We start from the raw sequence: 115,343 nt of genomic DNA, 5'->3' as shown, positions 1-115,343 counted from the left end.
TTTCCGAAGCGACGTTTGCATTCCGCACGCACTTTTTCAATGGCTAGTAGCTGAGTAGTGGCGGGAACTGTGACAATAGCTTGGCGAGGCTTTCGATTTTCTTCACAAAAGACACATTCCACAACATAATTAGAAATCATATTTTCATCCTTCCAGTTTTAATTTCTAAGAAGGGATTGCCTATGAAGTTGATGTAATCTTTCGTCATTGTTTTATTTTTTTCCTCTTTTTTTCAAGGGGAAAATAAAAAAGAGGGCGAATTTTAGTAGGGGAGGGATGTTTATGGAGAGATGGATAGGTAGTGCAGCGGTATGTGTAAATGAAAGAAAGGAAGTTTTAATGGTACTGCAGGGCAAAGAGGGAGAAGAAAAAAGGTGGTCTGTCCCAAGTGGAGGACTTGAAAAGGGAGAGACACTAGAAGAATGTTGTATTAGGGAAGTTTGGGAAGAAACAGGTTACAATGTGGAAGTTGTAAATAAAATATATGAAAAAGAGGGTATTACATACGGTGTTCCAGTGTATGTCCATTATTATTTTGTTAAACAAATAGGCGGTAATATGAAAATCCAAGATCCTGATGAGTTAATACATGAAATTGCTTGGAAAGGGATACATGAAGTTGAACAATTGTGTTTAGCTTTTCCAGAGGATTATGAATTGCTGTGCCAATATATAGATAAAGAAGCAAGTATGTAAATACTTGCTTCTTTAATGTATCCAAGACAAGAAAAGCGGAACGATAACTAAACTAGCGCCTGCTGTTAAAAGCATAGATAAACTTGCAATTGTTCCTTCCACAGGACCGATTTCGAATGCTTTTGATGTACCGGTTCCATTTGCGCTTGTTCCTAACATAATACCTTTTGCGATTGCTGTTTTAATACGGCAAATACGTATGAGAGAAGGACCGAGCAATGCTCCTGTTAAGGCAGTTAAAACGACAAATACAGCAGTTAATTGTGACATGCCACCAATCATTTCTGAAATAGCCATTGCGATTGGTGTTGTTACGATATGTGGCGCTAAACTATGTTCTAGTGATGAATCAATTTGAAAATAATTTGCTAGTAGTGCTGAAGTAATGACTGATAAAAACGAACCGACAATGACATTAAGTAAGATAGCCATTCCATGTTTCTTTAATAAATCAAAGTATTTATAGATTGGCCATGCAAAAGCAACTGTTGCGGGTTTTAATAATTCAGTTAACCAATGACCACCAGATTCATATGTTTCATAAGGTGTATCTAATCCGAGCAATAAAGCAATTAAAATAATGGGACAGACGAGAAGAGGAGAAAGTAGACTCCAATTCCAGCGTTGATACATTTTTTTTGATAGCCAATATGTGAATAGTGTTAATAGTAAACAAAGAAATCCGATCATTGCGTTGATCCTTTCCGCTTTAGTAGCAATTCTGTTAAAAGTCCTGTAACTAAGGTAACGCAAAGAGTGCTAATCATAATAATTAAAATGAGATCGATTCCATATTGTGTTAGTGTATCTCTGTAACGTATGACAGCGACTGCAGAAGGGATGAAAAATAAAATAAGTTCTTTTAATAAAAAATCTGCTCCGTCCTGTATCCATTCTTTTTTAACTAGGTTAAATTTTAATGAAATTAATAATAAGAAAATACCGATTATACTTCCTGGAACTGGGAGGTGTGCCTGTTTTGCAATCCATTCACCTGTCCAAGCGAAACAAAATAGTAATAAAATTTGTCCGCTTAACTTCCACCATTTCATACAGTAACCACCTCTTTCTTTTGTTACATAAAAATTGTAAAAAAGAATTAACAATTTCTACTATACGTTCATTCAAAATATTTGTCTAATATATAAATTATATGTTATTAATATATAAGACATATTAATCGAAAGTGAAAAGGGTGTCCAAAAATGGAATTACGGCATTTGCAATATTTTGTTGTTGTGGCAGAAGAGTTACACTTTGGACGGGCGGCTGCTCGTTTACAAATGACACAACCACCACTTAGTCAACAAATACAGCAATTAGAAAAAGAAATGGGAGTTACATTATTTTCAAGAACGAAAAGAAAGGTTGAACTAACAGAAGCAGGAGAAATGTTTTTAAAAGAAGTAAAAAAGGCGTTTGAACAAATTGAAAAAGCAGTAGAAGTTGCACAAAGTGCACAAAGGGGAGAAGTAGGATCACTTTCAATTGGTTTTGTAGGTGCGGCGATATATGATATTTTACCATCAATTGTTAGGGAATATAGAAAGAAATTTCCGAGAGTGTCTGTTGCATTACATGAATTGTCAACACCAGATCAAGTTCATGCACTTCATGATAACCGTATCGATATTGGCTTTTTACGTCCACCAATTCCAACGCAATTATTAGAATTAGAGCCAATTCAAAGGTTATCTTGCACTTTGTGTTTACCAAAGGCACATCCACTTGCAGAGAAAGATGAAATACATATAGAAGATTTACGAGATGAGCCGTTTGTATTTATTACGAGACCAGTATGGCCAGCTTTGTATGATACAATTTTATCTCTTTGTAGAGAAGTTGGATTTAGTCCACGTATTGTACAAGAAGCAACAGAGTATCAAACAGTTATGGGGCTTGTAGCAGCAGGGATTGGAATTACAGTAATACCCGTGTCGGCAAATAAGTTATATAAAACAGAAGTTGTATATAAAGAGTTATATGATTCTAATTTCGTTGCAGAAATGTCAGTGGCTTACAAAAAAATGAATAGTAATCCAGAGCTGCTAGAGTTTTTAAAAATTGCAAGAGAGAAGAAAAGAATAGAAGTAGAAGATGAGTAATAGAATAGAAGTAGAAGATGAGTAATAGTAGTAACAGAAAATGGATTTGATTCAAATCCATAAAAGTACACCTTATTAAACAATAAAGCGGAAATGCAACTTAAGTTGCATTTCCGCTTTATTGTTCTTTTTTTAGCTCGATACTAAATAGATAAACGTGTTCATTTTCTTTTAAGAGTAAATCAATACCCTTTTCTTCGTCAATTGTAGGGACGCTTACAGTTTCTTGACTGGTTTGGATTACAGCAGCTAAAGTTGTTTTTTGATTGTATTTTAAATTTTTTATAGATTGGATTGTAGTAGTTGCAGAGCTATTTACGCTTGGTGGCGCTTCTTCAGGAACAAGTGTTGAACCACCTTCAATATTCAGATACCACTGCCTTTTTTCTTGTATATCTTTATCAAATTGGAAATGTGGTGGTAAAAAAGAAAGCTTTACTTTCTTTTTTGAAAAATGTGAGGTAGCTATATTAGCAATTTCTTTTGTTTTCTTACCATTGTTATAATAATCAATTGTAGCATTTATTTCATCTTTATCATTTTTAAGCGTAACGTTATAAAATATGCTATTTCCTTCTTGAAAAGGAGTCATTTGTAAAATAGAAGCTTGCTCTTTTGTTAATTTGTATGGCTCAACAATGGCAACTTCATTGTTTTTTATTTGGCTACAACTTGTGAGTAATAATAAACACAAGATTGATAGTAATTTTATACGCATGCAACCTCCTCCTTTTTACAATTATATTCTAAATGTGATTTTTTATCATTTCGTTTTCTAGGACTAAAGACTTAGAAGAAATTCCGATTGTAGTGCGATGTTTAAAATGTCATATTTTTATACACTAGTAGTATAGAATGCGTATGTAATAAGGTAGGGGAAGAATTTTATGTCTTTATGTCGGTTAGCGAGAAAAAATATTATAACATTTGCTACCAAAAGGATGAAGCAATTTATGTGGATTGCTATGAGTACTATGATTTTGTTTTTTATGATATCGTTACAATTTAATGAAGGAGCTATTTTGAAAGTAGGGAATGCATTTGTATTTCAAATGTACTTTTACACACTTTTTATTGTACTAATTTTCATATGTATTTTTACTACATATAAAATGATGTACTCCCTTTTGCATGTGAGGAGGGAGGAGTTTATATCTTATGTAGAAGAAAATATGAAAAGAAAAGAGGTACTATGTGTATTATGTCAGGAGCAATTATTCATTTATGGAGCAGCATTTGTTTTTGGATTAATTAATGGGATGCTATTTTTGAAATTATTCACGGTTATCTTTATGAAAATCGCAGGGATACAAGGAATAAATAGTGCGCCAATTACAATATATGCAGTTGTAATTATTAGTGTAATTATGATGACTGTCGTTTTAATATCGATGATGCAATGTTATCGATTTGTTCGAAATTTAAAAGATGAAAATTCGTTGCGGTTTAAAGAAAGGGCATGAGAAATCATGCTTTTTTCTATTTTACACATAAAAATAATCATGTTACAGTGAAAAGACCTGACAAAGAATGGGAAGGAAAGGTTGTATAGAATGACAAATGAACAATCAATTGTAAAAGTCGATCGGTTAACGAAGCGAATCGGATCAAAGACACTTGTACAAAATATTAGTTTTGAAGTGAAAAAAGGCGAGGTTGTCGGTTTACTCGGACCAAACGGTGCTGGAAAAACGACTTTAATGAGAATGATGGTTGGTATGATCCGTATGACAGAAGGTGAAGTATGGATTGATGGTCAATCTGTGAAACAGCAATTCGAAAAAACAGCTGCGAAAATTGGAGCGGTAATTGAGACACCTGAATTTTATCCTTTTTTGAGCGGCTATGAAAATTTAACATATTTCGGACGAATGAATGGTAATGTGACCGAAGAACGTATCGATGAAGTAGTGAAATTGTTAGGGATGGGACAAGTAATTGATCGCAAAGTAAAAGCGTATTCACTCGGCATGAGACAACGTTTAGGAATCGCTCAGGCACTTATTCACGATCCAGACGTGTTGATACTAGATGAACCGACAAATGGATTAGACCCTAGTGGAATACATGAAATGAGAATGTACATAAAAAAAATTGCACATGAACAAGGAAAAGCTGTACTTGTATCAAGTCACTTACTTTCAGAAGTTGAATTAATGTGTGACAGAGTTATCATTATTCAGCACGGGGAATATGTGGCTACGCAAAATATTCAGCATAGCCAAAGCGAAGAGATGGAGACGATCCGTATACGTGTAGATGATGCGAATAAAGCAGCAGAAATATTAGGGCATGATGTTTTAGTAAAAGATAATGAATTACTTATTAATGTAAAAGATGAAGAAATCCCAAATGTTATTCGTACATTGCTTGAGAAAAATATTCAAGTGTATCGTGTATATGAAGAAAGAAAAACGTTAGAAGAGCAATTTTTAGAATTAACAGGGGGAAAAGATATTGTTTAATTTAGTATATAACGAACTGTATAAAATATTTAAGCGGAAGCGAACGATTATTCCATTTGCAGTTATTGCAGTATTAATAATCGGATTAGGATGGGTTACGGTAAAGTATTTTGAACCGGAAACAAAAGGATGGAAAGTAGATTATACAGAACGAACTGTAGAAATTGAGAAAAAGCTTGGCATGAAAAAAGAAGCTATTTTAGCAGAAAAATCAGGGGATGAGCTTGTAAAAGAATACCAGCTTAAGATGAAGCATTTAGATACGGATACAGCACCGGCAAGCAGTTCTCCACTTTCTTTCATGAGAGATACAGGTTTTATCGTATTTCCAATTTTGCTCCCATTTATCCTCGTGTATGCAAGTACAATTTTTGCGAATGAATATAGCTGGGGAACATATAAATTTTTAACGATACGACCAGCGAGTCGCTTTAAAATTTTAACAGCAAAATTTTTAGCAATTGTTATATTTGCAGCTTTATTATTTATATTTAATATGATCTTCTCCGCTTTATGTGGACTTGTTATTTATAAATTCCAACAGCCTGCATGGAGTGAGTTTATTTTCCAAGATGGAAATATAATAAAACAAAACATTTTTGTAGAAGCAAGTAAATATTATGTTTTATCGTGGTTACCAACGGTTGTGTACGCATCGTTTGCATTTATGATTTCTGTGTTAACAAGATCTAGTGGAGGTGCAATTGGTATTTCACTATTCCTTGCTTTATCAGGCAATATTGCGCTATTAGCAGCCACTAGATATAACTGGGCGAAATATTTATTGCCAGCAAACACAGATTTATATAGTATTTCAAAGAATGGAAGTTTTATTGATGGAGTAACATTCCCGTTTGCATCATGTATGTTGTTACTTTATTTGTTCGTATTTTTATGTATTTCATATACTGTGTTTTTAAAACGTGATTTAACTTAATAAGAAAAGCCGTTCAGGGTGCTGAGATGCACTTTGAACGGCTTTTTTTATGAGAATTGTTTAAGTGCTCTTTCGGCTAGTAAAGCAAAGTATTCTGCACTTATAGGCAGTGCCTCTTCATTAATTGTAAAAGCAGGATGATGCCATTCATGTGTACCGCTCGTTCCCATAAAGACGAATGAACCTGGTATTTCCTGTTGGTAAAATGAGAAATCTTCTCCAGCCATTGACGGACTAGGCGAGATGATATTAAGATTCATCTTTGTGGCAACTTGAGTAGATAAGTCTGTAAGAGCTTTATCGTTGTGAACAGCAGGAGGACCTGAATAAAAACAGAATTTCGTTTTTACACCTAATGCATCAGATACACCTTTAATAATACGCTCCATGAGTGCTGGAATCTTTTCACGTGTTTCAGCTTGGAATGTGCGAATCGTTCCTTCTAACGTAGCTTTTTCAGGAATCACGTTCCACGTATTTCCTGCATGAATATTTGTAACACTAACAACTGCATTATGAGATGAACTTATATTTCGGCTTACAATTGTTTGCAGTGCCATCACAATTTGAGAGGATGCGACAATAGGATCTACTCCAGCATCTGGTACAGCCGCGTGTGTACCAACTCCGTGAATTTCAATTTCAAATCGATCAACTCCGGCCATCAGTGGACCATCTTTAATGCCAATTGTACCTACTGGTAAATCAGGTTTATTATGCATGCCGAAAATCGCTTGCACATTACGTAAATGTCCAGCATCAATAACTTTGCAAGCGCCATTACTACTTTCTTCAGCTGGTTGGAATATGAAGCGAACCGTTCCATTTAGGGAAGATTCTCTTTCTTTTAATAAGAAAGCAGTACCTAAAATAGCAGCTGTATGAAAATCGTGTCCACAAGCATGCATTTTCCCTCGTACTTTAGATGCATAGGACAAATGTGTTTCTTCTTGAATAGGAAGGGCATCAATATCAGCACGAACTGCTACAATTGGTCCGTTTTTATTACCAGACACTTCAGCGATAATTCCTGTTTCTAAATTGGAATCAATGATAGTAATGTTTTTTTCTTCTAACCAATTTTTTATTGCTTTTGTTGTTTCGAACTCTTCATATGATAGTTCTGGATACTCATGTAAATGTCGACGGATGGAAATAAGTTTTTCTTTTAGTTGATTTGAAATAGATACCATGTAGTATGCCTTCTTTCTTCAGCAAAATATTTATCATAAGTATACAACAATAAAAGAGAGGATTCTCAAATGAAAATCCTCTCTCGTTTATCCCATAAAAGCCCGATTGGTTCAACTAATTAAAGTTTCACTTTATGCTGCGACTTTTTTATGCGTATGATGTTTACGATAACGTCCACGCATTGCGTATGCAATTTGCGGGATTGCAATCCCAATTAATATAAGTGATACACCGAACCATTGTGAAGATAGTACAGCCTCTTTTAAAACGAATACTGACATAATTGTTGTAACTGGTAGTTCCGCTGCACCAAGAATAGTCGCTAAGCCAGAACCGATTTTTGGAATCCCGATTGTAAAGGCAATAGATGGAATAACGATACTAAATGTTCCTAATCCTAAACCGTATTTCCAAAGACCTTGAGAAATGGCACCATTAAAAATAAATGTTGGTGGGAATACAATCATGACTAAAGTTAAAGCACCAGTCATTAAGAGAACACCGCGCGGTAATGAAGGTACTTCAACAGCAACTTTTCCGCTTACGAAAATGTATGTTGCGAATGTAACAGCAGATAATAAACCTAAAATGACCCCAGTCGTATCGAAAGCACCTACTGATTGTTCAAGTAAACCACTTGATAAAAATGTCCCTACAAGTAAGAAAATAACAGAAATAACTTTTTCTCTTGAAGGTAATGTTTTTGTTGCGACTGCTTCAATGATAATTCCGACCCAAACGAATTGGAATAAAAGAATAATTGCAATAGAAGCTGGTACAGTTTTTAATGAAGCATAATAAAAAATTCCGGTAAAACTTGCAGATGTTCCTGCAACGAATAAAAGTAATGCTTGCTTTAAAGGAACGCGATGTCTAGAAAATAGAAGTGTAATAGCAAGCAAAATAATCCAACCGAACAAATATTGGCTGCCAATTACCTCTCCAAGTGAAAATCCTTCTGCATATGCAAGCTTAACAAAAATAGCTAAAATTCCATAACTACACGCTCCTAATAAAACTAAAAGAGAATAACGAAGCATGAAAAATTCCTCCCATCTATATGAAGTTGTTCCGTATCGAAAATATATAACTAGAGGGAAGTATACAAAATTAGAAATAAAGGGTCAAATGAAAGAAAAGTATGACATTTTATAGAATAATAATAAAAGTATGATATTTATGCATAATCTTGAAATTTTTAATAGTAGAAGTATTATAAAATAAACTTTGCATTGTATAGAGATAGCATTTGAAAAAAATATTTTTTAAACCAATATGTATATAGACGTACTAGTAACGTGCTAATTATTTGAGAAACTATGTTACCTTTGTTATGGTAATAACAATTAAAGGAGTTTTATAATCCATTTGGGTTTTTTCTATATAATAGAAGGAAATGAAAACGTTTTATTAGAAACTGTGAGGAAGTGCGGTTTTTCTTATTGCCACGTTGTAAAAGTGATTTCACGAATTGTTCATAGTATTTTTATGTGTTTTTGTTACAATATTTAGGGAGAGGAGTGGAATGATGCAAGATATTAGTATTTTTTTAGCGTTTGGCGCCGGGTTCTTATCATTTATTTCCCCATGTTGCTTACCGCTTTATCCGGCATTTTTATCGTACATAACAGGTATGTCGGTTTCTGAATTGAAAGAAGAAAATGCAATGCTTCGCAAAAGAAGTATGATACATACAGCGTTTTTCTTACTTGGATTTTCAATTATATTTATTGCAATTGGATTTGGTACAAGTTTTATTGGAGGAATCTTTACTGACTATAAAGATTTAATCAGACAGTTAGGTGGTATATTTATCATCGTGTTCGGCTTAATTATTGTCGGGGTGTTTAAGCCGAAATTTTTAATGCAAGACCGTAAATTTACATTTAAAAATCGTCCAAGTGGCTATTTTGGATCAGTACTAATCGGATTAGCTTTTGCAGCAGGATGGACGCCATGTACCGGACCAATTCTAGTGTCTGTAATTGGATTAGCAGCAACAAATCCAGAATCAGCAATGATATATATGATTGCTTACATACTTGGATTTGCAATCCCGTTTTTCGTACTGTCATTCTTTATTACGAAAATGTCTTGGATTAAAAGAAATAGTATGGCCTTCATGAAAGTCGGAGGATATATTATGATTGTTATGGGTGTCTTCCTATACTTTAACTGGATGACGAAAATTATCGTATATTTCTCAAGTTTATTTGGTGGTTTTACTGGTTTTTAGTATTATTCTGCGAAAATGTTGGAAATACTAACGGAAAAGCATATAATGAAAGTATATTTTGCATATAGCCACAAAAAAGGATGAGAAAATATGAACATAGTTCTTTTATCAAGTATCGTTGCTGTTTGTATGGCTGTCGGTGCGATGTTTATTCGTTTAAAAGCAGCTAAGAAACCTGCAACATTGAAAAAAATTATACTTCCACCATTTTTTATGAGTACGGGTGCATTGATGTATGTTTTCCCTGAATTTCGATTAACTCCAGCAGAAATGTTAGAAGCAATTGGTGTCGGTTTGATTTTCTCTATTTTTCTTATTAAAACATCTAAATTTGAAATTAGAGGACAAGAGATTTATTTGAAGCGTTCAAAAGCCTTTGTTTTCATATTAATTGGATTACTTGTAGTGCGGATTGTATTTAAAACCTACTTAAGTCAATCTCTTGATTTAGGACAACTTAGTGGCATGTTCTTCTTACTTGCGTTTGCGATGATTGTGTCATGGAGAATTGCAATGTATCGTTCCTTTACGAAATTACAGAAGGAAATGGAAAAAGAAGATGGTTTTTATAATGAAAAAGATATGAAGCTAACTTAAAAACTGTATATGTACCAAATAAAAAGACAGCGTCAAAGGCGCTGTCTTTTTTATCGAAAATAATATGAAGTTACTTTGCGAGTAAAGATTGATAGTTAGAATAATCAATCTTTTTTTCTTGTAGTTTTTTTATTAAAAATTTATGATCACGCTTTGGTGTGGCAATGATATATCCCTTAATAATCAAGTCTTGTGTAATTTGAGAGGCATTTTCTTGTAATGCAAGTTCCCCGATTTTGCCAGCAATCTTTGATTTTGCAACATCACGAAATAGTTCTGGAACAGGACTTACAAGCTCTTCTAACAATTGTTTTTGTTCGTCAGCCCATAAATGTCTCGTTTTATTTATGTAGTGTTCTTCCCAATCCAAAATGGACATGCCGTCTTCTTTTGGTAAACGTTTTAAAAATTTTCTGAACATAAAGTATCCACCGATAGACATAAGCCCTAATAAAATAACCGTCCATAATACAATGAACCAACTGAACCATCCTTCGAGCACGCATATCCCCCCTTAATGATAGCGGTTTTCTTTTATTCATATTATATACAGTGAGATTCATAGAAAGCAAGAACGCTTGGTCATTTTGACCAAGCGTTATAGTTTAAACGAAGTATAGTTGTTCAACACATAAATTATTATTATCGTCTTCAACATACTCAATAATAAGTGTGCCAACTTTACGATCTTTATCTTCAGTTGTGAAAATAGAGTAAGAAGTAAAACGTGTTTTTGATAGGCCGCTTATATGTGTAGGTAAAGAAATGTAGTCGTTATCGCGGAAGAATTCCATCAGTTCAATATCCTCAAATTCTTTTCGGTCAACTTGTTTGTTTGTATAGCGGCGTTGAAGTTGTTTTAAAGATTCATTCCAAGAAATTGCTTTTGTGTCGTATACCATTGTTCTATCTCCTTACTGTATGTAATTACTAAGAACATACGTTCTAATTTAGTATACTCTTTTTATTAGAAAAGGGAAAGCAAAAAATAATGTAAGCTTGGATTTCCAAGCTTACATTATTGATGTGTCCGTCATAATCTCTATTTTTCATTATAAGTTAGATATGAATAAGAAACAAGATGATATATATAATGTTGAGAGTTTTCAAGATTCTGTATATTATAGGTGTACTAAAGTGTAAGGGAATGAGAGGTGTGGCATACGTAATTTCACTGCAAGGGCCGATGGCTAGCGGAAAAACAACATTAGCAAAAAGGTTAGAAAAGAGAGGGTTTCGAGTTATATATGAAAATCCATATCCAATTGTAGAGAAGCGAAAAAAATTGAATTTAGATATGAATTCAAAAGTAGGGTTTATTATGAATCAAAAAATGTTTATGGAAGCAAAAATAAAGGAGTTTCAAAATGTGAAAGATTCAGTCGTAATTTTTGATCGCGGACCAGAAGACATTGAGTTCTTTACACTCTTTTATCCAACGATTATAGGAGAAGAGTGGGATATAGAAACTGAATTGAAAGATGAATTATATAAATTAAGAGCATGCCGTTCGGATGTGATTTTTTACTTAGATGTTACGAAAAAGAATGTATATGATAGAAAAAATAATGATAGAACAAGAAACAGAAGTACGTTTGCGGAGCAATTTAAATTAGTAGAAACTGAAAAAGACTGGTATAAACAATTTCCTGTAACTTATGTGGACACGAATAGATTAACAGTGGACGATTTAGAGGTATATTTTATGGACTGGTTAAAGGAGAGAGAGCTATGACAAAAATACTTTTATTTGTATACTCAACATTTGCAGAGTTTGAAATAACAGTAGCGACGGCATTGCTGAAAAATAAATATGAAATCATTACAGCGGGCTTAACTAAAGAATTGGTTATAAGTGAAACTGGATTGCAAGTGCAGCCGCATATAGAAGTAAGTGAAGTACGTGTAGATGAGTATGAGGGGATACTTATTCCAGGTGGAGAAGAAGGACAGTTGGAAGATGCAAAACCTCTTTTTTCAATCATTCGTCAATTTCATGAACAAGAAAAATTAGTGGCGGCAATTTGTGCTGGACCGTATGCACTAGCAAAAGCAGGGTTATTTAAAGGGATTTCTTATACTGCGACTATAGATTATCAAAAATTTGATTGTTTTCCAGTAGAAAATTTCGTGTATGAAGAAGTTGTGAAACACTCAAATATCATTACAGCACAAGGGCATGCATTTGTACCATTTGGAATAGCAATTGCCTCTTATTTTGGAGTGGCAGACGAACATAATACAGATTTTTATTGTGGTAAAGGCAATGTAGTAATGGAGAAACTTTTACGAGAAAACGTGTAGAAGCTAGCAAATGCTAGCTTTTTTCTTTTTGACATCGATAAATGGCTAACGTTTTTGGGTCACGCCATATACCGTTATGAAGTGACAATTCATTTTCTACTTCTTCTTTTAGCCATACCTTCATTTCTGCGTGAAGGTATGTATTATCAGGTATATTTAGCGACGGAAACATGCTAGAAATATAGTTTACAATCGGAGTAGCATGATGAAAAACGAGAGCATTATGAATAACTGTTTCTTCAACAGTTGGAAAAACAGATTGTAATATCTCTTTACCGTTTTCTAAACAAAATGGAGTGACTGATGATGTTGTTTTCGGTAAATCAAATGCGTCTAACATACGGTTACACATTTCAACTATACGAGGTAGTGTAACGCTAGAATTTGTTGTAGCTAAAAGTGTTCCACCAGGACGAATTACTTTATGGAATCCTTGAATTGTTTTTTCAACATCTTTCACATGGTATAACATATGTCTTGCAATTATTAGGTCATAACAATTTGTTTCGAAAGGAAGTTTACTAGCATCCCCTCGTTTCCATTCTATTAAGTTATTTGTTTTAGCAGCTTCAGCAAGCATAGCTTCGGATTGATCAAACCCGGTTAATGGGCCTTTATGACCATTTGTTTGTAAAAGGGAAAGGAATTTTCCACTAGCGCACCCAACCTCTAATATGTTTTCTTCCCCTTGAAGTTGTAAATGTTCAATGACGATCTTATCTAAATCTACGTGTTTTTCTTCGTAATGTGTATGTGTGTCGATGCGTGTTTGTAAATGGTTGCTAACGTTATATTGACGTTTTACATCATTCATTTTTTCACATTCCACCTTCGTGCAAAATTGCTGAATCGCATGTGTTAATACGTCGGTTTTCTTTAAACCTTCGTAATGGAGTGCAGCTTCAAACCTTGCAAGTAATTTTTCTTCAATTCGAAAATGAATATCTTTTCGCTTCGTCATTGAAATCTCGCCCCTTTGCATCTGTTAATGAGACTATAGCATGCTTGGAAAAATTGTGTAAATAATTTGTGTACACAAATGGAGGGGATAAAAAAATTGTTTGAATGTGAGTTTAAACTATTGACGATTTAAACGTTTTCATATATTCTTAAATTAAGTAATATTCAAATAATTCAAAAGAAATGAGAGAGTCACATGCTTCTTCAAGGAACACATCGAATTGGTCGTATGGCCATGCTGTTGGCACTTGCGGATGAGAATGAAAGTCCTGTATTATCCATTCCAAAAGGTTGGAAGTATTGTACGGGGAAAGTGGGTTCGATGAATTCGCAAAAGGTTGTCGCAGCAATGGAAACAGCGGCTAAAAGCAACCAAGTTATTGAAACAGACGTTTACAGAGAAACACATGCACTTTATCATGCAATTATGGAAGCTTTGTACGGAGTGACGAGAGGTCAAATTCAGTTAGCAGACGTTCTTCGTACAGTAGGACTTCGTTTTGCGATTGTGCGCGGTACACCATACGACGGAAAAAAAGAAGGCGAATGGGTTGCTGTTGCATTATATGGAACGATTGGTGCACCTGTAAAAGGATCTGAGCATGAGGCGATTGGTTTAGGAATTAATCACATATGATTTGCCCATAGTCTATTAGTTAGAAGGGGGCCTTACTTTTTTAGGACAGAAGTCTGTCTTAAAAAGATAAGGTCCCCTTTTGCCTTTTTAAGGAGGAAAAATGATGATTACGTTAACAGGACATACATTGACAGTTGAAGAAATGAAGAGGTTATTACTGGAAGGAGAAGGTGTAACAGCTTGTCCAACTAGTATGCAAAAGGTAGCGGAGTGCCGCGAAGTAGTTGAGAAAATTGTAGAGGACGGAAAAGTCGTTTACGGAATTACAACTGGATTTGGAAAGTTTAGTGATGTGCTTATCCAAAAAGATGATGTAAAGGCACTTCAACATAATTTAATTCAGTCACATGCATGTGGGATTGGTGATCCATTCCCGGAAGAAGTATCGCGTGGAATGTTAATTTTACGAGCGAACACGATGCTTAAAGGAGTATCTGGTGTTAGGCCGCTTGTTGTAAATATGCTTCTTGAGTTTGTAAACCGTAAAATTCATCCAGTCGTTCCGCAACAAGGTTCACTTGGTGCAAGTGGCGATTTAGCACCTTTATCTCATCTTGCGCTCGTATTATTAGGCGAAGGTGAAGTGTTCTATAAGGGGAAACGCGTTCATGCAATGGTTGCTCTTACAGAAGAAGGGCTTGAGCCAATTGAACTTGAAGCAAAAGAAGGTCTTGCGTTAATTAATGGTACGCAGGCGATGACAGCACAAGGAGTTCTTTCTTATATAGAAGCAGAAGCAACGGCGTATCAAGCTGAACTAATTGCTTCGATGACAATTGAAGGGTTACAAGGCATTATTGATGCATTTGATGAAAATGTTCATAAAGCACGTGGTTATAAAGAGCAAGTGGAAGTAGCGAGCAGAATTCGTGACATTCTTCATGATAGTAAATTAACAACAAAACAAGGAGAACTACGTGTACAGGATGCCTATTCACTTCGCTGTATCCCGCAAGTACACGGTGCTTCTTGGCAAGTTTTAAATTATGTGAAAGAAAAATTAGAAATTGAAATGAATGCAGCAACAGATAATCCGCTTATCTTTGATGGTGGGGAAAAAGTAATTTCGGGCGGGAATTTCCATGGTCAACCGATTGCGTTTGCGATGGACTTCTTAAAAGTAGGAATGGCAGAACTTGCAAATATTTCGGAGCGCCGTATTGAACGTTTAGTGAATCCGCAATTAAATGATTTACCACCATTTTTAAGTCCAGAACCAGGACTTCAGTCTGGTGCAATGATTATGCAATATGCTGCAGCGTCACTAGTTTCTGAAAATAAAACGTTGGCACATCCGGCGAGTGTAGATTCAATTCCGTCTTCTGCTAACCAAGAAGATCATGTAAGTATGGGAACAATTGCTTCACGCCATGCACATCAGATTATTCAAAATGCAAGACGTGTTCTTTCTATTGAGATGATTTGTGCGATGCAAGCAGCAGAATATCGCGGAATTGAAAACATGAGTACAGTGACGAAGAGCTTCTACCATCAAGGTCGTCAGCAGGTGCCATCTATTAAAAATGACCGTATATTCTCAACAGATATTGAAAATATTGCGCATTGGTTAAAAACGAATTATTCGATAAAAGAAAGATTAGATGTAAACGCAGCACTATAAAATGAGAAAAGGGAGAGATTGAAATGGAAAAAGTACAACAAACAATTCGCGCGCCAAGAGGTACAGAGTTACAAACGAAAGGGTGGGTGCAAGAAGCTGCACTTCGTATGTTAATGAACAATTTAGATCCTGAAGTTGCTGAAAAACCAGAAGAATTAGTTGTATATGGCGGAATTGGCCGTGCAGCTCGTAACTGGGAAAGTTATCAGGCGATTGTAGATTCATTAAAAACGTTAGAAAGCGATGAAACGTTACTTGTTCAATCAGGAAAACCAGTTGCCATTTTTAAATCACATGAAGATGCACCTCGCGTTCTGTTAGCGAACTCAAACTTAGTACCGAAATGGGCAAACTGGGATCACTTCCGAGAACTAGAGAAAAAAGGTCTTATGATGTACGGACAAATGACAGCTGGTAGCTGGATTTACATTGGAACGCAAGGGATTCTACAAGGAACATATGAAACATTTGGTGAAGCAGCTCGTCAACATTTCGATGGTTCATTAAAAGGTACATTAACACTTACTGCTGGTTTAGGTGGTATGGGTGGTGCACAACCTCTTGCTGTAACGATGAACGGCGGTGTTGTCATTGCTATTGATGTTGATAAGCGCAGCATCGATCGTCGTATTGAAAAGAGATACTGTGATATGTATACAGAATCATTAGAAGAAGCGTTAACGGTTGCGAACGAGTATAAAGAGAAGAAAGAACCGATTTCTATTGGTTTATTAGGAAATGCGGCAGAAATTTTACCAGAACTAGTGAAGCGCAATATTACACCAGACTTAGTTACAGATCAAACATCTGCTCATGATCCATTAAACGGTTATATTCCAGTAGGCTACACGTTAGAAGAAGCAGCGAAACTTCGTGAAGAAGATCCAGAACGCTACGTACAATTATCAAAAGAAAGTATGACAAAACATGTGGAAGCAATGCTTGCTATGCAAGAAAAAGGCGCAATTACATTTGATTACGGAAATAACATTCGCCAAGTTGCTTTCGATGAAGGTTTGAAAAATGCATTCGATTTCCCAGGATTCGTTCCAGCATTTATCCGTCCATTATTCTGCGAAGGAAAAGGACCATTCCGCTGGGTAGCACTTTCTGGTGATCCAGAAGATATTTATAAAACAGACGAAGTAATTTTACGTGAGTTCGCTGATAATGAACATTTATGTAACTGGATTCGTATGGCACGTCAACAAGTTGAATTCCAAGGGCTTCCATCACGTATTTGTTGGCTTGGTTACGGTGAGCGAGCGAAATTTGGTCGCATCATTAATGAAATGGTTGCAAATGGTGAATTATCAGCACCAATCGTTATCGGTCGTGACCATTTAGATTGTGGATCAGTAGCATCTCCAAATCGTGAAACAGAAGCGATGAAAGATGGTAGTGATGCAGTAGCTGACTGGCCAATTTTAAATGCATTAATTAATAGTGTAAACGGTGCAAGCTGGGTATCTGTTCACCACGGTGGTGGCGTTGGTATGGGTTATTCACTTCATGCGGGAATGGTTATCGTTGCAGATGGAACAGAAGCAGCAGCAAAACGAATTGAGCGCGTATTAACTTCTGACCCTGGTATGGGTGTTGTTCGTCACGTGGATGCAGGGTATGACTTAGCTGTGGAAACTGCGAAAGAAAAAGGCGTTAACATTCCGATGATGAAATAAGGAGGAGAAAACATGCTGGACACTTTACTAATAAATATCGGTCAATTACTAACAATGGATCAAGAAGATGGCTTGTTAAGACGGGAAGCGATGAACACGCTTCCTGTTATCGAAAACGGTGCGGTTGGAATTGAAAATGGTGTAATTACTTTCGTTGGAACAGCGGAAGAAGCGAAAGGATTACAAGCGAGAGAAGTTATTGATTGCGGCGGGAAAATGGTTTCTCCTGGTCTCGTTGACCCGCATACTCATCTTGTATTTGGTGGATCTCGTGAAAATGAAATCGCACTAAAACTACAAGGAGTTCCGTACTTAGAAATTTTAGAACAAGGCGGAGGCATACTTTCAACTGTAAATGCAACGAAACAGGCGTCGAAAGAAGAACTTGTTCAAAAAGCGAAATTCCATTTAGACCGTATGCTATCTTTCGGAGTTACTACTGTAGAAGCGAAGAGTGGTTACGGATTAGATGATGAGACGGAATGGAAACAATTAGAGGCAACAGCACAATTACAAAAAGAGCATCCGATCGATTTAGTTTCAACATTTTTAGGTGCTCATGCAGTTCCGAAAGAGTATAAAGGTAGATCGAAAGAATTTTTACAATGGATGTTAGACCTACTACCAGAAATGAAAGAGAAGCAATTAGCGGAGTTCGTTGATATTTTCTGTGAAACAGGTGTGTTCTCTGTAGAAGAATCAAAAGAATTTTTATTAAAAGCGAAAGAGCTTGGCTTTGATGTGAAAATTCATGCAGATGAAATCGACCCTCTTGGTGGTGCGGAAGCAGCGGCAGAAATCGGTGCAGCATCAGCGGACCATTTAGTTGGTGCTTCTGATAAAGGAATTGAAATGCTTGCAAATTCTAATACAGTAGCAACTTTATTACCAGGAACAACTTTCTATTTAAATAAAGAAAGCTTTGCTCGTGGACGTAAAATGATTGATGAAGGTGTTGCAGTTGCGTTAGCTACAGACTTTAACCCAGGTAGCTGTCCAACTGAAAATATTCAGCTTATTATGAGCATTGCGATGCTAAAATTGAAAATGACACCAGAAGAAGTTTGGAATGCCGTAACGGTTAACTCATCATATGCCATTAACCGTGGTGATGTAGCTGGGAAAATTAGAGTTGGTCGTAAGGCAGATTTAGTTTTATGGGATGCTTACAATTATGCTTACGTACCGTATCATTACGGCGTAAGTCATGTGAATACAGTATGGAAGAATGGTAATATTGCATATACAAGAGGTGAACAATCGTGGAGCACGGCCACTATTTAAAGAAAAATGCAAAGTTTATTGATCGTGAAGTGACGAAATGGAGTGAGATGATTAAAGATTGGGAGGAAGGTGTGGAAATATTCGGTGCTGCCTTAATTGGAGCACCCCTTTCTAAACCGTCTATTAGTCATTCAGGAGCGAGTTTTGCGCCAAAAACAATTCGTGCGATGTTAGATGCATATAGCACATATGCAATTACAGAAGAACACGATATGAAAGAAAGTGTCTTATATGATTGCGGCGATATTACGATGCATGTGACGGATATAAAAGAAAGTCATAAACGAATTGCGAAAACAGTTGGGCATGTAACGAAAGTAAACCCGAACGTGATACCAATCGTTCTTGGCGGTGACCACTCGATTAGTTTTCCGAGTATAACAGGTTTTGCAAACAGTAAAGGAAAGGTCGGAATTATTCAATTTGATGCTCATCATGATTTACGTAATTTAGATGATGGAGGCCCGTCAAATGGTACACCATTCCGTAGTTTACTAGAAAATGATGTCATTACTGGAAAACAACTTGTTCAAATTGGAATTCGTAATTTTTCTAATGCACGTGCGTACCATGAATATGCAATAGAGCATGGTGTAACAGTGTATACAATGAAAGACGTACGAGAGCGAGAAATAAAAGATATTATCACGGAAAGTATTGAAGTATTAAGAAATCAAGGTGTGACTTCTATTTATATTTCTCTTGATATGGATGTGCTAGACCAAGCGTTTGCACCAGGTTGTCCAGCAATTGGGCCTGGTGGGATGGATAGTACGACTTTACTAGATGCGATTGAATTCCTTGGTAAAGAATCGCTCGTTCAAGGGATGGATATAGTAGAGATTGATCCAACTCTTGATTTCAGAGATATGACGAGTAGAGTAGCAGCGCAAGTGATTATGAGTTTTCTTTTAGCGAGGGAAACAGTTAGCAAACAGGTTAGTATATAGACGGAAAAGTAGATATTTATTTATGCCTTATCAAAAACACATCACTACTTAAATGTAGTGATGTGTTTTTGTATTAAAGGAGAATGAATGTGTGTGGAACCGTTAATGGAATTGCGATTTTTATAGTGTATTGTGTAAATTTAATTTCTTGCTTCTGAAGTATTGACTCGTAAAATAATTTTATGATAAAATAAAAATTTTGCTAAAAAACTAAAAGTATGTTAAGCTTGAGAAGGTTACCATATATGGAGGTGGATTATTTGTTTCAAATTGGTGATAATATTGTTTATCCAATGCAGGGAGCAGGTATAATTAAAGCCATAGAAGAGAAGGAAATCTCAGGAGAAAAACAACAGTATTATGTTATAAAAATGTCGGCTAGTAATATGGAACTAATGATTCCAGCAGGGAGAATATTGAATTCGAATATACGACCAGTTACGGATATAACCGCATTAGCACACATAATGGATATTTTTCAACATGGGGAATCAGATAGATTACTTACGTGGAAACAAAGGTATAAATTGAACACTGATAAAATAAAGACGGGTAAAATGCAAGAAGGTGCTGAAGTTGTGCGTGATTTAATGCGTATACAGAAAGAAAAAGCACTTAATGCAAGCGAAAAGAAGATGTTAGATAACGCATATGAATTTTTGATTAGTGAACTGGGATTAATTGAAGGTATCACAGAAAATCAGATAAAAAGCTTTTGTTAAGGTTCATTACAAATAATGTATTATATCCCAAAAAAGATCTTGAATTTTTTGGGAACATAATTATAGAAAATTTATCATTTCAAAGACATTCAACTCTTTCAAACCACTTTTAGAGCATTACCTCTATTGTTATTACTACAATCAAATCCATTTTTATTTTTTAATTTCATTTATGAATGTTCGAAGTTTAATTGAATACTTCGATAAAATAGTTACTTGATTTTTGCAATCCTGATTCACACTGGCACGGACGAGGAGCCGTAAGGATGAAAGAGAGGTAGGGCTTTCATTGTTTTAGGTATATAAGTTATTATTTTTAGAAGAATACTGAACCATTTTCACTTCTATTGATAAGGTGTTTTTTATTAAAGAGATAAACGGATTGACAGCCATATATGGTCAACAAAAAAGGTTTCCTCCTAAGGAAACCTTTTTAATATTATTTACAGTGTTTTATTTTTTGAATATTCGAATTTTTTTGTTATAAAGTCGTAAAAATTGACGTTACTATCTAAAAGTAAGTATGATGCGATTATAGTAAGATTTTTTAGGGGGAAGAAAAATGACAAGTTCAAGTAATAAAGCAGCGAGTATTTATGAAGGAACAAATGTAAATGCTGGGGGATTTTTTGAAAACGTTGAAGAAACAAAGTTGTTTGATCCAATTCAAGTTGGAGCTTGGTCTCTTCGTAATCGTATAGTGATGGCACCGATGACAAGATGCTTTGCAGATAATGAGACTGGAGTAGTTGGTGCTGATGTAGTGGAGTACTACAGAAAACGTGCTGCGGATGGAATTGGACTAATTATTACAGAAGGAATTGTCATTAGTCCGAGAGCAAAAGGAAACCCAGGAGTACCAGGTATTTATACACAAGAACAAATCGATTCTTGGAAACCTGTTACAGAGGCAGTACATAAAGAAGGCGGGACGATTATTGCTCAAATATGGCATGTTGGGCGTATGAGTCATCATGAAATAATTGGTGGTCAAATGCCACAAGCACCATCGGCTATCGCTGCAGAGGGAAATGTTCCACGCTTTCGTAAACCGTTTGATACGCCAGAAGCAATGACGTTAGAAGAAATACAAGAAGTGATCGGTCAATACGCACAAGCTGCGAAAAATGCGATCGAAGCTGGATTTGATGGAGTAGAAATTCACGGTGCACACGGATATTTAATCGATCAATTTACGTATGAGTTTGCGAATAAGCGAACAGATAAATATGGCGGTGATTTAAAACAAAGGTTAACGTTTATGAAAGAAGTAACGGCGGCTGTAATAGAAGCTGTTGGAGCTAATAAAACACTTCTTCGTTTCTCTGCTTTCAAAGGTGATAATCCTACTTATATGTGGGAAAATCCTGAGTTTGCAATTGAAACGTTCATAAATATGTTTAAAGAGGTTGGGTTAACGATGATCCATCCTTCAACGATGAATTATACGCAAGAGATTGCTGACGGAAAGAATTTTCATCAACTAGTAAGAAAATATTGGGATGGTACGATTGTTGGGGTTGGTAATTTAAATCCGAAAGAGGCCGAAGAAGCGTTGCAAGAAGGAACGATTGATGTAGCGGCATTCGGAAGACCGTTAATTGCTAATCCAGACTTTGTTCATCGAATTAAACACGCTGAAAGTTTAGTTGAATATGACGCGAAAGAGCATCTTGCTACGTTAGTATGAATAAAGATAAAAGGAGAGCACATCGAGTGTTCTCCTTTTATTATGGAATTTCATAGGGGGAAGCGGGATGAGTGAAACGCTACTCGTTATTATTAGTATATTACTATTTTTAATGTTGCTTTTAATCGTCTTTTTTATCATTACATTTTTTATAAAAAAACGAACACACCATTCTATTTTAAAATTACATCCGTACTTAGGAAGAATGCGCTACTTACTGGAAAAGATAGGGCCTGAATTTCGACAATATTGGTTTGATCATGATACGGATGGAAAGCCTTTCTCACGTTATGATTTTCAAAGTGTTATGTTTTTAGCGAAATATCGCTCTGAAATACTTGGTTTTGGATCAAAACGAGATTTTGAAGCTTCTGGATATTATATTGCTAATACATTATTTCCGATATTAACTGAGGAATTAAGTGTGAATCTCACGCAAGAGCGGGAAGGTAAAAAGTACGTGATTCATAAAGAAGGGTTATTTTCAAGAAGAGAAAAATTGACAGCGGATACAACGAATCTTTGGCTGTACGAAGAAGATGATGCAATTATAGTCGGTGAGAACCGTAAATATCCGTGGAAGCTACATGGCATGTTTGGTGCATCTGCGACTTCTTACGGTGCGATTGGAGAAAATTATATTTTAGCGAGTGGTTTTGGAGCAAAAATGGCAGGCGGATCGTGGATTAATACGGGTGAAGGTGGCGTTATTCCAGAACATTTACATACAGGAGCGAGTATCGTTGCGCAAATTGGTCCAGGGTTATTTGGATACCGTGATGAAGACGGTAATTTTTCAATGGGAAAATTCATGGAGAAAGCGAAAGAAAGTAATATTAGAGCATTCGAATTGAAATTTGGGCAAGGTGCTAAAATACGTGGTGGTCATTTAGAGGGACAAAAAGTAAATGAGAAAATTGCTTTTGTTCGCAACGTCCGAAAGGGAGAGACGATTAATTCACCGAATCGATTTTCATTTTTAAAGAATGCAGCGGATACACTTTGTTTTATTCAACAGTTGCAAGAAAACAGCGGTAAACCAGTTGGAATGAAAATTGTAATTGGTCAGCAGGAGCCTTTGGAAGATTTAATAAAAACAATGAAAGAACTAAACATTTACCCGGATTTTATTACAATCGACGGTTCAGAAGGCGGGTCAGGGGCAACGTATAAATCGATGGCAGATTGTATGGGACTGCCGCTTATTCCAGCATTACTTACATTTATTGATACAGCAAACCATTATGGTGTCCGTAACAAGTTTAAAGTATTTGCATCGGGTAAATTAATCACACCAGATAAAGTGGCGATTGCTTTAGCGATTGGGGCGGATGCTGTAAGTTCAGCCCGTGGGTTTATGATGGCAAGTGGCTGTATTATGGCCCTTCAATGTAATTCTGGTCAATGTCCATCTGGTGTAGCCACGACGAATCCGCATTATCAAAAAGCGTTAGATCCGTATGAGAAGAAGTGGCGAGTCATGAATTATATTATTAGTATGAGATATAGTTTATTTTCATTAGCGGCAGCGGCGGGAGTGAAGAGCCCGCGCCATTTAACTAGAGAGCATATTGTGTTTAAAGACGAGGTGGGGAGAGTAGTTCCTCTTTCGGAATTGTTTCCTATAGTAAATCAAACCTAAAAGTATATTTGATGTGTAAGATTTTTTAGAGGAATAATTATATTTTTGGAAAAATTAGGAGTATAATAGGGGAGTATTTTTGAAAATGACTATTTTTAGGGAGAGATTCACTTGCAGCAAGGTTCGTACAGTATTACAATTTTTTTACTCGTCATAGGGCTCGTTATATTTAGACGCATGCGCTCTATGAATCGACCAATTAATAATAAAGGAAGACGACTACTATTGCCATTATTCTTCTTATTACCAGGTTTTTCTTTATACGCAGCAGCTATACAACTTGCTGGTTGGCAAATTGGTATAGCTGCTGGGATCGGACTGTTATTGTCAATTCCACTTATTATTTTAAGTGGGTATGAAGTCAGAGAAGATGGTCAAATTTATGCAAAAAAAAGTATCGCTTTTATTGCTACATTTTTAGTTATCGTTCTTTTACGTGCTTATTTTAGAAGACATTTACAAGGTCTAGATCCAAAGTCAATCGGCATTCTTTTCTACACTCTTGCGGTTTGTTATATAGTACCTTGGCGTATTGGATGCTATATGAAATTTCGTAAAGTATATGTAGAGAAAGCAAAATTTGAGACGTCAATAAGCTAAAAGTCATACATTTGTATGGCTTTTAGTTTTTAAAATTTATCGGGTAAAGGAATGAAAATAAGGTGTGAAAATAAGGTGTGAAAAAACACTCTTTAATTTTCTGAATATTATTACTTTAATTTCTTGAAAAATCATTGTAATCCACTGGGATAAAGGCGTTTATAAAGGTTTTCACATGTAATGAAAAGTGCTCGTTCACTTGAAAGAACAAAAAATGTTTGTTAAGGTAGGGAACCATAAGTGAAAACAAGAAAAATGAAAGTAAGGACTTATTGACAATAAAAAATAAGTAACTTATAATAAATCTTGAGTTCGAGATAAATAATGTTCATAATGAAAATTTATTATGGTTATAAATCGAACAAATATTTTTTGTGAATTATCTTGAATTCGAGATAATTCAATAGGTTAGACGCCGATACGTAATTTTTTGATTAATATCTCGAATTCGAGATAAAATTATAATGACGGATTTTACTTTGTAGCATGGACAAAATGAATAATGAATTTAAATGTAAAAGAATTTTTATAATGAAATAAAAAAGGAGTGGAAGAAATGGAAAAGAAAACAATGGGAATCCATCATATTACAGCGATTGTAGGGCATCCACAAGAAAATGTAGACTTTTATGCTGGTGTATTGGGGTTACGTTTAGTGAAACAAACAGTGAATTTTGATGATCCAGGTACGTACCATCTTTATTTTGGAAATGAAGGAGGAAAGCCTGGAACAATTATTACGTTTTTCCCATGGGCAGGTGCTCGTCAAGGTATTATTGGAGATGGTCAAGTAGGAATTACGTCTTACGTTGTACCAAAAGGTGCAATGGAGTTTTGGGAAAATAGATTAGAAAAATTCGATGTTTCGTATACAAAAATGACTCGTTTTGGAGAGCAGTATTTAGAATTTGATGATCCGCATGGTTTGCATATAGAATTAGTTGAAAGAGAAAAAGGCGAATTAAATAATTGGAGTTTTGGAGAAGTTACACCAGAAGTAGCAATTAAAGGGTTTGGAGGTGCTGTTCTTTTATCTACACAGCCTCAAAAAACAGCTGAATTGTTAGAACATATTATGGGTCTTGAGAAAATTGGAGAAGAGGGTGAATTTGTTCGATTCCGTTCTTCTGCTGACATTGGAAATATTATTGATTTGAAATTATCAACAATCGGTCGTGGCCAAATGGGCGTTGGCACAGTTCATCATATTGCCTGGAGAGCGAGTGACGATGCTGATCAGCTAGACTGGAAAGAGCATGTGTCGCGTTTTGGATATCACGTAACTCCTGTACAAGATCGAAATTATTTTAACGCGATTTATTTTAGAGAACATGGTGAAATCTTATTTGAAATTGCAACAGATCCTCCTGGTTTCGCTCATGATGAATCGTTAGAGACGATGGGTGAGGAATTAAAGTTACCGGAACAATATGAACAACATAGAAAACAGATTGAACAAACGCTTTTACCATTTGAAGTGAGAAATTTAGATTAAAGTGATTGAAGGGGGAACAGGATTATGATGAAACATGTTTTTCAAAAAGGAAAAGATACGTCAAAACCAGTGTTGTTATTACTTCATGGTACAGGTGGTAATGAATTAGATTTACTACCACTTGCAGAAATAGTTGATCCGGAAGCGTCGGTATTAAGCGTTAGGGGAAATGTGTTAGAGAATGGGATGCCGCGTTTCTTCCGCCGATTAGCAGAGGGCATTTTTGATGAAGAGGATTTAATTTTCCGTACGAAGGAATTAAATGAATTTTTAGATGAAGCGGCTAAAGAATATAAATTCGATAGAAATAACATTGTAGCTATCGGTTATTCGAATGGGGCAAATATCGCAGCAAGCTTATTATTCCATTACGAAAATGCATTGAAAGGTGCTGTACTTCATCACCCAATGGTACCAAGAAGAGGAATGCAATTAGCAAATTTAGCAGGTAAATTTGTGTTTATTGCTGCTGGGACAAATGATCCAATTTGTTCATCAGCAGAGTCAGAGGAATTGAAGATACTATTAGAAAATGCAAACGCGAATGTAACAATGCATTGGGAAAATCGAGGGCATCAATTAACGATGGGTGAAGTAGAAAAAGCAAAAGAGTGGTATGACAAAGTATTTTAAAAAAGAAGCATCTGCTAACGATTAGCAGATGCTTCTTTTTTATTTAAGACTGGATTGCAAGATGAGATGAAGAAAGTGGTAGCTCAATATCAACAATTGTACCTTTATTTAATTCGCTTGAAATGTGTAATTTACCATGATGTTCTTCAATTATTTTGTAACACATCATTAATCCTAGTCCTGTGCCTTTTTCTTTTAAACTATAAAAAGGTTCGCCTAGACGGGAGATACGATCTTCTGGAATGCCACAACCTTCATCGATAATTCGTATTAAGATGAAATTATCCTCTAATGGTTTTGTTTGGATGAAAATATTTCCGCCATTTGGCATCGCTTCTATCGCATTTTTTAATATGTTTATAAAAACTTGTTTTAATTGGTTACCGTCACATTGAATATCATATACGTAATCAAAATGATCCATGATGATATGAACGCTATGCATAATTGCAGTCGGTAAAATAAATGTAACTACCTCTTCAATTAAAGTTTGTATGTTACAAGTTTGGATAGATAATACTTGTGGCTTAGACATCGCCATAAATTGACTCGTGATGGATTCCATTTGTGAAATCTCACTTAACATAACATCGATATACCATTTTTGCTCCTCATTTATTTCAGGGAGGAGCAATGTTAGAAAACCCTTTAGGGAAGTGAGTGGATTCCGAATTTCATGGGCAATTCCAGCTGTCAGTTGTCCGACTACTGCGAGCTTCTCAGATTTTCGTAGTAACTTTTCAGTTTCTTTTAGCTCAGTAACATCTCTCCCCATCACGATAAGACCTTTGCGAGAACCATCAGGATGATAAAGCGGAACTTTTGATATACTTAAGATTAAATCGAAATCATCTCTATGTATAATAAATTCCTCGCCATGAAGAATTTGTCTTTGTTGCCATGCTAGTTCATCGACTTCTTCACAATGTAAAAAAGCTTCTCGGTATGCTTCATTATATTGAATGAGTTCGCTATCTTTTTTCCCGTGGTAAGGTACATGATGGAAGTTGAAGCAAGAAAGTGCGTAGTCATTTGCCTCAAGCCAGCGCCCTTCATGATCTTTAAATATAACAAACGCAGGCATGGAGTTTACTAATGTACGTAATCTCTTCTCACTTTCTTTTAGCATATTCTCAATTCTTTCTGATTTTTCAAGTGGCTTCATAATAGCGTATACACCAGTAAGACGATTTTGAACAAAGATAGGAACTAGTTTTGTCACAACATCTAATAAGAATCCATTTTTATGATAAATAGATAAGATATACTCTTGTTGATTATCCGCTTCAGTATTCTTTATATTTTGTAATACTTGCTCAGAAATATGGGCTCCTAAAATAGAGGTAATATTTTTCTGTTCTAATTCTAAAGAAGTGTAACCTAATATTCTTTCGGCAGAAGGATTTATATGTAGAATAACTCCTTCTAAGTTTAATGAAATAATACTATCAGGATTATGTTCGAACAGAGATGCGTACATTTCTGTTAATGAACGATCTTGTATATGGTTTCGCAAACGTCTAGAAATGTTCGGATGACGTTTTTTTTGAGTTGGTGAATATTTTTTACGACTCATAATAGTTCCTCCGTACAAATAGCATCTAAAAAGATTTGTCTATTCATAACTATAATATAGATGTGATGTGTATTTCTATAAAAAATGGAAGTTATAGAATAAATTTTGTTTTTTTATTTTTTTTGCAAAGTGAATGCAGGATGGTAATAAGGGGAGCTTATATTGTTTTATAACCCTTTTGTAAGTTACAGACGGCTGTTTTCCGTATAACATTAGGGTAGAGGAGGGGGAGAGAAAATGAAAAATTATATTCAAGGGATTGATCACGTGCAAGTAGCTGCACCTGTAGAGTGTGAAGAAGAGGCGCGTGATTTTTATGGGAATAAAATTGGTATGGTAGAAATTCCAAAGCCAGAAGAGTTGAAAAAACGAGGTGGATGTTGGTTTAAATGTGGAAATCAAGAAATCCATATTGGTGTCGAGCGGAACTTTACACCAGCTAAAAAGGCTCATCCAGCTTTTTATGTGAATGAAATTAATGAATTTAAGCAAACACTTATAGAGCAAGGTGTAAAAGTGATTGATGATTATGCACGGCCAGATGTAATTCGATTTTACGTATCAGACCCGTTTGGAAACAGAATTGAATTTATGCAAAATAAAGACTAGGTGTATTCCCACCTAGTCTTTAACTTCTTCTGAAAAGTCCTAACACTTCTACAGTTTCTGTAATATTAACGAATGCATTCGGGTCAATTTCAGAAATTGTAAGTTTCATACTTGCTAATTCTTCACGAGAAACGACCGTCATAAGTACACGCTTTTTCTCGCTTGAATAAGCGCCTTCGCCATCAAGTAACGTTATTCCACGTACAACAGTTGAAAGAAGCTGTTTTTTCATTTTTTCTGCTTCATTTGTTACAATCATAAGTGTAACTTTACGATGTTTTGTATGAACAGCATCAATTACTTTACCAGTTACATAAATTGAAAGTAAGCTTGTAAGTGCAACATCCCAGGTGAAGAAGAATCCTGCGATTATTACAACGACTGCATTTAAAATAATAAGGAATCCGCCAAGTTTAATGTCTCGCTTGCGGGATAAAAGCATACCGATAATATCAAATCCACCAGTGGATCCATTACAGTTAAAAACAAGACCAATACCAGCTCCGGCGATGACACCTCCGAAGATAGAAGATAACAATGGATCTGTTGCTACGACTTTTACTGGAACGTAGTATAATGCAACAGATAATACAACTACAGAGACAACTGTGTTAAAAATTACTTTTTTTCCAAGACCTATGTACCCTAAAATAAGGATAGGTAAGTTTAATACAAAGTTAATAATGCCTGTGTTTACAGGGGTTACAATCCCTAAAATAATAGCAATTCCGCCAATTCCACTACTTAAAATTTTGTGGGGGATAAGGAAAAGATTAAAGGCAACCGCAATAATAATAGAACCGATAATAACACCAAGGAATCTGACCATTTCTTTCCCGTCCTTCACTGAAAAATTCATATTATTTCAAGATTATATATGATATTGAAAGTTTTGGGTAAAAACAGTTTATTTTGGTAAATTAGATTAATCGAAAGAATTTGAGTATTTTATCATTTGAAAGGGGATACAGTTGTGAAGATAAAAACATATCAACAGAAAAGCCCGTTGAAGCAAGAATGTGAGGATTCTTATTTTTGTAATAAAGATAAAAAGATTTATGGTGTATGTGACGGTGCAACACCACTTGTCCCGTTTCGTGATGAAAATGGACATAATGGAGCATACATCGCTTCGCATTTATTTGCAAATTATTTTACTGTATTACGAGAGAATCATAGTTTACAATTTGCAGTTGCCAAAGCAAATGAAGCATTACAAAGCAAAATGTTAGAATATGAAGTAGACACGAGAAAAAAAGAGCATTTGTGGTGCACATGTATCGCGGCAGTTCAAATAGTTGGTGAGAAAATTGAATATGCGCAGCTTGGGGACTGTATGATTGTCGCAACTTTTCAAAATGGAACGATGCAAGTATTAACGAAAGACACAGTTGAAGGAATTAGTAAACGAGCAAAAAGGAAGAGGGAAGAAGATCGTAAGAAAGGTTTATCTGTGCCGGAAGAACCTGTTTTTCAAGATGTTCGAGAACAATTAAAGTACAATCGTTATCTTGCAAATATGCCAAATGGTTACTCAGTTGCAAATGGAATGAAAGAAGCGATACATTATTTACAACATGGTGAATTACATACAGATGAAGTGAGTGGAATTTTTATTTGTTCAGACGGGTTATTTCACCCAGATTGGTCATTAGAACAAACTGTTGCATATATAAGAAAGAATAGTATAAATGAATATGTAGCAATCATTGAAGAGCTAGAAGCGGAAAAGAGAATAAGGCCAGATGATAAAACGATTATTATGATTGATTTTTAAGAGGAGGCAGTTCAAATGGAAATTAAATATGTCAATCTAACATTTCAAGATGAATTAGTTCCTTTAGAAAAAGTAAATCAACTGATTATCCACCATACAGCTGAAGATGGATGGGACGTGTATAAAACGCATGAATTTCATCAAACTGTAAGAGGGTGGAGCGGGATTGGTTACAACTATTTTATCGAAAAGGACGGAACTGTAGTGGAAGGGCGAGGTTTACATATTGGAGCGCACGCGAAAGACCATAACCGCCATACAATTGGAATATGTATGACGGGAAATTTCGATAAATACGATCCAACTCCTGCACAAGTGAATGCATTATATTCTTTATGCAAAATGTTTATGAAGCAATTTGCTATAAAGAAAGAAAATATACTAGGTCATAGGGAGTTAGAAGGAGTTACAAAAAGCTGTCCTGGTAATCGTTTTTCTATGGTAGAGTTAAGGAAGATATTATCTTAAATATAGAGGAGTAACAACGATGATGAATATAAAAATACCAAATGATAAAAAAGAAGAACTTGTAGCGCAAATTCAGCAATTTTTCGTTGAAGAAGATTTAGATGAAATTGGACGTTTCCAAGCAGAGCGTTTAATAGAAGAAATGGTTAAATTAGTTGGACCATTTGCATACAATCAAGCAATTGGAGATGCAAGAAAGCTTGTAAGTGAGAAATTAACGAATATCGAAGAAGATTTATACGTGTTAGAGAAGAATGAAGGAAAATAAAAAAAGAGCCGATGGGCTCTTTTTTTATTTGATTGATAGCAAAAAAACATAGGGAAAACACGGAAAAGACATTGAAAATACACCTTTTATTTTTAGAATATTCTTAGTTTTAAAATACTTCAGAAAGGAAGATTGTAATGAGATTAACGCCAAGAGAAATTGATAAACTGCTAGTAGTTGTTGCGGCTGATTTAGCTTATCGACGAAAGGAGAGGGGGCTTAAGTTAAACTATCCAGAAAGTATCGCTATTATTACGTATGAAATTTTGGAAGGAGCAAGAGATGGTAAAAATGTAGCGGAATTAATGGAACTTGGAAAAACCATTTTAAGTGCTGAAGATGTTATGGATGGTATTGCAGACATGATATCAGATATTCAAGTTGAGGCAACTTTTCCTGATGGAACAAAATTAGTAACTATTCATCAGCCAATTCATTAAAGGAAGTGAATGTTATGATTCCAGGGCAATATATCCTTGCGAAAGAAGACATAGTATGTAATGGAAATAAAAAAGCAATGAAAGTCAAAGTGATAAATCAGGGAGATAGACCCATTCAAATTGGATCTCATTACCACTTTTATGAAGTGAATGAGGCGTTAAAATTCAATCGCAGTGTAGCAATTGGACAACATTTAAATATTCCAGCAGGTACAGCGGTAAGATTTGAGCCTGGAGATGAAAAAACGATTGAACTAGTTCCATATTCAGGGGAACAAGAAGTATATGGATTTAAAAATAAAGTGGATGGCGATATTCAATCTTACACAAAAAGAGGGAGATAGCATGAGTTTTAAGATGTCACGTAAACAATATGCTGATTTATATGGTCCAACTACAGGAGATTCTATTCGTTTAGCGGATACACAATTATTCGCACATGTTGATCGAAATGCCACTGTATATGGTGATGAAGCTGTCTTTGGTGGAGGAAAATCAATTAGGGATGGTATGGGACAAAATTCACAACTTACAAGAGAACAGGGGGTTGTGGATGTTGTTATTACGAATGCAATTATTATTGATTATACGGGAGTATATAAAGCGGATATTGGTATAAAAGATGGGAAGATTTCAGCAATTGGTAAGAGTGGTAATCCTTCAGTTATGGATAATATTGATATCATCATTGGAACATCAACGGAAGTAATTTCTGGTGAGCGGAAAATCGTTACAGCTGGAGGTATTGATACACATGTGCATTTCATATCCCCACAACAAATTGATACGGCATTGGCTTCAGGTATAACAACTTTAATTGGTGGGGGAACAGGACCGGCAGAAGGGACTAAGGCAACTACAATAACACCTGGATCTTGGAATTTAAGAAAAATGCTAGAAGCAGCAGAAGCTTTTCCTATAAATCTTGGATTTTTAGGGAAAGGAAATAGTTCAAGTTTACCTGCCCTGGAAGAACAAATATTTGCAGGGGCTATCGGATTGAAAATCCATGAAGATTGGGGAGCAACTTCGTCAGCAATTAATCACTCGTTACAGATTGCTGATAAATATGATATTCAAGTCGCTATTCATACGGATACGTTAAACGAATGTGGTTTTGTGGAAGAAACGATAAAAGCTATTGATAATCGTGTTATTCATACGTACCACACTGAAGGAGCTGGAGGTGGGCATGCACCAGATATTATAAAGATTGCTGCGCTGAATAATATTTTACCATCATCAACGAACCCGACCTTGCCATATACAGTGAATACGCTGGATGAACATTTAGATATGCTCATGGTATGTCATCATTTAAAAGCGAATATTCCAGAAGATGTAATGTTTGCAGATTCAAGGATTCGAAAAGAAACAATCGCGGCAGAGGATATTTTGCAAGATTTAGGGGTTTTCAGCATGATTAGCTCTGACTCACAGGCGATGGGAAGGGTTGGAGAGGTTATTATTCGCAATTGGCAAACCGCCGATAAAATGAAAAAGCAGATTGGTAGTTTAGAGGGAGATAAAGAATATAACGATAATAATAGAATTCAACGTTATATAGCTAAGTATACAATTAATCCAGCTATTACACATGGGATTTCAGAATACGTGGGCTCTATTGAAATAGGAAAGTATGCAGACCTTGTAATATGGGATCCACAATTTTTCGGTGTTAAGCCAGATATGGTTTTGAAAAACGGAATGGTAGTGATGGCATTAATGGGAGACGAGAATGCTTCAATTCCTACCCCACAACCATATTATGAAAAAAAGATGTTTGGTGCATATGGAAAAGCAGTACAGTCAAGTTCGATTACATTTGTATCGAAAGTAGCTTATGAGAATAATATTAAAGAAAAATTAGGTTTAAATAAAGTTGTATTACCTGTTAAAAATACGAGAGAGATTTCGAAGCAAGATATGAAGCTAAATAATGCAACACCAGAAATTGAAGTAGATCCGCAGACATATGAAGTTAAAGTTGATGGACAAGTAATCACGTGTGAAGCAGTAGATGTACTACCTATGGCTCAAAGATATTTTTTATTTTGATATAACGGGGGAGATAAAATGATTATTGAAAAAATTAATAACAACGTATGCAATATGAATGATTTCTCAAACACAAAAAAGCATCTTGATAAGATATTAATTTCTAGTGAGCTTTTACTGAAGAGAGTTCAGAAATTATATTCAGAATCTGGTTTTGAAATTGGGGTGTCTTTAGATAGTGGAGAAACATTAAAGAACGGTGATATTTTATATGAAGATGAAAATCGAATTGTGTATATTGAAGTATTACCAGAAGAGGTAATTGTAATTACTCCAACATCAATAAAAGAAATGGGAATTATTGCTCATAACTTAGGGAATAGACATTTACCAGCACAATTCGATGAAGGGTGCATGATTTTGGCGAACGACTACTTAGTAGAAGATTTACTTAAAAAGGAAGGTGTTCCTTATCAAAAAGAAAATAGAGTATTACCAAAACCGTTCAAGCATGCTTCGCACAAACATATTTAACCTACTTAACCTACTCCAAATTAGTGATTCGAACTTCCCAACAGGAAGTTTTAGTCACTCTTTTGGATTAGAAACATTTATTCAAGAGGGACAAGTTACAAATAAAGACGGGTTTTTCAAATGGGTTAATCGATATGTAAAAGTCCAATTAACATACACGGACGGCTTAATTTGCAAATATACTTACGAAGCCATTAAGAATAATGAGGGAGAACAAATTACATTTTTAGATGATTTAATAACAGCACAAACATTGCCTTTTGAATGTAGAAAAGCAAATAGAATGATTAGTAAAAGTACTTCTAAATTATTGTGTGAATTGTTCTCGTTTGTAAATTTAAATATATATAAAGAAAATATTATGGGTAATAAATTACAAGGTCATCCGAGTATTGTATACGGAATATTAGGGGCGGAATTGAAAATGACAATAGAAGAAACGCTCTTAGTTTTCTTATACTCAAGTGTTGGAAGTATAATTCAAAACGGTGTGAGAGCCATTCCTCTTGGACAAACAGATGGTCAAAAACTATTACAAGAATGCCATGAATTAATCTGCGAATCTATTGATAGAATTCAAATACTTTCATTAGAAGATTTTGGATTGAATGATCCTGAATTCGAAATAAATCAAATGCAACATGAAGATGTAAATGTAAGGGTCTTCATGTCATAGGGAGGAAGAATAAAATGATAAAGCCTATTAAAATTGGTATCGGTGGTCCGGTAGGTGCTGGGAAAACCATGTTAGTTGAAAAGTTAACAAAACATCTAAATACAGATTATGAAATTGCAGCAATTACAAACGATATTTATACGAAAGAAGATGCAAAGATTTTATTGAAAACAGGTGTTTTATCAGAAGATAGAATTATTGGTGTAGAGACAGGGGGGTGCCCGCATACAGCAATTCGAGAGGACGCTTCTATGAATTTTGAAGCAATTGAAGAACTCATGATTAGACATAATAATTTAGATATTATTTTTATTGAAAGCGGGGGTGATAATTTAGCTGCCACATTTAGTCCGGAGCTAGTGGATTTTTCAATTTATATTATTGATGTGGCACAGGGAGAAAAGATTCCGCGTAAAGGTGGACAAGGAATGATCAAATCTGATGTATTTGTAATTAATAAAACGGATTTGGCACCTTATGTAGGAGCTAATCTTGGAGTTATGGAGCAGGATACGAAAAATTACCGACATAATAAACCATACTTTTTTACAAATTTGAAGGATGAGGAAGGTTTACAAGAATTAATAAATTGGATGAGACAGAACATTATGTTAGAAGGACTGAAAAAATGAAATCCCCTACAGGTGTCTTAAACATTGATATGATGGAAAAGAGACATAAAACCGTACCTATTAAGGTTTATCATAAAGATGCCTTAAAAGTAACGCAGCCAATATATTTGGATGAGTATGGTAGAGCATATTACTATATTATGAATTCTGGTGGAGGCTATTTAAAAGGAGATTTCTATTCTATAAATATAAATGTTGGTAAAGATGCGAAAACATATATAACAAGCCAATCAGCAACGAAAGTTTACAAGACTCCAAATAGTTATGCTTTGCAAGAATTGAATTTTTATATTGGTGAGAATGCTGTTATGGAGTATTTACCAGACCCGTTAATTATGTACAAGGATGCAGCATATAAGCAAAAAACAAATATATATATGCAAAATAATTCTACATTGATTTTATGCGATTCAGTTACGCCTGGTTGGTCGCCAAATATGGAGAAGTTCACATACCAATATTTTGATTCGTTAACAAAAATATATATGGAAAATAAACTTGTAGTATACGATCATTTATTGCTAAACCCTTTCAAAGAGTCGTTAGATCAAATGGGAATATTAAATCAATATTCCCATTATGGTACTTTCATAGTTATTAATGAGAACATTACAAATGATTTAATTGCAACATTGAAAACATCACTTTCTAACACTAACAATATGAAAATTGGAATATCTTCTACACCATGTAAAGGCTTTGTCATTCGCATACTTAGTCATAATACTGAGGATATGGAGTCTATATTTTTTCAGTGTCATCGTTTTGTTAGAGAGAATTGTCTACATGAAGAATTAACATCCTATCGAAAATATTAAGTAGGAGAAGGGGATACTATGACTAATGTGGGATTATTGTTTGTCGGTGCAGTTCTATTTATGAATTCACTAGCAGCTTTTAAACTTATTGATAGCAAAAGTGTAGGATACTTTAATTTATTTGTAGGGGCATTACAAACTTTGACACCATTATATTTATTATTTACAGGAAGTCAATCCGATGAGTGGACTATCCTATCTAATGGAACTATTTTTTTATTTGGTTTTACTTATTTATATGTTGGTCTTACGAATATATTAAAACTTGATTCTTCAGGTGTAGGTTACTATTCTCTTTGGGTTGCTATCATTGCAACGGTTATGGGAATTGTGAATCAATTACATGAGAGTGGTAGTTTGCAAAGTACAATAATTTGGTTCTTTTGGGCATTCCTTTGGTTTTTATTTTTCCTACAAGATGGATTGAAAAAGAAGATTCATATTTATGTAGGTATTGTTTGCTTCATTGAATCTTGGATTACTGCAACAGTACCAGCTCTGTTAACACTTACAAATCATACCGACGTGTTAAATAATTTTGTAATTATTTTAGCGACTATTATAACGATTTTAGTTTTTATTATGGCACTTTTCTTTTTCAAGAGTATTCAATTTAAAGTAGAAAGGGTTAGTAACTATGTGGAAAAGTGAACTGAAAAAGGCAACCAACTTTTTTGTTATTATTATATTTCTTCATGTGCTTGGAATTTTATTATTATTACCGGCGCTATATAAAGGTAATAGCATAATCGGAATGGCTATTATTGCATATTCTTTAGGGTTGCGTCATGCGTTTGATAGTGATCATATTGTCGCAATTGATAATACTGTTCGGAAATTAATTGAAAAAGGTAAAAACTCACAGGGGGTGGGATTTTACTTCTCATTAGGACACTCTACGGTAGTATTTGCGATGATTGTATTAATTGCTTTAATTGGAAAAACGGCAAAACATGGAATGGAGAGCTTTTCAACTATAGGCGGTATTATCGGTACAATCGTTTCTAGTACATTCCTTATCATTATTGGTCTTACCAATCTGTTGTACCTTATTAAAGTGTTGAGAAGCCACGAGAACAAACAGCCAGAAAATTTAGGGTTTATATATCGTTTCACACAGCGCTTATTTACGTTTATTGATAGTCAGAAGCAATTGTATATAATCGGTTTTTTATTTGGACTTGGTTTTGATACAGCGAGTGAAATTGGATTAATTGCTCTTTCTACAGTAACTGCAACAAGTCAATCTATTCCACTTGTAAGTATATTTGCTTTCCCCGTTTTGTTTGCTGCCGGAATGTCATTAATGGATACATTAGATAGTACATTCATGAATACGAATTATAAGTGGGCAATGGAAAATAGTCGAATAAGAAATTCATATAATGTATTAATTACCTCAATATCTGTTATTACGGCTTTTTTAATAGGGGGATATCAACTATTATCTTTGCTTATTGAAAGCTATAATTTACAGGGCCCGTTTTGGAATCTCATACAAGTAGTTAATTTTGATTATCTGGGTATATGTCTTGTTGCATTCTTTATTATTTCTCTTATTGTTTTTGTTGTATGGAATAGAAATGCCTTTAAAGAACCGCTTACAAAGAGCATAGAGAAATAAAAATATATCATATGTCATTTGGTTCATTATGTATATAAAGTAAAATAAAAAACACGTTAGATGAAAATTCATCCAACGTGTTTTTTATTATTTATGTTCCTTATATTCATGTACTTTTTCTTTCGCATTACCAACTGTATCTTTAGCAGTGCCTTTCACCTTATCCCATTTTCCTTCAGCTTGTAATTTCTTATTGTCAGTTACTTTCCCGACAACTTCTTTTACTTCGCCCTTTACCTTATCGATGGCACCTTCTACTTTTTCTTTTAAACCGTGTTCGTGCTTAGTCATACATTTCTCCTCCTTGTAGTTTGATTAGAATTTTCTTTTCATAGTGCAAGTTGAATGATGTATCTAGTAATATCGTAACAAATTTAGTTTGAATATTCAAATGATTAACGGGATAGAAAAGGAATTGTCATAAAATGTTTAAAAATGTAACGGAAGGAGAAAGAAAGTAAATTATATGTCTTTTGCAGTCCATATTGATTTTGTATAAGCGATTTTCATATGGGCACGTTCCATATTATTTTGACTGCCGCTACCGAACCTTGCTTGTCCAACTATTAAAGTACAATTGGATTCAATAGCTGTCTTAATTCGTCTTTGAATTAATGCAGTGTGACAGCCTTTACGCTGAAATTCTGGTAAAGTAGCAGAAGCAGCTAATGATGCGACACCTTTATTTATATACAGGACACCAATACCAGCAGGACTATTTTGAATTTCTGCTATGAAAAAATGCCATCCTGGTTCATTGTAAAGAATTTCGTTATTTTGGCGAACACCATCTTTTGTAAAGGATGGCATATTAAATCCACGTACATATATGTCTGCAAAAATATCAAATTCATTTTCTTTCAGTTTTCGTAATGTAATATTAGAAGGAAGAAGTGATGAACCCTCTCTCGGTATACTATACAAAGCGGTATGGAAGCTAGATTGGTAAAAACCTTTTTGAGATAAGTATTGAAATAGTTCAGTTGTGCCTTGCGCTGGTGTAATTTCAAAACGGCAAGGGATTTGTAGTGATTCATAATAAGAAATGATTGCATCAATCGCATCTGCATTTGTAATACCTTTTACCGTATTAAAAGCAGGACCAGCAATTATTTTTGATGAAAAGGCAGTGGCGCTACCGAATTTTTTCATTTGCACTTGCATGGGGTTTCCGCTTATTGTTTGTAGTCTCTCTAATCTAGAAGAGAGCATATCAATTTCTGCATTTTCAATTTCTGTTGCTATATCGAGTGTCATAACAGTAGTCATAAAATTCCTCCGTTAATAAATATATTTCATAGTATATATACGATTTTTGTTTTGAGATTCCTGTTGTAATGTAGGAGAATAAGAAGTTTTTTGGAAGGGAAATGGAATTGAACTGTCGAAGGGAGTAGAAACAGATTAAAGGTGGTGCTCTCATGAAACAGAAAGACGTGCAGACATGCTCTAATTGTGGTTCTCAAAATATAGGAGAAGGTGAGTTTGTCGGATATGCACAAATACGGAAAAAGGAAACGATGTTCACATCTTCACCGGTGGATGCTTATATTTGTACAGATTGTGGGAATATCCTTTTATTAAAGGTAAGGAATTATGAAAGGTTTAAACAGAAACCTTTATGATTATTGAGAAGTGGTCATATCCAACTTTGTATACGAAACGACTTATGTTAAGGAAAATGAATATGAGTGATAGTTTACATATATATGAGTATGCTACAGATAAAGAGATGACAACTTTTACTGTATGGGATGCTCATCGATCGTTATGTGACACATATAACTATGTAGAAGAAATTGTGGGGCAATATAATGAAGGGCAAGTAGCACCTCTTGGAATTGTATTAAAAGAGGAGAAGAAACTTATAGGCACGTGTGGATTTATAAAATATGATTTGGTCACACATACAGCAGAAATTGCATACGCCTTATCTCGAAAATATTGGGGAAGAGGATTAGCTACGGAGGCTGCATTAGCTTTTTTCTACTATGGTTTTCATGAGTTGCATCTTAATAGTATTGAAGCGGGATGTGATTCAGAAAATGAAGCATCTGAAAAATTAATGAAACGTTTGAATATGGAGTACGAGTGCACGATTCAAAAGGATATGTTCATTAAAGGTAAGTATCGTGACACGAAAAGATATTGTATATCTCGAGAAAGATATATGGATAAATGAAATATTTCATATAAAAAACTCCTTTAAATGAATAAAGGAGTTTTTTTATTTTTTATAACAATAATTACCTTTAATTGTTATAATTGGTTGTTAAGGGGTCTTGGTTTATTAACGCCATAATCATAGAAGGAAAATAGCTAAATCGTCTATAAAACCATTAAATAACACAATCGCAACCGTAAGTTGACAAAGTGCAACCCCGGGAAGATAGAGATAAGGGCAATGTCTACATACAATTTAGGTAAGAAAACAAAGGGGGGCACACATATGGGATTTGGTGAAAAGCTTTTTAAATTAAGAAAGGAAAAGGGCCTTTCTCAAGAAGCATTAGCTGAAAAATTAAACACAACAAGGCAAGCGGTTAGTAAATGGGAAAACGGTCAAGGTTTTCCTGAAACTGAGAAGTTAATAATGATTGGAAATGTTTTTGAAGTATCACTCGACTATTTATTAAAAGAAACTGCAGAGCAAAGTAATGAAAATGTGGATGGCTATTACGTAAGTCAGGAAATGGCAGAAGGGTATATAGTGTACGGACAAAAGATTTCAAAATATATAGCGTTAGGGTTTAGTTTGCTTATTTTGTCTACAATACCGTATCTATTATTTAAAGAAAATGCAACAATGTCGACATTTCTTGTCATTATCATTGCTGTTCTTGGAATTGGAGCAATGATGGCACCTGTAACGATAGAAGAGAGTCGATACAATGTATTGAAAAAGGAAGAACTACTATTTGATCAAAACTTTCTAAAAGAATTGACAAAAAGATATGTGATTATTAAGAAGAAGTATGCTGCGGTAATGATCGTTGGATTTTGTTTTATAGCAGCAGGCGCGATCCCGTTTTTGTTTGAGAAAAAGCATATCACTTCAGGGGAATTAGTTCAGTATTATCCGTACTGTGTTGTACTTATTGCTATCGGAGTTTATCTTTTTGTTCGTGTGTTAGGAGTATGGGAGATATATCGAATTTTAGTAGAAAATAAGGAATACAGTAATCGTTTTATTTTTAAACTGAAAAAGAAAGTAAGAAAAAAGGTAGATAGTTTATAAAAGATAAAAAACATGTTTCGAATCAATGTATTCAAAACATGTTTTTTATCGTTCTGAATTATTTCCAAAGAAATAATTCAGAAAAAACAGAAAAATGTCGTAACCATTTGCGGAATTCTGTTATAATAAACGAAAAATGAAAACGCTTTAAAGGGGGATATAACCAATATGATGATGAATGTACCGCTAACAATTAGTTCTATGATGGAAAGAGCAGAGAAACTGTTTTCGAAGAAAGAAATTGTTTCACGGACACATGATACAGTTACAACGTTAACGTATAAGCAGTTAGGGGAAAGGACGAGAAGACTTTCCAGTGCGTTGAAAAAGCTTGGAATTAAAGAAGGTGAACGTGTAGGAACGTTAGTGTGGAACCATCATCGACATGTAGAAGCGTATTTTGCTATTCCAGGTATTGCTTCTGTTTTGCACACGATTAATATTCGTTTATCTCCTCAACATATTTCATACATTATTCAGCACGCAGAAGACCGAATTCTACTTATAGATGAAGATCTCGTACCGCTCGTTGAAAATATTCAATCACAATTATCAACTGTACAAGCTTACATTATTATGACTGATAAAGATGAACTTCCAAATACTATGCTGGAGCCTGTATATCATTATGAAAAGCTATTAGAAGAAGGCGATCCCAATTTCCAATTTGTAAAAGATATTGATGAAAATACACCTGCTGGTATGTGTTATACGTCAGCGACTACAGGAAACCCAAAAGGTGTTGTATATACGCATCGTAGTACTGTATTGCATTGTATAGCACTCGGTTTAGCTGATACAGCTGCTTTATCGGAAAGTGACGCAGCAATGGCAATTGTCCCGATGTTTCATGTGAACGCTTGGGGACTTCCTTTTGCGGCTACTTGGTTTGGATCAAAACAAGTTCTTCCTGGACCGATGTTTACCCCGAAAATTTTATTAGAGATGATTCAATCAGAAAAAGTGACGTTAGCTGCGGGTGTGCCGACAATTTGGCTCGGCGTATTACAAGAGTTAGAAAATAATAGTTACGATTTATCTAGTATGACGAGAATACTATGCGGAGGTGCAGCTGCGCCGAAAAGCGTTATTAAAGCATTTGAACAGAAACATAATGTTCCATTCATACATGCATATGGTATGACTGAAACGAGCCCACTCGTAACACTTGCACGTTTAAAAAGTTATGAAACAGAATTATCGTATGAAGAGCAATTAGAAATTAGATCAAAACAAGGGTATCTTGTCCCTGGTGTAGAGATGAAAGTAGTCGGTACAAATGGTGAAGTGAAGTGGGATGGTACGGAGATGGGAGAACTATGTTTACGAGCGCCATGGATCGCTGAAAGCTATTATAACGATAATCGTACTGTCGAAGGTTTTCGTGATGGTTGGTTATATACAGGAGATGTCGTTACGGTTGATGAGGAAGGCTGCGTGAAAATTGTTGACCGTACGAAGGATGTTATTAAAAGCGGGGGAGAATGGATTTCTTCGGTCGATCTTGAAAATGCTTTAATGGCACATGATGCTATATTTGAAGCGGCTGTCGTTGCAGTTCCTCACCCTCAGTGGCAAGAGCGACCAATTGCCTGCGTCGTTCAAAAGAAAAATAGTACGGTTACAAAAGAAGAAATATATGAGTTTTTAAAACCACAGTTTGCGAAGTGGTGGTTGCCAGACGATATTGTCTTTATGGAAGAAATGCCGAAAACATCTGTTGGGAAGTTTTTAAAACAGGCGCTTCGGAAAGAACTGGAGCATTTGCATAGAGAGAAATAAGTGAATTCTTATTTGTAAACTTAAATGAAATAAAAGTTGACAAAAGAAGGGTGGAAAGATAATATAATTTTCGTGATATGTTATCTAAAACCACTTTTAAGTTTACAAACAGGAGAAGAAAATATGCATACAAAAAAATTAGTTTTCGTCGCTTTATTTAGTTCTATTATGGGAGTGTTAGGGTTAATACCTCCGATTGCTCTTTCTATTACACCAGTTCCGATTACATTGCAATCACTCGGTGTTATGCTTGCGGGTGGATTGTTAGGGTCACGCCTTGGTGCATTAAGTCAGCTTATTTTCTTACTTATTGTAGGAGTTGGAGCACCATTACTTGCTGGTGGACGCGGTGGCCTTGGTGTATTTGTTGGGCCAAGTGCAGGATATTTACTTGGTTACATCATTGGAGCGTTTGTTATTGGTTATTTAATTGAGCGTTTACGTGAAGTTTCTATTATAAAAGTATTATGTATTAATATAATTGGTGGTATTTTCGTAGTTTATGTATTTGGTATTACTGTACAAGCGTTTTTAATGGATGTTTCTGTATGGGAGACAATGAAAGTGAGTGCTGTGTTTTTACCAGGGGATTGTATAAAAGCAATTATCGCGGCGATTCTCGTAACAAAATTACATCGTTCATTGAAACATATTATTACGCCCGCTTTAAAGAATGGAAAATATACAAATGCGGGATGATAAAGGGAAGAAACACGTTAATTCCGTGTTTCTTTTTATTATTTTTGTAAAGAAAGGACGTCTCATATGGGTATTACAAAAGAATACAAAAAGCATGCCTCTTTACAACCAAATAAAATAGCGATAAAGGAAAATGATAGAGTTTTAACATATAAAGAGTGGTTCGAATCAGTTTGTAAAGTAGCAAACTGGTTGCACGCAACAGAATCAAAGAATAAAACAATAGCAATCCTATTAGAAAATCGTATAGAGTTTTTACAACTATTCGCTGGTGCCGCTATGGCCGGGTGGGTTTGTGTTCCGTTAGATATAAAGTGGAAACAAGATGAGCTCAGAGAAAGAATTGAGATCAGTAATCTGGATATGATTGTGACAGAACGATATAAGGTAAATGATCTACCTGATGAAGAAGGAAGAGTAATTGAAATTGATGAGTGGAAAAGAATGATAGAGAAATATCTTCCTACACATTCCACTGTAGAAAGTTTACGAAATGCTCCCTTTTATATGGGATTTACATCAGGATCAACTGGAAAAGCAAAAGCATTTTTACGTGCACAGCAATCGTGGGTTCATAGTTTTGATTGTAATGTACATGACTTTCATATGAAAATGGAGGATTCAATTTTAATAGCTGGGACGCTCGTTCATTCTCTTTTCTTATACGGGGCAATAAGTGCATTATATGTAGGACAAACGGTGCACATTATGAGAAAGTTCATTCCGAATCAAGTATTAGATAAGTTAGAAACTGAAAATATATCGGTTATGTATACAGTTCCGACAATGCTTGAATCTTTATATAAAGAAAATAGATTAATAGAAAATAAAATGAAAATTATTTCATCAGGAGCGAAATGGGAAGCTGAAGCGAAAGAAAAAATAAAGAATATATTTCCTTATGCGAAAAGATATGAATTTTATGGTGCATCAGAGTTAAGTTTTGTAACAGCACTAGTCGATGCAGAAAGCGAAAGAAGGCCAAATTCAGTAGGAAAACCTTGTCACAATGTGCAAGTTCGAATATGTAATGAAGCAGGCGAAGAAGTACAAAAAGGCGAGATAGGAACTGTTTATGTGAAAAGTGATCAGTTTTTTATGGGATACATAATAGATGGGGTTTTAACACGGGAGTTGAATGCAGATGGCTGGATGACAGTGCGAGATGTAGGCTATGAAGATGAAGAAGGCTTTATATATATTGTTGGTAGAGAGAAGAATATGATTTTATTTGGAGGAATCAATATTTATCCAGAAGAAATAGAAAGTGTATTACATGAACACCCAGCTGTTGATGAAATAGTTGTAATTGGTGTGAAAGATAGTTACTGGGGTGAAAAGCCAGTCGCGATCGTAAAAGGAAGTGCTACGAAACAACAATTAAAGAGTTTTTGCTTACAACGATTATCCTCGTTTAAAATACCGAAAGAATGGCATTTTGTAGATGGAATACCTTATACAAATAGTGGGAAAATCGCTCGTATGGAAGCAAAAAGTATGATTGAAAACCGGGAGAAAACATATGAATAAGGCAGTTATTGTAGAGGCGAAAAGAACACCTATCGGTAAGAAGGATGGGATATTAAAAGAGTATGAAGTTCAGCAATTAGCAACGCCGCTTCTTACGTTTTTAAGTAAAGGAATTAAGAGAGAGATAGACGATGTTATATTAGGAAATGTTGTTGGGCCAGGAGGGAATGTTGCAAGATTATCTGCTTTAGAGGCAGGACTTGGCTATCATATTCCTGGTGTAACGATTGATCGGCAATGTGGTGCTGGTTTAGAAGCAATTCGAACTGCGTGTCATCTCATTCAAGGCGAGGCAGGTAATTGCTATATCGCCGGAGGAGTAGAGAGTACAAGTACGTCACCTTTTCAAAAAAGAGCAAGATTTTCACCTGAAACAATTGGTGATCCTGACATGGGAGTAGCAGCTGAATATGTTGCGGAACGTTATAACATAACGAGAGAAATGCAAGACGAGTACGCTTGTCTTAGTTATAAGCGGACACTGCAAGCGTTAGAAAAAGGATATATACATGATGAAATATTTTCTTTTAATGGATTATTAGATGAATCTATAAAGCCAGAAATGAATTATGAACGAATCATTAAAAGAACAAAGCCCGCATTTTTACAAAATGGAACAGTGACGGCAGGTAATTCATGTGGTGTAAATGATGGGGCATGTGCTGTTCTTGTAATGGAAGAGGGACAAGCCCTAAAGTTAGGTTATAAACCTGTCCTTCGTTTCGTTCGTAGTACTGTAGTGGGAGTGGATCCCAATCTTCCAGGGACTGGTCCGATATTTGCGGTGAACAGATTATTAAACGAAATGAATGTAAAAGTAGAGGACATCGATTATTTTGAAATAAATGAAGCATTCGCCTCAAAAGTTGTTGCTTGCGCAAAAGAGTTACAAATTCCGTATGAAAAATTAAATGTAAATGGTGGGGCAATTGCGCTCGGTCATCCGTACGGTGCATCTGGAGCTATGCTTGTAACACGTTTGTTTTATCAGGCTCAAAGAGAGTCTATGAAATATGGAATTGCTACATTAGGAATTGGAGGCGGGATAGGGATTGCGCTATTATTTGAGAAAGTAGAAGACTAGTGAGGTAACTAGTTTTCTACTTTTTGAGGAACATAAACATTGCTGCCAGGCTTCGCTTTCATTTCGTTCCAAGCAGCAATCGCATCAGCTTTTGCTTTTCCTTTATTATTTGGATCTTTGAAAAAGTCACGAGTAAAGCGATTGTATTCAAATTGTGCACCGATAGTTGTTTTGTATGTAGGGTCTTTTTTTCGTTCGTTTTCTTCATGCCAAAAAGCTACCGCGTCTTCATATGTTTTTCCAACATTCTCTTTGAAAAATTTTTGAAGAGCTACTGTAAAGCGGAAGTTTGTTCCGATTTTTTCTTTGAAAAAAGCACGAACCTCTTCGCTACAGCGGTGATTTTTAGTAATAATCGTTTGAAGAGAAAGGTCTTTATAAGAGAGGGGAGCTTTGCTCACTTTTTGCACAGAGCTGTTTTTTAAGACTTTCCCCGTAGTTAAATAATGTGAGATACGCTCGGTTATTTCGGTCTTAGAGCCACTAGCTGGCAGACCATGCTCGCGACAAAATGTTTGCAGTTCTGCTTTTAACCAATAATAATTTTGGAAATCTGTAAGAGATATAGTTTTTGTTAAAGATGGTCGCATGAATGTAACAACTACTTTCTTCCATAATTTTCTTTAATTATAAAACATACGTTCTTTTTATGGAAGGATTAATGTGTAAATATAATGGGAAGAGGAGGTTATATATAGAAAATATAATGCAAGTTCGTGTTACGGGAATTTTAATTGAAGATGAAAAAGTATTGCTAGTAAAGCAAAAAGTGGCTAATCGCGATTGGTCTTTACCTGGAGGAAGGGTAGAGAATGGTGAAACGTTAGAAGAAGCGATGATTCGAGAAATGAGAGAAGAAACGGGATTAGAAGTTAAAATTAAGAAGCTACTCTATGTTTGTGATAAACCAGATGCTAGTCCATCTTTGTTACATATTACGTTTCTGCTTGAAAGGATTGAAGGTGAAATTAAACTACCTTCTAACGAGTTCGATCATAATCCGATTCATGATGTGCAAATGGTACCGATTAACGAATTAAGTTATTATGGTTTTTCGGAAACTTTTATCAATCTTATAAGTGGCGGTTTTGCAAATTCAGGGAGTTATCAAGGGTTGAAACAACATATAGGCCTGTAAATATAGTTGAAGGATAGCCGTTAGCTATCCTTCATAAACATGTTTTACACTGCTGACTGTAAAGAAGAAACAAGCTGATTTAAAAACTCGTCCCCGTGCATAACCGCTTTTCCGCCGCCGCGTGCACTCTTTTTATTTCCGCCACCTTTTCCTTCAATTGCAGGAAGAGCATCTTTTAAAAGAGCATTCATATCGAGCGTTACTGTTTTTCCGCAAGCGAGAATACATTGTAGTTTGTCATCATTTTCAATAACGAAATACGTAATTGCATGCTCTTGTTGTTCTGTAATGATAGCTGATAGTTTTGCAATTTCTTGCATAGAACGATCTGTAAATGCTTTAGAAATAAGTAACCCAGCATGTATTTCGGTGGGCTGTTGTAGTAATTCATTTGCCTCTGCAAATAATAATTTTTCATTCATTGTTTGTATTGTTTTTTCGTTTTCCTTTTGAGAGGTAAGAAGCTGTGCCACTTTTGCTGGGATATCAGTTTCGCTACTGTTTAATTGTTTGGAAACATCTTTCATAATTTGTTGCTGTTGCCCCATTAATTTAAGTGTACGCCAACCAGCGATAAAGGTTAAGCGTATACCACCTTTATTGCTCTCCCATCCTAGTACTTGAATAAGACCAACTTCACCAGTGCGTTTCGGATGGGTTCCACCACAGCCGTTGTAGTCGTAATTTTCGATAATAACAACACGTATATTTTCTGTCATATTCGGTTCTTTACGAAGAGGTAATGTTTTCGCTTCTTCTAAGTTCATCCACTCTATACGGATTGGATGGTTTTCAAAAACAATTTTGTTTGCAATTTGTACTGCTTTTTCAACTGTTTCTGTATGCAGATTTTCTGTTTCTAAATCGATTGTTACCGTTTCTTTACCAAGATGGAATCCAATCGTAGGTATGTTAAAATGGTCCCAAAAAGCAGCAGATAAAATGTGCTGAGCCGCATGTTGCTGCATATGATCAAAACGGCGCTCCCAATTAATTTTACCTTCTACGTCTTCTGTATGTAATTGTTCTGCGATGTAGTGACGAATTTCTCCGTTTATCTCTTCTACATTGATTACATTGATATCATTTAATGTACCAGTATCATATGGTTGTCCGCCACCTGTCGGATAAAATGCTGTTTCATTCAAAACAACGTATAAGTTACCGTTTTTATCATAATCTTGCTTTATAATTTTAGTAGTAAAGTCTTGCTTATAAGCGTCAGTGTAATATAATTTGTGCTCCAATTTTCTTTCTCCTCTCGCATTAACTAGTTTCATTGTAAAGCAATTGAAATTAGTTTCCTAATATTTCAGAAGAAAGAAACTATTTTTAGAATTTTCTTGCTATAATAAGAAGAAAATGCGGGGGTGGAATGAATATGTTATATGAAAATGGCGTAGATAAACTGCTTAGTTTAAGCAAAAATATTTCTGAATTGTATCGAGAATTAAATGAAATGACCCGGATTTTAACGGATTGTAATCGAGAAAGTGTGAAGTTTGATCGGTTATATGTAAAAGAGTTACTTTGGAAGAAAGAAGATGTAATAGAGAAATATGACCAGCTACTTGTACAACTTTGTATTAACGAATGCTTTGATCTAAAAAGTGTCATTACAGGCGAATATAAGTATACATATGAAGAAGTGGAGAACATCGTTTTACAATTTAATGAGAAGTATAATGTTGCAATATTAATTAAAGATGTTTGTAAAGAATTACAGTTTACATATGGCATAGATATGGATATAACGAGAACAGCGCGGGTATCAACAGCGCAAGTATAAAAAGGGAAAAGAAAGCAGATCCTTTGCTTTCTTTTTTTATGTAAGAACAGGGAGAGTAGGTTTTTAAGATGAAGGGGAAGTTGCAAAATATTCATCCGTTAGGAATGACAATTATAATAGGGACTTTATTTGCGAGGTTCGCCACGTCAATGAGTATTCCTTTTTTAGCAATTTATTTAACGACTGTGAAAGGTGTATCAGCTGGAATGACAGGTGCTATTATCGGAACGAGTGCACTTGTTGGAGTGTTTGCTAGTTTTATCGGAGGGAATTTATCAGATCGATTCGGTCGAAATATGATTATAATATGGTCCATGATCGTTTGGGTCTTTGTATTCATTGGTTTTTCACTTGCAGATCATGTTTTAAGTTTCTTTTTATTAAATGCTTTGAATGGATTATGTAGGTCATTTTTTGAGCCAACATCAAGAGCGTTATTATCAGATTTAACGAAACCTGAGTATCGTTTACTCGTATATAATTTGCGTTACGGTGCAATCAATGTTGGAGTAGCGATTGGCCCACTTGTCGGGTTACAGATTGGAAGCGCAAAATCAACAATTCCGTTTTTAGTAGCAGCTGGAGTATACATTTTATATACAGCTATATTAGCGTTCCAATTTAAGAAGTATCCGATTGGAAAAAAGAAAGTAAATACAGAAAAGCCTGTCACAATGTTAAAGGCAATTCGTATTTTGCGAAAGGATGTCGTATTTTTAGTTGCACTAGTTGGTATTATTTTGAGTAATTGTGGTTTTTCTCATTTAACGACAACAGTATCTCAATATTTTGCAAATGCACATATATTTCAGGATGGAGTGAAATTATTTTCATATATGCTAGCTTTAAATGCGATTGTTGTAGTCGTAATTCAATACCCTGTTATTCAAATTTGTAAAAAGTATACACCGTTAACATCAATTATGGTGGGGGCTTTATTTGTGAGTGGGGGATTATTTGGCTTTGGAATAGTAGAATCCATGCTAGGTGCTGCCGTTTGTACAATTATTTTTACAATTGGAGAAGTCTTAATGTTTTCGATGACGGATGTATTTATTGATGATATTGCTGTTGCGCATCTAAAAGGAACATACTTCGGTGCGATGGGCTTTTCGGGAATTGGAGCAGTAATAGGTCCGTGGTTTGGAGGAGTACTTCTCGATTACTACGGGTACCAAAATGGGTTTGCAGTATTTTCAACATTAGCTATATTCTCAACTGTGGCATTTCCTGTGCTTTTAGTTACAAAAGGTTTATTGAAAAAAAGATATGATAGAAATTCTAATATAGAAATGCATGCGAAATAACATAAGCCCCAGTACCAACTGGGGCTTATGTTTGTATTATATTAACTCTTAATTTGAAAAAAGAACTTTCTTTTCATGTTTATCAGCAACTTCATTTTTGGAAATATGAATGGCCAAAAAACCATTCTCTAAGCAGGCTAGCATCTTCTTATAAATAACATTAGCGGGTAAAGGGATAGTTCGCTGCAAAGAAATGTTTTTATGAAGTATGCAAATGGTTAGGCCTGTCTCCATCTTTTTAATGACTACATTTTGTTCATTGGCATTTGGTACATCTGTTTCCAAAATGTATTCTTGTTCAGTTTCGCAAAGGTCAATATGAATTTGATTTGGGAAACTAAAGTTACTACAAGAGTCAGAACAAAACTGATCCATCCATTCTTCGAAACCATCAACATGAAAAAGACAATCCTTCTTTTTCTTGCCCATGTAAGACACCCTCCGTAAAATCTCAATTCATACTATGTTATGCATGAATGAATTAGGGGTGAAGAATAAATGGAAAAATATAAACATTGTATGTGGAAAAGATAGCTAGTGTGCACTTTTTGTTTTACATATCATGATGCGCATGATGTTTTTGGCGTGAATGGTTACGGTTTTTTACTTTATGAGATCCGCTTAATGGTTCAGGTTGTCCTTTTTTTTCTTTCGCTTCACGATTGTTTTTTCCCATTGTATGTGACACCTCCTCTTCCTTTTTAGAATGAGAGAAGTTTGCAAATTTATACGAGAATGTTTTTAGAAAAAAAGGTAAAGATAATTGGGACTAACTATTACAGAAAGGGGATTATATAATGCCATATCATAAAGATAAACAACAAGCGTTTCAAGCAGCGCAGCAAGGCGTTACACAAGCAGAAAATGCATTTAACAACATTGTGAAAAATGATCCAAACTACGGTCATGATTTAAAAGAATTACGCCAAGAGGTTCAGGAAGCATATGAACAAATTCAAAATGCACTAGAGGTAGCTTCAGAAACACAACGTCCACAACTTGAGCAATATGAAAATAATCTCCAAAATATAATGCGAAATGTAGATCAATTAGAAAAGTAAATTAGGTTGTTGTGTATTTGACAACCTCTTACTTTAATGAACATTATGCGAAAACAGAAAATTTTTCTATTCGTTTTTTCTTTATTATGCGCAGTACATATATTTCAAGTTGAAAAAGTGGAAGCGAAAATGTTGCTCAGAAAAGAGCTAGAACCAACTGGCTATGTAACGTGGGAAGTACCTAATAATGAAAAAATTATTGCCATTACATTTGATGATGGACCAGATCCAACGTATACACCACAAGTTTTACATTTATTACGTCAATATAAGGCTGAAGCGACATTTTTTATGATTGGATTTCGAGTTCAGCGCAATCCATATTTAGTGAAACAAGTGTTAAAAGAGGGACATGAGATTGGAAATCATACGATGAATCATTTATATGCAAATAGTTCATCAGATGAAAAATTAAAAAAAGATATTTTGGATGGAAAAAAATTTTTCGAAAAATGGGTGAAAGAACCGTTGCTATTCCGTCCTCCTGGTGGATATATTAACGATGCTGTATTTAAAACAGCAAAAGAAGCAGGTTATCAAACCGTTCTATGGTCGTGGCATCAAGACCCACGTGATTGGGCAAATCCAGGGGTGGAATCTATCGTAAATCATGTAGTGAAAAATGCTAAAAGTGGCGATATTGTATTGTTACATGATGGAGGAAATGATCGTAGTCAAACGGTAGCAGCACTAGCAAAAATTTTACCTGAGCTAAAAAAACAAGGCTATCGATTTGTAACGGTTTCAGAATTGTTACGTTATAAACATTAGAAAAAATCCCAAAAGGTGAATGTTCCTTTTGGGATTTTTCGTTACTGGTTCTTTTTGCGTTTCTTATTATTTTGTCTTTCTGCAGGAGTTAAGTTTTCATTTGCAAACTCTTCGTTATAACCAGTACCTTGTCCTTGTGCGGATGCTGCATTCATTCCTGAAATAGTATGATTTGCTTTTCTTTTACCCATTTTATTTCACCTCTATAACATTTTTTTGTATGTTGAATGATGAGCAGTTCATAGTGTGTATGAACTATAAGTAAAGCGCTAATAGAGCACTTTACTTTATGGTAATAGTATTCATAAGGAGCATGAACACTATTCAAATTTAGAAACATAAAGAAAACTTATGATAATCTATAAGTTTCTTATTATTTACTTATTTAGAAAGTTGTAATAAGATATTATCGTAAGGTATTGAAAAGTTTGTCTACATTTTATATTCAGACAACTTAGTCACGTTTAACAGGGGGGAAACATAATGGTCAAACATAATCCATTTCAATCACGTGCAACTTTTGAAGTAGATGGAAAAACGTATCATTATTATGATTTGAAAGCGCTTGAAAATGCAGGGGTTGGCAACGTATCTCAATTACCATATTCCGTGAAAGTTTTACTTGAATCAGTACTTCGTCAAGTAGACGGACGTGTAATTACAGAAGAGCATGTTACAAATTTAGCGAAATGGGGAACGAAAGATGTGCAAGATATCGATGTTCCATTTAAACCATCTCGTGTAATTTTACAAGATTTCACTGGTGTACCAGCTGTTGTTGATTTGGCTTCGCTTCGTAAAGCAATGGCAGACATGGGTGGAGATCCTGATAAAATCAATCCAGAAATTACTGTAGACCTTGTAATTGATCACTCTGTACAGGTTGATAGAGCGGGTACGGCAGACGCGCTTGCATTCAACATGGACTTAGAGTTTAAACGTAATGAAGAACGTTATAAATTTTTAAGCTGGGCACAAAAATCATTTGATAACTATCGTGCAGTTCCACCAGCTACAGGTATTGTACACCAAGTAAACCTTGAATATTTAGCACCAGTTGTTCATGCTGTGAAAAATGCTGAAGGTGACTTAGTTGCATACCCAGATTCATTAGTTGGAACAGACTCACATACAACAATGATTAATGGTATCGGCGTTCTTGGATGGGGTGTTGGTGGTATTGAAGCAGAAGCAGGAATGCTTGGACAGCCTTCATACTTCCCAGTACCTGAAGTAATCGGTGTGAAATTAACAGGTACACTTCCAAGTGGTACTACAGCAACTGACGTTGCCTTAAAAGTAACGCAAGTATTACGTCAAAAAGGTGTAGTTGGTAAATTCGTTGAGTTCTTCGGTAATGGACTAAAGAGCATGCCTTTAGCTGACCGTGCAACAATTTCAAATATGGCACCAGAATACGGCGCAACTTGTGGATTCTTCCCAATCGATGATATTTCATTAGAATACTTACGTTTAACAGGTAGAGATGAAGAACAAATTCGCGTTGTTGAAGAATACTGTAAAGCGAACGGTTTATTCTATACAGCAGACAGTAAAGATCCAATCTACACTGATCTTGTAGAAATTGATTTAAATACAATCGAATCTAACCTTTCTGGACCGAAACGCCCACAAGATTTAATTCCACTTTCAGATATGAAAGATGCGTTCCACAAAGCTGTTTTAGCACCAGTTGGAACACAAGGACTTGGATTTAATGAGCAAGAGTTCGATAAAGAAGTGAAGGTTACATTAGAAGATAAAGAAGTAACGATGAAAACAGGTGCAATTGCAATCGCTGCAATTACAAGCTGTACAAATACATCAAACCCATACGTATTAATTGGAGCAGGTCTAGTTGCGAAGAAAGCAATTGAAAAAGGACTTGTAGTACCTGAGTATGTAAAAACATCATTAGCACCAGGATCTAAAGTTGTTACTGAGTACTTAGATAAGTCTGGTTTAACAACATATTTAGATCAATTAGGTTTCCAAACAGTTGGTTACGGTTGTACGACTTGTATCGGTAACTCTGGTCCATTAGCGCCAGAATTAGAAGAAGCAATCGCAGCAAACGACTTACTAGTAACATCTGTTTTATCTGGTAACCGTAACTTTGAAGGGCGTATCCACCCACTTGTAAAAGCAAACTACTTAGCATCACCACCACTAGTTGTGGCATATGCACTTGCAGGTACTGTTGATATTGACCTGAAAAATGATGAAATCGGTAAAGATGCAAATGGCAATGCTGTTTACTTCAACGATATTTGGCCATCAGCTAAAGAAATTGAAGATGTAGTTCAAAGTGTTGTTACATCTGAACTGTTCAAGAAAGAATATGCACAAGTATTTAACAGCAATGAGCGTTGGAATGAAATCCAAACTTCAAATGAAGCGTTATATACTTGGGATAATGATTCAACATACATTCAAAACCCACCATTCTTTGAAGGATTATCTAAAGAGCCAGGTGAAGTTGAAACATTATCAGGCCTACGCGTAGTTGGTAAATTTGGTGACTCTGTAACGACAGACCACATTTCACCAGCAGGTTCAATCGGTAAGCATACACCAGCTGGACGCTACTTATTAGAAAATGGCGTACAACCAGTTGACTTCAATTCTTACGGTTCTCGTCGTGGTAACCATGAAGTTATGATGCGTGGTACATTCGCGAACATCCGTATTAAAAACCAAATCGCACCAGGAACAGAAGGCGGATATACAACATATTGGCCAACAGGTGAAGTAACGTCTATCTATGATGCTGCTATGAAATATAAAGAAGATGGCACAGGCCTTCTAGTTGTTGCTGGTAAAGATTACGGTATGGGAAGTTCTCGTGACTGGGCTGCGAAAGGAACAAACTTACTAGGTATTAAAGCAGTAATTGCAGAAAGCTTTGAGCGTATTCACCGCAGTAACTTAGTGTTAATGGGTGTACTACCACTTCAATTTAAAGATGGCGAAAGTGCTGAAACGTTAGGTCTTGTTGGTAACGAGTCATTTGAAATTCAAATCGACAAAACAGTTAGACCACGCGATCTTGTGAAAGTAGTTGCAACTGATGCAGATGGCAATGAAAAACAATTTGAAGTAGTAGCTCGTTTCGATAGTGAAGTAGAAATTGACTACTACCGTCACGGTGGTATTCTGCAAATGGTTCTTCGTGAGAAAATTGAAGAGTCTAAAGTGTCGAACTAAATAATTGAAATGAATAATAAGGAAGCTAACAATAGTTAGCTTCCTTATTTTATGGAAAGGGATGAAACCATATGGTTTCATCCCTTTCTTTTTTACTACGAAAAATGGAGGAAACGTCATGAAAGAATATAAAAGAATTCTGTTACCGTTACAGAAAGAAAAAATATTAGTAATAGCAGCTGTATGTAGTGGGATAATTGCTGCCATTTTAAATTTATCTCGCCCAATTTTCATGGGATTAATTGTAGACAATCTTATTCAAAGGGAGCTAAAAGGTGCGTATGTATATATAGCTTTGTTTGCGGGTAGTCACTTTTTAATGTGGGCGAACAATCTTTTATTTGATTATATAAGTTCAAAAGCGAGTCAACGTATATTACAAACGAAACGTATAGAATTATTGCGTCACTATTTCTCATTACCGTTTGAAGAGAGTGAGAAGATTAAGCAAGGAGAGTTAGAAACTTTGGTTGTGTCTGATATTCCGAACTGGGTCAGATTATATGGCTCTATATTAATAGAATATATACACGCTATTGCCCAATTTATTGGAGCTTTCATAGCACTACAACATATAGATATACAGTTTATATTGTGGGTAACTCCGTTTTTATTTTTAAGTACAATTGTTCCAATACTGATGGGAGAAAAGGTAAGAGATATTGCAAGCGTTTCTCAAAAAAATCACTCAAGTGTTGTAGAGATGGTGTCACAGTTTGTAAAGGGGATACAAGATTTGCGGAGTTTACAAAAAGAAAAATGGGCAATTCGCTTATTTAAAGAAGTAACGGCACAATCGTATAAATCAGAAGTAAAGAAGACGATGATGCAACATTGCATTGGAGTAGTTGGAACGGTGATTGAAACAGGAGCATATATTGTTGTTCTCATTATAGGTGCACAAAAAATAATGAGGGGAGAAATAGAAGTTGGTTCACTCATTGCAGTGTTAGCGACAATTGAGATGCTCTTTTTCCCTGTCCGTTATGTGGGCGATTTATTAATAATGACACAAGTTGCAGTCGCTTCGGCAAATAGAGCTTTTTGCTTTTTAAATAAACGAGCAGCAGATAGCAATGTAGAAAGAGCGATGGGGATCAGGATAACAAATGTTTCATTTCAGGAGAATGACGAAGAGAAATGCAGAATTCATAATATTGATTTGCAAATTCGTCCTGGTGAACTCGTTATGATTGTGGGAGAAAGCGGTGCAGGAAAAACAACGCTTTTAAAGTTAATAACGGGCTTGTATAAACCATCTAACGGTAGCATTGCTTATTATGGTAATGAAGCTCGTATGACTACAGTGTGGCAAGAACCACGTTTTTTCCGAACGACGGTAACAGAGAATATGTATTTCGGGGAAGAGGGTTTAGAAAATCAGTTAGAAAAAAATAGTGAACTTATAAATGCAACGCCGATTATTAGAGGGTTACCTGAAGGGAGTCAAACTGTGCTACATAAAAGCGGTGAAGAGTTTTCGGGAGGCGAAAGAAAACGTCTTGCATTATTGCGCGCGATTGTATCAAATCCAACTCTTATTATTTTAGATGAACCGACGGCTGGGTTAGATCCGGGCAATCAAGAACTGGTTTGGAATATGATTGAAGGGATAGGAAGAGATGTAACGAGAATTGTGGCAACACATGATGTAGAGAGAGCGATGATAGCAGATTGTGTTGTTGTCATAAAGAATGGGACTATTGTGGAATGTGGGAATCCTAGAGAATTATTAAATTGCAACTCATTGTACAAAGAGTTGCAAACAAAAAGATAAGAGATATGTAATGCTCTTATCTTTATTCCGCTATTTGCCGGGCAGCCCGATTGGTGAGGGCTGATTAAAGTTTCACTTTATTCGGTCTCATTAAGTTGATAAGTATAAGAATTCGAATCACTAGAATTAACTTCTTTGACGAGAGTAAGTTGATTTGTATCTGGATTATATTTGAAAATCTTAATTGTATGTTCGCTACTTAGTAATGGATTATATTCTTGAATAGCGAATGTATTTTCCGCGATTTGTGTCATATTACTGGTGGGAACATTTTCTATGGAATCATGATTTGTAGAAATTTCAACGACTTTTTCACTGTTGAAAAATAAAAGAACGATTACTAAAATAACTAAGCATATTCGTATATAGCGTAGCTCTTTGGTGATAGGGTGTTCTCCCAAAACAATCATCCTTTCTATAGCTATTCTATAGTAGTAATGGTAGTCATCGTGAAAAAAGTAATAATGCCGAGGCCTGCCAAAAGGATAAATGAGATTAATGCGATATAGAGACAAATATGTCCAACTTGTTTTTTTTCAGGATCTTTACTAAATAGTGAGATAATCCATGTGATAATTCCGATTGGGGAAAATATAAAACTAAGAATATATAGAAGTATTTTTTTAAATAAATTCATGAGAGCTCCTTTCATTGTAAAATGTTCTATGTATTTCTAATTATATGATTAAAAGGTAAATATTTCATCTTAGTTATAAAAATTCTGATTATTTAGAATGTGAATATTTCCAAGCTTGTCCGTATAAGCTAAAATAAGGTATATAGTATTTTGATGAATGTGTTAAAAGAAGATAATACGTTAGGGTGATATAAAATGTGGCGAAAGCTTACGATTATTGTAGTGTTACTTTGTTTAGCGGGATATGCAGCTTATGAACAGTTTGGTCATAAAGAGCAGGCGGTAAAAGTGAAGCAAGAAAAAAGTGAAGCTGCGATGAAAGAGATTATCGCAAGGAATGGTATTGAGATAGGGAAGAGTGCACCGGACTTTACATTAACGAAGTTAGATGGGACAAATGTAAAGTTATCGGATTTAAAAGGAAAGAAAGTAATTTTAAACTTTTGGGCTACGTGGTGTGGACCATGTCAGCAAGAAATGCCTGATATGGAGGCTTTCTATAAAGAACATAAAGAGAACGTAGAAATTTTAGCGGTCAATTATACGCCTTCAGAAAAAGGTGGGGGGGAAGAGAAGGTAAGCAATTTTGCTAAAGAAAAAGGAATTACTTTTTCTATTTTATTGGACAAGAACATTGATGTGACAACAGCTTATAAAGTAATTACGATTCCAACTTCGTATTTTATAGATACAAAAGGTGTCATTCAAGATAAGTTTATTGGGCCGATGACACAAAAAGAGATGGAGAAAAGAGTTGCTAAATTAAAATAATGGTGAAAAGGTAGAGATGGAGAGTTCCCATTTCTGCCTTTTCTTTTTCAAGTAGTAATCACTTCATGATATGATGTAAGAAATATAACCGTTTAGAGATAAAGGAGTGTATGGAGTGGGGAATGTATCCTTACCGTTAGATTATGTTGTAATTGATTTTGAAACAACAGGATTTAACCCTTATAATGATAAAATTATTCAAGTTGCAGCAGTGAAATATCGTAATCATGAATTAGTAGATCAATTTGTTTCATACGTGAATCCAGAGCGGCCAATTCCGGACCGAATAACGAGTTTAACAGGTATTACTAATTATCGCGTTTCAGATGCACCGACGATTGAAGAAGTGTTACCTTTATTTTTAGCATTTTTACATACAAATGTTATTGTGGCCCATAATGCTTCTTTTGATATGCGCTTTTTGAAAAGTAATGTAAATATGCTTGGGTTGCCTGAACCTAAAAATAAAGTAATTGATACTGTATTTTTAGCAAAGAAATACATGAAGCATGCGCCTAATCATAAACTTGAAACGTTAAAACGAATGCTTGGAATTCGTTTAAGCTCTCATAATGCATTTGACGATTGCATTACGTGTGCTGCTGTTTATCAAAAGTGTGCAGCTATTGAAGAAGAAGGGAAACGAAAAGTAAATAAGGCTATGCTTGATGAAACTGCGGTATATGAAGCGGTGAAAGAAATACTTGCATGTAATAAACGTAATGTAGAATGGCTACGTTGTATGAACGTAGGAAGTTATTTAGATATAAAAGCTTTTTATCCAGTTATGAGATTAAAGGTAAAAGGGCGAAAGAAATATGTATTAACAGAGATATTAGAAGAAGATGTGAAAGAAATATGTACAAGTTTAAAATGTGAACCGGCGTTAAAAAGTGAAGTTGGTAATACGAGAATTATGCTTAATAGCTTAGAGGATGTTATGAAATTAGAAAGTTATATTTTAGAGCAGTATGATTTTGTATTACAGGCGCTTCATGATTATAAAGAAAATGAAATGAATGCAGATGAAAAGTTGAAAGAGTATTTAAATATTATGGTATAAAAAACTCCGTGTGCAATATATTGTACACGGAGTTTTTTTAGGAGTACTAAAACATAAAATTTTCTTGCAAATCTGATTAAAGAGTTTTTTGTTTGCTCATACTATGTAATAAGAAAGCGAAGGAGAGAGGGTGAACAACATGAGAAGAAGTCGCCGTAAATCGTTTGAAGAACTTGTAAATGAAAATAAACAACAATTATTAAGCGATCGTGAGGCAATTGATCGCATTGAAGAGCGCATTGAAAAACGTTATGAAATGAAACTTTTTAAGCAAGCTGAATAATTCTTAACACTAGTACGATACTAGTGTTAAGGAGGCGATAGTAATGGGTAATCCGAAAAAAAATTCAAAAGACTTTGCACCGAATCATATTGGAACACAATCAAAAAAAGCTGGTGGAAATAAAGGAAAGCAAATGCAAGATCAAACAGGTAAACAACCGATTGTTGATAATGGTTAAAGAAAAGGAGAATATTACATTCTCCTTTTTTATGTATAAATTTGAGGAAAGATAGGTAATTTAAGATGGTGTGTATATACAATATTAGGAGGGAAGTACATGCCAAATCCAGATAATCGAAGTGACAACGCTGAAAAGTTACAAGAAATGGTGCAAAATACAGTTGATAACTTTAATGAAGCAAAAGAAACAGCGGAACTTTCTAATGAAAAAGATCGTGCTGCTATTGAAGCAAAAAATCAAAGACGTTTAGAAAGTATTGACTCATTAAAAAGTGAAATCAAAGATGAATCTTAACAAAATGTACAAAAAGGGCTGACTTTTGTCAGCCCTTTTTCGTAATCGTAAAGTTTTCAACAAGTAAACGCCAATTTTGTGGAAATGGCAAGCCAATCTTCCAATAACTAATACCGCCAATGCCCTGCTCTTTCATTAAATTGAATTTACTTTGAATAGACCTCGCATCTTCAAACCAAACTTCATGTTGTACGCCATTTTCGTCAAAGTAATTAAAATGTGGAGCTTGAGCTGTGAAATCATAGCGGATAGGAACATTATATTTACGAGCAAGTGCAACAGCTGCGACAGAGCTAACTGCTTTTGCTGGTGGATTCCCTTGTTTGAACGGAAGTTTCCAATCGAATCCGTATAAGTTTTGCCCCATCATAATTTTTTGGGGAGGCATTTGAGATTTTGCGTATTGAAGTACTTCTTTTACAGGACCAATAGGAGAGATTGCCATTGGTGGCCCGCCCTGCCAACCCCAGTCATATGTCATAATGACGACGAAATCAACAATTTGCCCTTGCGCTTTATAATCATGGGCTTCGAAAAATTTTCCCTTTTGATTTGAACTTGTTTTCGGTACGAGAGTTGTGCTTAATGTGTACCCGCTAGGTAAGCGTGTTTTTACATTTCGTAAAAAGCGATTATAGGCCTCGCGGTCTTCGGGTGCTACACTCTCGAAATCGAAATGAATGTCTCGCATGCCATATTTTTCAGCTGTTTGCAAAATGTTAGTAATAAATTTGTTTTGAATCGTTGCGTCGCGTAAAATAACCGATGTTAGATCTGCACTGAAATTACCATTTTCAATATTTGTAATAACGAGCATAGGGATTGTTTGCCCTTGCGTTGCAATATTAGCAATTTTAGCTGTTTCAGTAGGTTCTTTTAATGTGCCATCTCTTTTTGCCTCAAAACTAAAATAAGCTAAATATGTTAAAAATGGATTGATGGCACGTGTAGCATTAACTAAACTCTCTTTAATCGGTATAGTGGAAGGTTGTAAATAAGCGATGGATTCTACAGCTCGTTTTGTGCCTTTTGGTACATATAATTGTTGTCCGACATGGAGAATAGATTTTAAAGATAAATTATTAACTTTAGCTAAACTAGCGAGGGGGACATTATATGTTTGAGAAATCCGATAGAGGCTGTCACCAGGCTGTACATAATAATTATTTCCTTTCGTATTAACGATAAGTGCCTGACCAACAACGAGCGTTTCAGCGGGATTTAGTCCATTGTCTTTTACTATTTCGTCAGGTGTTGATCCATATTTTGATGCCAAGCTATATACGCTATCACCGCTACGAACCGTTACAATTTGAATCATATGCTTGCTCCTTTCGGGAAAAGATTCACTATTTTTATTTTATTTTTGATGTCACTGTATTATGATTAAATGTATGCAAGGTAGCAGAAGTGAAAGAAGGGAAGAAACAGTTAGTGTATATCTACAAAAATATATAATTAGTGATAAAATATTTGTAGATGAAAAATTGTCGCCGGAGTAAAGTAGTTTCATGGGATGAAAAATATGAAAGTATATTCAATTGGTGATTTTGCAAAAAAAGGCAGGTAGGATAGAACAAACTAGTTGCCATCTTCAAGGGAAAATAAGCTAAGAAGATGGTTAAGGGGTTGCTGGAAAATGATGCTTGCGAAGAAAGTGAGAATCAAGCCGAATAAAGAACAAGAATTGCAACTTTGGAAATCTGTTGGTACGGCAAGATGGGCTTATAATTGGACACTGGCGAAGCAAGAAGAGAATTACAAGAATGGCGGAAAGTTCATATCAGACGTTTTTTTACGGAAAGAATTAACTGTATTAAAGCAGTCTGAAGAATATGCTTGGTTGTACAATGTTTCAAATAATATAGCCAAACAAGCGATTAAAGATGCTTGTGAAGCATATAAGCGATTTTTCAAGGGACTGGCTGATAAACCACGATTCAAAAGCAGAAGGAAAGCAAAACTCTCTTTTTACAATGATAATGTCAAGTTAAAAGTAAAAGAAAAACAAGTTTTGATTGAGAAAGTTGGTTGGGTAAAAACATCCGAAAAGTTACCTGTAGGGGTTAAGTACTCTAATCCACGCGTTAGCTTTGACGGTAAGTATTGGTATTTGTCTGTCGGTATTGAACAGGAGTTTACAAAAGAGAAATTAACGGCTGTTTCGTTAGGAATAGATATTGGAATCAAAGAATTAGCATATTGTTCTGATGGGCAGAGGAAGAACAATATCAACAAAACAAAAATGGTAAGACAGGTAGAGAAACGCCTTCGTAGGTTGCAACGTCAAGTTTCTCGTAAATATGAAATGAATAAGGAGGAAAACCGTTTTGTCAAAACAAGCAGCATTATAAAAATCGAGAAAGAGATACGACAACTACATAGAAGGTTATCAAATATCAGAAAGAATCATCTTCATCAATCCACGAGCGAAGTTGTGAAAACCAAGCCATTTCGCATTGTGATGGAGACGTTGCATATGAAAGGTCTGATGAAGAATAGATACCTAGCTAAAGCGATTGCGAAGCAGTGTTTATATGAGTTCAAAAGACAAATTCAATACAAGTGTGAAAAATATGGTATTGAATTTGTAGAAGCTGATACATGGTATCCTTCTTCAAAAATGTGTTCCAGTTGTGGAAGCATTAACAAAGAACTAAAACTTTCTGACCGTGTATACAAATGCACTTGTGGTCACGAAATGGATAGGGATTTAAATGCGGCTATCAATTTGTCACGGTATGAATTAGCCAGTTAACATCTAAAAAAGTTACGGCTAATATGTAGGATTCGTTGTATCCGAATTTACGCCCTCGGAGTGTTACATCAAACGAAAGTAGCTTCTGTGAAATCGGACACGTAGAACAGGGAAATAAACAAAAATTATAGATTTTTATAAGTTTATGGCAACGGCGAATATACATATGTTTGTAGCAGAACATGAAGTTGAAATCCGTTATGCGGAAACAGATCAAATGGGTGTTGTTTACCATTCAAACTACTTAGTGTGGCTTGAGTTAGGTCGCACGAAACTTATACAAGATTTAGGTTTTTCATATGTTGAAATGGAGAAAGAAGGAATTATTTCTCCTGTGTTAGATTTACAAATTTCATACCGTAAAGCGATGCGTTACGGAGAAAAAGCAATCGTAAAAACATGGGTAGATACTGTGAGCCCACTTCGCGTTGTATATGGATATGAAATATATAATGGTGATGGTGAACTTTGTATTACTGCAAGTACGACGAATATTTGTGCGAAAAAAGAAGGGTTCCGCCCTGTATCATTTAAAAAGTTATATCCTGAGTGGTATGCGAAATATGAGGAAATTAAGAAAAAATAAAAAAGCGTGGCAGAAGCCACGTTTTTTTATTTTTCATAATTAAATTGTGGGAAGTCGTCACCTTCGTTAAGTGTAACAGATAAATTATGTCCATCGAAGAACCATTCATCATCGCCTTCAATAAAGAAGTTAATACCTTCTTCTTGAATTTGAACAGCAGGATGTGCAGGATCATCTTTACGAATCCCTAAAGAAAGTCCTTTTTGCACAGTACTGCAACCACCGTATTGTACGAAAAAGCGTAGTGTTTCATTTGATTGTAAGTTTAATTCATTTTTATACCATTGTGCTGCTTCTTTTGTTACGGAAAGATTCATGTATAGTTCCTCCAAATTATGTTGCTTTTTCTTTAGTATAAAAAATAACGCAAAAAGACGCTATTAATATGCTTCACGTTTTCTTTTTGCGTTATGTGGGTTACGATCTTATTTTTGCTTTTTTGAAAAGTTTGCTTTTGGTTCAGTTTTATTTATAATTCGTCCGATATTTGCACGGTGTTTATAAATAACCATACCTGCTAATAAACACATCGCAATAATGAAGATTTTATCCCCGCTAACAATGGATGCAATAACAGCAACAACTGCTGTTACCATAGAAGAAAGTGATACGTATCTTGTTGTAAATAAAAGGGTGAAAAATACAACAGCCAATATTGCAAAAACAACTGGTGAATAGCATAATAGCACCCCAGCAGAAGTTGCAACTGCTTTACCACCGCGGAATTTTGCGAAGATTGGATAGACATGTCCAAGAACAGCCGCTAACCCGAACCATAGTGGATGAATATCTAATCCGAAAATCATTGGTAGACTTGTTGCTAATGTCCCTTTTAAAATGTCAGCAATTGTAACGGTAAAACCTGCTTTTTTCCCTAATGTGCGGAATGTGTTTGTTCCGCCTAGATTACCGCTCCCGTGCTCACGAATATCGATTCCGTAGCCGATTTTTCCAACAACTAGTGCAAATGGAATCGAGCCAAGTAAGTAGGCAACGATAAATAAAAGATATGTAGTAACCATAAGTTCAGTCTCCTTTATTCAAATGTGTTGATAAAGGGTAAAAAGAGTTTTTCCCGTATATTGTACCATACATTTGTAAAGAGCACATTTCTTTTTTGTAAATGAAAAATTCATTATTTCGTGAAAAAAATTTCACAGTAATGTTACATTTCTCACAGAAACAGTAAGACTATATGTAGTAACATTTTAATCAAAAGATAACAACATATTGGTGGAGGGTTATAAATGTTACAAAATAATACACGTGGAGAAGAAGAATTAATGAAAGTGTTTGAGACAATAGTCCACGGCAATGAACAAGATTTGATGCAAGAAAATGCAAATGTAGACGGCCGCTCTCCAATGGGCGTAATGGGAACGTTCGCATCTGAGAGTGCAAAATATTATGCTGTTGAGAATTTATTGTCAGATCAAGTGAAAAAAGCGATAAATGAAAATATATTATATCCACATGATTTAGATTTTTATGCAACAGGAACGACGACTTGTTCACAAATTCCGTTAGCGCAAATGCTTGCTAACGGTTTTCATACTGGACATGGACATATGAGACAACCGCAAGACATTAAAAGTGCATTGGCTCTTTCGTCTATTATTTTTCAAGCGAATCAAAATATGCAGCATGGTGGTCAATCGTTTGCACTCTTTGATATTGATTTAGCACCTTATGTACGAAAAACAATTGAGAGACATAAAAAACGATTACAATCATATCCGCTTACGAAAGAACAAATAGAAGAATTCGCATGGAAAGAAACGGAAAATGATACGTATCAAGCGTGTGAGGCTTTCGTTCATAATTCGAATAGTATGCATAGTAGGGGCGGAGGACAAGTACCGTTTATTTCTATTAATTACGGAACAGATACATCAAAAGAAGGAAGAATGTTAATTAAACAACTTTTAAAAGCGACACAAGCTGGACTTGGTAAAGGAGAGACACCGATTTTTCCGATTCAAATTTTCAAGATGAAAAAAGGTGTGAATTTTGAAGAAAGTGATCCGAACTACGATTTATTTGAATTAGCATTAGAGACAACGGCTGAACGATTATTCCCTAACTTTTCATTTTTAGATGCTCCGTTTAATGCAGTACATTATGATGGAAGACCAGAAAGTGAAGTATGTTACATGGGATGTCGTACCCGTGTTATGTCTAATATACATGGAGAAGAAACAGCGATTGGTAGAGGGAATTTATCATTTACGTCTATTAATTTAGTGAAATTAGCGTTAATTAGTGGTTCAAAAGAAGCGTTTTTTGAAGCGCTAAACTATTATTTAGATTTAGGAATTAAGCAGCTATTAGAAAGATATGCGTATCAATGTACGAAGCGAGCAAGAGATTTTCAGTTTTTATATTCACAAGGTGTATGGCGTGGTGGAGAAACGTTGCAGCCTGAAGACTCCGTAGCCTCGATTTTAAAACAAGGGACGTTAAGTATTGGTTTTATCGGTCTTGCGGAATGTTTAGTAGCTTTAACAGGAAAGCATCATGGGGAAGATGGAGAATCATGGAAACTTGGGTATGAAATTATTTCCTTTATGAGAGATAGAATGGATAAAGCGACAGAAGAACATCAACTGAATTTCTCAGTAATTGCAACTCCAGCAGAAGGATTATCAGGGAAGTTTGTGAAAAAAGATAGAGAAGAATTTGGTGAAATTAACGGTATAACGAACCATAATTACTATACGAATTCATTCCATATTCCAGTTTATTATAACATTCAAGCGATAAATAAAATCCGTTTAGAAGGCCCGTTCCACGCTCTCTGTAATGGAGGACACATTACTTATATTGAACTAGATGGAGCAGCAATGCATAACAAAAAGGCATTAAAACAAATTGTACAAGCCATGGCAGAACATGGCGTTGGATACGGTTCAATTAATCATCCTGTTGACCGTTGTAAGTGCTGTAGTTATCACGGGGTTATTGGGAATGAATGTCCAAGTTGCGGGAATAAAGATGAGGCTAATATAGAAAGAATTCGCCGTATAACAGGCTATCTTGTAGGAGATATGTCGAAGTGGAATAGTGCGAAACGTAGTGAAGAGATAGATCGGGTGAAACATAAATGAAAGTGATGAATATTATTCATGATAGTGTAGTAGATGGAGAAGGATTGCGGACAGTCGTGTTTTTTGCGGGCTGTCCGCATCGTTGCGTTGGTTGCCATAATCCGAAATCGTGGAATATTTGCAATGGAACGGAAATGACAGTAGAAGAAATTGTGAAAGAGATTGCAAGTAATCCATTAACTGATGTAACATTTTCAGGTGGAGATCCATTTTTTCAAGCTGCTGAAGTGAAAAAGGTAGCAAAAATCGTGAAAGATTTGAAAAAAAACCTATGGATGTATACAGGTTATACGTTAGAAGAGATACAGAGTTCTCAAAATAATGATATGATAGAGTTGTTACATTATGGGGATGTTTTAGTCGATGGAAGGTTTGAAATTGAGAAAAAAGATTTAACACTTCCATTTCGCGGAAGCTCCAATCAACGTATTATTCGATTGAAAGAGTAAAAAGGCGGGATAGATTATATGAATAAAACAGTATTGCTTGTTGAAGATGAAAGAAGATTGCGTGAAATTGTTAGTGATTATTTTCGTAATGAAGGCTTTGAAGTAATCGAAGCAGAAGATGGAAAAAAAGCGTTAGAGTTATTTGCAGAGCATGAAATTGATTTAATTATGTTAGATATTATGTTACCGGAAATAGATGGATGGTCTGTTTGTAGAAGAATTAGAAAAGAATCAGCAGTACCAATTATTATGTTGACAGCACGTTCGGATGAGGATGATACATTGCTAGGTTTCGAATTAGGTGCAGACGAGTATGTAACGAAACCATTTAGCCCGAAAGTATTAGTAGCTCGCGCAAAGACGTTATTGAAACGTGCGGATGGTGCGGTAGGAGTAGCGGAAGAAAATGCTATGTCTTTAGCTGGAATAGAAGTAAATCGTCTATCTAGAACTGTTTTAGTAGATGGAGAAGAAATTATATTGACACATAAAGAATTTGAACTTCTTGTGTATTTAATGGAGAACAAAGGAATCGTGTTATCACGTCAACATTTATTAGATCAGTTATGGGGATATGACTATTACGGTGATGACAGAACGGTTGATACCCATATTAAAAAACTTCGAAATAAGCTAGGAGATAAAGCGAAGCATATCGGTACTGTTATTCGAGTTGGTTATAAATTTGAAGAATAATCTAGAACGATTTGTGTAATTTAGCCTAGGGAAATGGCGATTTTATACTCTCTTTTGAAGGTAGAATGTACAAAAAATACTTTTTTTGTCTACAATGTTAGATAGGAGTATTTTTTTAATTAGATTTCACGATGAGTTCACAAGAAGGACACAAAACGTGACTATACTGAAAATACGAATTCACCAGAGAGGGGAAATAAAACATGGGATATTACGACGGACCAAATTTAAATGAAGAGCATAGTGAAACGAGAGAAGTGAGAAAATCAGGTAGTAAAAAAGGCTATTTCTTCACAGGTTTAGTGGGGGCTGTAGTCGGAGCGGTTTCGATTAGTTTTGCAGCACCATATATGCCATGGGCTCAAAATAATGGAGCGCCAGTATCATCATTTAGTTCGGATTCAAAAGTAGAAGGTACTGTAGTTCCTGTTGTAAATAAAGCGAAAAATGAAACTGATTTACCTGGTATGATTGAAGGGGCGAAAGATGTTGTTGTAGGTGTTATTAATATGCAACAAAGTGTTGATCCATTTGCAATGCAACCGACAGGTCAAGAACAACAAGCTGGTTCAGGATCAGGTGTTATTTATAAAAAAGCAGGGAATAAAGCATATATCGTAACAAACAACCACGTAGTAGATGGTGCAAATAAACTTGCTGTAAAACTAAGTGATGGTAAAAAGGTAGATGCAAAGTTAGTAGGGAAAGATCCTTGGTTAGACTTAGCTGTTGTTGAAATTGACGGGGCTAATGTGAATAAAGTTGCAACTTTAGGTGACTCAAGTAAAATCCGCGCGGGTGAAAAAGCAATTGCAATCGGTAACCCACTAGGTTTTGATGGAAGTGTAACGGAAGGTATAATCAGTAGTAAAGAACGTGAAATTCCAGTTGATATTGATGGCGATAAACGACCAGATTGGCAAGCACAAGTTATTCAAACAGATGCAGCGATTAACCCTGGTAACAGTGGTGGTGCATTATTTAACCAAAATGGTGAAATAATTGGGATTAATTCAAGTAAAATTGCACAACAAGAAGTTGAAGGAATTGGCTTTGCTATTCCAATTAATATCGCAAAGCCAGTTATTGAATCACTTGAAAAAGACGGAGTAGTGAAACGTCCAGCCCTTGGAGTAGGTGTCGTTTCATTAGAAGATGTGCAAGCTTATGCAGTCAATCAATTGAAAGTACCGAAAGAAGTAACGAATGGTGTTGTATTAGGTAAAATTTACCCAATATCACCGGCTGAAAAAGCTGGTTTAGAGCAATATGATATTGTAGTAGCATTAGATAATCAAAAAGTAGAGAATGCTCTTCAATTCCGTAAATATTTATATGAAAAGAAAAAAGTAGGCGAGAAAGTAGAAGTTACATTCTACCGTAACGGTCAAAAAATGACGAAATCGGCTACTTTAGCAGATAATTCAGCTACAAAGAATCAATAATCGAAATAAAAGAAAGTCTCTTTCATATTGAAAGAGACTTTCTTTATCGGCTATACTAAAGGAATAGGAGGGATTAATTATGACAATTGAAAACCCAACTCGTACGGAAATTGGTGAAGTGTTAAAGAAAAGCAAAACAATTGCGGTTGTTGGATTATCAGATAAGCCAGAACGTACATCGTATATGGTTTCAAAAGCAATGCAAGATGCTGGATACCGCATTATTCCAGTTAATCCAACAGTAGATGAGGTGCTTGGAGAAAAGGCAGTTTCTTCACTAAAGGATATTAAGGAACACGTTGACATAGTAAATGTATTTCGTCGCTCAGAGTTTTTAATGGATGTTGCAAAAGAATTTGTAGAGATTGATGCAGATGTTTTTTGGGCACAATTAGGAGTACAAGATGAGGATACATACAAATTTTTAAAAGAAAAAGACTATACTGTAATAATGGATCGTTGTATTAAAGTAGAACATGCGATGACAAAATAGTATAGATTTAAAGGTAGAAAGATTGATTCAGCCCTCATTATAGATAAGTAGGGCCGATGAACGAGGTGTTCATCATGAGATTTTTTAAAGGCTGTTTTTGGGGGTTGTTATTTGTAATCCCATTTTGGATCTTGATCATTTGGATCATAATAAAGGTTTGGAATGTGTAATCTTGGAATACATATCCATTTCTCGTTGACAAACGATTATTTTTCTGAAATAGTAGCCTAGAGGAATCCTTGTGAGAAAACAAGGATTTTTCTATTGAAAATGGTATATAAAAGAGATAAGATAACTTGCCAAAACTATAGTCGAGGCGTTATTCTATAATAGAAACATATGTTCTGATTTTGGATTAGGAAAGGGGCAAGGAGTTTGGCGAAGCATCAGTTCCAATATAATGAAGATGCGATTCAAGTGTTAGAAGGACTTGAAGCCGTTCGAAAACGCCCGGGTATGTATATCGGGAGCACGGACAGCCGTGGATTGCATCATTTAGTATATGAAATAGTAGATAACTCCGTTGACGAAGCGTTAGCGGGATTTGGCGACGAAATTTCAGTCGTAATACATAAAGATAATAGTATTAGCGTTATAGATAAAGGGCGAGGAATGCCTACGGGAATGCATAAACTTGGGAAACCTACACCTGAAGTTATTTTAACTGTACTTCATGCCGGTGGTAAGTTTGGTCAAGGTGGTTACAAAACGAGTGGTGGTTTGCACGGTGTTGGGGCATCGGTTGTAAATGCCTTATCAGAATGGTTAGTCGTAACGATTAAGCGTGACGGAAATATTTACGAACAACGCTTTGAAAATGGCGGTGTTCCTGTAACGACGCTTGAGAAAATCGGGAAGACGAAAGAGTCTGGTACTACGATGCATTTCAAACCAGATACAACGATTTTCAGCACAACAAATTATAATTATGAAACATTATGTGAGAGATTACGTGAATCTGCATTCTTATTAAAAGGAATGAAAATCTCAATAAAAGATGAACGAAATGATTTAGAGGATGTATTTCATTATGAAACGGGAATTGAAGCTTTCGTTTCATATTTAAACGAAGAAAAAGATTCCATTCATCCAGTTGTATATTTCACTGGTGAACAAAATGGAATTGAAGCAGAACTAGCATTTCAATTTAACGATGGCTACTCAGAAAACATTTTATCGTTTGTAAATAACGTACGTACAAAAGATGGTGGAACACACGAAGCTGGATTTAAAACAGCGATGACGCGTGTGTTTAACGAGTATGCTCGTAAAGTAGCACTATTAAAAGAAAAAGATAAAAACTTAGAAGGCACAGATATTCGTGAAGGTGTAGCGGCTATCGTTTCGGTACGTGTACCAGAAGAAGTGCTTCAGTTTGAAGGGCAAACGAAAGGGAAACTAGGTACAAGTGAAGCGCGTTCTTCAATTGATGCCATTGTATCTGAGCATTTAGCATACTTTTTAGAAGAAAATCCTGATGTAGCTACACTTCTTGTGAGAAAAGCAATTAAAGCAGCACAAGCCCGTGAAGCAGCCCGTAAAGCAAGAGAAGAAGCGCGTAGTGGTAAGAAAAAGAAAAAATCAGAAGGTACGTTAAGCGGGAAATTAACACCTGCACAATCACGTAACCCGCAAAAAAATGAACTGTACCTAGTAGAGGGTGACTCTGCCGGTGGTTCTGCGAAACAAGGACGAGACCGACGTTTCCAGGCCGTATTACCGTTACGTGGTAAAGTAATTAATACAGAAAAAGCAAAGCTTGCTGATATCTTTAAAAATGAAGAGATTAATACAATCATTTATGCGATTGGCGGCGGTGTAGGAAATGAATTTGATGTTGAAGATATTAACTACGATAAAGTTGTAATTATGACCGATGCCGATACGGATGGGGCTCATATTCAAGTATTGTTATTAACGTTCTTCTACAGATATATGAAGCCACTTATCGAAGCTGGTAAAGTGTTTATCGCGCTTCCTCCTTTATACAAAGTAAGTAAAGGAAAAGGTAAGAGTGAGGTAATTGAATACGCTTGGTCAGACGAGGAATTAGACGGTGTAACGAAAAAAGTTGGAAAAGGCTATATGTTACAACGTTATAAAGGACTTGGTGAAATGAATGCGGATCAATTATGGGAAACAACAATGAATCCTGAAACGCGTACATTAATTCGCGTGAAAATTGATGATGCAGCAAGAGCAGAGCGTCGCGTTACAACATTAATGGGCGATAAAGTAGAACCGCGCCGTAAATGGATTGAACGTAATGTACAGTTTGGTATGCAAGAAGAAGGAAATATTTTAGAAAATGAAATGATTATGGAGACGGAGGTGGAATAACATGCAAGCAGAGAAGTTTCATGACCTCCCGCTTGAAGACGTGTTAGGTGATCGCTTTGCACGTTATAGTAAATATATTATTCAAGATCGTGCACTTCCAGATGCACGTGATGGCTTAAAGCCAGTACAAAGACGTATTTTATATTCTATGTATGTAGAAGGTAATGTACATGATAAAGCGTTTCGTAAATCAGCTAAAACAGTAGGTAATGTTATCGGTAATTATCATCCACATGGAGATTCCTCTGTATATGAAGCAATGGTACGCTTAAGCCAAACTTGGAAAGTACGTAATGTTTTAGTTGAAATGCATGGTAATAACGGTAGTGTTGATGGGGACCCAGCGGCAGCGATGCGTTATACGGAAGCTCGTTTATCACCAATCGCATCTGAATTATTACGTGATCTTGATAAAGAAACAGTTGAATTCGTGTCAAACTTTGATGATACGAGTGAAGAACCGGTTGTATTACCAGCAGCGTTCCCGAATTTATTAGTGAACGGATCTACAGGGATTTCCGCTGGTTATGCAACAGAAATTCCTCCGCATCATCTTGGAGAAGTTATTGATGCTACAATGATGCGTATTGATAAGCCAAATAGTACTGTTGATGATTTATTAACAGTTATGAAAGGACCAGATTTCCCAACAGGCGGTATTATTCAGGGGATTGATGGTATTAAAAAGGCGTATGAAACAGGTAAAGGTAAAATTATTATTCGCGGAAAAGCAGAAGTTGAAACAGTGCGCGGTGGGAAACAACAAATTGTAATCACTGAAATTCCTTACGAAGTGAATAAGGCAAATCTTGTAAAGAAAATGGATGAATTACGTCTAGATAAAAAGTTAGATGGTATTGCTGAAGTGCGTGATGAGACAGATCGTACTGGTTTACGAATTGTTGTTGAATTAAAGAAAGAAGCAAACGCCGAAGGTATTTTAAATTATTTATATAAAAATACAGATTTGCAAATTCCATATAACTTTAATATGGTAGCAATCAATAATCGTCGTCCAACACTTATGACATTACCGAAAATTTTAGATGCTTATATTGGACATCAAAAAGAGGTTATTACGAGACGTTCGCAATATGAATTAAGAAAAGCAGAAAATCGTCAACATATTGTAGAAGGTTTAAAGAAAGCATTATCGATTTTAGACCAAGTAATTGAAACAATTCGAGCTTCAAAAGATAAACGTAACGCGAAAGATAATTTAAGTGCAAAATTTGGCTTTACAGAAGCACAGGCAGAAGCAATTGTTTCCTTGCAATTATATCGCTTAACGAATACAGACATTACGGCGTTACAAGAAGAAGCAGATGAGCTTAATAAGAAAATTATTGAGCTACAGGCAATTTTACAAAGTGAAAAAAGATTACTTCAAGTAATTAAAACAGATTTAAAGAGAGTTAAGAAAACATATAGTGATGATCGACGCGCAATTATTGAAGATCAAATCGAGGAAATTAAAATCGATGTAGAAGTGATGATCCCACAAGAAGATGTCATCGTTACTGTAACGAAAGAAGGGTATGTGAAACGTACTGGATGGCGCTCACACAATGCCTCAAACGGCAAAGACTTCGGTATGAAAGAGGGTGACATCTTACTTGAACGATTCGATACGAATACGACAGAGACAGTCCTCTTATTTACGAATAAAGGAAACTATATATATCTGCCAGTATACGAAATGCCAGATATTCGTTGGAAAGATTTAGGTCAGCACGTTGCTAATATCGTTTCACTCGACCGGGATGAAACAATCATTTGGGCAACGGTTGTACAGAACTTTGAGGAAGAAAAACGATTTATCGTATTTGTAACAAGAAATGGTATGATAAAGAAAACAGAATTAAATCAATATAAAGTTCAGCGTTATTCAAGGGCATTCGTTGCTGTAAACTTGAAAAAAGATGATGAAGTTGTCGATATATTTGCGACAGATGGAACGAGTGATATCGTTCTTGCTACACACGGTGCATATGCACTTATTTTCCATGAAGATGAAGTAAGTCCAGTCGGTGTAAGAGCTGCTGGCGTGAAAGCAATTAATTTAAAAGAAGATGACTATGTCGCTTCTGGTAAACCGTTAAATGGTGACAAAGATCAACTTATTCTCGTAACACAGCGCGGTGCTGTAAAACGTCTAAAAGCATCAGAAATTGAAAAATCAACGAGGGCGAAACGAGGTCTTGTTATTTTCAAAGAATTAAAACGTAATCCGTACCGCATTGTCGGTATTGAAATTGTTCGGGACGATGAATTAGTTTACATGAAGACAGAGAAAAACATTGTAGAAGAGATTGATCCGAAAGCGTATCGAAATAAAGACCGGTATAGTAATGGTAGCTTAGTGCTAGATGTTAATGATACTGGTGAAGTAGTAGAAACGTGGACGAAGAAAAGACCAGAATAAAGAGGGCATCTTGCTATGAATAATAGCAAGATGCTTTTTTCTAGGCAATTTATTATGTAAATAATAATAATCTTGTTATAATAACTGAATGAAATCGTTCTCATAAAGTGAAACTTTAATCAATGGGGATTTTCTTTATCCACACTGATTATTAGTTGAACCAATCGGGCTTTAACAAGCAGTTGATTTCTCACCTAATTCCTTAGCTTTCGCTGAATTTTTGGTTAGGAATCTTACTGCCTGTTAAAGCGGGACAAATGGAGGGGCAACATGAAAAAAATAGGTGTAGGGATTGTAGGATTTGGTTTTTCTAGTACGACATTTCATATCCCACTATTACAAACGATAGAAGAATATGATATTCGTGCTGTATTATCCTCAAAAGAAGAGGTAGTAAAAGAAACATTACCAAATGCTAATGTTGTTAGTACAATTGATGAATTGGTGAAGCGAGCTGATGTTGACTTAGTTGTTATTACATCACCTAATACAACTCATTTTCCATATGTAAAAGAAGCAATTTTAAACGGTAAGCATGTTGTTGTAGAAAAACCATTTGTTGTCTCAATTGAAGAAGGGGAAAAGCTTATTTCATTAGCAGAGCAGCATAATGTAATGTTAAGCGTATATCATAATCGTCGTTTTGATAATGATTTCTTAACAATTAAGAAATTGTTAGGAGAAAACAGAGTAGGGAATGTATACGCATATGAATCGAATTTTGATCGTTTCCGTCCACATGTACGTGATCGATGGAGAGAAAAAAATCTACCAGGCTCCGGTATATTATACGATTTAGGGTCGCATTTAATTGACCAAGCGTTATTAATATTCGGGAAACCAGATGCGATAAGTGCAGATGTAATAAAACAACGACCAGGTGCAGAGGTGGATGATTATTTCCACATAGTACTTCATTACGGAGTTAAACGTGTCATTTTACGTAGTAGCAGTTATGTGAAAAAAGCTGGACCGCATTTTATAGTGCATGGAGAGAAAGGTTCTATCGTGAAGTACGGTATGGATTCGCAGGAAGAGCAATTAAAAAATGGAATGAAGCCAGGTGATAACGGTTATGGAGTAGACGATGAAGAGAATTTTGCTACTTTAGAAACAGAAGAAAACTTAGAGCGTATTCCAACAGAAGTCGGTTGTTATGACAATTATTATAAAGGTGTGCGAGATAGTATATTAAATGGTGAGAAACTACCTGTAACAGCAAAAGAAGGTTTAGATGTTATTAAACTGATTCAATTAGCGATTGAAAGCAGTGAAAAAGGTAGAGTCATTTCTATAAAATAAAAAGACACGAAATTCGTGTCTTTTTTATTAGGAATATGTGAATATGATTAATTATTTAGTTTAGTTTAGTCGTTTATCATACATTAATTGGATTTGTATGCCATAAGGATCTTCAATAATACCATATGCTTCACTAAATATATTTTTTTCTAGCGGAGAGATTATTTTCACATGCTTATCGGAAATTAAATTATTATAAAACCTTTGTATTTCTTCTAAATTAGCGCTTTGAATGCAAAGTGACATGTTATTTCCAACGTTATAACGTTCATTAGTATTCATTGTATCTTCTGCTATCATTAGCTTTGTATTCCCAATTTGTAAAACAGAGTGAGCAATATGTTCTTTATTTTCACTTGTAATTTTAAAAGAACGATCTCTTTTCGCCAGTTCTTCATACGTAACAACCATTAATTTTTTGGCTTCTAAATTACGTGTATAAAAGTTAATTGCCTCCTTTGCTTGCCCATTCATTGAGATAAAAATAGCTATTTCTAATGTCATAAATTCACAACTCCTTTATTAGTTAATAATTATAATATAGACTAAAAAGGTTTCAATACATGACACCTTTCGGGAGGTAAATATGAAAAAAACGGAACGAATAAATGATATGCTTATTTTCTTAAATAATAAAAGAAATTTTAATTTAAAAGATTTAATGGTTAGATATGATATTTCTAAAAGTACAGCTTTACGAGATATTCAATCATTGGAAGAAATAGGTGTACCCATATATTCTGAACTAGGTAGAAATGGAAGTTATAAAATTATAGAAAATAGTGTGTTATCGCCAATTTATTTTAGTGTGGATGAAATGTATGCGTTATACTTTTCGATTCTTACACTAAATGGATACAAGATAAAACCATTTAATATAGAAAGTATTGCGCTTGAAAATAAATTTAAACATGTATTACCTGATAATGTGAGTAAAAACATTTCAATTATGGAACGAACGCTTTCCTTTGAAGTAACAAATCATAGTAATTTTAGTCCGTTCTTAAAAGAAATTTTACAGGGAATTTTTGCTGAGCGAGTTTATTATTTAACATATTTAAAAAAAGATGAGGAGAAAGTATTGGTCGCCCAATTTATTCGAATCGAATCTAAATTTGGCCAGTGGTATGCTAAAATCTTTAATTTTGAGACAAATGGTGTTCAAATAATTAGATGTGATAAAATTCTTTCTATTGAGGAAACAAGCAACACGAATTCAAAAAATCTTGAAGAACTATTAAGTTATCTTACAAACTTTCACAGAAAACCTGATGCAATTGATTTTAGTGTCATTGTTAATCAAAAAGGAAAAGATATTTTTGATAAAGAGAATTACCCTTCCATGAGGATACAAAAAGAAAATGAAAATTATAGTATAACAGGCTATTTTAACAAGCAAGAAGTTGAGTTTATTTCAAGTTATTTTCTAAATTTTGGTGAAACGATTATTTCAATTCAGCCTGTGATGTTAAAAGAGTTAATCTATAATAAGGTGTTATCTATAAAGCAGCATTTAACTTCTTTAAGATAAAGTTAGTTTTAGTCATTTTTTGATATGAAAAAGCCCTTGCGATTTAAATATCCAAAGGGCTTTTTGGTGATTTTATTTGTTCTTTAGAAAAATTACTTTTGTGGAACAGAAAGACCATAGAAGAACATCGTAACGATATCTTTTATATGTTTTTCCCGATCTCCTTCAAGAAGTTGTGCTCCAAATTCATCACCTAATTTTGTAAACATTTGAATGTAAAGTAACATCATTTCTTTAGTAAGGTGTGGATTAATTTCGTTTTTGCGCTGAGCTCGTTCTAATATTTCTAAATACCAGGGTAGGATTTTTTCATTTTGATAACTATAAATAAACTTACGGAGTTCTTCGTCCCTTTGCATCATTTGTAGTAACATATCAGGTTGAAATAATCCGCCAGTATTCATTTTTCTTACAATCATTTTTTGCATCATATCATGAAAAGGTAATTTTTCTTCTGCAAGCTCTTTATAATATTGAAATTCAGATATGATAAATTCTTGTATAAGCTCCCTAAATAACGCATCTTTACTTCCGAAATGATTATAAATTGTAACTTGAGAAACGTTTGCTTCTTTTGCGATATGTTCTATTTTCACTTCATTAAATCCACGTTCTGAAAATAATAAGAATGCTGCTTCTTTAATGGCACGCTTTTTCTTTTCTTTTACTCTTTCAAAGCCGTTCAATGCAATCACCTCACTTAAAATATACAAGAAAAAATAATGGAAAACAATAATTTTGAAATATGAACTAATAAATATTTCAAAAAGTTGTTGCGAATATGGAAGATGAGGAGTACAATAATTTTGAAATATCACATATTAAATATTTCAAAAAATGAGGTGGAATTATGATTTCAGTTCAAGATGTCACAAAACAGTTTTCGAATGGAAAAGGTTTGTTTCATATTACATTTGATGTAAAAGAGGGAGAAGTATTTGGTTATTTAGGACCGAATGGTGCCGGAAAATCAACGACGATTCGTAATTTAATGGGATTTATAAAACCGACAGCTGGTAAAGCGACAATTTTTGGATTAGATTGTTGGAATGAAGCAGCGAAAATTCAAAGGGAAGTTGGTTATCTACCGGGTGAAATTTCTTTTATTGAAGGAATGAACGGATTAGAGTTTTTAAAATTAATGCAAGGAATGCGTGGATTAAAGGATACAAAAAGACGAGATGAACTAATAGAGCGTCTGCAATTTGATGTGAAAACACAGATTCGCAAAATGTCTAAAGGAATGAAGCAAAAAGTAGGGATAGTTGCTGCATTTATGCACGATCCAGAGGTGTTAATTTTAGATGAGCCAACATCTGGACTTGATCCACTTATGCAGCAAGTGTTTATAGATTTAATATTAGAGGAAAAGCAAAGAGGAAAAACAATTCTTATGTCTTCGCATATTTTCACTGAAATTGAGAGAACTTGTGACAGAGTAGCTATTATTAAAGATGGTCGACTCGTAACGGTTGAAAATATTCACGATTTACAAAGTATGAGAAGACAGGTGATAGATGTAACAGTATCATCACAAGAAGAGATTGAGTCTCTTACAAAGTGTAATTTGCAATTTGAAGCGGTAAAAGGCAGAGAGGCATCTATCATTGTACAAGGAAACTATCAAACTGTTTTACAAACACTTTCAAACTACAATGTAACGGCACTTCAAACGAGAGCGATGGATTTAGAACATTTATTTATGCATTATTACGATAAGAAAGAAGGGATAACGCATGAATAAGCAATTATTTTTAGCTAGTTTGAAAGAAACACAAAAAAGTATTTTGAGTTATGCGTCTGGTGCAGCTTTATATCTGTGGTTATTAATTTGGATATTCCCGTCAATGGTATCAGCGAAAGGGCTAAATGAATTAATAGGTGCCATGCCTGATAGTGTGAAAAAAATCGTTGGTATGGAAAGTCCGATTCAAAACGTAATGGATTTTCTAGCGGGCGAATACTATAGTCTATTATTTATTATCATTTTAACAATTTTTTGCGTAACAGTTGCGACACATTTAATTGCTCGTCATGTAGATAAAGGAGCAATGGCATACTTGCTAGCAACGCCTGTATCTAGAGTACAAATCGCAATTACGCAAGCGGCTATTCTTATATTAGGACTACTGATTATTGTAGCGGTTACGTATGTAGCGGGTATAGTAGGTGCTGAATGGTTTTTAGAGGATAATAACTTAAATAAAGAATTATTTTTGAAGATAAATGTAGTCGGAGGGCTCATATTTTTAGTCGTTAGTGCCTATTCATTTTTCTTTTCTTGTATATGTAATGACGAAAGAAAAGCACTAAGTTATTCAGCGAGTTTAACTATCTTATTTTTCGTATTGGATATGGTAGGGAAGTTAAGTGATAAGTTAGAATGGATGAAAAACCTATCATTATTCACGCTGTTTCGTCCGAAAGAAATTGCTGAAGGATCATATAATATATGGCCGGTAAGTATAAGTTTAACTGCTGTAGCGCTTTGTATTTTTATCGTAGCGATTGTAGTATTTAGGAAGAGGGATTTACCGTTATAGAGTAGAAAGTCCACTGAGAAAGTGGGCTTTTTTTATTTGTAAATTTAAACTAGTATGTTTATTGCATCCTTATAAAGGATATTTATCTTTTTAATTAAAAAAACATTCAAAAAAGTGAACCTTTTTCTAGGTTCATACGTCTAATATATGTAAAGTTAAATTGGAAGTGATGAAGTGAGGATGAAACAGGAGGAGCGATTGTGAAAGTAATCCCTTTATATAAAATGATTATAAAAGAAGAAACGGATGTTTCTTTAGCGAAAAAAGGTGATCATGAAGCCTTTATAGCGCTTATACATACAGAAAAAGTGAAGATGTATCGAATAGCAAAGGCGATGTTACGTGATGAGACAAATATAGAGGATGCGATACAGACAACAATTTTAAAAGCCTATGAAAATATAAAAAAATTAAAAAAAGAAGAATTTTTTCAAACTTGGTTAATTCGAATACTAATAAATGAGTGTAACAATATTATTAGAGCGTATAAAAATGTAATTGTGACAGAGGAGAATGATTACAATATGAGTGCGTGTGATCAGTATGAAGATATAGATTTGTGTAATGCGATTCAATCGTTACATGAAGAATTAAGAGCTGTTACGGTGCTTTATTACTATGAAGACATGAATCAAGAGAGTATAGCAAAGCTGTTAGAAATACCGAAAGGAACAGTGAAATCAAGATTGTCACGCGCGAGGGAACAACTACAAAAACGATTAAAGATGGAATAGGGGGTGTAAAGGATGGATAATGAAAAATTATTTGATGAGAAATTAAAAAAGAGAATAAAAGATGAAAATGTTATAGTACCTCCAGAGTTAAATGAAAAAATTAATGGCACGCTACATAATCTTCAGGTAAAAAAGAAGAGTTACAAAATTCATATGATGATAATTAGTGCAGCGGTTTGTATACTTTCAGTGGTATCTATGTCTGAGTTTTCTATACAAAGTTTTGCGCAAAATGGTGGAGTATTTGAATATGTAAAGAAAAAAGCGTTTTCTGATTATGAAAATGAAGAAGAAATAAAATCGAATGTACATTATCCAGATAAAGAAAAGATTCATCAAAAAATGCTAGATTCTATTGATTATTTTAAAAATATTTCAGGACAATTTGAGGAATATTCTAGCTCATCAAGAATTGCTACAACATATAAGTATGCGATTGATACGGAGAAACAAAGAGGTATCTCTTCGAAAGAAGATAAACTAGCCAAAAAACGAACAATTATATATAACGAGGGCAAGAAAAAAGAGTTTGATGATGAGAAGTATACCTATAAAGAGACAAAATGGAACCCGAAAGAAAGAAACAATGAACTATTAAAATTAAATCCTACGGAAAGGTTAGTGAGAAAATCAGATGAGAAAAAGAGATATGATGATGAATATGTAGGGCTAGCTAAATATAGTATTCAATCAGAATTCGCAGATTTATTAATTCGATATAAAGATTGGAATTATAAAGAAACGAAATATCTTGGATTAGATTGTTACAAAATTGAAGGAGTTATAAACATAGAGATGCCTGTTAGCACATCTGAAGATTTAAGAGGGAAATTCGAAATGGTTGTGGAGAAAAATACAGGGATTATGTTGAAATTTCTTAGTTTTCAAGAAGGCTTGATTCAATATTCAGTTACGACTGAATGGATACAAATAGATAAGGGATTGAAAGAAAGTATGTTTCAAAAGGATAGCGCTAAATATGAAAAAATGAAAAACATATTGGATCAATAGAAACAGGAGGAGAGTAAATGGGGAATCATTCATCTTTAAGAGAAGAGAAAAATAAGCAAAAATATAAAAAGAAAAAGATAATAAGTTTACTACTGGCGGTATTACTATTTGGTGGAATTGGCTATGGAGCCTATGTATATATGAAAACTTCTAGTCTTGTACAAAAATCTAATTTGAATTTAGCACGAGGTGAAAAATCCAATTTACGTGAGAAATCTGTAAAGCCAATTGCAAATCATGTTTCACTTTTAATTATGGGAATTGATGAAAATCAAGAACGACAAAAGGAATATAATGGTGCATTTCATACAGATGCATTATTGTTAGCGACTTTTAATAAAGACGATAAAACAGTGAAATTAACAAGCATACCGCGTGATACATATACATATGTTCCAGTTGAAAAGAAAAAAGATAAAATAACCCATGCATATGGAAGTGGTTTCGTTAAAAATGGTAAAGATGGAGGACCGCAAGCTTCTGTGGAAGCGGTAGAAAAATTGTTACAGGTGCCTGTTGATTATTTTGTGAAATTTAATTTTGGTTCCTTTACTAAAATTGTTGATGGGTTAGATGGTATTGAAGTGGATGTCCCAGTTGAATTTACGGAGCAAAATAGTAAAGATGAACCTGATGCGATTCATTTGAAAAAAGGATTACAAAAATTAAATGGGGAAGAAGCACTTGCACTAGCAAGAACGCGCCATATTGATAGTGATGCAATGAGAGGACAGCGCCAACAACTTGTTATTGAAGCGATTTTAAGTAAATTAAAAAGTGTAGGATCGATTACGAAGTTAGAAAAAATAGTTGAGGCGGTTGATGGTGATTTTAAAACAAATTTAGTAATGGATGATATTTTATCTTTTTATAAATACGGTTTAAACGGTTCAGTTGAAAAAATACAATTAGCTGGTGATGATTTATACTTACCTAATGGCCCAAACGGGCAACGTGTATATTATTATAATCCTAATAAAAAAGATCTACAGAGTTTGAGTAATACTCTTAGAACACATCTAGGATTAAGTGAAAAGCAAATTGAGGAGAATTAAAGCAGACGAAATGTCTGCTTTTTTATTTTTGTAGAAAAGATGTTTTTAGATATATGCATTATTTATTAGCAATAATTAACAAGTATTCAAGTGGTAAATGAGATGAAAGTGATTAAAACAACAAATGTGTATGAATGCGAAATAAGGTTTGAACAACATATGGCATTTTTATGAATATTACTGTAAAAAAATAATTTTTTAAAAATTTTCAATAATAATACTTTACAAAAATTAAAAAATTAGTAGAATAAGAATTAGTAAGAATCGTCTGATAAATATATAGAGAAAAACAGAATTATCAGAAAATTCTTTAATAGCTATCGTTAAGAATTAGGGAGGGTACAAAATGAAAAAGAAACAAATGAAAAAACTAACAGCAGTTGTAGCACCGGTTTTAGCAATGAGCATGGCGTTAACAGCATGTTCTACATCAGGTGGAGATAAGAAAACAAGCACAAATTCTAGCTCTAGTGGAGATAGTAAGTCAGGGGAAAAATTAGCAGCAAAACAAGTGCTAAATCGAACAGTAACACAAGAGATTCCGACGATGGACTCTTCAAAATCAACTGATACAGTATCTTCACAAATGCTAGGTAATACGATGGAAGGGTTATATCGTCTTGATAAAGACAATAAGCCGATTCCAGCAGCAGCAGAATCTAGCACGAAAAGTGAAGATGGTAAAAAATATACGTTCAAACTACGCAAAGATGCAAAATGGTCAAATGGAGATCCAGTAACTGCGAAAGATTTCGTATACGCTTGGCAACGTCTATTAGATCCAAAAACAGCTGCTGAGTATGCATTTATCGCATTCCCGATTAAAAATGCAGAAGTAGTAAATAAAGGAGAAAAACCTGTAACTGAATTAGGAGTAAAAGCAGTAGATGATCTTACGCTTGAAGTTGAGTTAGAGCAAGCAGTACCGTACTTCTTAAACTTAGTAGCATTCCCATCATATTATCCATTAAACGAAAAGTTCGTTAAAGAAAAGGGCGAGAAGTTCGGTTTAGAGTCTGATACAACTGTCTATAACGGACCGTTCGTTCTTAAAGATTGGAAGCATGAACAAGGATGGCAATTAAAGAAAAATGATCAATATTGGGATAAAAAGACTGTGAAACTGGAAGAAGTTAACTTTAGTGTTGTTAAAGAGGCTGCGACTTTAGTCAATCTATATGATAGCGGTCAAGTTGACTTTGCTTTATTAAATGGAGAGTTCGTTGATAAATATAGAAGCAAGAAAGATGAATTTGGCACATATTCACAAGTAAGTACGTATTTCATTCGTATGAACCAAAAACGTGATGGACAAGACACGCCATTAAAGAGCAAAAAATTACGTGAAGCAATTGCGTTATCAATTGATAAAAAGAATTTAGCAAATGTAATTTTAAATGATGGATCAAAAGAAGCTGACTTCTTAGTGCCAAAAGGATTAGCAACCGGACCGGATGGTAAAGATTTCCAAGAGACGTTTAAAAACGGTTTGAAACCAAATGCTAAAAAAGCGGCTGCAGCTTGGGAAGAAGCGAAAAAAGAACTTGGAAAAGACCAAGTTACGATTGAATTCTTAAACTACGATACTGGTAATGCGAAAAAAGTTGGCGAATATATTAAAGATCAGATTGAGAAAAACTTAAAAGGTGTAACAGTTAATATTAAACTTCAACCATTTAAGCAAAAACTAAAATTAGAAACTGAACAACAATATGATATTTCGTATGGCGGATGGAATCCGGATTATGCAGATCCAATGACGTTCTTAGATATGTTTGAGACTGGACATTCTCATAACCAAATGAGCTTCTCTGACCCTAAATATGACGGCATGGTGAAAAAAGCTGGAACGGAATTAATGAGCGATGCGAAAAAACGTTGGGAAGAGTTAGGAAAAGCTGAAAAAACATTACTTGAAGAAGATGTAGCGATTGTACCTTTATATCAACGAGGAGATTCTTATGTTTTACAACCAAATGTAAAGGGAGTAGTAAAACATAATATCAGTCCAGAATTTAGCTTTAAGTGGGCATATGTGACTGAAAAATAATAGAGTTGAAAAAGCATTTAAAAGTGGCTTAGCTACTTTTAAATGCTTTTTTTGTGAGCTTAAAATACTAATTTTTAGTGTGGTTAAATAGAAGAGAATAAGGTGTATAGTATGTACATATAGTAGATGGGGGATAAATCATACTAAATTAAAAAAATCGGAATATTTAAAATTAAACTATTTACAAATACGAAAAAAAGAGTAGAATAACATTAGTTGTAATTTTCTGAAAAACGAATCTTTAGTAAGGGGTCTCTCAAGGATTGGTAATGTACATATAATTAGGGAGGGTATAAAAATGAAGAGAAAAAAGCTGAAAAAGTTAACGGCAGTTGTAGTACCAGTTTTAGCGATGAGTGTTGCATTGACAGCATGTTCTGGGTCAGGTGGGGAAAAGAAAACGACTACTACATCAAATAGTGGGGAAGAAAAAAAATCTGATATTAAATATGCAGCGAAACAAGTATTAAATCGTACGGAAAACCAAGAAATTCCGACGATGGATACTTCTAAATCTACTGATACATTAGGTTCGCAAATTTTAGGGAACACGATGGAAGGCCTATATCGCCTTGATAAAGATAATAAGCCAATTCCTGCTGCGGCAGAGTCTAGTACGAAAAGTGAAGATGGTAAAAAGTATACGTTTAAACTGCGAAAAGATGCAAAATGGTCAAATGGTGATCCTGTAACAGCGAAAGATTTCGTTTTTGCATGGAAGCGCTTACTTGATAAGAATACTGCGGCAGAATATGCATTTATTGCTTACTATATTAAAAATGCAGAAGCAATTAATAAAGGAGAAAAACCTGTAACTGAATTAGGGGCGAAGGCGGTAGATGATTACACGCTAGAAGTAGAATTAGAAAAACCGGTACCGTATTTCTTAAATTTATTAGCATTCCCATCATACTATCCATTAAATGAAAAATTCGTAAAAGAAAAAGGTGATAAGTACGGTTTAGAAGCAGATACAACTGTGTATAACGGACCGTTCGTTATGTCTTCATGGAAACATGAACAAGGTTGGCAGCTGAAGAAAAATGATAAGTACTGGGATAAAAAGACTGTGAAATTAGAAGAAATTAACTATAGTGTAGTAAAAGAGGTTGCAACGAAAGTAAACTTATATGATACAGGATCAATTGATTTTACATTACTATCAGGAGAGTTTGTAGATAAATATAAATCGAACAAAGAAGAATATGGTGAGTATGCGGAATCAAGTACATTCTTCTTACGTTTAAATCAAAAACGTAACGGACAAGATACGCCTTTAAAGAGCAAAAAACTTCGTGAAGCAATTGCATTATCAGTTGATAAAAAAGGATTGGCAAATGTAATTTTAAATAATGGTTCAAAAGCAACAGATCAATTGGTTCCAAAAGGACTTGCGACAGGGCCAGATGGTAAAGATTATCAAGATACATTTAAAAATGGTCTGAAATATAATCCGAAAAAAGGAGCAGCAGCGTGGGAAGAAGCGAAAAAAGAACTTGGAAAAGATCAAGTTACAATTGAATTGCTAAGCTATGATGATGGAACTGCGAAAAAGATTGCTGACTATGTAAAAGATCAAATTGAGAAAAATTTAAAAGGTGTAACGATTAATACGAAAATTCAGCCGTTCAAACAAAAATTAAAATTAGAAACTGCGCAAGATTATGAAATTTCTTATGCAGGTTGGAGTCCAGACTATGCGGACCCAATGACATTTATTGATATGTTTGAATCGAAGAGCCCGTACAACCAAATGAGTTATTCAAATCCAAAATACGATGAAATGGTAGGAAAAGCAGGTAATGAATTAATGAGTGATGCGAAAAAACGCTGGGAAACGTTAGGGAAAGCTGAAAAATTATTCCTTGAAGAAGATGCAGGGTTAGTTCCTTTATATCAAACAGGAAGATCGTATGTAATGAAACCGAATGTAAAAGGAATTGTGAAACATAACATCAGTCCAGAATATAGCTTTAAGTGGGCGTATGTAACTGAGGATGGCGGAAAAAAATAAAGTGAAAGCATTTCAAAAGTGGCTGAGCTGCTTTTGAAATGCTTTTTAGTATGTATAAGGGAATAAATCTCGTTAGCCTATTGAGAATCGGGTAGGTAATTAGGAAGGTTCTATCGGAGGGATTTAGAGAGGTCAGTAAGTAGTAAGACAGATGATAGTAAGAGACCTCATGCTAATAAGAAAAATATAGAACGTAGTAATAGAGTGGAATAAGGGGAGGGATGTTTACATATAGTAGACGGGGATAATTCATATAGTAGTTAAAACAACAAGTTACTATAATAAAAAAATAAATATTTAGAAAATTTACAAAAATACTTTACAAAATTTTAAAAAATAGTAGAATATTAATTAATAAGAATTTTCTGATAACGAAAGTTAGTAGAGAAATTCTAAATGTTAATATCGTACATATAATTGGGGAGGGTACAAAAAATGAAGAGAAAAAAGATGAAAAAATTGACAGCGGTCGTAGCACCAGTTTTAGTAATGAGTATGGCATTAACAGCTTGCTCTGGATCAGGAGATAAAGAGAAGGCAAGCACAACACCAAAAAGCGGTGAAAAAGAAGGCGGAAAGCTAGCGGCGAAGCAAGTGCTTAATTTAACAGAGTCTCAAGAGATTCCATCTATGGACTCTGCTAAAGCGACAGACCAAGTATCGTTTCTAGCTTTAAACAACGTAATGGAAGGTTTATATCGACTTGATAAAGATAATAAAGCAACACCAGGAGTTGCTGAATCATATAAAAAGAGTGATGATGGTAAAAAGTATACATTTACATTAAATAAAAATGCAAAATGGTCAAATGGAGACCCTGTAACAGCGAAGGATTTCGTGTTTGCTTGGAAACGTGCGGTAGATAAAAATACAGCAGCGGAATATGCATACATTATGTTTGATTTAAAGAACGCAAAAGCAATTAATGATGGGAAAGCACCACTTGATACGTTAGGTGTAAAAGCTGTAGATGATTACACATTAGAGGTAGAATTAGAAAATCCAGTTCCTTACTTTGTAGAATTAACTTCATTCGGAACATTCTATCCGTTAAATGAAAAATTCGTAAAAGAAAAAGGTGAAAAATTTGGTTTAGAAGCAGATACAACGTTATACAACGGACCATTTACATTAACAGACTGGAAACATGAAGAAGGATGGAAATTAAAGAAAAATGCACAATATTGGGATAATAAAACAGTTAAGTTAGATGAAATCAACTTTAACGTAGTAAAAGATAGCGGTACACGTGTAAACTTATATGAAAGCGGACAAATCGATCGTGCGGGACTTACATCTGAAATGGTTGACAAATATAAATCAAATCCAGACTTTTATACACAAAAAACACCATCAACGTTCTTCTTACGTTTAAACCAAAAACGTGGTGGGCAAGATACAGTATTAAAGAACAAAGATTTACGTTTAGCGATTGCAAAGGCATATGATAAAAAAGGCTTAACGAACGTTATTTTAAATGACGGATCTACACCAGCAGATTACTTAGTACCAAAAGAATTTGCTAAGAGTCCAGATGGAAAAGACTTCCGTAAAGAAAATGGAGATATTTTAAAAACAGATGTGAAAAAAGCAAAAGAGCATTGGGAAAAAGCGAAAAAAGAACTTGGAAAAGAGCAAGTAACGATTGAGCTATTAAACTACGATAGCGATAATGCGAAGAAAGTAGGAGAATTCTTAAAAGGAGAACTTGAGAAAAACTTACCAGGGTTAACAGTGAACTTGAAAAATCAACCGTTTAAACAAAAATTAAAATTAGAATCAGATTTAGATTATGATTTATCTTACGCTGGTTGGGGCCCTGACTACTTAGATCCAATGACATTCATTGATATGTTCGTTACAAATGGTCCTCATAACCAAACTGGATATTCAAATCCAAAATATGATGAAATTGTAGAAAAAGGTAAAGGCGAGCTATTAACGAAAACGAAAGAACGTTGGGATAGCTTACTAAAAGCTGAGAAAATATTACTTGATGATGCTGTAATTGCACCATTATATCAACGTGGTGATGCTATCGTTCAAAGACAGAAAGTAAAAGGTATTGTTCACCATCCGGTTGGTGGAGACTACAGCTATAAATGGGCATATATTACAGAGGATAAGTAAGATGAGGGGCGTACAATACGCCCTTTTTTCTATGCACTTTTCTTCCGTGCTCGAATATATAAAATAAAAAAGGGAGAATCCCATGAAACGAAACACATACATCGATTTCCTAGCTTATTACGGAATAGGAAGTGCTCATCCTGGTGGCTTTACGTTAACAAAACAATTGTTAGCACAACTGCCTTTTAAATATGGAGCGAATGTCCTTGAGATAGGTTGTGGTACGGGGAAAACAGCGGCGTATATGACAAGGGAATTTGGCTATAAAGTAACAACGGTTGAAAAGAATGAAATTATGATTCAAAAGGCAAAAGATAGATGGTTGTTTGAAGGGTTAGATATACAATTAATTGAAGGAAATGTAGAGCATTTACCGTGTTTGAATAACTCATTTGAGTTCGTACTTGGAGAATCAATCATCGCTTTTACAGACAAAGAAAGGGTTATCTCGGAGTGTTATCGTGTATTACAGCAGGACGGTAAGCTTGTTGTCATTGAAATGATTATTGATAGGCACATTGATAAGGGTGAGGAAGAAAAAATCGCCCAATTATATGGCATGAAAGAACTGTTAACTGAGAATGAGTGGGTACAATTATTTCAGAAAGCAAATTTTAAAAGAATTACAATTGCGGGTGGTGGCACGATTGCAGAAACAATCTCTGGCTATGTAGAAGAGCCAGAATGGAATGTATCCTCACATATTCCGAATGAGTTATATGAGGCGTGGGCACAGCATGAAAATGTACGGCTTATGTACCAACACATTTTAGGGCATCGTATTTTTATATGTGAAAAATAAAGAAAAAGAGTTGGCTAAAGGTAGCCAACTCTTTACTATGTTAAATGAAAAATAATGCAGCTAATGTAATTCCGAAGATGAAACCAAATCCGAGTTCAACACCCCAGCCACAACCGCCGCCTCCCCAGCCGCCGCAACCACAACTACTACAACCACGACCACCACATCCGCAGCTGCTGAATCCACCACCGCATCCGAATCCACAACTATCACACCTGCTAAGGCCTCCACAAAGGTCACAACCACCGTTTGCATAAGCGTCGTAGTATCCGAACCCTGAATCAAAAGATGAGCGCTGTTGCACCGGTTCGATCCATACAGAGTTTTGTGTCACATCGATTATTTTACCTAAATGTATACGGCCATCACGGTCTTCAATCCGAACAACTTTTCCGAAATAACGTTGGCATGTATCATAACATTTTTGTCTATGCATATTCTTTCCTCCTTCCGCATTACAGTAATACGATATGTAAGGGGGACAAGTGCGGCTTGTACGAATGCCCTATCTATCATAATTGTTATAGGAAAGGGGAAATATAAGAAGAGGATATATAAGGAGGAAAAGGCATGAAATCTACAGATCAGTTTCAGACATACGAAGTACCATGGGAAGATTTTATTGAAGCGTTACGAGAGGAAATGAAGAAGCAAGTAGGGACAGATATTATTGATACAGTAGTTTGCAATTTAGAAGATGGTTTTGAAGTGTATACATATGTGCAGGGGGATTTAGATTTTGAATATAAGGAAGCGCTTGAGAGAAAATACGGAAGTGATGCGAAGACACCTAATGTGTTAACGATAATGTTATTAGCTAGTATTTATAATACAAGTGAAGAGAATATACGCTTGCATGCGGATAATAAAGAGAATCCGATTGTTGAAGTGTATGTAAAGCAATGAAACACGCTGTGGAAGGCGTGTTTTTTATTTGTATGATAAAATGTTAGAAAATTGAGAAAGAAGGTGAAGGATTGGGAATTAAACATCTTAATTTAACAGTTACAGATGTAACAGCAGCTAGAGAGTTTTTAGAGAAGTATTTTGGTCTAACTTGTAGTGGAACAAGAGGGAATGCCTTTGCAGTTATGCGTGATAATGATGGATTTATACTAACTTTAATGAAAGGAAAAGAAGTTCAGTATCCAAGAACATTTCACGTAGGATTTCCACAAGAAAGTGAAGAACAAGTAGATAAGATAAATGAAAGATTGAAGGAAGATGGATTTTTGGTCGAGCCTCCTAAGCATGTCCATGCGTATACGTTTTACGTTGAAGCACCTGGTGGATTTACAATAGAAGTGATGTGTTAAGTCAAAAATCAAACTTTTTGTTATGTGTTTTTAAAATAAAAAGTAGGAAAAGTCTGTTTTAAGTGTGGAGCTTAAACAGGCTTTTTTACTTATAGTATCGGATAGAAAACGCTAGAAGGAATAATATTCAGTTCTTATAACTGTTTACATAATAAAATTATGCTGGGTTCGTTGTCCTAAAATACAAGTCATATATCTTGTTTCCTCTCATAAATTTAAACATAGGAATTTGTCTACAAAGGTGGCGAAGCCTCATCATGAAAATCCGAATTTGTGCCACGTTCATGTTGTTTCTATTTATATGTTTACCTTTATCAGCTTTTGCAAAAGGAGAGGAGGCAAAGGAAAGGGTCGTTTCACTTGTATATGACGATTCGGGCAGCATGAGAAATAACGATCGCTGGAAATATGCCAATTATGCTTTGCAAAGTTTAGTTGCGCTATTGGATGAAAAAGATAAATTTTCTTACGTTCCAATGAGTAAGCCGAATGAGCCATTAAACATTTCGTTAACGAAGGATAAAAGGCAAACAGAAATTGAGGGAATTGGAGCATGGAAAACGTATTTAAATACTCCATTTAGCGCGGTAGAAACGGCGATGCAATCTATAAAAAAGGAAGCAGATATAGATGGAAAACGTGAATTTTGGCTTATTGTATTAACTGACGGGGCATTTAATGATTTAGAGAAAGATAAGGTTGGCGGAAAAGAACAAATTTTGCAGAAATTAGCCCAGTTTAAGAAAGAAATGGATGCAAAAAAGATATCGTTACATCCAGTCTTAATTACGATGGAAGAAGATTTAGGACAACAAGAAAAAGAACAACTAAATACGTTCAAGGAAATATGGAAGAAAGAGATAAATGGTGTTACGATGCCGTCAAGCGGAGAAGATGGCATTGTAAAAAGTGTAAATCAAGTGGCAGCATTAGTTGCAAATCGTGATCCATTCTCCTCTGTTGAATCGATTGTAAAAACGAAAGTAGTGGGGAAAAGAGTAGAGATTACAACACCGTTTCCGTTAAAGCGTATGACGCTTGTACGACAATCGCCTTCTCTGCCCGATTATCAGGTCACACAAATTTCTAAACCATTACAATTACAATCTTCTTTTTCCATACATGCACCAGGAGAAGCAAAGTTGTTCGGAAATATAGTTCATATAAGTACGGAAAATGAGGAAGTTATTAAACCAGGAACTTATACGATAGAAGTGGACCGAGATATTGAGAAAGAAGGGTTACAAGTACTAGTCGAACCGGCACTTAATTATACTGTTTCTACTTATGATAAAGAGGATAAGGATAGAAAAAATGTTGAGGAAATGTATGAAGGTGTGACAGCTGTTATTGAAGCAAGGCCTACGGAGTTGCCAGTTCAGTCTTCTTACTTTCAGGCAGAAGTAGAAATAGACGGAAAACAATATGCAATGAAGTGGAACGATAAAAGGCATGTGTTTTATTACGAAACGAAGCTTGGTAAAGGGTTAGTACGCGGGAAAGTTCATATGAATATAAAGGGGTTTTATAGACAGACGAAAGAATTTAAAATTGAAACAGCTGAGAAACCGAAATTATCACTTCAAACTGTTACAAAAGATTATGAAGAAAAAGTGACAAATTTAGAGAATAGTAAACCGTTTATTATACAACCACAGTTAGATGGTAAGCCGATGACAGAAGAGGCTGTAAAGAAACTATTAAAATCTACTGGTGTCACATCTAAACAATCAATCAACTATGAAATAAAGCAACATGGAAATCAAATCTATGTTTATCCTCGTCCCTATTACTCCGACACATTTAATTTTACAGATACCGGCACCGTAGAAGCTACCATCGTAATGCAGGATTCAAAGTTACAAGAAGTAAAGAAAAACATAACATTCCATATTCAAGATGCTCCGTTTTATGAAAAATATGCGCTTATTTTTAAGTTTGTCATTCCTATCACTTTATTACTGTTAGTAGTAGGAATCATTGTTTTAGGATGGATTGTTCGGCCAAGATTTCACCGGAAAGCACTACTGTATTATGAATGGGATCAAGAGGTAGCGAAAGATTGGCTATATCAATCTGAACCAGAATTACTTCGAAATAAATGGTGGAACCATTATTTTGGGATCCCATTTAGAGCAGAAAGAAAAACTGTGCAATCCGTTACATTTATAGCGAAGAAAGGTTCGAAATCTGTCTTTGTAGCGAAAGAATCACAAGTAGTTGGAATGATTATTGATGGAATGTTTATAACAGAGGATGAAGTAGGAATGGAACATAAGACACTATATCCAAATGAACTTTTACTAATTGATAGAGGATATGGTAAGGAGATTTACAAGTACGAATGTGAATAGTAGGTAGGGATAAGAAGGGGATGGAGTATTCATTCTCTTTCCCTTTTTTCAAACAAGCAAGAATAGGAAGGTGGTTCACATGACATTACAAGTTCCAACAATATTAATTGGTTTAGGTGGAATCGGTAGTACTGTGACGCATCAAATATATGAAAAACTGCCTGAAGAGCGCCGAAAAAAGGTAGCAATGCACGTATTTGATACAGATGTGAATACATTAAGTAAATTTGATCATATTCGAAAGTTTAAGACACAAACAAGTTCTAGTAAAACGCCTAGGGAGTATATTGCAGGAGATCCAACGATCCCAGAGTGGTTTCCGATGGATCCGACTATACTTGATAAGCCATTAACAGAAGGAGCAGGACAGTTACGCGTTATTTCACGTTTAGCGTTACGTGCTGCGATGAAAGAAGATAAATTGACGTCTTTTTGGCAAGAAATCGAGAAAATTTTTCCGGTTACAAGTGATCAAACGGAATATGGTGTGCGTGTCATTATAGTAACATCACTAGCAGGCGGAACAGGTTCAGGGATGTTTCTGCAAATTGCATTATATTTACGTGAAATGCTTCGGAAGAAATTGCAGCATCATAACATTTTAATACGCGGTGCGTTTTTAATGCCGGATGTTTTAGTAAAGACGAGAACAGTTAGCGCGAAAGAATTTGAAACGGTGCAAGCAAATGGCTATGCATCGTTAAAAGAATTACATGCTATTACGCTCGGTTCTACTGGAGAATTATCAAAACGCGGCGGTGTAACAATTGAATTAGAGTATCGCCCTGATCAAGTAGATGAAGACGGAAGAACGAATCATACAATTAAACAACATCATTTACCGTACAATTATTGTTTCTTATACGATTATGAAAACCTACATGGACACCATTTACACAATTTATCAGATTATATGGAACAGATGGCAAATACAATTTATTTACAGTTATTTAGCCCGATGTCCACAAGTCATTTTGCACAAGAAGACAATCAAATTCAGCAATTAGCAGAATCAAGCGGAAAAGGACGATATTGCGGGGCAGGAACGGCAAAACTCATTTATCCGTATGAGCATGTGTTAAAATATTGTGCTTTAAAATGGGCTGTGCAAGGTTTAGATGAATCGTGGCTTCATTTAGATCAACTGTTTCAAGAGAAGAAGCAAAGATATGACCAAGATGTAAAACGTGGGATGCAGCGTGAAAAGCCGGAGAGAGGTAAAAGTTATTTAGAGGACTTGGAACATCTTGCTACCCGTCCAGAGCAAGCTCATATTTTCTATAGACAAATGTACAATGAAACACGTGAAGGAGCAGAGGGTGGTAAGCTCGGAGTTGCGAAATCAAAACTGTTTTTAGAAGCTGTAGAAAGTTATGTACAACGAACGGTGCAAAAAGATGAGGAATTAAATCGTCTGCAACATGAGTGTAAAATTTCAGCTGCGAAACTGAAAATGATGGAACAAATGAAAGGTGAAGTGGCAAGAGTGGATCATGCGGTTCGTTTATATGCGTATGCGATTCCGAGCCGTGTACATGAACATGTAACGACACTTTTATATGACATGATTGAATCAGACCGCTTTTCACCAAGTGGTTCTGAAGGGCAGTCCTATCAATTAAATACATGGTTTTTAAAGAAAACAGATCCAGTTCACCCAGTAGCAGCACGTTTTATGTTATATGAAATTCGAAAGCAGTTAGTGGAAAAAATGAATCGACTACATGAAAATAATGAACAAAAGCGAAATGTAATTCAAAACTACGATAAAAAATTTAATGTGGGTAATATCGATGGAACGGTAACGGCTGTACGCCGAGTAGAAATTGCTCAACAACAAGGCTGGTTTGGAAAAATGATTAATAATCAGCAACGTTTATTCAAAAGAGAATTTGAAGACATTATAACGCAATATGTACACAAATTAAATGAATATCGAAAAGAAATGCTATTAGAACTTGTATATCAATCGCTATATCAAGCAGTTAATAAAATGATTCAATATTGGGAAAGATTTTTTGATAATTTACATGAAACACGTGAAAATTTACTGTTTGAAATCCAAAAGCGCAGTAAGGAATTTGAAGGGAAAACAAACCCGACGAATGTATATGTATTAGCTGAGGAACAGCTGCAAGAAAAGATATGGCAAGATATGCAGCAACATTTAAATTTAGGTGTACTACCGAAAGATATATCAGCGGAAATTTATATGAGTTTGTACGGGGAATATTGTCGTGATGCGAAAACAGAAGAGATTCAGTCGAAAAAGGTAGAGGATTTCTACCGAGAACATATACTGAGCTATTGTTATGACGAACTGCAAGTACGCTATCGTGATAAATTAGAACTGAATATCATTGAAGCGTTGCGAAAAGAAGCAGATTATAAGAAACGTGATCGCGATGAATACGTTCGTGAAAAAATTGAAGACCTGTTCCATTTAGCGAGTCCATTCGTTCCGAAAGTTGCTCATCATAGGGAATTACAATATTGGGGTATACATCCTTCTTTAAAGAAAGAGCTGCAAGAGGAATTAATTCAAGAAATGTTTAAAGAAAAAGATACAGTACATGAAGCCTTTTCGCCATTTGAAGTAATCTGTTATCGAGCGCATTACGGCTTATCGCTGCAAGATTTTCCTAAATTATCATCAGGACATATTTCAAACGGATTTATGAATGATAAAGGTGACTATTTCCAATCGTATTATCGCCGTGTAAATAAATTAAATAGTAAAAAATCTAGTTTAACGCCGCATTTAGATAAGTATTGGCACTTACCAGCCTTTATGCCAGATTTAAACGCGACTCAAACAAAATTAGATTATGATAAATGTAATCGTGCATTACTATACGCATATATGTATCGCTGGATTAGTTTAGTTGCTGTTGATGGACAATTTGTGTATCAATATAACGGTGTAGGACGTAGCTTTTTAATTCAGTCGATGGGGAAAAATATTTCAAGCGAAAGTTATAAATTACACAGAGCATTGCTTCATAATCCGTTTATTTATGAAAACATCTTGTCACGATTTGAAGAAGAGCAAGAAAAGGCGATGATACAAGGTGGACATTTATATACACATCCGTTCGTATTAGGAGCCCAAGATGTAAGATGGCTTAGAAAAGAACATGTCCACAATCTTTTAGATATGATTTTAATGTATGACCGTGAAGCGAAGTATGATCCGACATTAGAAGAAACATCAGATGAATTATTAAGACTATTCCTCGATGAAATCGAGTTGTATTTCCAGAACTATTACGGTACAGGTGCCGATATGGTGGCAAAGAAAGAGAAAGAAATGTTTATTAAACAATTGTGGGATCGCTCGCATGCAAAAGGATATGTAGATCCAAATAGCGCTCCGTATAAAAAATGGCAAAATTTATTAAGTGTTCAAGATGAAGAAGAAACGCCAAAAACGAATGTATAATGAATGAAAAGGGAATCCTTAAAAGTGGCAATACAACTTTAGAAAAGAGGGATTCTGATGCCGTTTTTAGGAAGTGTATATCAAATATTTGGGTTATATCCGGAACTTTATTATGGGATGATTTCAGCAGAGTTGCAAGAGGAAGCTCAGAAGGAGCATCTTGAAAATAGTAGTGCAGAAGCTGAAGTGGAAGAATAAAAAAAAGTGCAGATGAAAATCTGCACTTTTTTGTTAGTATTAAAATGGTGACATAACCTCAAATAAATTATTATCTAAAAATAATAATTTATTTGAGGTTATTATGATTTTTATTGCATTGTATGTAATGAAAATTGTATGAAAATCAATGTAATAAAATGCATATGAATATTAAGGTGGAAAACAACAATGTTTTTGAGAAAATAATTATGTATAAAAATAACATTTGATACATAATCAGCCGATTATTTTTGAGTGATTTATTATTGACAATATAATTAATTGTATGATAAATTCAATCAGCATTCTTAATGGTTTTTTGGTATGGTTAATATTTTGAAAATTCAATACGGTATAAAGAGATTGATTTTTCTGTTTTTATTGAGACGGGTTACTAAGTCTATAGGGGAAGTGAACTATGTATATTTTTATTTTTAAAATAGAACAGTAATAAAGAATGTAACGAGTAAGAGATAAACTTGAAAAAGAGGTTTCAAAGAATGAGTCTTTTCATAAAGAAAGCAATGGATGAAGAAAAGAAAAAAGTATTGAATCAAACTTTAGGAGCGATTGATTTAACTCTTTTAGGTATTGGAGCAATTATTGGTACAGGTATTTTCGTATTAACTGGTATTGTAGCAGCGAAACATGCTGGTCCGGCGATTGTATTATCTTTTGTATTAGCGGCAATTATATGTGCATGTGTAGCTTTCTGTTATGCTGAATTTGCATCTACAGTTCCAGTTTCGGGAAGTGTATATTCATATACATATATGACACTAGGTGAGATTTTTGCATTTATAGTTGGCTGGTGTGTTATGCTGGAGTATTTATTAGCGACTTCTGCGGTTGCAGCAGGCTGGTCAGCATATTTTCAGTCATTACTACTAGGTTTTAATATTCACATTCCTACGGTTTTTGCTTCGGCACCAGGAATGGGGAAGGGTGGAATCATTGATTTACCAGCAGTTCTTATTATTTTAGTTGTTACATTTTTATTAAGCCGTGGTGCAAAAGAAAGTGCACGAATTAATAATATAATGGTTATTATTAAACTGGCTGTTATTGTAGGATTTATTGTTGTAGGGACACAATATGTAAGACCAGAGAATTGGCAACCATTTCTACCGTTTGGTTTTAACGGTGTGGTAGGGGGCGCTGCTACTGTATTTTTTGCTTTTTTAGGATTTGATGCAGTTGCAACAGCCGCAGAGGAAGTGAAGCGTCCACAACGTAACGTGCCAATTGGGCTACTTGTTTCCTTGTTCATTTGTACCGTTCTATATGTAGGTGTTTCATTCGTGCTAACTGGAATGGTTCCGTTTACGGAATTAAATGTTGCTGATCCGGTTGCATATGCGTTGCGCACTGTAGGAGAAGATAGAATTGCTGGGTTGTTATCGGTGGGAGCGATAGCAGGGCTAACAACAGTTCTGTTAGTAGCTATGTTTGCATTTGTTCGTGTATCTTACTCGATGAGTCGAGATGGACTGTTACCAAAAAGACTTTCAAGTGTCCATAAACGTTTACAAACTCCATTTTTTAATACGTGGGTTACAGGTATACTAGCAGCTTTATTAGCGGGATTAGTGGATTTGAATTTATTAGCTAATTTAGTGAATATGGGAACGATAACAGCATTTGTGTTTGTATCTATAGCTGTCATTGTATTAAGAAAGACACATCCTAATATGAAGAGGCCATTCCGTGCCCCTCTAGTACCTTTTTTACCTATCGTTTCAATAGTAAGTTGTATATATTTGGCATTGAACCTTTCTAAGCTTACTTTAATTAGTTTTGTGGCATGGATTATAATAGGGGTTTTCATATATTTTGTATATGCTAAAAAACATAGTAATGTTAGAAATAGAAATAAAGTATAGTCCATTGAAATAATACTTGTAATGGAAATGAAAACACGCTACTTATTCATATAAGAACAAGTAGCGTGTTTTTTCTATTTAATAATCCCATTTTCTAAAATTTTAATAGTTGGTGCCACTTTCACATTAGCTTTTGAAAAGGCACACGGCCAATCATCTTCGACTTGTTTCCATTCTTTATATTGAAACGCTCTCGCATAATCACCAAATCCGAATGGATCAAGTTGCTGTTTTTGAATGTTGTGGATTAAATCGTTCAAATCTTTGTTTAGTTGTTTTGTAATAAGAGAAGTTAATTTCTTTCTATCTTTGTCTATATCCATATTGAATGTAAGTTCAGAGACAGCAATTTTCAAATCCATTTTAACATGAAATTTGAAGTGGTTATCGCTATAATCTGTATGGATATCACAATCCATGCTAAGAACATTTATTGTTACGAAATCGCCGCCATCGGTATCTTTTAAATCACTATTACTTTCAACTGAAGTAGAAGGGATTTTCAATGTAAGCGAAACCGGTGTATTCGCTTTCTTTTGTAACAAAAGAAGAAGGGCGCTTTCATAACGATTTAATGACATTTTATAAATTCCGCGAGAAGTTAATAGCGCGGAACCAGTAACGATAACATCCTTTTTACCTTTTTTTATTTCTGAAATAGCAGGTGTTATACCTTTATTAAACGTTTGCCTGTGAAATTCATGGAATGTCGTAAAAACGGTCCGATTGTACAGTTTGTTCGTATTAATTAAATCTGTTAAATACTCGGGAAGGGCAGGCTTATCTTTAAAGTTATTATATATAACTGAAGAAATTGGACCGTCTACTGCAACCATGCGCATGTTTCCAGTGTTTTTAGGATCACGATACCAAACATCAAGGTAAGGCATAGCCCCTTCTTGTTTTAAAAAATTTGTGCTAAATAAAATGAGCTGTAACTTTTCTGTAGATACTAAACCGCCACTTGAACTATTAAACGTTGCTTTTGCTTCTCGAGGTGTACGTACTTTCGCTTCATGTGTTTCGTACTTTTTTTCTACGTCTTCATTAAAAATAGGATTTACGTGGTACACAATTAATTTTCCTTTTGCTTTTGCATCAAAGCCGTAAATTAATGAAATCGATTGTTTTTCTAAGTCGAGTCGATCTCCACAGCCTGTTAAAAAGGTTATGAGAAAGTAAAGTATAGTGAAATGAATAAAGCGCCTCATTTAAACTCTTCTCCTTTTCCAATGCTGATAAAGTGTCATGTATAAGAGAAATACGACCGGGAATAGAAAAACGATAAAATAACTTGCAGTTCCCCAAAATTCTCGCAACGCACTTATTTGGTAAGAGGAAGGGATATAAAAGAATAAGATGAAGATACACCCGAATAATAAACCATAAATAGGTAATGAACTCCTTTTTTTGTTAAGTAATTGATTGATTCCATCTGAAGCAGTAAAAATATAAGGAATGCAAGAATCAAAAATAATAAAGAGATAAAATGACAAAAAGATAATTTCAAATCGCTCAAGAAATGAGAAGTGAAATGGTGTAACAAGAGAAAGAGTCGGCCATAAAAACTTAGTTATACCATCTGGGCTAAAATAAAGGAAAGAAACGAACGTCACTTGCAGGTAAACGAATAAAGTAATCAAATTCGCAAGAACAATCCCTTTTTTTGCAGATGATTTATTACTGAGGTAAGGATAAAGGACGAATGCAAACTCAAATCCGAGAAAGGCAATAATAGTTGATTTTACTGTGTTGAAAACTGGTATCCATCCCTCTTTAAGGAGAGGAAGAAGATAAATCCAATGCCCATCTTTAAGTGGGATAAATAATAGTAATGGCATCCAGAGTGTAAATAAGACAGTAAAAACAGCATAGCGGCTAATAATAAGAACACCTTTACATGCGAGCATTACCATTGGAATAGATAATAGCATCATGATTAAAAACATTGGAGATCTAGGCAAAATCCAAATGTGAATAACGTATAAGAGGGAAAAAATTAAAGAAACCGCTGCAAGAACAGCATATAAAATCCAAAAAATCATTCCTACTCTTCCTAACCATTTTCCAAGATAACGAGTTAGCACATCAAGTAAATGGTAACCAGGATGCTTCTCCATGATTTTTACAATACATAGACTGACTAAAGTAGTGATAGCGCATCCTATAATAATAGACATCCAGCCATCTGTATTCGCCCCTTGGGCCACTTCACGTGGCAGTGTAAGTACACCGAATCCTACTTGAACACCACTAATCGTTAAAATGTATTGAAATAAACTAATCTCCCTCTTTACACGCTTTGTCACTTATCTTCCTCCTTTTCTTCTATATCCGGTTGTCGATTTTCTTGTTTTAAGTTAAGGGATAGTGGTCGTTTCTTCATTAGTTTCCATGGCAAACGCACAAGAACGTCTTTTAAATCCGTAGCAAATGATGGAGAAAAAGGACTACCGTAAGGAACACCAAGTGATTCCATAGAAAGAATATGGATGATGATAACTGACATTCCAACCATAATTCCAATGACTCCGAATAAAGAAGCGATTATCATCATTGGAAAGCGAAGAATCCGAACTCCTGCTGACATTTCCAGATTGGGAATGATAAAAGAAGCGACTGCGGTAATAGATACGACGATAACCATAACATTACTTACGATTCCTGCTTGAACTGCAGCTTGTCCAATAACAATCCCTCCTACGACGCCAATTGTTTGTCCGACGGGACCGGGAAGTCGAACTGCAGCTTCGCGTAGCATTTCAAGTACTAATTCCATCAAAAGTGCTTCTAATATAGGCGGAAAAGGAATTTTGGCTCGAGATTCTCCAATTGTTAACAATAATTTAAGTGGAATTACTTCATAATGAAAGGAAATCATAGCAATATAAAGAGCAGGAGCAAATATTGCAATAAATAGTCCAGTGAAACGAAGGAGTCGTATAAAAGATGGAATCATAGGTCTGAAGCTGTAATCATCTATCGTCTGAAAAAAGGATGAAAAGGTCATAGGTCCTATTAATACGCCTGGTGAGCGATCTACAATAACGGCAATTCGCCCATCTAGAATATGATGTGCTGTTGTGTCAGGACGTTCAGTTATTGATAATTGCGGAAAGAGAGTAAAGGAATTATCTTCAACAAATCCTTCTAATTCACCAGTAGTAAGAATCGCATCAACTTTTACTGACTCGATACGGGATGCCATTTCTTTTACGACATTTTCGTTCGCAACATCTGCTAGATAAAGCAAAAAAACCTTTGAAGTAGCTCGTTCACCAACAGTGAATTCCTTCACTTTCAATTCGCGATTTGGAATATATCGACGAATAAGTGCAAGGCTGTCGCTCGCTACCTCATTAAATCCTTCGTGTGAGCTTTTTATGGAGCTCTCTGTTGTAGGTTCTTCAATGCTCCTTTTTGGTGCCGCTTGCGTATCAAGCTCTAAAGCGGATAGTTGCCCGTTTATAAATAAAATACTTTTGCCGTGTAAAAGAGATTGTTCAATGTCTGTCCACTGTTGAACTTTTTTAATATTTCCGATAGAAACAGAGGCTTCCCAAAAATCGTCTTCATTCCACTCTTTAAATAAGAGAGGACGAAGAATGTTTACGTTAATAACAGTTTTGTCTACAAGTCCTTCCATATATATAAGTGCAGCTTCCTGTCCGTTTTTTAATGGAAAAGTGCGTGTTATTAATTCTGGAATACCGCTAAACAGTTTGGACAAGTGCTTTAAATTAAGGGAAAGGGAAGAAGAGATAGATTTATTTAATGTGTGATTAGCTTGCTCTTGGGTAGAAAAAGATTTTTCACCACGAATCCATTTATTAAAAGACCCCATTTGTTCGCTTACTCCTTGTTATGTTTTATATGGATTATTATGGATAGTTACAAGCTGACATATGCGTAGTTTAAATTTTATATTGTATATTTTTAACTTTAACGCTATAATTATAGTGTTAAAGATGGAATCGTGATATGACCTGTTATGAATCTATCGTTTTATTTATGAATAAATGGATTGGTATTTTAGCAAGATGTGCTAATAAACTACTCCACCATGATGATAGCGTGCCAAAAATGTGGTGCGTATATTTTCGTGGTGGAGTTTTTTTATTCTCAAAAAGGGGGAAAGACCATGAATGACAACATGGTTCATATTACAATTGACGGAAAAAAGTATACAGCGGAGCCCGGTTCAACGATATTGGGTGTTATTAATGAGAACGGGATTGAACATCCGCAAATTTGTTACGTGCCAGAAGTAGATCCTATTCAAACATGTGACACTTGTATTGTAGAAGTTGACGGAAAGTTAATGCGTTCTTGTTCGACGATAGCAACGGAAGGTATGAACATTGAACGTGCTTCTGTTCGCGCAAAAGAAGCACAAACAGAGGCGATGGATCGGTTACTAGAAAATCATTTATTATACTGTACAGTATGTGACAACAACAATGGGAACTGTAAACTGCATAATACAGCAGAATTAATGGAAATCGAACATCAAAAATATCCGTATGAACCGAAAGTAGATGTAAGTGAAGTTGATATGACGCATCCGTTTTATCGCTATGATCCTAATCAATGTATTGCATGCGGTCAATGTGTTGAGGTGTGTCAAAACTTACAAGTAAATGAAACGTTATCGATAGACTGGGAAGCGGAACGCCCACGAGTTATTTGGGATGAAGGAGTAAATATTAATGATTCTTCATGCGTTAGCTGTGGTCAATGTGTAACGATTTGTCCTTGTAACGCTTTAATGGAGAAAACGATGCTCGGTGAAGCTGGATTTATGACGGGATTAAAACCAGATATTCTTGAACCGATGGTAGATTTAATTAAAGAAGTTGAGCCTGGGTATAGCGGTATTTTTGCGGTATCAGAAGTGGAAGCGGCCATGCGTGATACTCGTACGAAGAAAACGAAAACAGTATGTACATTTTGTGGTGTAGGTTGTTCGTTTGAAGTGTGGACGAAGGGGCGTAAAATCCTTAAAGTACAGCCATCTTCAGATGCACCAGTTAACGCAATTTCCACTTGTGTAAAAGGGAAATTTGGTTGGGATTTCGTAAATTCTAAAGAACGAATAACAAAACCTTTAATTCGTAAAAATGGAACGTTTGTTGAATCTACATGGGAAGAAGCACTGAATGTAGTTGCAAATAAATTAGGCGCTATTAAAGAAGAGTACGGTAAAGGTTCTATTGGATTTATTTCTTCCTCTAAAATTACAAATGAAGACAATTATGTAATTCAAAAATTAGCTCGACAAGTATTTGGAACGAATAATATTGATAACTGCTCACGTTATTGCCAATCACCAGCAACGGATGGTTTGTTCCGTACAATTGGTATGGGCGGTGATGCCGGAACGATTAAAGATATTGCGCAATCTGGTCTTGTTATTATTGTGGGATGTAATCCGACAGAAGGTCATCCTGTTCTAGCTACACGTATTAAACGTGCACATAAATTACACGGACAAAAGTTAATTGTAGCTGATCTTCGTAAAACCGAAATGGCAGAGCGATCAGATGTCTTTATTAGTCCAAAACAAGGAACAGATCAAGTATGGTTAATGGCTGTTACGAAATATATGATCGATCAAGGTTGGCATGATCAGGAATTTATTAATGAGAATGTAAACTTCTTTGAAGATTTCAAAGAGAGCCTAGAAGAATATACACTTGAATATGCAGAAGAAGTAACAGGTATTTCAAAAGAAACACTTATTCAAATGGCTGAAATGATTCGTGATGCAGATGGTACATGTATCCTTTGGGGTATGGGGGTAACGCAAAATACAGGTGGTTCTGATACTTCCGCTGCAATTTCAAACTTACTTCTTGCAACAGGGAACTATCGTCGTCCAGGAGCAGGTGCATACCCACTTCGAGGTCACAATAACGTACAAGGTGCTTGTGATATGGGTACTTTACCAGGATGGCTTCCAGGATATCAGCACGTTACTAACGAAATGGAACGTGCGAAATTTGAAACTGCTTACGGAGTGAAAATTGATAGTGAACCAGGTCTTAATAATATTGAAATGCTTCACGCAATTGACGAAGGAAAAATGAAAGCAATGTATCTTGTCGGAGAAGATATGGCTCTTGTAGATTCTAATGCAAATCATGTACATGAAGTGTTGTCGAGCCTTGATTTCTTCGTTGTGCAAGATGTTTTCCTTTCTAAAACTGCTCAATATGCAGATGTTGTATTACCAGCAGCGCCATCTCTTGAGAAAGAAGGTACTTTCACAAATACAGAGCGCCGTGTCCAAAGATTATATCAAGTGCTTCCTACGCTAGGAGATGCGAAACCAGACTGGTGGATCGTCCAGGAGGTTGCGAATAAACTAGGGGCAAACTGGAATTATAGCCACCCAAGTGAAATCTTTGCTGAAATGGCAAGTTTATCACCATTATTCTCGCAAGCGAACTATGAAGTGCTTGAAGGATGGAACAGTTTCCATTGGGGAAGTTTTGATGGAACAAATACACCGCTTCTGTTCCAAGATGGATTTAACTTCCCAGATAAAAAAGCTCGTTTTGCGATTGCTGACTGGGTACGTCCAGCTGAATTTCCAGCTGAGTTCGACCTTCACATTAACAACGGTCGTATGCTTGAGCATTTCCATGAAGGGAATATGACAAATAAATCAACAGGTATTCAAACGAAAGTACCTGGTGTTTTCGTTGAAATCTCTCCAGACCTTGCAAAAGAACGTGGCGTAAAAACAGGTTCGTTAGTTCGTCTTGTCTCTCCTTTTGGAGCATTAAAATTACGTGCACTCGTTACAAATCGTGTAAAAGCGAATGAGTTATATTTACCGATGAACTCTACAGATAACGAAACGGCAATTAATTTCTTAACAGGTCCTGCTGTGGATGTACGTACGAATACACCTGCGTATAAACAAACGAAAGTGCGTATGGAAGTGTTAGAAGTTGATGGCGAAAATCCGATGCCAAAAGCGAACCCACGCAATAAAAAACGTCACCCTCAAGCTGGAATTGAGGTACATCGTAAGTGGGCACGTCCAGGGTATGTGCATTTAACGGATAAGTAGGAGGAGAAAACTATGGCTGCACCTATAAAAATGATTCAAAAACAAGAATTAACTGAGGAAGAAATAAAACAGCAAAAGTTAGATGATTTAAAAGAGCTTCTAACTAATAATGAGGAAGCTCTAAATCAGATGTTTAATATAGTAGGAGAATTAAATGACATTGGAATGCTAGAAGCTGCAAATTCAATGCTAAAAGCGAAAGAACCAATTGCGAAAATTGTTCTAGGTCAAGTAACTCGTGAGCCTGTTACAAATTTAATTAATAATATGATGGGTGCTGCAGGTGCGTTAACTGAACTTGACCCAGAACTTACGAAAAAGCTTATAGGTAGTTTATTAGTCGGACTAGAAGAAGGTAATGAACATCTAGAAAGTAATAAAAAAGTAGGGGTATTCGATCTTATGAAAGTATTGAAAGACCCAGATATTAACCGTGCTATCGGGTTTGGGCTTCATTTCTTAAAAGGTATGGGGAAAGGGTTAAAAGACGAATAAACTTCATGAAGTGAACCTTTCTGCCCAAATATTTGTACGAAATAGTTTGGGCGGAAGGCTCATTTTGGTAAAATATATAATAAAGTAAAATGAGGCTTTTGGGAGGTATAATTGTATGTCAAAAAAAGTACATGAATTTAATGATATGATACGAAAACTTCGAAAGGAACTTTTCGGAAAAGGACCAGAACGAATTCATACTGTTTTTGCGGAAAATATGGCTATAGCGACTCTTTATGGAAACTTAACACCTACTGAAAAATTTATTTCAAGTACGATGGACGGTGCGGAAATGGTTCATATGGCTAGAACGAAAATGATTCAAGAAGTGTATGCTGTGAATTCACGTGAACATTTGGAGGAACTTGTTGGAGCGAAATTAGTGAATTTGTTTTCAGATATGAAAGTAGAAGAAGATATTGCAGTTTCTGTATTTGTTTTTGATAAAAATATAACGTGAGAGAAGGATACTGATCGTGAAACCGATACAGGTAGAAAGAGAAATCTTTCGTTATGAACAAGGAGCATTTAAACATATAGAGGACAGCATTGTAACAGAGTTTCCTGTCACCATTAAAATGAACGGACAGGAGTTTGTTACAATGGTTAGTACTCCAGAATATATAGAAGATATGGTAATAGGCTTCTTAGCGTCTGAAGGAATCATTCGGAAGTATGAAGATATTGATAGTGTATGGGTGCAGGAGAAAGAAGGATTTGTGCATGTAACAACGACAAAAGTAAATCCGTATTATGAACAAATGCAAAATAAACGCTATATTACGTCTTGTTGTGGTATGAGTAGGCAAGGGTTTGTTTTTGCAAATGATGCACTAAGTGCAAAAAAAATGAAGGGTGTCCATGTACAGGTTGCTGCAGAGGATTGTTTTCGGTTAATGAAAGAAATGCAGCAATCTGCGGATACGTTTCATCATACTGGTGGGGTTCATAATGCAGCTTTATGTGATGTGAATGGTATTATTTTAAGTCGAATGGATATTGGTAGGCATAATGCATTAGACAAAATTTACGGTTATTGTTTAAGAAACGATATTTCTATAAAAGATAAAATCATTGTTTTTAGTGGTCGTATTTCTTCGGAAATATTATTGAAAGTTGCAAAAATCGGTTGTGAAATTATACTATCAAAATCAGCTCCAACTGAGTTAGCTTTGCAACTAGCGGAAGATTTAGGTATTACGACAATAGGATTTATTCGTAATCACTCCTTAAATGTATATACCCATCCAGAACGTGTTTTAAATATAAAATAAAAGTGAGGCAATGAAGATGAAATCAGTTACATTAGACAAGTTGCAACGTCCGTTAAAGGATTTACGTATTTCAGTTACTGATCGCTGTAATTTTCGCTGTCGATATTGTATGCCAGAAGAAATATTTGGTCCTGATTACTCGTTTTTGTCTAATGATAAAATTTTATCTTTTGATGAAATTGAAAGGATAACACGTATTTTCGTTTCTTTAGGTGTGAGAAAATTACGGATTACGGGCGGAGAACCGTTACTTCGAAGAGGGCTTCCAAAGCTTATTGAGCGCCTTAATAAAATTGATGGTGTAGAAGATATCGGTTTAACAACCAATGGATCGTTACTTAAAAAGTTTGCTCCTGATTTATATAAGGCGGGACTATCACGTGTAACAGTTAGCTTAGATTCCTTAGAAGAAGAGCGGTTTTTCTATTTAAATGGTAATAGGAGCAAAGTGCAAAGGGTTCTGGAAGGAATACAGGCTGCAGCTGAAGTTGGAATGAAAATTAAAATAAACATGGTCGTTCAAAAGGGAAAAAACGAACAGGACATTTTGCAGATGGCGCAATATTTTAAGGAAAATAAGCATATTCTTCGTTTTATTGAGTATATGGATGTTGGAAATTATAATGGTTGGGATTTAAAAGAGGTCGTCTCTAAACAAGAAATAGTAGATACGATTCATCAAGTTATGCCGTTAGAACGGATAGAAGCAAATTATTCTGGTGAAGTGGCTACTAGGTATCGTTATATAGGAAGCGATGAGGAAATAGGTATTATTTCATCAGTAACAGATTCTTTTTGCTCATCATGTACGAGAGCTCGTATTTCTGCAGAAGGAAAATTATATACTTGCTTATTTGCTTCTAAAGGAAATGATTTAAGGGAATTGCTTCGTTCTGAACATACAGATGAGGACATTACAGATGTAGTACGCGATATATGGAATAATAGGGAAGATCGTTATTCAGATGAACGCTTAAATCATACAAATAAGAAAACAATACCTAAAATTGAAATGTCACATATCGGTGGTTAATATATAAAGCTAGCTTCATAGTGAAAAATGGAAAATTTACAAGAGTTGTGGGTTTTCTATTTTATAGTAAAAGTGATGATTGATATCTCTGTAAAAGATGTGCAGAGAAATTAAGCAGCATTCAAAAACCTTTATTTTGAGGAGGTTTTTTGAAGCTGCTTTTTTATTTGGAGAAAATGGAGGAATGGGTAATGGCATTTCATAAGCCGGAACAAATTGCTGAGCTTGTCATTGAGGCCGGTGTTCAAAAAGTAAGACAGACATTGCCAGCGATGCTTATTCTCGGTTTTTTAGGAGGAGCGTTTATTGCGATAGGTTTTTTACTTAACATTCGAGTTTTAGGGAATTTACCTGAGCGCTGGGGAAGTCTAGTGAATGTTTTAGGAGGAGCAGTATTTCCTGTTGGACTCATGCTCGTAGTATTAGCAGGAGGAGAATTAATTACGGGAAATATGATGTCACTGTCTATGGCGCTTTATGCAAAGAAAATTACATTGATAAGCGTACTGAATAACTGGGTTTGGATTACTCTCATGAATTTTATTGGGGCAATTTTCGTTGCGTATTGCTTTGGGCATCTTGGCGGATTAACAGAGGGAGAGTATTTAAATAAAACGGTAGCGATAGCGGAAGGGAAGTTACATGAATCATTTGGGAGAACTTTAATTTTAGCAATTGGTTGTAATTGGCTCGTTTGTCTTGCTCTTTGGCTCGCTTACGGGACGAGTGATTTTGTCGGAAAAATCATCGGAATTTGGATTCCAATTATGGCATTTGTAGTGATTGGATTTCAGCAAGTAGTAGCAAATATGTTTGTCATTTCCGCTGTTATTTTTGCTGGTCATCTAACGTGGATGGATCTGGCTAAAAATTTTGTTCCTGTTTTTATCGGAAATGTAATTGGAGGAGCTGGGTTTGTTGGTTTTGCTTACTTTGCTTGTTATCAGAAACAACATTCTAATATGAAATAGAGTTCTTGAGAGGAAGGGTATGTAATGGCTGATCGGTATTCACGACAACAGTTGTTCAAACCAATTGGGAGTAAAGGACAAGAAAAAATTCGAAATAAACATGTGTTAATTGTAGGGGCAGGCGCATTAGGAAGTGCAAGTGCCGAAAGTTTCGTACGTGCAGGTGTTGGCAAGTTGACGATTATTGATCGTGACTACGTTGAATGGAGTAATTTACAAAGGCAACAATTGTACTCTGAACAAAATGCGAGAGAGAAAATGCCGAAAGCAATTGCTGCAAAAAATCGGTTAGAACAAATTAATTCGGAAGTACAAATACATGCTTTCGTAATGGATGCAACTTCAGAAAATATGGAAGGTCTATTAAAAAATGTAGATGTAATCATTGATGCAACAGATAATTTTGATATTCGATTTGTAATAAATGATTTATCACAAAAACATAATATTCCGTGGGTATATGGTTCTTGCGTTGGATCGTATGGTATGAGTTATACAATTATTCCACAAGAGACACCGTGTTTACATTGTATGCTTAAAAATATTCCTGTTACAGGTGTGACATGTGATACCGCTGGAATTATTAGCCCTACTGTTCAAATCGTCGCAGCATATCAAGTGGCAGAAGCACTCAAAATTTTAGTGGAAGATTTCTCAGCAATTAGAAAAACATTTTTCATGTTTGATATATGGAGTAATCAAAATCATTTTATAAAATTAGGGAAAATAAAAACAGACGCTTGTCTCTCATGCGGTTCAAATCGAACTTATCCTTATTTATCATACGAAAACCAAACGAAAGCAGCTGTTTTATGCGGAAGAAATACAGTTCAAATTAGAACAGTAGACAATAAGAAATACAATTTTGATGATATAGAAAAAGTATTAAAAAAATTGGGGAAAGTAGATCGGAATCCGTATTTACTATCTTGCCGATTCGATGATTACCGCATCGTTGTTTTTCAGGATGATCGTGTTTTTATTCATGGTACAAATGATATTTCGAAAGCGAAACAACTATATTATCGCGTATTCGGTTAATAGAGAGGGTGTCAATAATGGAAAGAAGAGTGCCAATTACGGTTGAAGAAGCTGTTCGTAAAGTGATGGGATTTGCTGATAAAGGCTTAAAGGAGCTATTACCAATTGAATTAGCTTATGGACGTATATTAGCAGAGGATTTAGTAGCTGACCATGATGTGCCGTCATTTAATCGTTCGCCGTATGACGGATTTGCTATTCGAGCAGAAGATACTAATTTAGCAAGTTATGAAACGCCAATTGTATTTGAAGTAATGGGTGAAATTGGCGCAGGATCGCTATTCCATGAGAAAGTAGGTCCGTTTCAAGCAGTTCGAATTATGACGGGAGCACAAATTCCGAATGGGTGTGATGCGGTTGTTATGTTAGAGCTGACTCGTCAATATGAGAAGAATGGCAACAATTATATGGAAGTGAAGCGATCATTCAAAACGGGCGACAATATTTCTTTTCAAGGTGAAGATGCTCGTAAAGGAACAGTTCTTGCAAAGAAGGGATCGTACATTAATCCAGGTATTTCAGCTCTTCTTGCTACATTCGGTTATAGTGAAGTACCAGTTGCGAGAAAGCCTGTAATTGGACTGTTAGCGACTGGGAGTGAATTACTGGATGTCAATGATTCATTACAGCCAGGGAAAATCCGAAACAGTAATACGTACATGATATTGTCTCAAATTCGAAGAGCGGGCGGAAGAGTAAAATATTTTGGGAAGTTTAGTGATGATTTTAATACGTGTTTTACAGCTGTGAAAGAAGCGCTTGGCCAAGTAGATATGTTAATTACAACGGGCGGTGTATCAGTAGGAGATTATGATTATTTACCAGCTATTTACGAAAAGTTAGGTGCATCTGTTCTTTTTAATAAAGTTGCAATGCGACCAGGAAGTGTTACGACTGTAGCACAATTAAATGGCAAGTTATTATTTGGTTTATCAGGAAATCCATCAGCTTGTTACGTAGGGTTTGAATTATTCGTAAGACCGTGTATTCGGACGTATATGTTTAGTGAAAAAGTACATTTAAAAAGAGAAAAAGCGTTATTAGGAGAAGATTTTCTAAAACCGAATCCATTTACAAGATTTGTACGAGCAAAATTGCAATATGATGAGGGGAAATTAATCGTTTATCCATCAGGGTTTGATAAATCTAGCTCAGTTTCTTCATTGGCAGAATCCAACGCGTTTATCGTATTGCCGGGCGGGACAAGAGGATATAAAAAAGATATGTTTGTCGATGTTCTTTTATTAGAAGATAACGAAGGTAGTGAATGGCCTTGGACATTTCATAAAGTGAGAGGTGGTTTTAATGGAACAAGTGCTATTTGAGATTGTAGATAATCCGATTTTAGTTGAAGAAGTAACGAATAAAGTCGCAAGAAGAGAAGCAGGTGCGATTACAACATTTATTGGTACGGTGAGAGAATTAACAAAAGGAAAACGAACGCTACATTTAGAGTATGAAGCATATAAACCGATGGCAGTAAAACAACTTATGAGAATTGGAGAAGAAATTTGTGAAAGATGGCCGGATACAAAAGTAGCAATTACGCACCGTGTAGGGCGGCTAGAAATAATGGATATTGCGGTAGTCATTGCAGTTTCATCACCGCATCGTAAAGTAGCTTATGAAGCGAATGAGTACGCGATTGAACGTATAAAACGAATTGTTCCAATTTGGAAAAAAGAATTTTGGGAAGATGGAACGATGTGGATTGGAGATCAACTTGAAAATACACCATATCCAGAAGGAAAACCAAAGAAGGAAGAATGAGAAAATGATTATAATTTTATTGTTTGCAAATTTGCGTGAGGAAGTTGGATCGGATCGATTAGTGATTTCAGAAAAGCAAGAAATGACAGTGCAACAATTAAAAGAATGGCTTAAAGCCAGCTATTGTTTACAATCGTTGGATAAAGTGATGGTCGCTGTTAACGAAGAGTTTGTAATGAATGAAGAGATGATAAAAGCTGGAGATATAGTCGCATTAATCCCGCCTGTTAGCGGTGGATGATAAGCTTTTTCACCAGATGAAGCGCCAAGAAAATGTTGTATATAAATTAGAATAAGAGAAGGGATGAGTTCTATGCTTACTCAAGAACAAATAATGAATGCATTAAAACATGTAGAGGATCCAGAGTTACACAAAAGTGTTGTAGAATTAAATATGGTTAGAAATATACAAATGAACGGAACAGAGGTTAAACTTGAAGTAGTACTAACAATCCAAGGTTGTCCGTTAAAAGCAAAAATTCAACAAGATATTGAAGAATCACTTCACGCAATTGGTGCCTCTAAAGTGGAGGTAACATTTGGTTCTATGACACAAGAAGAACGTACAGCTTTAACAGAGAAATTAAAGAAAAATACTAGAACAGAAACTGGTATGCCGAGCATGCTTCGCCCGGATTCAGGAGTACGTTTTATTACTGTAACGAGCGGAAAAGGCGGAGTTGGAAAATCAACGGTGACAATTAATCTTGCAACTGCACTAGCGCGTATGGGCAAAAAGGTGGGGATATTAGATGCAGATATATATGGTTTTAGTATTCCAGCTATGATGGAAACGAATAAGAAACCAACGATGATTGATCAAACGGCAATTCCAGTCATTAGTCACGGTGTTAAAATCATGTCGATGGGATTTTTTACAGAAGGAAATAACCCAGTTATGTGGCGCGGACCGATGCTAAATAAATGGATTCAAAATTTTCTTGCGAATACGCACTGGGGAGAATTAGATTATTTATTACTTGATTTACCACCAGGTACAGGAGATGTTGCGATCGATGTTGCAGCGATGATTCCGCAAGCGAAAGAAATAATTGTTACAACTCCGCACAATGTAGCTTCATTCGTTGCTTCAAGAGTCGGTGTAATGGCAAAACATACGAAGCATGAGATTTTAGGTATTGTGGAAAATATGGCTTATTATGAAGAACAAGATGGATCGAAAAATTATCTCTTCGGAAAAGGCGGCGGCGAAATGCTTGCAGAACAATTGCAAACAGAAGTAATTGCTCAAATACCTTTTGCGAAACGTGAAGAAAATAATGGTTCATCTGTATATGATGAAGATTCTCTTGTTGGAGAAGTGTTTACATCGTTAGCTGAGGATATTATTTATAGAGGATAGAGGGGGAAGTTTAGTATGGCATGTAACATTGATCATTCTATTGAAGATGTGATGAATAAGCTTGAAAGTCAAAAGAGTTTTTTATCAGAAGAGATTTTTAAAGGGTTAAAAAATTTTTTACAAGGTAATCACTCACAAGAAATATTAAATGATGTATTTCATCTTTTAAAAAAGTATGACTTAGTAAGTGAAGAAGAAAGAGAGACGAGAAATAATCAATTATTGTTGATTATAAAATAAGTATACTTTGGCTTTTGTTTTGTAACGGGAGGGGTAAATGGAATGGATATGAAAAAGATGATTGAAATGATAGAAGCAACAAAAGTGACTAAAGAAGAATTATCAATTTCTACTTTACATCAAGAGCTTGTGAAGTTATATAGTCAAAAAAATGTTGCTCATTATACCGAGTTATTAAAGTATATTTTATCATTATCCGTGCAGCTCAACCTACATCTTGTATTGAAATATTTTGGCGTGCGACCGGTTGTTGCGACAGATGAGCGTATGCAATTTCAAGAGATATTTAAATGCTTAGCTAAGAAAGATGAGAATGGGGAATGGTTTCTAAATTTTGTTTCTTTATATGTAGGGCTAATTGTAGTTCTTCGTTTTGATGAGAAAGTGATTGAGAGCAATTTTTTTGATGATATGGTAGTGGATGAATGTAATGAAATATAGGATTCTGCTCATAACATTTTTCTATATTAAATGCTTTAACTGCGATTTTAGTTGGTTATGTAAATATGAAGGTAACTAATTAAGAAAAAGGAATGAAACTAGTTGGATAAAAAGAGTTCTTCAGTTGTTTCCGTCGTTTTTTCGTGTTACCATTAAGCGAATTTTTCATAAGGAGAGAAAGCGATGAAATGGATTTATTTTCTTATTATTAACATTATAGCTTTTAGCCTTATGGGGCTTGATAAACGAAAAGCGAAGAAGAAACAGTGGAGAACGCCAGAAAGTACGTTGTTTTTATCAGCGGCAGCTGGGGGAGCAGTTGGAGCTTGGATTGGCATGTATATGTTTCATCATAAAACTCATAAAAAGAAATTTGTTTTCGGCATACCGTTACTTGTTGTAATAACGGTATGTTTATTATTCGTTGTATGAGAAATGTCGAAAGAAATGCAGATTGATTATTGGTAAATTGAGCATGTGAGACCGTA

Annotated in this window: 122 protein-coding genes (1 of these 122 running past the window's edge); 93 read left to right on the top strand and 29 right to left on the bottom strand. The window is 35.2% G+C overall.

The window, feature by feature from the left end:
• A protein-coding gene (locus AB6801_RS16340) for a DUF3903 domain-containing protein (protein ID WP_000625225.1) crosses the window boundary here: on the bottom strand, window positions 1-140 show its 5' portion. 61 nt of this gene lie to the left of the window's left edge; only the first 140 of its 201 coding nucleotides appear in the window; its start codon is at window positions 138-140; its stop codon lies off the left edge, out of view.
• A gap of 142 nt (window positions 141-282) precedes the next feature.
• On the opposite strand from AB6801_RS16340, the gene AB6801_RS16335 reads away from it, so the two are divergent.
• The gene (locus AB6801_RS16335) at window positions 283-696 is read left to right on the top strand and encodes an NUDIX hydrolase (RefSeq protein ID WP_000442977.1); all 414 of its coding nucleotides are present in this window, start codon (window positions 283-285) and stop codon (window positions 694-696) included.
• Between the two features lie 12 nt (window positions 697-708).
• Here AB6801_RS16335 and AB6801_RS16330 read toward each other — a convergent pair whose 3' ends face one another.
• Both AB6801_RS16330 and AB6801_RS16325 read right to left on the bottom strand, forming a co-directional pair.
• Window positions 709-1,386 (bottom strand): LrgB family protein, encoded by a 678-nt coding sequence (locus AB6801_RS16330; protein ID WP_000578965.1) that lies wholly within the window; start codon window positions 1,384-1,386, stop codon window positions 709-711.
• On the bottom strand, window positions 1,383-1,748 hold the full coding sequence (locus tag AB6801_RS16325) for a CidA/LrgA family holin-like protein (RefSeq protein ID WP_000872365.1): 366 nt from the start codon (window positions 1,746-1,748) through the stop codon (window positions 1,383-1,385). Before AB6801_RS16325 ends, AB6801_RS16330 begins: the two co-directional genes overlap by 4 nt.
• A gap of 153 nt (window positions 1,749-1,901) precedes the next feature.
• On the opposite strand from AB6801_RS16325, the gene alsR reads away from it, so the two are divergent.
• Entirely contained in the window at window positions 1,902-2,801 is a 900-nt protein-coding gene (gene alsR / locus AB6801_RS16320; protein ID WP_000423234.1) for an acetoin biosynthesis transcriptional regulator AlsR, read from the top strand.
• A gap of 118 nt (window positions 2,802-2,919) precedes the next feature.
• On the opposite strand, the gene AB6801_RS16315 is transcribed toward alsR, so the two are convergent.
• Window positions 2,920-3,519, bottom strand: a complete 600-nt coding sequence (locus tag AB6801_RS16315) for a hypothetical protein (RefSeq protein ID WP_058840273.1) — start codon at window positions 3,517-3,519, stop codon at window positions 2,920-2,922.
• A 169-nt stretch (window positions 3,520-3,688) separates the two neighbouring features.
• Between AB6801_RS16315 and AB6801_RS16310 the strand changes: the two genes are divergently transcribed.
• The 3 genes from AB6801_RS16310 to AB6801_RS16300 all read left to right on the top strand — a co-directional run bounded on the left by AB6801_RS16310 (window position 3,689) and on the right by AB6801_RS16300 (window position 6,203).
• A complete protein-coding gene (locus AB6801_RS16310) occupies window positions 3,689-4,264 on the top strand; it encodes a hypothetical protein (RefSeq protein ID WP_053512832.1) in 576 nt (191 codons plus the stop codon).
• A gap of 90 nt (window positions 4,265-4,354) precedes the next feature.
• On the top strand, window positions 4,355-5,266 hold the full coding sequence (locus tag AB6801_RS16305; protein ID WP_000180622.1) for an ABC transporter ATP-binding protein: 912 nt from the start codon (window positions 4,355-4,357) through the stop codon (window positions 5,264-5,266).
• Window positions 5,259-6,203: an ABC transporter permease gene (locus tag AB6801_RS16300; protein WP_000482759.1), complete on the top strand. Its 945-nt coding sequence runs from the start codon at window positions 5,259-5,261 to the stop codon at window positions 6,201-6,203. Before AB6801_RS16305 ends, AB6801_RS16300 begins: the two co-directional genes overlap by 8 nt.
• Window positions 6,204-6,250: 47 nt before the next feature.
• Here the strand turns inward: AB6801_RS16300 and AB6801_RS16295 are convergent, their stop codons facing one another.
• Both AB6801_RS16295 and AB6801_RS16290 read right to left on the bottom strand, forming a co-directional pair.
• Window positions 6,251-7,396, bottom strand: coding sequence for a M20 peptidase aminoacylase family protein (locus tag AB6801_RS16295; protein ID WP_000253673.1), 1,146 nt, complete (start codon window positions 7,394-7,396; stop codon window positions 6,251-6,253).
• A gap of 132 nt (window positions 7,397-7,528) precedes the next feature.
• Window positions 7,529-8,437, bottom strand: coding sequence for an EamA family transporter (locus AB6801_RS16290; protein WP_000947046.1), 909 nt, complete (start codon window positions 8,435-8,437; stop codon window positions 7,529-7,531).
• Window positions 8,438-8,759: 322 nt separating this feature from the next.
• On the opposite strand from AB6801_RS16290, the gene AB6801_RS16285 reads away from it, so the two are divergent.
• From AB6801_RS16285 to AB6801_RS16275, 3 genes are all read left to right on the top strand, one after another.
• Window positions 8,760-8,909, top strand: coding sequence for a peptidase T (locus tag AB6801_RS16285; RefSeq protein WP_071686460.1), 150 nt, complete (start codon window positions 8,760-8,762; stop codon window positions 8,907-8,909).
• A gap of 16 nt (window positions 8,910-8,925) precedes the next feature.
• Entirely contained in the window at window positions 8,926-9,633 is a 708-nt protein-coding gene (gene ccdA / locus AB6801_RS16280) for a cytochrome c-type biogenesis protein CcdA (protein WP_001152676.1), read from the top strand.
• 90 nt (window positions 9,634-9,723) lie between these two features.
• Window positions 9,724-10,230, top strand: coding sequence for a CcdC family protein (locus tag AB6801_RS16275; RefSeq protein WP_001028440.1), 507 nt, complete (start codon window positions 9,724-9,726; stop codon window positions 10,228-10,230).
• 70 nt (window positions 10,231-10,300) lie between these two features.
• Here the strand turns inward: AB6801_RS16275 and AB6801_RS16270 are convergent, their stop codons facing one another.
• Both AB6801_RS16270 and AB6801_RS16265 read right to left on the bottom strand, forming a co-directional pair.
• Window positions 10,301-10,732 carry a DUF2621 domain-containing protein gene (locus tag AB6801_RS16270; RefSeq protein WP_000889371.1) on the bottom strand — a complete coding sequence of 144 codons (432 nt, stop codon included), beginning with the start codon at window positions 10,730-10,732 and terminating at the stop codon, window positions 10,301-10,303.
• A gap of 103 nt (window positions 10,733-10,835) precedes the next feature.
• Entirely contained in the window at window positions 10,836-11,132 is a 297-nt protein-coding gene (locus AB6801_RS16265) for a hypothetical protein (RefSeq protein WP_000262400.1), read from the bottom strand.
• A 245-nt stretch (window positions 11,133-11,377) separates the two neighbouring features.
• Between AB6801_RS16265 and AB6801_RS16260 the strand changes: the two genes are divergently transcribed.
• Together AB6801_RS16260 and AB6801_RS16255 are read left to right on the top strand one after the other, a co-directional pair.
• Window positions 11,378-11,965, top strand: a complete 588-nt coding sequence (locus AB6801_RS16260; RefSeq protein ID WP_002000475.1) for an AAA family ATPase — start codon at window positions 11,378-11,380, stop codon at window positions 11,963-11,965.
• Window positions 11,962-12,534: a DJ-1/PfpI family protein gene (locus tag AB6801_RS16255; RefSeq protein ID WP_098341139.1), complete on the top strand. Its 573-nt coding sequence runs from the start codon at window positions 11,962-11,964 to the stop codon at window positions 12,532-12,534. Before AB6801_RS16260 ends, AB6801_RS16255 begins: the two co-directional genes overlap by 4 nt.
• Before the next feature lie 13 nt (window positions 12,535-12,547).
• On the opposite strand, the gene AB6801_RS16250 is transcribed toward AB6801_RS16255, so the two are convergent.
• Complete coding sequence (locus AB6801_RS16250) at window positions 12,548-13,495, bottom strand: class I SAM-dependent methyltransferase (RefSeq protein ID WP_000166749.1); 948 nt, start codon at window positions 13,493-13,495, stop codon at window positions 12,548-12,550.
• A gap of 195 nt (window positions 13,496-13,690) precedes the next feature.
• On the opposite strand from AB6801_RS16250, the gene hutP reads away from it, so the two are divergent.
• The 11 genes from hutP (at window position 13,691) to AB6801_RS16195 (ending at window position 26,450) form a co-directional block, all read left to right on the top strand.
• Entirely contained in the window at window positions 13,691-14,131 is a 441-nt protein-coding gene (gene hutP, locus AB6801_RS16245) for a histidine utilization transcription antiterminator HutP (protein WP_000926516.1), read from the top strand.
• Between the two features lie 103 nt (window positions 14,132-14,234).
• The gene (gene hutH, locus AB6801_RS16240) at window positions 14,235-15,752 is read left to right on the top strand and encodes a histidine ammonia-lyase (protein WP_000631875.1); all 1,518 of its coding nucleotides are present in this window, start codon (window positions 14,235-14,237) and stop codon (window positions 15,750-15,752) included.
• Window positions 15,753-15,775: 23 nt separating this feature from the next.
• A complete protein-coding gene (gene hutU / locus AB6801_RS16235) occupies window positions 15,776-17,434 on the top strand; it encodes a urocanate hydratase (protein WP_000416946.1) in 1,659 nt (552 codons plus the stop codon).
• Between the two features lie 12 nt (window positions 17,435-17,446).
• Window positions 17,447-18,718 (top strand): imidazolonepropionase, encoded by a 1,272-nt coding sequence (gene hutI / locus AB6801_RS16230; protein WP_000887540.1) that lies wholly within the window; start codon window positions 17,447-17,449, stop codon window positions 18,716-18,718.
• Complete coding sequence (gene hutG, locus AB6801_RS16225; protein ID WP_000399831.1) at window positions 18,697-19,668, top strand: formimidoylglutamase; 972 nt, start codon at window positions 18,697-18,699, stop codon at window positions 19,666-19,668. Before hutI ends, hutG begins: the two co-directional genes overlap by 22 nt.
• 260 nt (window positions 19,669-19,928) lie before the next feature.
• The gene (locus AB6801_RS16220; RefSeq protein WP_170317877.1) at window positions 19,929-20,390 is read left to right on the top strand and encodes a CarD family transcriptional regulator; all 462 of its coding nucleotides are present in this window, start codon (window positions 19,929-19,931) and stop codon (window positions 20,388-20,390) included.
• Between the two features lie 562 nt (window positions 20,391-20,952).
• Window positions 20,953-22,080 carry an alkene reductase gene (locus AB6801_RS16215; RefSeq protein WP_000204588.1) on the top strand — a complete coding sequence of 376 codons (1,128 nt, stop codon included), beginning with the start codon at window positions 20,953-20,955 and terminating at the stop codon, window positions 22,078-22,080.
• Window positions 22,081-22,147: 67 nt separating this feature from the next.
• The gene (locus AB6801_RS16210) at window positions 22,148-23,722 is read left to right on the top strand and encodes an FMN-binding glutamate synthase family protein (protein ID WP_000005165.1); all 1,575 of its coding nucleotides are present in this window, start codon (window positions 22,148-22,150) and stop codon (window positions 23,720-23,722) included.
• A gap of 111 nt (window positions 23,723-23,833) precedes the next feature.
• Window positions 23,834-24,322: a cytochrome c biogenesis protein CcdC gene (locus AB6801_RS16205; protein WP_002103478.1), complete on the top strand. Its 489-nt coding sequence runs from the start codon at window positions 23,834-23,836 to the stop codon at window positions 24,320-24,322.
• A gap of 556 nt (window positions 24,323-24,878) precedes the next feature.
• Window positions 24,879-25,817, top strand: coding sequence for a ring-cleaving dioxygenase (locus AB6801_RS16200; protein ID WP_000412731.1), 939 nt, complete (start codon window positions 24,879-24,881; stop codon window positions 25,815-25,817).
• A 24-nt stretch (window positions 25,818-25,841) separates the two neighbouring features.
• A complete protein-coding gene (locus AB6801_RS16195) occupies window positions 25,842-26,450 on the top strand; it encodes an alpha/beta hydrolase (RefSeq protein ID WP_000975483.1) in 609 nt (202 codons plus the stop codon).
• A gap of 43 nt (window positions 26,451-26,493) precedes the next feature.
• Here the strand turns inward: AB6801_RS16195 and AB6801_RS16190 are convergent, their stop codons facing one another.
• Window positions 26,494-28,026 carry a BA3702 family sensor histidine kinase gene (locus AB6801_RS16190; protein WP_000087658.1) on the bottom strand — a complete coding sequence of 511 codons (1,533 nt, stop codon included), beginning with the start codon at window positions 28,024-28,026 and terminating at the stop codon, window positions 26,494-26,496.
• Window positions 28,027-28,263: 237 nt separating this feature from the next.
• Between AB6801_RS16190 and AB6801_RS16185 the strand changes: the two genes are divergently transcribed.
• On the top strand, window positions 28,264-28,635 hold the full coding sequence (locus AB6801_RS16185; RefSeq protein WP_000800767.1) for a VOC family protein: 372 nt from the start codon (window positions 28,264-28,266) through the stop codon (window positions 28,633-28,635).
• 19 nt (window positions 28,636-28,654) lie between these two features.
• On the opposite strand, the gene AB6801_RS16180 is transcribed toward AB6801_RS16185, so the two are convergent.
• A complete protein-coding gene (locus AB6801_RS16180; protein ID WP_000251344.1) occupies window positions 28,655-29,464 on the bottom strand; it encodes a YitT family protein in 810 nt (269 codons plus the stop codon).
• Between the two features lie 126 nt (window positions 29,465-29,590).
• Between AB6801_RS16180 and AB6801_RS16175 the strand changes: the two genes are divergently transcribed.
• The 12 genes from AB6801_RS16175 to AB6801_RS16120 all read left to right on the top strand — a co-directional run bounded on the left by AB6801_RS16175 (window position 29,591) and on the right by AB6801_RS16120 (window position 37,870).
• Window positions 29,591-30,412, top strand: coding sequence for a protein phosphatase 2C domain-containing protein (locus AB6801_RS16175; RefSeq protein WP_141530630.1), 822 nt, complete (start codon window positions 29,591-29,593; stop codon window positions 30,410-30,412).
• A gap of 15 nt (window positions 30,413-30,427) precedes the next feature.
• Window positions 30,428-30,880, top strand: coding sequence for a peptidoglycan recognition protein family protein (locus tag AB6801_RS16170; protein ID WP_000404192.1), 453 nt, complete (start codon window positions 30,428-30,430; stop codon window positions 30,878-30,880).
• 19 nt (window positions 30,881-30,899) lie between these two features.
• A complete protein-coding gene (locus tag AB6801_RS16165) occupies window positions 30,900-31,148 on the top strand; it encodes a DUF2164 domain-containing protein (RefSeq protein ID WP_000981075.1) in 249 nt (82 codons plus the stop codon).
• A gap of 137 nt (window positions 31,149-31,285) precedes the next feature.
• Window positions 31,286-31,588, top strand: coding sequence for an urease subunit gamma (locus AB6801_RS16160; RefSeq protein WP_001241328.1), 303 nt, complete (start codon window positions 31,286-31,288; stop codon window positions 31,586-31,588).
• 14 nt (window positions 31,589-31,602) lie between these two features.
• Window positions 31,603-31,932 (top strand): urease subunit beta, encoded by a 330-nt coding sequence (locus AB6801_RS16155; RefSeq protein WP_000612160.1) that lies wholly within the window; start codon window positions 31,603-31,605, stop codon window positions 31,930-31,932.
• 1 nt (window position 31,933) lies between these two features.
• On the top strand, window positions 31,934-33,646 hold the full coding sequence (gene ureC, locus AB6801_RS16150; protein WP_000008664.1) for an urease subunit alpha: 1,713 nt from the start codon (window positions 31,934-31,936) through the stop codon (window positions 33,644-33,646).
• An 18-nt stretch (window positions 33,647-33,664) separates the two neighbouring features.
• Window positions 33,665-34,120 carry an urease accessory protein UreE gene (locus tag AB6801_RS16145; RefSeq protein WP_000582806.1) on the top strand — a complete coding sequence of 152 codons (456 nt, stop codon included), beginning with the start codon at window positions 33,665-33,667 and terminating at the stop codon, window positions 34,118-34,120.
• On the top strand, window positions 34,098-34,796 hold the full coding sequence (locus AB6801_RS16140) for an urease accessory protein UreF (protein WP_000946573.1): 699 nt from the start codon (window positions 34,098-34,100) through the stop codon (window positions 34,794-34,796). Before AB6801_RS16145 ends, AB6801_RS16140 begins: the two co-directional genes overlap by 23 nt.
• Window positions 34,797-34,810: 14 nt before the next feature.
• Entirely contained in the window at window positions 34,811-35,428 is a 618-nt protein-coding gene (gene ureG / locus AB6801_RS16135; protein ID WP_000594928.1) for an urease accessory protein UreG, read from the top strand.
• Window positions 35,425-36,246, top strand: coding sequence for an urease accessory protein UreD (locus AB6801_RS16130; RefSeq protein ID WP_000841915.1), 822 nt, complete (start codon window positions 35,425-35,427; stop codon window positions 36,244-36,246). Before ureG ends, AB6801_RS16130 begins: the two co-directional genes overlap by 4 nt.
• A gap of 18 nt (window positions 36,247-36,264) precedes the next feature.
• The gene (locus AB6801_RS16125) at window positions 36,265-36,897 is read left to right on the top strand and encodes an AmiS/UreI family transporter (protein WP_000185993.1); all 633 of its coding nucleotides are present in this window, start codon (window positions 36,265-36,267) and stop codon (window positions 36,895-36,897) included.
• Window positions 36,884-37,870, top strand: coding sequence for a HoxN/HupN/NixA family nickel/cobalt transporter (locus AB6801_RS16120; protein ID WP_097999081.1), 987 nt, complete (start codon window positions 36,884-36,886; stop codon window positions 37,868-37,870). Before AB6801_RS16125 ends, AB6801_RS16120 begins: the two co-directional genes overlap by 14 nt.
• Window positions 37,871-37,957: 87 nt before the next feature.
• On the opposite strand, the gene AB6801_RS16115 is transcribed toward AB6801_RS16120, so the two are convergent.
• Both AB6801_RS16115 and AB6801_RS16110 read right to left on the bottom strand, forming a co-directional pair.
• Entirely contained in the window at window positions 37,958-38,161 is a 204-nt protein-coding gene (locus tag AB6801_RS16115; protein WP_087967701.1) for a CsbD family protein, read from the bottom strand.
• A 171-nt stretch (window positions 38,162-38,332) separates the two neighbouring features.
• Window positions 38,333-39,139, bottom strand: a complete 807-nt coding sequence (locus AB6801_RS16110) for a GNAT family N-acetyltransferase (protein WP_097999080.1) — start codon at window positions 39,137-39,139, stop codon at window positions 38,333-38,335.
• Between the two features lie 152 nt (window positions 39,140-39,291).
• On the opposite strand from AB6801_RS16110, the gene AB6801_RS16105 reads away from it, so the two are divergent.
• The 7 genes from AB6801_RS16105 to AB6801_RS16075 all read left to right on the top strand — a co-directional run bounded on the left by AB6801_RS16105 (window position 39,292) and on the right by AB6801_RS16075 (window position 46,203).
• Complete coding sequence (locus AB6801_RS16105) at window positions 39,292-39,495, top strand: hypothetical protein (protein WP_000810210.1); 204 nt, start codon at window positions 39,292-39,294, stop codon at window positions 39,493-39,495.
• Window positions 39,492-40,052: a GNAT family N-acetyltransferase gene (locus AB6801_RS16100; protein WP_000582844.1), complete on the top strand. Its 561-nt coding sequence runs from the start codon at window positions 39,492-39,494 to the stop codon at window positions 40,050-40,052. The genes AB6801_RS16105 and AB6801_RS16100 overlap by 4 nt, the downstream gene beginning before the upstream one ends.
• 267 nt (window positions 40,053-40,319) lie before the next feature.
• Window positions 40,320-41,108: a helix-turn-helix domain-containing protein gene (locus tag AB6801_RS16095; protein ID WP_000505614.1), complete on the top strand. Its 789-nt coding sequence runs from the start codon at window positions 40,320-40,322 to the stop codon at window positions 41,106-41,108.
• 168 nt (window positions 41,109-41,276) lie between these two features.
• A complete protein-coding gene (locus tag AB6801_RS16090; RefSeq protein WP_097999079.1) occupies window positions 41,277-42,890 on the top strand; it encodes a long-chain fatty acid--CoA ligase in 1,614 nt (537 codons plus the stop codon).
• Between the two features lie 123 nt (window positions 42,891-43,013).
• Window positions 43,014-43,589 carry a biotin transporter BioY gene (locus AB6801_RS16085; protein WP_000556954.1) on the top strand — a complete coding sequence of 192 codons (576 nt, stop codon included), beginning with the start codon at window positions 43,014-43,016 and terminating at the stop codon, window positions 43,587-43,589.
• Between the two features lie 66 nt (window positions 43,590-43,655).
• Window positions 43,656-45,119, top strand: a complete 1,464-nt coding sequence (locus tag AB6801_RS16080) for an acyl-CoA synthetase (RefSeq protein WP_048568329.1) — start codon at window positions 43,656-43,658, stop codon at window positions 45,117-45,119.
• Window positions 45,112-46,203, top strand: a complete 1,092-nt coding sequence (locus AB6801_RS16075) for an acetyl-CoA C-acyltransferase (protein ID WP_087967710.1) — start codon at window positions 45,112-45,114, stop codon at window positions 46,201-46,203. Before AB6801_RS16080 ends, AB6801_RS16075 begins: the two co-directional genes overlap by 8 nt.
• Before the next feature lie 8 nt (window positions 46,204-46,211).
• On the opposite strand, the gene AB6801_RS16070 is transcribed toward AB6801_RS16075, so the two are convergent.
• The gene (locus tag AB6801_RS16070) at window positions 46,212-46,793 is read right to left on the bottom strand and encodes a DUF6434 domain-containing protein (RefSeq protein ID WP_097814151.1); all 582 of its coding nucleotides are present in this window, start codon (window positions 46,791-46,793) and stop codon (window positions 46,212-46,214) included.
• A 59-nt stretch (window positions 46,794-46,852) separates the two neighbouring features.
• On the opposite strand from AB6801_RS16070, the gene AB6801_RS16065 reads away from it, so the two are divergent.
• On the top strand, window positions 46,853-47,341 hold the full coding sequence (locus AB6801_RS16065) for an NUDIX domain-containing protein (protein ID WP_114159861.1): 489 nt from the start codon (window positions 46,853-46,855) through the stop codon (window positions 47,339-47,341).
• Between the two features lie 44 nt (window positions 47,342-47,385).
• Here AB6801_RS16065 and AB6801_RS16060 read toward each other — a convergent pair whose 3' ends face one another.
• On the bottom strand, window positions 47,386-48,588 hold the full coding sequence (locus AB6801_RS16060) for an alanyl-tRNA editing protein (RefSeq protein WP_176520657.1): 1,203 nt from the start codon (window positions 48,586-48,588) through the stop codon (window positions 47,386-47,388).
• A gap of 134 nt (window positions 48,589-48,722) precedes the next feature.
• On the opposite strand from AB6801_RS16060, the gene AB6801_RS16055 reads away from it, so the two are divergent.
• On the top strand, window positions 48,723-49,130 hold the full coding sequence (locus AB6801_RS16055; RefSeq protein ID WP_000965133.1) for a hypothetical protein: 408 nt from the start codon (window positions 48,723-48,725) through the stop codon (window positions 49,128-49,130).
• Between the two features lie 68 nt (window positions 49,131-49,198).
• The gene (locus tag AB6801_RS16050; protein ID WP_097999077.1) at window positions 49,199-50,437 is read left to right on the top strand and encodes an MDR family MFS transporter; all 1,239 of its coding nucleotides are present in this window, start codon (window positions 49,199-49,201) and stop codon (window positions 50,435-50,437) included.
• Window positions 50,438-50,485: 48 nt separating this feature from the next.
• Here the strand turns inward: AB6801_RS16050 and AB6801_RS16045 are convergent, their stop codons facing one another.
• Window positions 50,486-50,866, bottom strand: coding sequence for an Hsp20/alpha crystallin family protein (locus AB6801_RS16045; RefSeq protein WP_000516731.1), 381 nt, complete (start codon window positions 50,864-50,866; stop codon window positions 50,486-50,488).
• Window positions 50,867-50,990: 124 nt separating this feature from the next.
• Window positions 50,991-51,113 (bottom strand): small acid-soluble spore protein P, encoded by a 123-nt coding sequence (locus AB6801_RS16040; protein WP_000517649.1) that lies wholly within the window; start codon window positions 51,111-51,113, stop codon window positions 50,991-50,993.
• A gap of 121 nt (window positions 51,114-51,234) precedes the next feature.
• On the opposite strand from AB6801_RS16040, the gene AB6801_RS16035 reads away from it, so the two are divergent.
• Both AB6801_RS16035 and pdaB read left to right on the top strand, forming a co-directional pair.
• Window positions 51,235-51,498 carry a hypothetical protein gene (locus AB6801_RS16035; RefSeq protein WP_001146295.1) on the top strand — a complete coding sequence of 88 codons (264 nt, stop codon included), beginning with the start codon at window positions 51,235-51,237 and terminating at the stop codon, window positions 51,496-51,498.
• Between the two features lie 45 nt (window positions 51,499-51,543).
• The gene (gene pdaB, locus AB6801_RS16030) at window positions 51,544-52,269 is read left to right on the top strand and encodes a polysaccharide deacetylase family sporulation protein PdaB (RefSeq protein WP_003284976.1); all 726 of its coding nucleotides are present in this window, start codon (window positions 51,544-51,546) and stop codon (window positions 52,267-52,269) included.
• Window positions 52,270-52,310: 41 nt separating this feature from the next.
• On the opposite strand, the gene sspO is transcribed toward pdaB, so the two are convergent.
• Window positions 52,311-52,460, bottom strand: a complete 150-nt coding sequence (gene sspO, locus AB6801_RS16025) for an acid-soluble spore protein SspO (RefSeq protein WP_000518055.1) — start codon at window positions 52,458-52,460, stop codon at window positions 52,311-52,313.
• 292 nt (window positions 52,461-52,752) lie between these two features.
• Between sspO and acnA the strand changes: the two genes are divergently transcribed.
• Both acnA and AB6801_RS16015 read left to right on the top strand, forming a co-directional pair.
• Window positions 52,753-55,476, top strand: coding sequence for an aconitate hydratase AcnA (gene acnA / locus AB6801_RS16020; RefSeq protein WP_000238558.1), 2,724 nt, complete (start codon window positions 52,753-52,755; stop codon window positions 55,474-55,476).
• Window positions 55,477-55,594: 118 nt separating this feature from the next.
• On the top strand, window positions 55,595-57,253 hold the full coding sequence (locus AB6801_RS16015) for an ABC transporter ATP-binding protein (protein WP_000666360.1): 1,659 nt from the start codon (window positions 55,595-55,597) through the stop codon (window positions 57,251-57,253).
• Between the two features lie 77 nt (window positions 57,254-57,330).
• Here AB6801_RS16015 and AB6801_RS16010 read toward each other — a convergent pair whose 3' ends face one another.
• Window positions 57,331-57,663, bottom strand: coding sequence for a YmzC family protein (locus tag AB6801_RS16010; protein ID WP_074595727.1), 333 nt, complete (start codon window positions 57,661-57,663; stop codon window positions 57,331-57,333).
• An 11-nt stretch (window positions 57,664-57,674) separates the two neighbouring features.
• The gene (locus tag AB6801_RS16005; protein ID WP_001048152.1) at window positions 57,675-57,890 is read right to left on the bottom strand and encodes a hypothetical protein; all 216 of its coding nucleotides are present in this window, start codon (window positions 57,888-57,890) and stop codon (window positions 57,675-57,677) included.
• A gap of 195 nt (window positions 57,891-58,085) precedes the next feature.
• On the opposite strand from AB6801_RS16005, the gene AB6801_RS16000 reads away from it, so the two are divergent.
• The 5 genes from AB6801_RS16000 (at window position 58,086) to tlp (ending at window position 60,482) form a co-directional block, all read left to right on the top strand.
• On the top strand, window positions 58,086-58,661 hold the full coding sequence (locus AB6801_RS16000) for a redoxin domain-containing protein (protein ID WP_097999076.1): 576 nt from the start codon (window positions 58,086-58,088) through the stop codon (window positions 58,659-58,661).
• A gap of 115 nt (window positions 58,662-58,776) precedes the next feature.
• Window positions 58,777-59,724 carry a 3'-5' exonuclease gene (locus AB6801_RS15995; RefSeq protein ID WP_000528755.1) on the top strand — a complete coding sequence of 316 codons (948 nt, stop codon included), beginning with the start codon at window positions 58,777-58,779 and terminating at the stop codon, window positions 59,722-59,724.
• Window positions 59,725-59,863: 139 nt separating this feature from the next.
• On the top strand, window positions 59,864-60,007 hold the full coding sequence (locus AB6801_RS15990) for an FbpB family small basic protein (protein ID WP_001254703.1): 144 nt from the start codon (window positions 59,864-59,866) through the stop codon (window positions 60,005-60,007).
• Window positions 60,008-60,050: 43 nt separating this feature from the next.
• Complete coding sequence (gene sspN / locus AB6801_RS15985; RefSeq protein WP_000527987.1) at window positions 60,051-60,185, top strand: acid-soluble spore protein SspN; 135 nt, start codon at window positions 60,051-60,053, stop codon at window positions 60,183-60,185.
• A 99-nt stretch (window positions 60,186-60,284) separates the two neighbouring features.
• Entirely contained in the window at window positions 60,285-60,482 is a 198-nt protein-coding gene (gene tlp, locus AB6801_RS15980; protein ID WP_001133511.1) for a small acid-soluble spore protein Tlp, read from the top strand.
• 28 nt (window positions 60,483-60,510) lie between these two features.
• On the opposite strand, the gene AB6801_RS15975 is transcribed toward tlp, so the two are convergent.
• Complete coding sequence (locus AB6801_RS15975; RefSeq protein WP_000614862.1) at window positions 60,511-61,803, bottom strand: glycoside hydrolase family 18 protein; 1,293 nt, start codon at window positions 61,801-61,803, stop codon at window positions 60,511-60,513.
• Between the two features lie 318 nt (window positions 61,804-62,121).
• Between AB6801_RS15975 and AB6801_RS15970 the strand changes: the two genes are divergently transcribed.
• On the top strand, window positions 62,122-63,240 hold the full coding sequence (locus AB6801_RS15970) for an RNA-guided endonuclease InsQ/TnpB family protein (protein ID WP_097999075.1): 1,119 nt from the start codon (window positions 62,122-62,124) through the stop codon (window positions 63,238-63,240).
• Between the two features lie 166 nt (window positions 63,241-63,406).
• On the top strand, window positions 63,407-63,826 hold the full coding sequence (locus tag AB6801_RS15965) for an acyl-CoA thioesterase (protein ID WP_000495812.1): 420 nt from the start codon (window positions 63,407-63,409) through the stop codon (window positions 63,824-63,826).
• Window positions 63,827-63,852: 26 nt separating this feature from the next.
• On the opposite strand, the gene AB6801_RS15960 is transcribed toward AB6801_RS15965, so the two are convergent.
• Window positions 63,853-64,143, bottom strand: coding sequence for a HesB/YadR/YfhF family protein (locus AB6801_RS15960; protein WP_001054453.1), 291 nt, complete (start codon window positions 64,141-64,143; stop codon window positions 63,853-63,855).
• A gap of 108 nt (window positions 64,144-64,251) precedes the next feature.
• On the bottom strand, window positions 64,252-64,848 hold the full coding sequence (gene plsY / locus AB6801_RS15955; protein WP_000258974.1) for a glycerol-3-phosphate 1-O-acyltransferase PlsY: 597 nt from the start codon (window positions 64,846-64,848) through the stop codon (window positions 64,252-64,254).
• A 225-nt stretch (window positions 64,849-65,073) separates the two neighbouring features.
• Here plsY and AB6801_RS15950 point away from each other — a divergent pair, with 225 nt between their 5' ends.
• From AB6801_RS15950 to AB6801_RS15915, 8 genes are all read left to right on the top strand, one after another.
• Window positions 65,074-66,933, top strand: coding sequence for an anaerobic ribonucleoside triphosphate reductase (locus tag AB6801_RS15950; protein ID WP_000940073.1), 1,860 nt, complete (start codon window positions 65,074-65,076; stop codon window positions 66,931-66,933).
• Entirely contained in the window at window positions 66,930-67,382 is a 453-nt protein-coding gene (nrdG, locus tag AB6801_RS15945; protein ID WP_000867078.1) for an anaerobic ribonucleoside-triphosphate reductase activating protein, read from the top strand. Before AB6801_RS15950 ends, nrdG begins: the two co-directional genes overlap by 4 nt.
• A gap of 18 nt (window positions 67,383-67,400) precedes the next feature.
• Window positions 67,401-68,078: a response regulator transcription factor gene (locus AB6801_RS15940; RefSeq protein WP_001044679.1), complete on the top strand. Its 678-nt coding sequence runs from the start codon at window positions 67,401-67,403 to the stop codon at window positions 68,076-68,078.
• Window positions 68,079-68,281: 203 nt separating this feature from the next.
• Entirely contained in the window at window positions 68,282-69,523 is a 1,242-nt protein-coding gene (locus AB6801_RS15935) for a S1C family serine protease (protein ID WP_000542641.1), read from the top strand.
• A gap of 79 nt (window positions 69,524-69,602) precedes the next feature.
• Window positions 69,603-70,016 carry a CoA-binding protein gene (locus AB6801_RS15930; protein WP_000151387.1) on the top strand — a complete coding sequence of 138 codons (414 nt, stop codon included), beginning with the start codon at window positions 69,603-69,605 and terminating at the stop codon, window positions 70,014-70,016.
• Window positions 70,017-70,391: 375 nt separating this feature from the next.
• Window positions 70,392-72,356 (top strand): DNA topoisomerase IV subunit B, encoded by a 1,965-nt coding sequence (parE, locus tag AB6801_RS15925; protein ID WP_001062202.1) that lies wholly within the window; start codon window positions 70,392-70,394, stop codon window positions 72,354-72,356.
• A 1-nt stretch (window position 72,357) separates the two neighbouring features.
• Window positions 72,358-74,781, top strand: a complete 2,424-nt coding sequence (gene parC / locus AB6801_RS15920; RefSeq protein WP_001147465.1) for a DNA topoisomerase IV subunit A — start codon at window positions 72,358-72,360, stop codon at window positions 74,779-74,781.
• Window positions 74,782-75,051: 270 nt separating this feature from the next.
• Window positions 75,052-76,083 carry an oxidoreductase gene (locus AB6801_RS15915; RefSeq protein ID WP_097814149.1) on the top strand — a complete coding sequence of 344 codons (1,032 nt, stop codon included), beginning with the start codon at window positions 75,052-75,054 and terminating at the stop codon, window positions 76,081-76,083.
• A gap of 60 nt (window positions 76,084-76,143) precedes the next feature.
• On the opposite strand, the gene AB6801_RS15910 is transcribed toward AB6801_RS15915, so the two are convergent.
• Window positions 76,144-76,587 (bottom strand): VOC family protein, encoded by a 444-nt coding sequence (locus AB6801_RS15910; protein ID WP_000171325.1) that lies wholly within the window; start codon window positions 76,585-76,587, stop codon window positions 76,144-76,146.
• Window positions 76,588-76,669: 82 nt separating this feature from the next.
• Here AB6801_RS15910 and AB6801_RS15905 point away from each other — a divergent pair, with 82 nt between their 5' ends.
• Window positions 76,670-77,614, top strand: coding sequence for a helix-turn-helix transcriptional regulator (locus tag AB6801_RS15905; RefSeq protein ID WP_097999073.1), 945 nt, complete (start codon window positions 76,670-76,672; stop codon window positions 77,612-77,614).
• Window positions 77,615-77,706: 92 nt separating this feature from the next.
• Here AB6801_RS15905 and AB6801_RS15900 read toward each other — a convergent pair whose 3' ends face one another.
• Window positions 77,707-78,309, bottom strand: a complete 603-nt coding sequence (locus AB6801_RS15900; RefSeq protein ID WP_002005560.1) for a TetR/AcrR family transcriptional regulator — start codon at window positions 78,307-78,309, stop codon at window positions 77,707-77,709.
• Between the two features lie 155 nt (window positions 78,310-78,464).
• Here AB6801_RS15900 and AB6801_RS15895 point away from each other — a divergent pair, with 155 nt between their 5' ends.
• The 9 genes from AB6801_RS15895 (at window position 78,465) to AB6801_RS15855 (ending at window position 89,953) form a co-directional block, all read left to right on the top strand.
• Window positions 78,465-79,358, top strand: coding sequence for an ABC transporter ATP-binding protein (locus AB6801_RS15895; protein WP_000626570.1), 894 nt, complete (start codon window positions 78,465-78,467; stop codon window positions 79,356-79,358).
• Window positions 79,351-80,157 (top strand): ABC transporter permease subunit, encoded by an 807-nt coding sequence (locus AB6801_RS15890; RefSeq protein WP_087967720.1) that lies wholly within the window; start codon window positions 79,351-79,353, stop codon window positions 80,155-80,157. Before AB6801_RS15895 ends, AB6801_RS15890 begins: the two co-directional genes overlap by 8 nt.
• 200 nt (window positions 80,158-80,357) lie before the next feature.
• On the top strand, window positions 80,358-80,891 hold the full coding sequence (locus tag AB6801_RS15885) for an RNA polymerase sigma factor (protein ID WP_000864723.1): 534 nt from the start codon (window positions 80,358-80,360) through the stop codon (window positions 80,889-80,891).
• Window positions 80,892-80,903: 12 nt separating this feature from the next.
• The gene (locus AB6801_RS15880; RefSeq protein WP_000368246.1) at window positions 80,904-81,902 is read left to right on the top strand and encodes a hypothetical protein; all 999 of its coding nucleotides are present in this window, start codon (window positions 80,904-80,906) and stop codon (window positions 81,900-81,902) included.
• A gap of 17 nt (window positions 81,903-81,919) precedes the next feature.
• Window positions 81,920-82,957, top strand: coding sequence for an LCP family protein (locus AB6801_RS15875; RefSeq protein ID WP_000526726.1), 1,038 nt, complete (start codon window positions 81,920-81,922; stop codon window positions 82,955-82,957).
• 346 nt (window positions 82,958-83,303) lie between these two features.
• Entirely contained in the window at window positions 83,304-85,007 is a 1,704-nt protein-coding gene (locus tag AB6801_RS15870; protein ID WP_000730165.1) for a peptide ABC transporter substrate-binding protein, read from the top strand.
• A gap of 298 nt (window positions 85,008-85,305) precedes the next feature.
• On the top strand, window positions 85,306-87,021 hold the full coding sequence (locus tag AB6801_RS15865; protein ID WP_000823429.1) for a peptide ABC transporter substrate-binding protein: 1,716 nt from the start codon (window positions 85,306-85,308) through the stop codon (window positions 87,019-87,021).
• Window positions 87,022-87,456: 435 nt separating this feature from the next.
• On the top strand, window positions 87,457-89,151 hold the full coding sequence (locus AB6801_RS15860) for a peptide ABC transporter substrate-binding protein (RefSeq protein ID WP_000823443.1): 1,695 nt from the start codon (window positions 87,457-87,459) through the stop codon (window positions 89,149-89,151).
• 82 nt (window positions 89,152-89,233) lie between these two features.
• Window positions 89,234-89,953, top strand: coding sequence for a class I SAM-dependent methyltransferase (locus AB6801_RS15855; RefSeq protein ID WP_000828247.1), 720 nt, complete (start codon window positions 89,234-89,236; stop codon window positions 89,951-89,953).
• A gap of 40 nt (window positions 89,954-89,993) precedes the next feature.
• Here the strand turns inward: AB6801_RS15855 and AB6801_RS15850 are convergent, their stop codons facing one another.
• Window positions 89,994-90,389: a hypothetical protein gene (locus AB6801_RS15850; protein WP_000554977.1), complete on the bottom strand. Its 396-nt coding sequence runs from the start codon at window positions 90,387-90,389 to the stop codon at window positions 89,994-89,996.
• 134 nt (window positions 90,390-90,523) lie between these two features.
• Between AB6801_RS15850 and AB6801_RS15845 the strand changes: the two genes are divergently transcribed.
• The 6 genes from AB6801_RS15845 (at window position 90,524) to AB6801_RS15820 (ending at window position 99,146) form a co-directional block, all read left to right on the top strand.
• Window positions 90,524-90,859, top strand: coding sequence for a hypothetical protein (locus AB6801_RS15845; RefSeq protein ID WP_000842888.1), 336 nt, complete (start codon window positions 90,524-90,526; stop codon window positions 90,857-90,859).
• 71 nt (window positions 90,860-90,930) lie between these two features.
• Complete coding sequence (locus AB6801_RS15840; RefSeq protein ID WP_000511523.1) at window positions 90,931-91,269, top strand: VOC family protein; 339 nt, start codon at window positions 90,931-90,933, stop codon at window positions 91,267-91,269.
• 257 nt (window positions 91,270-91,526) lie between these two features.
• Window positions 91,527-93,623 (top strand): vWA domain-containing protein, encoded by a 2,097-nt coding sequence (locus AB6801_RS15835; RefSeq protein ID WP_000702076.1) that lies wholly within the window; start codon window positions 91,527-91,529, stop codon window positions 93,621-93,623.
• 79 nt (window positions 93,624-93,702) lie between these two features.
• Window positions 93,703-97,065: a tubulin-like doman-containing protein gene (locus AB6801_RS15830; protein ID WP_000175107.1), complete on the top strand. Its 3,363-nt coding sequence runs from the start codon at window positions 93,703-93,705 to the stop codon at window positions 97,063-97,065.
• A 57-nt stretch (window positions 97,066-97,122) separates the two neighbouring features.
• The gene (locus AB6801_RS15825; protein ID WP_001116193.1) at window positions 97,123-97,263 is read left to right on the top strand and encodes a hypothetical protein; all 141 of its coding nucleotides are present in this window, start codon (window positions 97,123-97,125) and stop codon (window positions 97,261-97,263) included.
• 500 nt (window positions 97,264-97,763) lie between these two features.
• Window positions 97,764-99,146 (top strand): APC family permease, encoded by a 1,383-nt coding sequence (locus AB6801_RS15820; protein WP_100240304.1) that lies wholly within the window; start codon window positions 97,764-97,766, stop codon window positions 99,144-99,146.
• A gap of 74 nt (window positions 99,147-99,220) precedes the next feature.
• Here AB6801_RS15820 and gerSC read toward each other — a convergent pair whose 3' ends face one another.
• The 3 genes from gerSC to AB6801_RS15805 are packed head-to-tail and all read right to left on the bottom strand — an operon-like array spanning window position 99,221 to window position 102,990.
• On the bottom strand, window positions 99,221-100,357 hold the full coding sequence (gene gerSC, locus AB6801_RS15815; RefSeq protein WP_087875638.1) for a spore germination protein GerSC: 1,137 nt from the start codon (window positions 100,355-100,357) through the stop codon (window positions 99,221-99,223).
• The gene (locus AB6801_RS15810; RefSeq protein ID WP_000167069.1) at window positions 100,358-101,455 is read right to left on the bottom strand and encodes an endospore germination permease; all 1,098 of its coding nucleotides are present in this window, start codon (window positions 101,453-101,455) and stop codon (window positions 100,358-100,360) included. It lies immediately after the preceding gene.
• Window positions 101,452-102,990, bottom strand: coding sequence for a spore germination protein (locus tag AB6801_RS15805; RefSeq protein WP_087875637.1), 1,539 nt, complete (start codon window positions 102,988-102,990; stop codon window positions 101,452-101,454). The genes AB6801_RS15810 and AB6801_RS15805 overlap by 4 nt, the downstream gene beginning before the upstream one ends.
• A gap of 297 nt (window positions 102,991-103,287) precedes the next feature.
• On the opposite strand from AB6801_RS15805, the gene fdhF reads away from it, so the two are divergent.
• The 14 genes from fdhF to AB6801_RS15735 all read left to right on the top strand — a co-directional run bounded on the left by fdhF (window position 103,288) and on the right by AB6801_RS15735 (window position 115,287).
• On the top strand, window positions 103,288-106,227 hold the full coding sequence (fdhF, locus tag AB6801_RS15800; protein ID WP_087875636.1) for a formate dehydrogenase subunit alpha: 2,940 nt from the start codon (window positions 103,288-103,290) through the stop codon (window positions 106,225-106,227).
• Between the two features lie 12 nt (window positions 106,228-106,239).
• Window positions 106,240-106,722, top strand: coding sequence for a helical membrane plugin domain-containing protein (locus tag AB6801_RS15795; protein WP_000729897.1), 483 nt, complete (start codon window positions 106,240-106,242; stop codon window positions 106,720-106,722).
• Between the two features lie 115 nt (window positions 106,723-106,837).
• A complete protein-coding gene (locus AB6801_RS15790; protein ID WP_000039583.1) occupies window positions 106,838-107,182 on the top strand; it encodes a Na-translocating system protein MpsC family protein in 345 nt (114 codons plus the stop codon).
• A gap of 16 nt (window positions 107,183-107,198) precedes the next feature.
• Window positions 107,199-107,996, top strand: a complete 798-nt coding sequence (fdhD, locus tag AB6801_RS15785; protein WP_000802689.1) for a formate dehydrogenase accessory sulfurtransferase FdhD — start codon at window positions 107,199-107,201, stop codon at window positions 107,994-107,996.
• A gap of 16 nt (window positions 107,997-108,012) precedes the next feature.
• Window positions 108,013-109,029 carry a GTP 3',8-cyclase MoaA gene (gene moaA, locus AB6801_RS15780; RefSeq protein ID WP_000844124.1) on the top strand — a complete coding sequence of 339 codons (1,017 nt, stop codon included), beginning with the start codon at window positions 108,013-108,015 and terminating at the stop codon, window positions 109,027-109,029.
• 191 nt (window positions 109,030-109,220) lie between these two features.
• A complete protein-coding gene (locus AB6801_RS15775) occupies window positions 109,221-110,000 on the top strand; it encodes a formate channel (RefSeq protein WP_000863998.1) in 780 nt (259 codons plus the stop codon).
• A 24-nt stretch (window positions 110,001-110,024) separates the two neighbouring features.
• Window positions 110,025-111,041, top strand: coding sequence for a molybdopterin-synthase adenylyltransferase MoeB (locus AB6801_RS15770; protein ID WP_084064048.1), 1,017 nt, complete (start codon window positions 110,025-110,027; stop codon window positions 111,039-111,041).
• Between the two features lie 17 nt (window positions 111,042-111,058).
• Window positions 111,059-112,366, top strand: a complete 1,308-nt coding sequence (locus AB6801_RS15765) for a molybdopterin molybdotransferase MoeA (protein ID WP_087967729.1) — start codon at window positions 111,059-111,061, stop codon at window positions 112,364-112,366.
• Window positions 112,347-112,811, top strand: a complete 465-nt coding sequence (gene moaE / locus AB6801_RS15760) for a molybdopterin synthase catalytic subunit MoaE (RefSeq protein WP_000438664.1) — start codon at window positions 112,347-112,349, stop codon at window positions 112,809-112,811. Before AB6801_RS15765 ends, moaE begins: the two co-directional genes overlap by 20 nt.
• A 4-nt stretch (window positions 112,812-112,815) precedes the next feature.
• On the top strand, window positions 112,816-113,052 hold the full coding sequence (moaD, locus tag AB6801_RS15755) for a molybdopterin converting factor subunit 1 (protein ID WP_000583943.1): 237 nt from the start codon (window positions 112,816-112,818) through the stop codon (window positions 113,050-113,052).
• A gap of 72 nt (window positions 113,053-113,124) precedes the next feature.
• Complete coding sequence (locus tag AB6801_RS15750; RefSeq protein WP_000957509.1) at window positions 113,125-114,174, top strand: P-loop NTPase; 1,050 nt, start codon at window positions 113,125-113,127, stop codon at window positions 114,172-114,174.
• 15 nt (window positions 114,175-114,189) lie between these two features.
• The gene (locus AB6801_RS15745; protein ID WP_000752383.1) at window positions 114,190-114,414 is read left to right on the top strand and encodes a hypothetical protein; all 225 of its coding nucleotides are present in this window, start codon (window positions 114,190-114,192) and stop codon (window positions 114,412-114,414) included.
• Between the two features lie 42 nt (window positions 114,415-114,456).
• Window positions 114,457-114,855, top strand: coding sequence for a hypothetical protein (locus AB6801_RS15740; RefSeq protein WP_000367289.1), 399 nt, complete (start codon window positions 114,457-114,459; stop codon window positions 114,853-114,855).
• Window positions 114,856-115,038: 183 nt separating this feature from the next.
• Window positions 115,039-115,287, top strand: coding sequence for a DUF1294 domain-containing protein (locus AB6801_RS15735; protein ID WP_000871346.1), 249 nt, complete (start codon window positions 115,039-115,041; stop codon window positions 115,285-115,287).
• Window positions 115,288-115,343 lie beyond the last annotated feature (56 nt).

Source organism: Bacillus sp. RCC_6_1 (assembly GCF_041360755.1).
GTDB classification, from domain to species: domain Bacteria; phylum Bacillota; class Bacilli; order Bacillales; family Bacillaceae_G; genus Bacillus_A; species Bacillus_A cereus.
The sequence above is the reverse complement of the archived record's forward strand: the minus strand, read 5'-3'. Positions and strand labels throughout refer to the sequence as shown.

Excerpts from the sequence above, each read along its gene's own strand:
- fdhF (WP_087875636.1), top strand. The coding sequence starts at position 103,288 with ATGAATGACAACATGGTTCATATTACAATTGACGGAAAAAAGTATACA.
- ureG (WP_000594928.1), top strand. The coding sequence starts at position 34,811 with ATGATAAAGCCTATTAAAATTGGTATCGGTGGTCCGGTAGGTGCTGGG.
- AB6801_RS16075 (WP_087967710.1), top strand. The coding sequence starts at position 45,112 with ATGAATAAGGCAGTTATTGTAGAGGCGAAAAGAACACCTATCGGTAAG.
- AB6801_RS15770 (WP_084064048.1), top strand. The coding sequence starts at position 110,025 with ATGGCTGATCGGTATTCACGACAACAGTTGTTCAAACCAATTGGGAGT.
- nrdG (WP_000867078.1), top strand. The coding sequence starts at position 66,930 with ATGAAAGTGATGAATATTATTCATGATAGTGTAGTAGATGGAGAAGGA.
- AB6801_RS15905 (WP_097999073.1), top strand. The coding sequence starts at position 76,670 with ATGAAAAAAACGGAACGAATAAATGATATGCTTATTTTCTTAAATAAT.
- AB6801_RS16015 (WP_000666360.1), top strand. The coding sequence starts at position 55,595 with ATGAAAGAATATAAAAGAATTCTGTTACCGTTACAGAAAGAAAAAATA.
- AB6801_RS16080 (WP_048568329.1), top strand. The coding sequence starts at position 43,656 with ATGGGTATTACAAAAGAATACAAAAAGCATGCCTCTTTACAACCAAAT.
- AB6801_RS15790 (WP_000039583.1), top strand. The coding sequence starts at position 106,838 with ATGTCAAAAAAAGTACATGAATTTAATGATATGATACGAAAACTTCGA.
- AB6801_RS15930 (WP_000151387.1), top strand. The coding sequence starts at position 69,603 with ATGACAATTGAAAACCCAACTCGTACGGAAATTGGTGAAGTGTTAAAG.
- AB6801_RS15795 (WP_000729897.1), top strand. The coding sequence starts at position 106,240 with ATGGCTGCACCTATAAAAATGATTCAAAAACAAGAATTAACTGAGGAA.
- AB6801_RS16335 (WP_000442977.1), top strand. The coding sequence starts at position 283 with ATGGAGAGATGGATAGGTAGTGCAGCGGTATGTGTAAATGAAAGAAAG.
- hutU (WP_000416946.1), top strand. The coding sequence starts at position 15,776 with ATGGAAAAAGTACAACAAACAATTCGCGCGCCAAGAGGTACAGAGTTA.
- ureC (WP_000008664.1), top strand. The coding sequence starts at position 31,934 with ATGAGTTTTAAGATGTCACGTAAACAATATGCTGATTTATATGGTCCA.
- AB6801_RS15915 (WP_097814149.1), top strand. The coding sequence starts at position 75,052 with ATGAAAAAAATAGGTGTAGGGATTGTAGGATTTGGTTTTTCTAGTACG.
- AB6801_RS15750 (WP_000957509.1), top strand. The coding sequence starts at position 113,125 with ATGCTTACTCAAGAACAAATAATGAATGCATTAAAACATGTAGAGGAT.
- AB6801_RS15870 (WP_000730165.1), top strand. The coding sequence starts at position 83,304 with ATGAAAAAGAAACAAATGAAAAAACTAACAGCAGTTGTAGCACCGGTT.
- hutI (WP_000887540.1), top strand. The coding sequence starts at position 17,447 with ATGCTGGACACTTTACTAATAAATATCGGTCAATTACTAACAATGGAT.
- alsR (WP_000423234.1), top strand. The coding sequence starts at position 1,902 with ATGGAATTACGGCATTTGCAATATTTTGTTGTTGTGGCAGAAGAGTTA.
- AB6801_RS16125 (WP_000185993.1), top strand. The coding sequence starts at position 36,265 with ATGACTAATGTGGGATTATTGTTTGTCGGTGCAGTTCTATTTATGAAT.
- AB6801_RS16250 (WP_000166749.1), bottom strand. The coding sequence starts at position 13,495 with ATGACGAAGCGAAAAGATATTCATTTTCGAATTGAAGAAAAATTACTT.
- hutH (WP_000631875.1), top strand. The coding sequence starts at position 14,235 with ATGATTACGTTAACAGGACATACATTGACAGTTGAAGAAATGAAGAGG.
- AB6801_RS15910 (WP_000171325.1), bottom strand. The coding sequence starts at position 76,587 with ATGACATTAGAAATAGCTATTTTTATCTCAATGAATGGGCAAGCAAAG.
- AB6801_RS15735 (WP_000871346.1), top strand. The coding sequence starts at position 115,039 with ATGAAATGGATTTATTTTCTTATTATTAACATTATAGCTTTTAGCCTT.
- AB6801_RS15740 (WP_000367289.1), top strand. The coding sequence starts at position 114,457 with ATGGATATGAAAAAGATGATTGAAATGATAGAAGCAACAAAAGTGACT.
- AB6801_RS16185 (WP_000800767.1), top strand. The coding sequence starts at position 28,264 with ATGAAAAATTATATTCAAGGGATTGATCACGTGCAAGTAGCTGCACCT.
- AB6801_RS15865 (WP_000823429.1), top strand. The coding sequence starts at position 85,306 with ATGAAGAGAAAAAAGCTGAAAAAGTTAACGGCAGTTGTAGTACCAGTT.
- AB6801_RS16120 (WP_097999081.1), top strand. The coding sequence starts at position 36,884 with ATGTGGAAAAGTGAACTGAAAAAGGCAACCAACTTTTTTGTTATTATT.
- AB6801_RS16090 (WP_097999079.1), top strand. The coding sequence starts at position 41,277 with ATGATGATGAATGTACCGCTAACAATTAGTTCTATGATGGAAAGAGCA.
- AB6801_RS15745 (WP_000752383.1), top strand. The coding sequence starts at position 114,190 with ATGGCATGTAACATTGATCATTCTATTGAAGATGTGATGAATAAGCTT.
- AB6801_RS16180 (WP_000251344.1), bottom strand. The coding sequence starts at position 29,464 with ATGGTCAGATTCCTTGGTGTTATTATCGGTTCTATTATTATTGCGGTT.
- AB6801_RS15825 (WP_001116193.1), top strand. The coding sequence starts at position 97,123 with ATGCCGTTTTTAGGAAGTGTATATCAAATATTTGGGTTATATCCGGAA.
- AB6801_RS16330 (WP_000578965.1), bottom strand. The coding sequence starts at position 1,386 with ATGATCGGATTTCTTTGTTTACTATTAACACTATTCACATATTGGCTA.
- moaA (WP_000844124.1), top strand. The coding sequence starts at position 108,013 with ATGAAATCAGTTACATTAGACAAGTTGCAACGTCCGTTAAAGGATTTA.
- AB6801_RS16130 (WP_000841915.1), top strand. The coding sequence starts at position 35,425 with ATGAAATCCCCTACAGGTGTCTTAAACATTGATATGATGGAAAAGAGA.
- AB6801_RS16065 (WP_114159861.1), top strand. The coding sequence starts at position 46,853 with ATGGAAGGATTAATGTGTAAATATAATGGGAAGAGGAGGTTATATATA.
- AB6801_RS15935 (WP_000542641.1), top strand. The coding sequence starts at position 68,282 with ATGGGATATTACGACGGACCAAATTTAAATGAAGAGCATAGTGAAACG.
- AB6801_RS16165 (WP_000981075.1), top strand. The coding sequence starts at position 30,900 with ATGATGAATATAAAAATACCAAATGATAAAAAAGAAGAACTTGTAGCG.
- AB6801_RS15860 (WP_000823443.1), top strand. The coding sequence starts at position 87,457 with ATGAAGAGAAAAAAGATGAAAAAATTGACAGCGGTCGTAGCACCAGTT.
- AB6801_RS16295 (WP_000253673.1), bottom strand. The coding sequence starts at position 7,396 with ATGGTATCTATTTCAAATCAACTAAAAGAAAAACTTATTTCCATCCGT.
- AB6801_RS16310 (WP_053512832.1), top strand. The coding sequence starts at position 3,689 with ATGTCTTTATGTCGGTTAGCGAGAAAAAATATTATAACATTTGCTACC.
- AB6801_RS15765 (WP_087967729.1), top strand. The coding sequence starts at position 111,059 with ATGGAAAGAAGAGTGCCAATTACGGTTGAAGAAGCTGTTCGTAAAGTG.
- AB6801_RS15950 (WP_000940073.1), top strand. The coding sequence starts at position 65,074 with ATGTTACAAAATAATACACGTGGAGAAGAAGAATTAATGAAAGTGTTT.
- AB6801_RS16045 (WP_000516731.1), bottom strand. The coding sequence starts at position 50,866 with ATGGGCAAGAAAAAGAAGGATTGTCTTTTTCATGTTGATGGTTTCGAA.
- AB6801_RS16085 (WP_000556954.1), top strand. The coding sequence starts at position 43,014 with ATGCATACAAAAAAATTAGTTTTCGTCGCTTTATTTAGTTCTATTATG.
- AB6801_RS15880 (WP_000368246.1), top strand. The coding sequence starts at position 80,904 with ATGGATAATGAAAAATTATTTGATGAGAAATTAAAAAAGAGAATAAAA.
- AB6801_RS16110 (WP_097999080.1), bottom strand. The coding sequence starts at position 39,139 with ATGACTACTGTTATGACACTCGATATAGCAACAGAAATTGAAAATGCA.
- AB6801_RS16315 (WP_058840273.1), bottom strand. The coding sequence starts at position 3,519 with ATGCGTATAAAATTACTATCAATCTTGTGTTTATTATTACTCACAAGT.
- ccdA (WP_001152676.1), top strand. The coding sequence starts at position 8,926 with ATGCAAGATATTAGTATTTTTTTAGCGTTTGGCGCCGGGTTCTTATCA.
- sspN (WP_000527987.1), top strand. The coding sequence starts at position 60,051 with ATGGGTAATCCGAAAAAAAATTCAAAAGACTTTGCACCGAATCATATT.
- AB6801_RS16255 (WP_098341139.1), top strand. The coding sequence starts at position 11,962 with ATGACAAAAATACTTTTATTTGTATACTCAACATTTGCAGAGTTTGAA.
- AB6801_RS16145 (WP_000582806.1), top strand. The coding sequence starts at position 33,665 with ATGATTATTGAAAAAATTAATAACAACGTATGCAATATGAATGATTTC.
- AB6801_RS16050 (WP_097999077.1), top strand. The coding sequence starts at position 49,199 with ATGAAGGGGAAGTTGCAAAATATTCATCCGTTAGGAATGACAATTATA.
- AB6801_RS15895 (WP_000626570.1), top strand. The coding sequence starts at position 78,465 with ATGATTTCAGTTCAAGATGTCACAAAACAGTTTTCGAATGGAAAAGGT.
- AB6801_RS15875 (WP_000526726.1), top strand. The coding sequence starts at position 81,920 with ATGGGGAATCATTCATCTTTAAGAGAAGAGAAAAATAAGCAAAAATAT.
- AB6801_RS15975 (WP_000614862.1), bottom strand. The coding sequence starts at position 61,803 with ATGATTCAAATTGTAACGGTTCGTAGCGGTGATAGCGTATATAGCTTG.
- AB6801_RS16095 (WP_000505614.1), top strand. The coding sequence starts at position 40,320 with ATGGGATTTGGTGAAAAGCTTTTTAAATTAAGAAAGGAAAAGGGCCTT.
- parC (WP_001147465.1), top strand. The coding sequence starts at position 72,358 with ATGCAAGCAGAGAAGTTTCATGACCTCCCGCTTGAAGACGTGTTAGGT.
- AB6801_RS15990 (WP_001254703.1), top strand. The coding sequence starts at position 59,864 with ATGAGAAGAAGTCGCCGTAAATCGTTTGAAGAACTTGTAAATGAAAAT.
- AB6801_RS15965 (WP_000495812.1), top strand. The coding sequence starts at position 63,407 with ATGTTTGTAGCAGAACATGAAGTTGAAATCCGTTATGCGGAAACAGAT.
- AB6801_RS16115 (WP_087967701.1), bottom strand. The coding sequence starts at position 38,161 with ATGACTAAGCACGAACACGGTTTAAAAGAAAAAGTAGAAGGTGCCATC.
- AB6801_RS16195 (WP_000975483.1), top strand. The coding sequence starts at position 25,842 with ATGATGAAACATGTTTTTCAAAAAGGAAAAGATACGTCAAAACCAGTG.
- AB6801_RS16160 (WP_001241328.1), top strand. The coding sequence starts at position 31,286 with ATGAGATTAACGCCAAGAGAAATTGATAAACTGCTAGTAGTTGTTGCG.
- AB6801_RS15775 (WP_000863998.1), top strand. The coding sequence starts at position 109,221 with ATGGCATTTCATAAGCCGGAACAAATTGCTGAGCTTGTCATTGAGGCC.
- AB6801_RS16070 (WP_097814151.1), bottom strand. The coding sequence starts at position 46,793 with ATGCGACCATCTTTAACAAAAACTATATCTCTTACAGATTTCCAAAAT.
- AB6801_RS15820 (WP_100240304.1), top strand. The coding sequence starts at position 97,764 with ATGAGTCTTTTCATAAAGAAAGCAATGGATGAAGAAAAGAAAAAAGTA.
- AB6801_RS16210 (WP_000005165.1), top strand. The coding sequence starts at position 22,148 with ATGAGTGAAACGCTACTCGTTATTATTAGTATATTACTATTTTTAATG.
- AB6801_RS16170 (WP_000404192.1), top strand. The coding sequence starts at position 30,428 with ATGGAAATTAAATATGTCAATCTAACATTTCAAGATGAATTAGTTCCT.
- moaD (WP_000583943.1), top strand. The coding sequence starts at position 112,816 with ATGATTATAATTTTATTGTTTGCAAATTTGCGTGAGGAAGTTGGATCG.
- AB6801_RS15805 (WP_087875637.1), bottom strand. The coding sequence starts at position 102,990 with ATGGGGTCTTTTAATAAATGGATTCGTGGTGAAAAATCTTTTTCTACC.
- AB6801_RS16265 (WP_000262400.1), bottom strand. The coding sequence starts at position 11,132 with ATGGTATACGACACAAAAGCAATTTCTTGGAATGAATCTTTAAAACAA.
- acnA (WP_000238558.1), top strand. The coding sequence starts at position 52,753 with ATGGTCAAACATAATCCATTTCAATCACGTGCAACTTTTGAAGTAGAT.
- AB6801_RS15845 (WP_000842888.1), top strand. The coding sequence starts at position 90,524 with ATGAAATCTACAGATCAGTTTCAGACATACGAAGTACCATGGGAAGAT.
- sspO (WP_000518055.1), bottom strand. The coding sequence starts at position 52,460 with ATGGGTAAAAGAAAAGCAAATCATACTATTTCAGGAATGAATGCAGCA.
- plsY (WP_000258974.1), bottom strand. The coding sequence starts at position 64,848 with ATGGTTACTACATATCTTTTATTTATCGTTGCCTACTTACTTGGCTCG.
- AB6801_RS16260 (WP_002000475.1), top strand. The coding sequence starts at position 11,378 with ATGAGAGGTGTGGCATACGTAATTTCACTGCAAGGGCCGATGGCTAGC.
- AB6801_RS15970 (WP_097999075.1), top strand. The coding sequence starts at position 62,122 with ATGATGCTTGCGAAGAAAGTGAGAATCAAGCCGAATAAAGAACAAGAA.
- AB6801_RS16055 (WP_000965133.1), top strand. The coding sequence starts at position 48,723 with ATGTTATATGAAAATGGCGTAGATAAACTGCTTAGTTTAAGCAAAAAT.
- AB6801_RS16155 (WP_000612160.1), top strand. The coding sequence starts at position 31,603 with ATGATTCCAGGGCAATATATCCTTGCGAAAGAAGACATAGTATGTAAT.
- AB6801_RS16215 (WP_000204588.1), top strand. The coding sequence starts at position 20,953 with ATGACAAGTTCAAGTAATAAAGCAGCGAGTATTTATGAAGGAACAAAT.
- AB6801_RS16105 (WP_000810210.1), top strand. The coding sequence starts at position 39,292 with ATGAAACAGAAAGACGTGCAGACATGCTCTAATTGTGGTTCTCAAAAT.
- AB6801_RS15850 (WP_000554977.1), bottom strand. The coding sequence starts at position 90,389 with ATGCATAGACAAAAATGTTATGATACATGCCAACGTTATTTCGGAAAA.
- AB6801_RS16000 (WP_097999076.1), top strand. The coding sequence starts at position 58,086 with ATGTGGCGAAAGCTTACGATTATTGTAGTGTTACTTTGTTTAGCGGGA.
- AB6801_RS16190 (WP_000087658.1), bottom strand. The coding sequence starts at position 28,026 with ATGAGTCGTAAAAAATATTCACCAACTCAAAAAAAACGTCATCCGAAC.
- AB6801_RS15830 (WP_000175107.1), top strand. The coding sequence starts at position 93,703 with ATGACATTACAAGTTCCAACAATATTAATTGGTTTAGGTGGAATCGGT.
- AB6801_RS16035 (WP_001146295.1), top strand. The coding sequence starts at position 51,235 with ATGCCATATCATAAAGATAAACAACAAGCGTTTCAAGCAGCGCAGCAA.
- AB6801_RS16005 (WP_001048152.1), bottom strand. The coding sequence starts at position 57,890 with ATGAATTTATTTAAAAAAATACTTCTATATATTCTTAGTTTTATATTT.
- AB6801_RS16275 (WP_001028440.1), top strand. The coding sequence starts at position 9,724 with ATGAACATAGTTCTTTTATCAAGTATCGTTGCTGTTTGTATGGCTGTC.
- AB6801_RS16325 (WP_000872365.1), bottom strand. The coding sequence starts at position 1,748 with ATGAAATGGTGGAAGTTAAGCGGACAAATTTTATTACTATTTTGTTTC.
- pdaB (WP_003284976.1), top strand. The coding sequence starts at position 51,544 with ATGCGAAAACAGAAAATTTTTCTATTCGTTTTTTCTTTATTATGCGCA.
- AB6801_RS16305 (WP_000180622.1), top strand. The coding sequence starts at position 4,355 with ATGACAAATGAACAATCAATTGTAAAAGTCGATCGGTTAACGAAGCGA.
- gerSC (WP_087875638.1), bottom strand. The coding sequence starts at position 100,357 with ATGAGGCGCTTTATTCATTTCACTATACTTTACTTTCTCATAACCTTT.
- AB6801_RS16100 (WP_000582844.1), top strand. The coding sequence starts at position 39,492 with ATGATTATTGAGAAGTGGTCATATCCAACTTTGTATACGAAACGACTT.
- AB6801_RS15940 (WP_001044679.1), top strand. The coding sequence starts at position 67,401 with ATGAATAAAACAGTATTGCTTGTTGAAGATGAAAGAAGATTGCGTGAA.
- AB6801_RS16290 (WP_000947046.1), bottom strand. The coding sequence starts at position 8,437 with ATGCTTCGTTATTCTCTTTTAGTTTTATTAGGAGCGTGTAGTTATGGA.
- AB6801_RS16010 (WP_074595727.1), bottom strand. The coding sequence starts at position 57,663 with ATGATTGTTTTGGGAGAACACCCTATCACCAAAGAGCTACGCTATATA.
- AB6801_RS16140 (WP_000946573.1), top strand. The coding sequence starts at position 34,098 with ATGCTTCGCACAAACATATTTAACCTACTTAACCTACTCCAAATTAGT.
- tlp (WP_001133511.1), top strand. The coding sequence starts at position 60,285 with ATGCCAAATCCAGATAATCGAAGTGACAACGCTGAAAAGTTACAAGAA.
- AB6801_RS15855 (WP_000828247.1), top strand. The coding sequence starts at position 89,234 with ATGAAACGAAACACATACATCGATTTCCTAGCTTATTACGGAATAGGA.
- AB6801_RS15890 (WP_087967720.1), top strand. The coding sequence starts at position 79,351 with ATGAATAAGCAATTATTTTTAGCTAGTTTGAAAGAAACACAAAAAAGT.
- AB6801_RS16200 (WP_000412731.1), top strand. The coding sequence starts at position 24,879 with ATGGAAAAGAAAACAATGGGAATCCATCATATTACAGCGATTGTAGGG.
- AB6801_RS15960 (WP_001054453.1), bottom strand. The coding sequence starts at position 64,143 with ATGAATCTTTCCGTAACAAAAGAAGCAGCACAATGGTATAAAAATGAA.
- hutP (WP_000926516.1), top strand. The coding sequence starts at position 13,691 with ATGCTTCTTCAAGGAACACATCGAATTGGTCGTATGGCCATGCTGTTG.
- AB6801_RS15835 (WP_000702076.1), top strand. The coding sequence starts at position 91,527 with ATGAAAATCCGAATTTGTGCCACGTTCATGTTGTTTCTATTTATATGT.
- AB6801_RS16040 (WP_000517649.1), bottom strand. The coding sequence starts at position 51,113 with ATGGGAAAAAACAATCGTGAAGCGAAAGAAAAAAAAGGACAACCTGAA.
- moaE (WP_000438664.1), top strand. The coding sequence starts at position 112,347 with ATGGAACAAGTGCTATTTGAGATTGTAGATAATCCGATTTTAGTTGAA.